Origin of the sequence: Cellvibrio sp. OA-2007 (assembly GCF_000953825.1) — a bacterium.
Taxonomy (GTDB): domain Bacteria; phylum Pseudomonadota; class Gammaproteobacteria; order Pseudomonadales; family Cellvibrionaceae; genus Cellvibrio.
Genome location: NZ_BBUL01000020.1, coordinates 288357 through 403379 on the forward strand (window position 1 = coordinate 288357; position 115023 = coordinate 403379).

The 115023-nt window shown below is 50.3% G+C and carries 114 protein-coding genes (1 of these 114 cut by a window edge); 70 read left to right on the forward strand and 44 right to left on the reverse strand.

Annotated features, from left to right (window positions below):
• Window positions 1-273 precede the first annotated feature (273 nt).
• From AWU77_RS01465 to AWU77_RS01495, 7 genes are all read left to right on the forward strand, one after another.
• A complete protein-coding gene (locus tag AWU77_RS01465) occupies window positions 274-1431 on the forward strand; it encodes a DUF5924 family protein (RefSeq protein ID WP_202966601.1) in 1158 nt (385 codons plus the stop codon).
• 85 nt (window positions 1432-1516) lie between these two features.
• A complete protein-coding gene (locus tag AWU77_RS01470) occupies window positions 1517-2902 on the forward strand; it encodes a glycosyltransferase family 4 protein (protein WP_062058137.1) in 1386 nt (461 codons plus the stop codon).
• On the forward strand, window positions 2889-3593 hold the full coding sequence (locus tag AWU77_RS01475) for a class I SAM-dependent methyltransferase (RefSeq protein ID WP_062058141.1): 705 nt from the start codon (window positions 2889-2891) through the stop codon (window positions 3591-3593). Before AWU77_RS01470 ends, AWU77_RS01475 begins: the two co-directional genes overlap by 14 nt.
• A gap of 101 nt (window positions 3594-3694) precedes the next feature.
• A complete protein-coding gene (locus tag AWU77_RS01480; RefSeq protein ID WP_062058144.1) occupies window positions 3695-4783 on the forward strand; it encodes a prenyltransferase in 1089 nt (362 codons plus the stop codon).
• 59 nt (window positions 4784-4842) lie between these two features.
• Window positions 4843-5568, forward strand: coding sequence for a 16S rRNA (uracil(1498)-N(3))-methyltransferase (locus tag AWU77_RS01485; protein ID WP_062058147.1), 726 nt, complete (start codon window positions 4843-4845; stop codon window positions 5566-5568).
• Between the two features lie 214 nt (window positions 5569-5782).
• Window positions 5783-6244: a tRNA-uridine aminocarboxypropyltransferase gene (locus tag AWU77_RS01490; RefSeq protein ID WP_084617894.1), complete on the forward strand. Its 462-nt coding sequence runs from the start codon at window positions 5783-5785 to the stop codon at window positions 6242-6244.
• A gap of 197 nt (window positions 6245-6441) precedes the next feature.
• Window positions 6442-6702 (forward strand): hypothetical protein, encoded by a 261-nt coding sequence (locus AWU77_RS01495; protein WP_152625219.1) that lies wholly within the window; start codon window positions 6442-6444, stop codon window positions 6700-6702.
• Window positions 6703-7027: 325 nt separating this feature from the next.
• Here the strand turns inward: AWU77_RS01495 and AWU77_RS01500 are convergent, their stop codons facing one another.
• The 10 genes from AWU77_RS01500 to pilG all read right to left on the reverse strand — a co-directional run bounded on the left by AWU77_RS01500 (window position 7028) and on the right by pilG (window position 21337).
• Window positions 7028-7684, reverse strand: coding sequence for a hypothetical protein (locus tag AWU77_RS01500; protein ID WP_062058156.1), 657 nt, complete (start codon window positions 7682-7684; stop codon window positions 7028-7030).
• Window positions 7685-7777: 93 nt separating this feature from the next.
• Window positions 7778-8116, reverse strand: a complete 339-nt coding sequence (locus AWU77_RS01505) for an FKBP-type peptidyl-prolyl cis-trans isomerase (RefSeq protein WP_062058159.1) — start codon at window positions 8114-8116, stop codon at window positions 7778-7780.
• A 23-nt stretch (window positions 8117-8139) separates the two neighbouring features.
• A complete protein-coding gene (locus AWU77_RS01510; RefSeq protein WP_062058162.1) occupies window positions 8140-8625 on the reverse strand; it encodes a chemotaxis protein CheW in 486 nt (161 codons plus the stop codon).
• 69 nt (window positions 8626-8694) lie between these two features.
• On the reverse strand, window positions 8695-9612 hold the full coding sequence (locus AWU77_RS01515) for a chemotaxis protein CheB (protein WP_062058166.1): 918 nt from the start codon (window positions 9610-9612) through the stop codon (window positions 8695-8697).
• Window positions 9613-9621: 9 nt separating this feature from the next.
• Entirely contained in the window at window positions 9622-16512 is a 6891-nt protein-coding gene (locus tag AWU77_RS01520) for an Hpt domain-containing protein (RefSeq protein WP_062058169.1), read from the reverse strand.
• Window positions 16513-16541: 29 nt separating this feature from the next.
• Window positions 16542-17399: a protein-glutamate O-methyltransferase CheR gene (locus AWU77_RS01525; protein WP_062058173.1), complete on the reverse strand. Its 858-nt coding sequence runs from the start codon at window positions 17397-17399 to the stop codon at window positions 16542-16544.
• A gap of 57 nt (window positions 17400-17456) precedes the next feature.
• Complete coding sequence (locus AWU77_RS01530) at window positions 17457-19616, reverse strand: methyl-accepting chemotaxis protein (RefSeq protein WP_062058176.1); 2160 nt, start codon at window positions 19614-19616, stop codon at window positions 17457-17459.
• A 126-nt stretch (window positions 19617-19742) separates the two neighbouring features.
• Window positions 19743-20285: a chemotaxis protein CheW gene (locus AWU77_RS01535; protein ID WP_062058180.1), complete on the reverse strand. Its 543-nt coding sequence runs from the start codon at window positions 20283-20285 to the stop codon at window positions 19743-19745.
• 131 nt (window positions 20286-20416) lie between these two features.
• Entirely contained in the window at window positions 20417-20779 is a 363-nt protein-coding gene (locus AWU77_RS01540; protein ID WP_062058183.1) for a PleD family two-component system response regulator, read from the reverse strand.
• A gap of 162 nt (window positions 20780-20941) precedes the next feature.
• Window positions 20942-21337 carry a twitching motility response regulator PilG gene (pilG, locus tag AWU77_RS01545; RefSeq protein WP_007639219.1) on the reverse strand — a complete coding sequence of 132 codons (396 nt, stop codon included), beginning with the start codon at window positions 21335-21337 and terminating at the stop codon, window positions 20942-20944.
• Between the two features lie 348 nt (window positions 21338-21685).
• On the opposite strand from pilG, the gene gshB reads away from it, so the two are divergent.
• The 4 genes from gshB to ruvX all read left to right on the forward strand — a co-directional run bounded on the left by gshB (window position 21686) and on the right by ruvX (window position 24716).
• On the forward strand, window positions 21686-22639 hold the full coding sequence (gene gshB, locus AWU77_RS01550) for a glutathione synthase (protein WP_062058186.1): 954 nt from the start codon (window positions 21686-21688) through the stop codon (window positions 22637-22639).
• Between the two features lie 42 nt (window positions 22640-22681).
• Window positions 22682-23605: an energy transducer TonB gene (locus tag AWU77_RS01555; RefSeq protein WP_062058189.1), complete on the forward strand. Its 924-nt coding sequence runs from the start codon at window positions 22682-22684 to the stop codon at window positions 23603-23605.
• Between the two features lie 64 nt (window positions 23606-23669).
• Window positions 23670-24263 carry a YqgE/AlgH family protein gene (locus AWU77_RS01560; RefSeq protein ID WP_062058192.1) on the forward strand — a complete coding sequence of 198 codons (594 nt, stop codon included), beginning with the start codon at window positions 23670-23672 and terminating at the stop codon, window positions 24261-24263.
• A 39-nt stretch (window positions 24264-24302) separates the two neighbouring features.
• Entirely contained in the window at window positions 24303-24716 is a 414-nt protein-coding gene (gene ruvX / locus AWU77_RS01565; protein ID WP_062058195.1) for a Holliday junction resolvase RuvX, read from the forward strand.
• 44 nt (window positions 24717-24760) lie between these two features.
• On the opposite strand, the gene AWU77_RS01570 is transcribed toward ruvX, so the two are convergent.
• From AWU77_RS01570 to AWU77_RS01580, 3 genes are all read right to left on the reverse strand, one after another.
• Window positions 24761-25084, reverse strand: coding sequence for a YegP family protein (locus AWU77_RS01570; protein ID WP_062058198.1), 324 nt, complete (start codon window positions 25082-25084; stop codon window positions 24761-24763).
• Between the two features lie 44 nt (window positions 25085-25128).
• The gene (locus tag AWU77_RS01575; RefSeq protein WP_062058201.1) at window positions 25129-26274 is read right to left on the reverse strand and encodes a PilT/PilU family type 4a pilus ATPase; all 1146 of its coding nucleotides are present in this window, start codon (window positions 26272-26274) and stop codon (window positions 25129-25131) included.
• A gap of 77 nt (window positions 26275-26351) precedes the next feature.
• Entirely contained in the window at window positions 26352-27386 is a 1035-nt protein-coding gene (locus AWU77_RS01580; RefSeq protein ID WP_062058203.1) for a type IV pilus twitching motility protein PilT, read from the reverse strand.
• A 74-nt stretch (window positions 27387-27460) separates the two neighbouring features.
• Between AWU77_RS01580 and AWU77_RS01585 the strand changes: the two genes are divergently transcribed.
• From AWU77_RS01585 to AWU77_RS01605, 5 genes are all read left to right on the forward strand, one after another.
• The gene (locus AWU77_RS01585) at window positions 27461-28159 is read left to right on the forward strand and encodes a YggS family pyridoxal phosphate-dependent enzyme (RefSeq protein WP_062058206.1); all 699 of its coding nucleotides are present in this window, start codon (window positions 27461-27463) and stop codon (window positions 28157-28159) included.
• Between the two features lie 23 nt (window positions 28160-28182).
• Window positions 28183-29004, forward strand: coding sequence for a pyrroline-5-carboxylate reductase (gene proC / locus AWU77_RS01590; protein ID WP_084617896.1), 822 nt, complete (start codon window positions 28183-28185; stop codon window positions 29002-29004).
• Window positions 29005-29061: 57 nt separating this feature from the next.
• The gene (locus AWU77_RS01595; protein ID WP_062058209.1) at window positions 29062-29655 is read left to right on the forward strand and encodes a YggT family protein; all 594 of its coding nucleotides are present in this window, start codon (window positions 29062-29064) and stop codon (window positions 29653-29655) included.
• Between the two features lie 13 nt (window positions 29656-29668).
• Entirely contained in the window at window positions 29669-29956 is a 288-nt protein-coding gene (locus AWU77_RS01600) for an antibiotic biosynthesis monooxygenase (protein ID WP_062058212.1), read from the forward strand.
• Between the two features lie 293 nt (window positions 29957-30249).
• Window positions 30250-32265 (forward strand): dynamin family protein, encoded by a 2016-nt coding sequence (locus tag AWU77_RS01605; protein WP_062058216.1) that lies wholly within the window; start codon window positions 30250-30252, stop codon window positions 32263-32265.
• A gap of 29 nt (window positions 32266-32294) precedes the next feature.
• On the opposite strand, the gene AWU77_RS01610 is transcribed toward AWU77_RS01605, so the two are convergent.
• The 11 genes from AWU77_RS01610 to AWU77_RS01660 all read right to left on the reverse strand — a co-directional run bounded on the left by AWU77_RS01610 (window position 32295) and on the right by AWU77_RS01660 (window position 39770).
• Window positions 32295-32474, reverse strand: a complete 180-nt coding sequence (locus AWU77_RS01610) for a Trm112 family protein (protein WP_062058218.1) — start codon at window positions 32472-32474, stop codon at window positions 32295-32297.
• A 73-nt stretch (window positions 32475-32547) separates the two neighbouring features.
• Window positions 32548-32988, reverse strand: a complete 441-nt coding sequence (locus AWU77_RS01615) for an excinuclease ABC subunit A (protein WP_062058221.1) — start codon at window positions 32986-32988, stop codon at window positions 32548-32550.
• Window positions 32989-33060: 72 nt separating this feature from the next.
• Window positions 33061-33486: a hypothetical protein gene (locus AWU77_RS01620; RefSeq protein WP_152625220.1), complete on the reverse strand. Its 426-nt coding sequence runs from the start codon at window positions 33484-33486 to the stop codon at window positions 33061-33063.
• A complete protein-coding gene (locus tag AWU77_RS01625; RefSeq protein WP_062058225.1) occupies window positions 33480-34274 on the reverse strand; it encodes a beta-ketoacyl synthase chain length factor in 795 nt (264 codons plus the stop codon). Before AWU77_RS01625 ends, AWU77_RS01620 begins: the two co-directional genes overlap by 7 nt.
• Window positions 34274-35458, reverse strand: coding sequence for a beta-ketoacyl-[acyl-carrier-protein] synthase family protein (locus tag AWU77_RS01630; RefSeq protein ID WP_084617897.1), 1185 nt, complete (start codon window positions 35456-35458; stop codon window positions 34274-34276). Before AWU77_RS01630 ends, AWU77_RS01625 begins: the two co-directional genes overlap by 1 nt.
• Window positions 35421-36368 (reverse strand): hypothetical protein, encoded by a 948-nt coding sequence (locus AWU77_RS01635; RefSeq protein ID WP_062058228.1) that lies wholly within the window; start codon window positions 36366-36368, stop codon window positions 35421-35423. The genes AWU77_RS01630 and AWU77_RS01635 overlap by 38 nt, the downstream gene beginning before the upstream one ends.
• Window positions 36361-36669: a hypothetical protein gene (locus AWU77_RS20270; protein WP_062058231.1), complete on the reverse strand. Its 309-nt coding sequence runs from the start codon at window positions 36667-36669 to the stop codon at window positions 36361-36363. The genes AWU77_RS01635 and AWU77_RS20270 overlap by 8 nt, the downstream gene beginning before the upstream one ends.
• Window positions 36656-38074: an AMP-binding protein gene (locus AWU77_RS01645; RefSeq protein WP_062058234.1), complete on the reverse strand. Its 1419-nt coding sequence runs from the start codon at window positions 38072-38074 to the stop codon at window positions 36656-36658. The genes AWU77_RS20270 and AWU77_RS01645 overlap by 14 nt, the downstream gene beginning before the upstream one ends.
• Window positions 38075-38085: 11 nt before the next feature.
• Window positions 38086-38694: a hypothetical protein gene (locus AWU77_RS01650; RefSeq protein WP_062058237.1), complete on the reverse strand. Its 609-nt coding sequence runs from the start codon at window positions 38692-38694 to the stop codon at window positions 38086-38088.
• Entirely contained in the window at window positions 38687-38965 is a 279-nt protein-coding gene (locus AWU77_RS01655) for a phosphopantetheine-binding protein (protein WP_062058240.1), read from the reverse strand. Before AWU77_RS01655 ends, AWU77_RS01650 begins: the two co-directional genes overlap by 8 nt.
• 43 nt (window positions 38966-39008) lie before the next feature.
• Entirely contained in the window at window positions 39009-39770 is a 762-nt protein-coding gene (locus tag AWU77_RS01660) for a class I SAM-dependent methyltransferase (protein ID WP_062058243.1), read from the reverse strand.
• Between the two features lie 216 nt (window positions 39771-39986).
• Between AWU77_RS01660 and AWU77_RS01665 the strand changes: the two genes are divergently transcribed.
• On the forward strand, window positions 39987-40991 hold the full coding sequence (locus AWU77_RS01665) for a hypothetical protein (protein WP_062058246.1): 1005 nt from the start codon (window positions 39987-39989) through the stop codon (window positions 40989-40991).
• A complete protein-coding gene (locus AWU77_RS01670; RefSeq protein ID WP_062058249.1) occupies window positions 40973-41776 on the forward strand; it encodes a 1-acyl-sn-glycerol-3-phosphate acyltransferase in 804 nt (267 codons plus the stop codon). Before AWU77_RS01665 ends, AWU77_RS01670 begins: the two co-directional genes overlap by 19 nt.
• A 26-nt stretch (window positions 41777-41802) precedes the next feature.
• Here AWU77_RS01670 and AWU77_RS01675 read toward each other — a convergent pair whose 3' ends face one another.
• Entirely contained in the window at window positions 41803-42363 is a 561-nt protein-coding gene (locus AWU77_RS01675; protein ID WP_062058252.1) for a hypothetical protein, read from the reverse strand.
• Between the two features lie 142 nt (window positions 42364-42505).
• Here AWU77_RS01675 and AWU77_RS01680 point away from each other — a divergent pair, with 142 nt between their 5' ends.
• The 18 genes from AWU77_RS01680 to AWU77_RS01765 all read left to right on the forward strand — a co-directional run bounded on the left by AWU77_RS01680 (window position 42506) and on the right by AWU77_RS01765 (window position 56996).
• A complete protein-coding gene (locus tag AWU77_RS01680; protein WP_062058255.1) occupies window positions 42506-43231 on the forward strand; it encodes a bifunctional 2-polyprenyl-6-hydroxyphenol methylase/3-demethylubiquinol 3-O-methyltransferase UbiG in 726 nt (241 codons plus the stop codon).
• A gap of 155 nt (window positions 43232-43386) precedes the next feature.
• Window positions 43387-43674, forward strand: a complete 288-nt coding sequence (locus AWU77_RS01685; RefSeq protein ID WP_062058259.1) for an acyl carrier protein — start codon at window positions 43387-43389, stop codon at window positions 43672-43674.
• 2 nt (window positions 43675-43676) lie between these two features.
• On the forward strand, window positions 43677-44093 hold the full coding sequence (locus tag AWU77_RS01690) for a hypothetical protein (protein ID WP_062058262.1): 417 nt from the start codon (window positions 43677-43679) through the stop codon (window positions 44091-44093).
• Window positions 44090-44857: a glycosyltransferase family 2 protein gene (locus tag AWU77_RS01695; protein ID WP_062058265.1), complete on the forward strand. Its 768-nt coding sequence runs from the start codon at window positions 44090-44092 to the stop codon at window positions 44855-44857. Before AWU77_RS01690 ends, AWU77_RS01695 begins: the two co-directional genes overlap by 4 nt.
• Window positions 44858-44876: 19 nt before the next feature.
• A complete protein-coding gene (locus AWU77_RS01700) occupies window positions 44877-45299 on the forward strand; it encodes a thioesterase family protein (RefSeq protein ID WP_062058268.1) in 423 nt (140 codons plus the stop codon).
• Between the two features lie 3 nt (window positions 45300-45302).
• Window positions 45303-45971 carry an outer membrane lipoprotein carrier protein LolA gene (locus tag AWU77_RS01705; RefSeq protein WP_062058271.1) on the forward strand — a complete coding sequence of 223 codons (669 nt, stop codon included), beginning with the start codon at window positions 45303-45305 and terminating at the stop codon, window positions 45969-45971.
• 40 nt (window positions 45972-46011) lie between these two features.
• Complete coding sequence (locus AWU77_RS01710) at window positions 46012-48423, forward strand: MMPL family transporter (RefSeq protein ID WP_062058274.1); 2412 nt, start codon at window positions 46012-46014, stop codon at window positions 48421-48423.
• On the forward strand, window positions 48410-48970 hold the full coding sequence (locus tag AWU77_RS01715) for a DUF3261 domain-containing protein (RefSeq protein ID WP_062058277.1): 561 nt from the start codon (window positions 48410-48412) through the stop codon (window positions 48968-48970). Before AWU77_RS01710 ends, AWU77_RS01715 begins: the two co-directional genes overlap by 14 nt.
• Before the next feature lie 7 nt (window positions 48971-48977).
• Window positions 48978-49457, forward strand: coding sequence for a hypothetical protein (locus AWU77_RS01720; RefSeq protein WP_062058280.1), 480 nt, complete (start codon window positions 48978-48980; stop codon window positions 49455-49457).
• A 9-nt stretch (window positions 49458-49466) separates the two neighbouring features.
• Window positions 49467-50198 (forward strand): 3-ketoacyl-ACP reductase FabG2, encoded by a 732-nt coding sequence (locus AWU77_RS01725; RefSeq protein ID WP_062058283.1) that lies wholly within the window; start codon window positions 49467-49469, stop codon window positions 50196-50198.
• Window positions 50198-51430, forward strand: coding sequence for a beta-ketoacyl-ACP synthase (locus tag AWU77_RS01730; RefSeq protein WP_062058286.1), 1233 nt, complete (start codon window positions 50198-50200; stop codon window positions 51428-51430). The genes AWU77_RS01725 and AWU77_RS01730 overlap by 1 nt, the downstream gene beginning before the upstream one ends.
• 31 nt (window positions 51431-51461) lie before the next feature.
• Window positions 51462-52205 carry a hypothetical protein gene (locus tag AWU77_RS01735; RefSeq protein ID WP_062058289.1) on the forward strand — a complete coding sequence of 248 codons (744 nt, stop codon included), beginning with the start codon at window positions 51462-51464 and terminating at the stop codon, window positions 52203-52205.
• A gap of 172 nt (window positions 52206-52377) precedes the next feature.
• On the forward strand, window positions 52378-53520 hold the full coding sequence (locus AWU77_RS01740; protein ID WP_062058292.1) for a homoserine O-acetyltransferase: 1143 nt from the start codon (window positions 52378-52380) through the stop codon (window positions 53518-53520).
• Window positions 53520-54107 (forward strand): methionine biosynthesis protein MetW, encoded by a 588-nt coding sequence (metW, locus tag AWU77_RS01745; RefSeq protein WP_062058295.1) that lies wholly within the window; start codon window positions 53520-53522, stop codon window positions 54105-54107. Before AWU77_RS01740 ends, metW begins: the two co-directional genes overlap by 1 nt.
• Before the next feature lie 40 nt (window positions 54108-54147).
• Complete coding sequence (locus tag AWU77_RS01750) at window positions 54148-54606, forward strand: DUF4426 domain-containing protein (protein WP_062058298.1); 459 nt, start codon at window positions 54148-54150, stop codon at window positions 54604-54606.
• Between the two features lie 79 nt (window positions 54607-54685).
• A complete protein-coding gene (locus AWU77_RS01755) occupies window positions 54686-55291 on the forward strand; it encodes an XTP/dITP diphosphatase (RefSeq protein WP_062058301.1) in 606 nt (201 codons plus the stop codon).
• Between the two features lies 1 nt (window position 55292).
• Entirely contained in the window at window positions 55293-56486 is a 1194-nt protein-coding gene (gene hemW, locus AWU77_RS01760; RefSeq protein ID WP_084617899.1) for a radical SAM family heme chaperone HemW, read from the forward strand.
• 93 nt (window positions 56487-56579) lie between these two features.
• Window positions 56580-56996, forward strand: a complete 417-nt coding sequence (locus AWU77_RS01765) for a Dabb family protein (RefSeq protein WP_062058304.1) — start codon at window positions 56580-56582, stop codon at window positions 56994-56996.
• A 143-nt stretch (window positions 56997-57139) separates the two neighbouring features.
• Here AWU77_RS01765 and AWU77_RS01770 read toward each other — a convergent pair whose 3' ends face one another.
• Both AWU77_RS01770 and AWU77_RS01775 read right to left on the reverse strand, forming a co-directional pair.
• On the reverse strand, window positions 57140-57721 hold the full coding sequence (locus AWU77_RS01770) for a hypothetical protein (protein ID WP_062058307.1): 582 nt from the start codon (window positions 57719-57721) through the stop codon (window positions 57140-57142).
• A gap of 281 nt (window positions 57722-58002) precedes the next feature.
• Window positions 58003-58773, reverse strand: a complete 771-nt coding sequence (locus AWU77_RS01775; RefSeq protein WP_062058310.1) for an exodeoxyribonuclease III — start codon at window positions 58771-58773, stop codon at window positions 58003-58005.
• 211 nt (window positions 58774-58984) lie between these two features.
• Here AWU77_RS01775 and pyrE point away from each other — a divergent pair, with 211 nt between their 5' ends.
• On the forward strand, window positions 58985-59635 hold the full coding sequence (gene pyrE / locus AWU77_RS01780; RefSeq protein WP_062058313.1) for an orotate phosphoribosyltransferase: 651 nt from the start codon (window positions 58985-58987) through the stop codon (window positions 59633-59635).
• 23 nt (window positions 59636-59658) lie between these two features.
• Window positions 59659-60267, forward strand: coding sequence for a hypothetical protein (locus AWU77_RS01785; protein WP_062058316.1), 609 nt, complete (start codon window positions 59659-59661; stop codon window positions 60265-60267).
• A gap of 58 nt (window positions 60268-60325) precedes the next feature.
• Here the strand turns inward: AWU77_RS01785 and slmA are convergent, their stop codons facing one another.
• The 4 genes from slmA to coaBC all read right to left on the reverse strand — a co-directional run bounded on the left by slmA (window position 60326) and on the right by coaBC (window position 65712).
• On the reverse strand, window positions 60326-60937 hold the full coding sequence (gene slmA / locus AWU77_RS01790) for a nucleoid occlusion factor SlmA (protein WP_062058320.1): 612 nt from the start codon (window positions 60935-60937) through the stop codon (window positions 60326-60328).
• A gap of 70 nt (window positions 60938-61007) precedes the next feature.
• The gene (gene argB / locus AWU77_RS01795; RefSeq protein WP_062058323.1) at window positions 61008-61916 is read right to left on the reverse strand and encodes an acetylglutamate kinase; all 909 of its coding nucleotides are present in this window, start codon (window positions 61914-61916) and stop codon (window positions 61008-61010) included.
• Window positions 61917-61921: 5 nt separating this feature from the next.
• Window positions 61922-64453, reverse strand: coding sequence for a phosphomannomutase/phosphoglucomutase (locus AWU77_RS20635; protein WP_062058326.1), 2532 nt, complete (start codon window positions 64451-64453; stop codon window positions 61922-61924).
• Between the two features lie 56 nt (window positions 64454-64509).
• Complete coding sequence (gene coaBC / locus AWU77_RS01805; protein WP_062058329.1) at window positions 64510-65712, reverse strand: bifunctional phosphopantothenoylcysteine decarboxylase/phosphopantothenate--cysteine ligase CoaBC; 1203 nt, start codon at window positions 65710-65712, stop codon at window positions 64510-64512.
• 230 nt (window positions 65713-65942) lie between these two features.
• Between coaBC and radC the strand changes: the two genes are divergently transcribed.
• The 4 genes from radC to AWU77_RS01825 all read left to right on the forward strand — a co-directional run bounded on the left by radC (window position 65943) and on the right by AWU77_RS01825 (window position 68953).
• Entirely contained in the window at window positions 65943-66617 is a 675-nt protein-coding gene (radC, locus tag AWU77_RS01810) for a DNA repair protein RadC (RefSeq protein ID WP_062058332.1), read from the forward strand.
• A 291-nt stretch (window positions 66618-66908) separates the two neighbouring features.
• A complete protein-coding gene (gene rpmB, locus AWU77_RS01815; protein ID WP_062058334.1) occupies window positions 66909-67145 on the forward strand; it encodes a 50S ribosomal protein L28 in 237 nt (78 codons plus the stop codon).
• Between the two features lie 16 nt (window positions 67146-67161).
• Window positions 67162-67317, forward strand: a complete 156-nt coding sequence (gene rpmG, locus AWU77_RS01820; RefSeq protein WP_062058336.1) for a 50S ribosomal protein L33 — start codon at window positions 67162-67164, stop codon at window positions 67315-67317.
• 235 nt (window positions 67318-67552) lie between these two features.
• Window positions 67553-68953 carry an HDOD domain-containing protein gene (locus AWU77_RS01825; RefSeq protein ID WP_062058339.1) on the forward strand — a complete coding sequence of 467 codons (1401 nt, stop codon included), beginning with the start codon at window positions 67553-67555 and terminating at the stop codon, window positions 68951-68953.
• A 93-nt stretch (window positions 68954-69046) separates the two neighbouring features.
• Here the strand turns inward: AWU77_RS01825 and AWU77_RS01830 are convergent, their stop codons facing one another.
• Entirely contained in the window at window positions 69047-69691 is a 645-nt protein-coding gene (locus AWU77_RS01830) for a PEP-CTERM sorting domain-containing protein (protein WP_062058341.1), read from the reverse strand.
• 332 nt (window positions 69692-70023) lie between these two features.
• Here AWU77_RS01830 and mutM point away from each other — a divergent pair, with 332 nt between their 5' ends.
• Window positions 70024-70836, forward strand: a complete 813-nt coding sequence (gene mutM / locus AWU77_RS01835) for a bifunctional DNA-formamidopyrimidine glycosylase/DNA-(apurinic or apyrimidinic site) lyase (protein WP_062058343.1) — start codon at window positions 70024-70026, stop codon at window positions 70834-70836.
• A 125-nt stretch (window positions 70837-70961) separates the two neighbouring features.
• On the opposite strand, the gene coaD is transcribed toward mutM, so the two are convergent.
• Together coaD and rsmD are read right to left on the reverse strand one after the other, a co-directional pair.
• Window positions 70962-71441, reverse strand: coding sequence for a pantetheine-phosphate adenylyltransferase (gene coaD / locus AWU77_RS01840; RefSeq protein WP_062058345.1), 480 nt, complete (start codon window positions 71439-71441; stop codon window positions 70962-70964).
• Between the two features lie 126 nt (window positions 71442-71567).
• Window positions 71568-72179, reverse strand: coding sequence for a 16S rRNA (guanine(966)-N(2))-methyltransferase RsmD (gene rsmD, locus AWU77_RS01845; RefSeq protein ID WP_062058348.1), 612 nt, complete (start codon window positions 72177-72179; stop codon window positions 71568-71570).
• A gap of 143 nt (window positions 72180-72322) precedes the next feature.
• On the opposite strand from rsmD, the gene ftsY reads away from it, so the two are divergent.
• The 7 genes from ftsY (at window position 72323) to AWU77_RS01880 (ending at window position 78663) form a co-directional block, all read left to right on the forward strand.
• Complete coding sequence (ftsY, locus tag AWU77_RS01850; RefSeq protein ID WP_375600828.1) at window positions 72323-73411, forward strand: signal recognition particle-docking protein FtsY; 1089 nt, start codon at window positions 72323-72325, stop codon at window positions 73409-73411.
• Window positions 73412-73467: 56 nt separating this feature from the next.
• Entirely contained in the window at window positions 73468-74136 is a 669-nt protein-coding gene (gene ftsE, locus AWU77_RS01855) for a cell division ATP-binding protein FtsE (RefSeq protein WP_062058352.1), read from the forward strand.
• Entirely contained in the window at window positions 74133-75206 is a 1074-nt protein-coding gene (gene ftsX / locus AWU77_RS01860; RefSeq protein WP_084617901.1) for a permease-like cell division protein FtsX, read from the forward strand. Before ftsE ends, ftsX begins: the two co-directional genes overlap by 4 nt.
• A 119-nt stretch (window positions 75207-75325) precedes the next feature.
• Window positions 75326-76186 (forward strand): RNA polymerase sigma factor RpoH, encoded by an 861-nt coding sequence (gene rpoH / locus AWU77_RS01865; RefSeq protein WP_062058355.1) that lies wholly within the window; start codon window positions 75326-75328, stop codon window positions 76184-76186.
• 91 nt (window positions 76187-76277) lie between these two features.
• Entirely contained in the window at window positions 76278-76661 is a 384-nt protein-coding gene (locus AWU77_RS01870; RefSeq protein WP_062058358.1) for a DUF423 domain-containing protein, read from the forward strand.
• Between the two features lie 29 nt (window positions 76662-76690).
• The gene (gene trmB, locus AWU77_RS01875; RefSeq protein ID WP_202966602.1) at window positions 76691-77437 is read left to right on the forward strand and encodes a tRNA (guanosine(46)-N7)-methyltransferase TrmB; all 747 of its coding nucleotides are present in this window, start codon (window positions 76691-76693) and stop codon (window positions 77435-77437) included.
• A gap of 185 nt (window positions 77438-77622) precedes the next feature.
• Window positions 77623-78663, forward strand: a complete 1041-nt coding sequence (locus AWU77_RS01880) for an OmpA family protein (protein WP_062058496.1) — start codon at window positions 77623-77625, stop codon at window positions 78661-78663.
• 66 nt (window positions 78664-78729) lie between these two features.
• Here the strand turns inward: AWU77_RS01880 and AWU77_RS01885 are convergent, their stop codons facing one another.
• Window positions 78730-79590, reverse strand: coding sequence for an SDR family oxidoreductase (locus AWU77_RS01885; protein WP_062058361.1), 861 nt, complete (start codon window positions 79588-79590; stop codon window positions 78730-78732).
• A gap of 66 nt (window positions 79591-79656) precedes the next feature.
• Between AWU77_RS01885 and AWU77_RS01890 the strand changes: the two genes are divergently transcribed.
• The 6 genes from AWU77_RS01890 to AWU77_RS01915 all read left to right on the forward strand — a co-directional run bounded on the left by AWU77_RS01890 (window position 79657) and on the right by AWU77_RS01915 (window position 86480).
• Window positions 79657-80571 (forward strand): hydrogen peroxide-inducible genes activator, encoded by a 915-nt coding sequence (locus tag AWU77_RS01890; RefSeq protein ID WP_062058364.1) that lies wholly within the window; start codon window positions 79657-79659, stop codon window positions 80569-80571.
• 12 nt (window positions 80572-80583) lie between these two features.
• Window positions 80584-82707, forward strand: coding sequence for an ATP-dependent DNA helicase RecG (recG, locus tag AWU77_RS01895; RefSeq protein ID WP_062058367.1), 2124 nt, complete (start codon window positions 80584-80586; stop codon window positions 82705-82707).
• 279 nt (window positions 82708-82986) lie between these two features.
• The gene (locus AWU77_RS01900; protein WP_062058371.1) at window positions 82987-84390 is read left to right on the forward strand and encodes an HDOD domain-containing protein; all 1404 of its coding nucleotides are present in this window, start codon (window positions 82987-82989) and stop codon (window positions 84388-84390) included.
• A 128-nt stretch (window positions 84391-84518) separates the two neighbouring features.
• A complete protein-coding gene (locus AWU77_RS01905; protein ID WP_062058372.1) occupies window positions 84519-85307 on the forward strand; it encodes a fumarylacetoacetate hydrolase family protein in 789 nt (262 codons plus the stop codon).
• A 13-nt stretch (window positions 85308-85320) separates the two neighbouring features.
• A complete protein-coding gene (locus AWU77_RS01910) occupies window positions 85321-85731 on the forward strand; it encodes a thioesterase family protein (protein ID WP_062058375.1) in 411 nt (136 codons plus the stop codon).
• Window positions 85732-85733: 2 nt separating this feature from the next.
• Window positions 85734-86480 (forward strand): ZIP family metal transporter, encoded by a 747-nt coding sequence (locus AWU77_RS01915; RefSeq protein ID WP_062058378.1) that lies wholly within the window; start codon window positions 85734-85736, stop codon window positions 86478-86480.
• A gap of 26 nt (window positions 86481-86506) precedes the next feature.
• On the opposite strand, the gene AWU77_RS01920 is transcribed toward AWU77_RS01915, so the two are convergent.
• The 5 genes from AWU77_RS01920 to AWU77_RS01940 form a co-directional block, all read right to left on the reverse strand.
• Window positions 86507-87370 carry a UDP-2,3-diacylglucosamine diphosphatase gene (locus AWU77_RS01920; protein WP_084617904.1) on the reverse strand — a complete coding sequence of 288 codons (864 nt, stop codon included), beginning with the start codon at window positions 87368-87370 and terminating at the stop codon, window positions 86507-86509.
• Between the two features lie 83 nt (window positions 87371-87453).
• Window positions 87454-87687, reverse strand: a complete 234-nt coding sequence (locus AWU77_RS01925) for a hypothetical protein (RefSeq protein WP_062058379.1) — start codon at window positions 87685-87687, stop codon at window positions 87454-87456.
• Window positions 87688-87851: 164 nt separating this feature from the next.
• A complete protein-coding gene (gene znuB / locus AWU77_RS01930; RefSeq protein ID WP_062058382.1) occupies window positions 87852-88637 on the reverse strand; it encodes a zinc ABC transporter permease subunit ZnuB in 786 nt (261 codons plus the stop codon).
• Window positions 88630-89433 carry a zinc ABC transporter ATP-binding protein ZnuC gene (znuC, locus tag AWU77_RS01935; RefSeq protein ID WP_062058384.1) on the reverse strand — a complete coding sequence of 268 codons (804 nt, stop codon included), beginning with the start codon at window positions 89431-89433 and terminating at the stop codon, window positions 88630-88632. Before znuC ends, znuB begins: the two co-directional genes overlap by 8 nt.
• Window positions 89426-89935, reverse strand: coding sequence for a Fur family transcriptional regulator (locus tag AWU77_RS01940; protein WP_062058387.1), 510 nt, complete (start codon window positions 89933-89935; stop codon window positions 89426-89428). The genes znuC and AWU77_RS01940 overlap by 8 nt, the downstream gene beginning before the upstream one ends.
• Before the next feature lie 114 nt (window positions 89936-90049).
• Here AWU77_RS01940 and AWU77_RS01945 point away from each other — a divergent pair, with 114 nt between their 5' ends.
• The gene (locus tag AWU77_RS01945) at window positions 90050-90958 is read left to right on the forward strand and encodes a zinc ABC transporter substrate-binding protein (RefSeq protein WP_062058390.1); all 909 of its coding nucleotides are present in this window, start codon (window positions 90050-90052) and stop codon (window positions 90956-90958) included.
• On the opposite strand, the gene AWU77_RS01950 is transcribed toward AWU77_RS01945, so the two are convergent.
• Together AWU77_RS01950 and AWU77_RS01955 are read right to left on the reverse strand one after the other, a co-directional pair.
• A complete protein-coding gene (locus AWU77_RS01950) occupies window positions 90926-91210 on the reverse strand; it encodes a hypothetical protein (RefSeq protein WP_062058393.1) in 285 nt (94 codons plus the stop codon). The genes AWU77_RS01945 and AWU77_RS01950 overlap by 33 nt on opposite strands.
• 302 nt (window positions 91211-91512) lie before the next feature.
• Window positions 91513-91770, reverse strand: a complete 258-nt coding sequence (locus AWU77_RS01955; RefSeq protein WP_062058396.1) for a hypothetical protein — start codon at window positions 91768-91770, stop codon at window positions 91513-91515.
• Between the two features lie 399 nt (window positions 91771-92169).
• Between AWU77_RS01955 and polA the strand changes: the two genes are divergently transcribed.
• The gene (gene polA, locus AWU77_RS01960; RefSeq protein ID WP_062058501.1) at window positions 92170-94944 is read left to right on the forward strand and encodes a DNA polymerase I; all 2775 of its coding nucleotides are present in this window, start codon (window positions 92170-92172) and stop codon (window positions 94942-94944) included.
• Between the two features lie 33 nt (window positions 94945-94977).
• On the forward strand, window positions 94978-95931 hold the full coding sequence (locus AWU77_RS01965; RefSeq protein ID WP_152625221.1) for a hypothetical protein: 954 nt from the start codon (window positions 94978-94980) through the stop codon (window positions 95929-95931).
• Between the two features lie 475 nt (window positions 95932-96406).
• Here AWU77_RS01965 and yihA read toward each other — a convergent pair whose 3' ends face one another.
• Complete coding sequence (gene yihA / locus AWU77_RS01970) at window positions 96407-97054, reverse strand: ribosome biogenesis GTP-binding protein YihA/YsxC (protein ID WP_062058402.1); 648 nt, start codon at window positions 97052-97054, stop codon at window positions 96407-96409.
• Window positions 97055-97284: 230 nt separating this feature from the next.
• On the opposite strand from yihA, the gene AWU77_RS01975 reads away from it, so the two are divergent.
• From AWU77_RS01975 to AWU77_RS02025, 11 genes are all read left to right on the forward strand, one after another.
• A complete protein-coding gene (locus AWU77_RS01975; RefSeq protein WP_062058406.1) occupies window positions 97285-97968 on the forward strand; it encodes a cytochrome c in 684 nt (227 codons plus the stop codon).
• Between the two features lie 212 nt (window positions 97969-98180).
• Entirely contained in the window at window positions 98181-98831 is a 651-nt protein-coding gene (locus tag AWU77_RS01980) for a thiol:disulfide interchange protein DsbA/DsbL (protein WP_062058409.1), read from the forward strand.
• Window positions 98832-99010: 179 nt separating this feature from the next.
• Complete coding sequence (locus AWU77_RS01985; protein ID WP_062058412.1) at window positions 99011-100699, forward strand: GGDEF domain-containing protein; 1689 nt, start codon at window positions 99011-99013, stop codon at window positions 100697-100699.
• 13 nt (window positions 100700-100712) lie between these two features.
• Entirely contained in the window at window positions 100713-101345 is a 633-nt protein-coding gene (locus AWU77_RS01990) for a methylamine utilization protein (protein ID WP_062058415.1), read from the forward strand.
• Window positions 101346-101357: 12 nt separating this feature from the next.
• Entirely contained in the window at window positions 101358-103682 is a 2325-nt protein-coding gene (locus AWU77_RS01995; protein WP_062058418.1) for an EAL domain-containing protein, read from the forward strand.
• Window positions 103682-104590 carry a DUF3034 family protein gene (locus tag AWU77_RS02000; RefSeq protein WP_202966603.1) on the forward strand — a complete coding sequence of 303 codons (909 nt, stop codon included), beginning with the start codon at window positions 103682-103684 and terminating at the stop codon, window positions 104588-104590. Before AWU77_RS01995 ends, AWU77_RS02000 begins: the two co-directional genes overlap by 1 nt.
• A gap of 14 nt (window positions 104591-104604) precedes the next feature.
• Window positions 104605-105027, forward strand: a complete 423-nt coding sequence (locus AWU77_RS02005) for a group 1 truncated hemoglobin (RefSeq protein WP_062058507.1) — start codon at window positions 104605-104607, stop codon at window positions 105025-105027.
• A gap of 167 nt (window positions 105028-105194) precedes the next feature.
• Window positions 105195-107693, forward strand: a complete 2499-nt coding sequence (locus tag AWU77_RS02010; protein WP_062058421.1) for a glycoside hydrolase family 9 protein — start codon at window positions 105195-105197, stop codon at window positions 107691-107693.
• 335 nt (window positions 107694-108028) lie between these two features.
• Window positions 108029-111064 (forward strand): TonB-dependent receptor, encoded by a 3036-nt coding sequence (locus AWU77_RS02015; protein WP_062058425.1) that lies wholly within the window; start codon window positions 108029-108031, stop codon window positions 111062-111064.
• Between the two features lie 141 nt (window positions 111065-111205).
• Entirely contained in the window at window positions 111206-112720 is a 1515-nt protein-coding gene (locus AWU77_RS02020) for a tryptophan halogenase family protein (RefSeq protein ID WP_238582283.1), read from the forward strand.
• 12 nt (window positions 112721-112732) lie between these two features.
• A complete protein-coding gene (locus AWU77_RS02025; RefSeq protein WP_062058428.1) occupies window positions 112733-114244 on the forward strand; it encodes a tryptophan halogenase family protein in 1512 nt (503 codons plus the stop codon).
• A gap of 62 nt (window positions 114245-114306) precedes the next feature.
• Here the strand turns inward: AWU77_RS02025 and AWU77_RS02030 are convergent, their stop codons facing one another.
• A protein-coding gene (locus AWU77_RS02030; protein ID WP_238582284.1) for a tryptophan halogenase family protein crosses the window boundary here: on the reverse strand, window positions 114307-115023 show its final stretch. Its footprint extends 798 nt past the window's final position; the window shows 717 of its 1515 coding nt (coding positions 799-1515); its start codon lies off the right edge, out of view; the stop codon is at window positions 114307-114309.

A 115023-nucleotide genomic window follows, 5' to 3' on the forward strand; every position in this document is an offset into this window, starting at 1 on the left:
GGCAATCAGTGCAATAACAGCGATGGAGAAATCACTATGTTAGTTTCAGGTATTGTAGGTACTGCATCTTTAGTCGCCGTGTTGATTTTGTTGTTTGTCGGCGGATTGGCCTTGGCCGCGGTAGATAAACATCTCGATGCGGGGCGCGAGCATTAACGGCATAACTATGCCGCTAAAAAAATAGGGCGCTATGCGCTCCAAGCAACATAATCATTCCTGTCATAAGGGTATCCTGCAGCATCTGATAATGGATGGCGTAGGAAATACCCGCATATGATTGCAATGGTTAATACCCTGAAAGGCTGGGTGCCCCGTGTTGTGGCGATTACCGAGCGCGTCCCTTGGGCGATACCGCTGTTTGGTTTTGGCTCGGGTTTAGCTAGTTTTTTTCTGGTCGAACGCAAAGAAGAAATCGCGCAATTTATTGCGGTCATGATGCTGGCCAGTTGGTGCTGGCTGACCTTGGAAAAAGTCTTGCGGCGCTACTTCGCGCGCTGGTTTGGCGTGCAATTGCCGCCACCGGTGCTGAACTATTTTGCGCAAATAGTGCATCAGGAAAGCCTCTTTTTTATTATCCCTTTCTTTTTTATCACCACTGCGTGGAATAGCGGACAGATGGTATTTACTGGCTTATTACTGGTCAGTGCCTTTATCTCCATTATCGATCCCCTGTATTTCCGCTGGCTCGCGCCCCGCCGCTGGCTCTATTTCAGTTTTCACGGGGTTACTCTATTTGCTGTTTTGCTCACCGCGCTGCCAATTATCTTTCAGTTGCCCACCTGGAAAAGTTATATCTGGTCGTTGGCGATTGCCTTGGCTATTACCCTGCCCAATGTGGCGAGTGAACTAGCCTGGCGTTGGTGGCAGCGTACTCTGGCGATCATCCTATTAGCCGCTGTAGTTACCCTCCTCGCGTTGGTATTGCGCCCCTGGGTGCCTCCGGCCACCTTGTGGTTAACCGAAGTAGCTATTACCCAGCAGTTTGATGGAGAAAAACGCGCGCCTGAAACGTCGCTTAAAAGCATCACCGAGCAGCAGCTGCAAAGCGGCTTGTATGCGTACACCGCCATTCATGCGCCACGAGGATTGCGGGAGCGGATTTATCATGTGTGGACGTTAAACGGTAAACCGATTGATAAGGTGGCGCTGGAGATTAATGGCGGGCGCCAAGCCGGATATCGCGCCTGGTCGCACAAGGTCAATTTTCCTGCAAACTCGCTTGGTCGCTGGCAAATTCATGTGATGACGGAAGCCAATCAGCTGATCGGTGTGTTGCGTTTTAATGTGGTTACCGCAATGGACGCTGCGGCAGTAAATGATGCCCATCTGGATTCGTCGGCAGAAACCATCACACCTGCTTCACCATCGAGCGCTACACCAGATGGCTTAATGAAAGAACAATTGCTAGAAATGACCGGGCAGAATAAATAAAACCCTGGTTCAGAACCGGGTTTATTTGGAGCTAGTTGCCGCTCTGCGCCTATAATGCGCAGACTTAATAAGGTAATTGCGCTTCATGTCTTATACACCGGTTACTTATCGTCAGCCTCTCGCTTCCCCTAGTGATACAGCAGCGCCAGTTGCTGCCCATCGCGGCCAGACCTCAGCGCCTTTGCGTATCGCCTTACTCGGCTATCGCAGTCATCCGCATGTAGGCGGGCAGGGGATTTATCTACATTATCTGAGTAAAGCGCTGGTGGAGTTGGGTCACAGTGTCGATGTAATATCTGGCCCGCCTTATCCTGAACTTGATCCGCGGGTGCGATTAATTACCTTGCCCAGTTTGGATTTATACGCGCACCCCAATCCCACCCGCGCATTGAAATTAAAACATTGTTTATCGCTCGCGGATTTTTACGAGTGGTGGAGCAAGTTGAGCGGCGCGTTTGGTGAACCCTATAGTTTTGGTCGCCGTTTGAATCGCTACTTCAAAAAACATAAGCCCCAGTATGATATTGTTCACGACAACCAAAGCCTTTGCTTCGGCTTGCTCGATTTACAAAAGCGTGGCGTGAATGTAATCGCCACCGTGCATCACCCCATCACCCAAGACCGCAACCTCGCCCTCGCTGCCGCAACAACCAAAGGCCAGCGCTGGTTGATTAAGCGCTGGTACAGTTTTTTGGCGATGCAACAACAGGTGGTGCAACAACTCAACCATGTGATCACCGTATCGCAGCAATCCCAGCGGGATATAGTCGCGGCCTTTCATCGCCCGGCTGACCAAATTCAGGTTATTCCCAACGGCGTCGATGCGACTATTTTTAAGCCGCTCGATACTATCCTTCGCACCCCATTGCGTTTAATTACTACCGCTTCTTCCGATCAGCCCTTAAAAGGTTTGAGCATTTTATTGCGCGCGCTGGCAAATTTACGCAGAGAGTTTCCCGCGTTACAGCTAATCGTAATTGGCAAACTAAAAGAAAACGGCGAAACCGAACAAGAATTACAACAGTTACAGCTGCAAGACGCGGTGCAATTTAAATCCGGCATCAGCAATCAACAACTCGTCGAAGAATATGCGCAAGCGAGCATCGCTATAGTTCCTTCACTCTATGAAGGTTTTGGTTTGCCCGCCGCAGAAGCTATGGCCTGCGGTGTGCCATTAATTTGTAGCGATGGCGGCGCACTGCCGGAAGTAGTCGGCAATGCCGCACGTTTAGTTCGCGCCGGAAGTGTGGAAGATTTACAACAAGCGCTAACAGAATTACTCAGCAATGCAAGCGCTCGCGAACAGCTAGGCGCGCAGGGCAGGGCGCACATACTGCAGCAACTCAGTTGGGTTTGCGTGGCAAAAAAAATGGAACACTTTTATTATCAAACGCTGACCCAATCCGTACCGAGTGCATCTGTTTCAACCGCTGAATTAGCCAGTGAGCAACTACCCAATGCTTACGATTAATTTTCGCGATTTTCCACTCGCTAGCGGTGATTTAGTATTGGACTTGGGTTGCGGCGAAGGTCGCCATGTGATCAATGTGTATTTACAGGCCGATGTCACCGCTGTAGGTGTAGATTTAAATCAAGGCGATCTGCTCACCAGCCGCGAGCGATTTTTACCTTTTGCACAAGTATCAAAAAATAAACAATTTTATTTACAACAAGCCGATGCGACCAAGTTGCCCTTTGCCGATAACAGCTTCGATAAAATTATTTGCAGCGAAGTGTTGGAACATATTCCAGATTACCAAGCAGTGCTGGCGGAAATTGAGCGGATTTTAAAACCGGGTGGTCTGCTAGCGATTAGTGTGCCGCGCGCCTGGCCAGAAAAAATTTGTTGGTGGTTGAGTGATGAGTACCATCAAGTAGAAGGCGGGCACATTCGCATTTTTAACGGAAAAAAATTGCGCCGCGAAATTGAAACGAAACCATTTATGTTTTACCAGCGCCACTGGGCGCACGCGCTTCATTCGCCGTTTTGGTGGATGAAATGCCTCTGGTGGAAAACGCAAGATACTAATCCGCTCATCAAACTTTATCACCGCCTCTTGGTGTGGGATTTAATGGAAAAGCCATGGCTTACCCAAACCCTGGAAAAAATCCTCAACCCGATTATGGGCAAAAGTGTGGTGATGTATTTTGTTAAAAAATAATCTACGTAGGATGGGTGGAGCTTGCGATACCCATCGACCGAGATGGGTATCGTTGCACTCCACCCATCCTACAAAAAAAGATAACAGGTAGTATTGAGCCTATGAAAAATCTATTACTCACTAAAGGCTTTTTCCCTGAGGGTTTATTGCGCCCAACCATTAACTACATTTTACAAACCCAATTAGCTAATGGTTGTATTCCCTGGTTTACCGGCGGAAAGGCCGACCCTTGGGATCATATTGAAGCGGCCATGGGTTTAACCATTGGCGGTGAACTGGCCGCCGCGCGCCGCGCGTATCAATGGCTGGTGGATGAGCAACTTGCTGATGGTAGTTGGTGGGCGAATTATTTAGATGATCAACCGGTCGATAAAAATCATCGCGAAACCAATTTTATCGCCTATATCGCTACCGGTATTTGGCATTATTATTTAGTCACTGAAGATAAAAACTTTCTGCGTGATTTTTTCCCCGCAGTAAAAAAAGCCATCGACTTTGTGTTGCGCTATCAGGCACCGACCGGCGAAATCTATTGGGCAGTAGCGGAAGATGGCAGCGCCAAACAAGATGCCTTAGTAACCGCATCCAGCTCAATTTATAAAAGTCTTGAATGTGCGCTGTTAATCGCACAGACACTCGGTGAAGAATCTGCCAGTTGGTATAAGGCTTATCAACAATTAGGCAATACACTGCGCCATCACCCCGAATGTTTTGACCGCACCTGGGAGCCGAAAACTCGTTTCTCTATGGATTGGTTTTACCCGATCCTCACCGGCATAGCCCAAGGCAAAAATGCACAACAGCGCATCGACGCTAAATGGAATACCTTTGTTGAACCCAATATCGGCTGCCGCTGCGTGAGCGATGAACCCTGGGTCACAGTGGCAGAATCCTGTGAATTAACCCTCGCACTTTTAGCTGCAGGCGAACACGCAAAAGCAGTGACTTTATTTAGCTGGTTATTTCAATTCAAAGATCAGGATGGCGGTTATTGGACGGGTTACAATTTTCGCGATGAGGTAATTTGGCCGCAGGAAAAAACCACCTGGACCGCGGGCGCGATTTTATTGGCCGCCGATGCCCTCACCGAGCATACAGGTGCCGCCCAATTATTTATTCAATCTGCACTGAGTTTAGATTCCGCACGGGTTAAAACTAACCAATGCACAGCAAAACGGAACACTGATTGATGTTCATCCGATTAGATTTTTTAGCCAAACTCATTTGATCTTTAGCGAAGCTAGCGACTATGCGAATCCCACGAATTTACACCGAGCAAAATTTATTAAGCGGCGAACAGATAGCATTGGAAGAAGCGGCCTCGCACCACTTAAGTAAAGTGCTGCGCATGCAGCCGGGGCGCGAGCTAATTCTGTTTAACGGCGCCGGAGGTGAATTTGCTGCAACCATTCACGAAGTCACCAAAAAGTATGTGACCGTCAGCATTGCCGAACACACAGTAGACGACCGTGAATCGCCGCTGGAATTGGAATTAGCCATTGGCATATCCCGCGGAGAGCGCTTTGAATGGGTACTGCAAAAAGCCACTGAACTCGGCGTTACTAAAATTACGCCGCTGATTACCGAGCGCACCGAAGTGAAAGTAGGTGGTGACCGACAAGAAAAAATGCACGACCGCTGGCAGCACATTCTGATCAGCGCCTGCGAGCAGTGCCAGCGCAATTTATTACCCGTGCTGAGTGCACCGGTGCAAATTTCGGATTGGTTACCGCAAGTAAAATCCGACCTGCGTTTTGTCCTGCATCACCGCGACAGCAAACGTCTGCCTGCCGAACAAAAACCCGAAAGCGTCACCCTGCTTATCGGCCCCGAAGGCGGCCTCAGCGAGCGCGAAATCGCCCATGCCCTTGAGCAAGATTTTAATGCGTTAACCTTAGGGCCAAGAGTATTAAGAACTGAGACAGCACCAGTCGCGGCAATTAGTTTAGTGCAGTATTTATGGGGGGATTTTTGAGTTTAACTACTGTGATAAAGCAACCTTCTCGCCTCCAATAGGCAATTGGACGGAACTGTAATAGGCAATTGGACGCAAGTCTAACCGTCTTCCTGCCCATTCAATGGGAAGATGAGTGCCTTGTACTACTACCTAAAGGCGCCATTAATTTCATCCTTAATGATTATTTGTATGGCGTAGTATTTGTGGGGGGAAGGGGTTTAATAAAAAACGAATGAAAATATTTTTACTCACTCATGAACGCGAACTGCAGCGCTTAACCAATACCGGCGCGTTGGCAACAAAGGTTGCGCCTGAAATCGTAGAGCGAATCGTCTGGGCGAGAAACATACCTGATCCGTCGTTGCTGGATGCAATCAACCACGGAAATACGGTATTGCTGTACCCAACAGACGATTCCGATTTTGCACCAATCGAATCGTTTGAAAATATCATTTTGCTGGATGCCACCTGGCAGGAAGCACGCAAAATGTTTAATAAAAGCCCTTATTTAAAAAACCTACCCAGAGCGCAGATCAAACCCCGGCAAGCATCCCAATATCAGCTAAGGCGCAATCAGCCGGAGGGAGGATTGTGTACGGCTGAGTGTGTGGTGGAAATACTCATTGCAAAAAATCAGATTTATGTTGCTGGGCGTTTGGATGCTGCATTTACAATTTTTAATTCGCAGCCATAGCGCTGTCCCTACGCATTCCTGATGCTGAACTATCACTAACTATGTATCCAACCACACAGACAGACGTAGCAAAAGCCTAATAGGATAAATGTGTTCCAGTTAAATTGAGCTGATGAACGCCAACCTTCTGTACAAAGTCTACAGTGACTAAGTTGATTAACTTGAGATACATGCCTTTTAATAACGCGGTGGTTTATATGTCTAATGAGTTGAAATTTGAATATGAAGGCATGGAGGTCAGCGTGATTTACAATCCAGCAACAAATAGCGTTAAGCGCATCGTTACCGAATCCGGTACGGAAATTCATAACGATGAATTAACCTTTGATAAATCGGCAGTCGCAAATTTCGGAGTAATGAGCGCGGAAGAGCAGGCAAAAATAGCGACTGCTTGGGGTGCAGCAGGAATTAAAACAAGAATAGAAGAGGGGCAGCTTGGTTCAATTAAAAACGCTTAGTGTGCTTACCAATATAGTAGGCTGCAACTATGCATCCTACGCCAATTAGGATTACCGGAAATCCGTCTATCAGTCCACGACGAAAGACGCCTTTAATGATATTACTGTACCGATCACATAAAGCCACAACACAAATTTATTCATAATTAAATTTTTGCTGTGTTCGGTCAATAATGGAATTTGGTATGTTATCGCAGTCAATAAGCAAAGCAATATTTTTGGTTTCTGACATTGGGGTTTCCTGTGGGAGCATTTATAGGCCGCTTTCGATCAAAAGTAGCCTAATAAAATTGCTCCAGACAAAACAGTACGTGGCAATAAACAACTACTTTTGAGCTAAAACTTTTTCGATATTGTCAGAAAGAAGGCGATCATTCACAGCTACAACATAGCAAGCTTGGCGTCGTGTAGGATCTTTGTGTTTCTTTGCGAGGCGATTGCAATGAAACAAAGCTCTTTCTATAGCAATTTCTTCGGTGATATAGGCATTCAAGTGGCCTTGTGCATTGATCCCAAAATTGTTGGTGGCATAAGCTTTATTTGCTTTGGCGTTCTGGTAGGCTTTCTTAAAATAGTAGTTTTTAAATAATTTTTTAACTTCATCTGATTGACTGTCGATGTTTAATGATTTTATGTCTGCCGGTTCGCTAATTTCTTTCGGGATATTACGCGTTTTTTCACTAGTGATTTTTCCGTCGATTGAAATAATGTTGCAATCCCACTGATATTTTTCTTTGCAATTTTTCTTTGCACTTTTTATCGCTTCTTCTGGCGAACTCCCCTCGCCATAAGCTGACCCGGGTTCCATAAATTGAGGAACAGCAAATGCTTTATGTTTTGCACTCTTTTTTAAATATTGTTGATAGGTGTGATATTGCTGAAAATCGACAAGTTCAAATGGTATTTTTTGATCAGCAAGGCAAAAGGATGAAAAAGCAGTGAAAGATACTGCCGTGAGAAGAGATGTGATTCCTGAACGCATTAATTGCTCCTTATAAAAAATTGGATATTTGTGTAGGTTTTTACCTTAGTATTGATTTTAGTTTGTTGTAGTTAATAACTGCGGCATAGTGAATCAGTCATCCCTCGTCAGCACTTCCAACAACTCAATCTCAAACACCAAATTCGAATTGGGTTTTATCAGCGCGCCGATTTGGCGTTCGCCGTAGGCTAAGTGGGCGGGAACTTGCAGTTTGCGTTTGCCGCCTACTTGCATGCCCATTAGGCCTTGATCCCAGCCTTTTATCACGCGGCCGGTGCCGATAACACATTGGAAGGGTTTGTTGTGGCGGTGGGAGGAATCGAATTCGGTGCCGTCTTCGAGCCAGCCGGTGTAGTGGGTGGTGATGAGGGCGCCTTTGACGACGGTTTTACCGTCGCCAAGTTGCAGGTCTTCAATGATGAGGTCGTTCATAGCTGAGGGGGTTGTGCGGGGGATTAATTATCTAAGTGCAGATAATCCAGAAACGCGCGCTCCATGGCTTCTACATTGGGTATTACCGCTTCTTCGCCCGCCCAGGAGACGTGCATAAGTTCGAAGGGTTTGTTGTCGCTGTCTTCGCGTTCAGAAATTTCTTCTTCCGTAACACGCGCCAAACGGGGCAAGCCCTGGGTGAGGATGGCGATAAATGGCAGGGATTCGTGTGCGCCAGTGGTGTTAAGTACGGCAAAACGCGAGCGGCTGGCGACGCCGGGTTTGTCTTCGCCGTTCATCACTTCAAAGGAGAAGAGCGGAATGGTCTGTTCGCGCCAGTTGCAGTTGCCGAGATACCAAGCAGGCGCATCGGCGACAGGAATCACTTGGGACACAGGAACAATTTCGGCCACGGTCACGTTGGGGGCAAGCAGCAGGCGCCCCTGAAGCGGAATGAGCAGGCTGGCGACTTCTTGTATCTTTTTCTCGATGCGCTGGGGAGCTCTCATGAAGATCTGATCCTGTTGGTTCTTGTTGTGCTTATTAATTGTCGCTAGCGAATGCCCTGATCAGATTCGTTAGCGCTTTAACTGTGCCAGTGCGCGCGCCAAATATTCGGGTGTGCCATTGAGGCTGACACAACCAGTGGCGAGGGCGGAAACGGGCATTGAATCGCTGGTGCAATCCGCGGGCGATTGCGCCCAGGCCTTGCCGCCAACTTGTTTAATCAAGCGGCAACTGGCCGCGCCATCATCACCCATGCCGGTAAAAATAATCAAGCCGCAGCGCTCGCGGTAAATGCGCGCGGCATTGGCGGCTAACTGGTCAATCGAGGGGGCATAACTGCCTTTCCATGACTGGCCATAATTCACTACTAGGGTGCCGTTTGCCAAAATTTCAACCGGGTCGCGGGCGGTTACCAGGGTCAGACTATTGGCTTCTAGTACCACACCTTGTGTTGCCACCATCGCTGGGTAGCTACCTGCATTGGTCATCATGCGGTTCAGTGTTACCGCCTGGTTTGCATCTATATGTTGCACGTACAAAAAGGCGATGCCCAGATTGGCGGGCAGTTGCGCCAGAAACCGTTTTACTGCTGCCGGGCCGCCGGTAGACGCGGCCAGTACCCAGAGTTCACTGGCGGGATTGGCCTGTTGCAGGTTGATGTCGCCGCGCAACCGTTGCAAACGTAGGCCCGTGCGCCGCAACCAGGCGCTGTGTTCGTCGCTGCCCGGCGCAAATTCGCTGCTGTCGCTGAGGATAATCGGCACCCGGCTCTGTGCGAATAACTGCTCCAGCAGTTGTTGGTCGTCGCAATAATCCTCGGCGACATCGACTACCCAGGCATCCAGCGGTTGTTCAAGTAATTGTTGAGCTGCCGCTTCGCGCGCTGATAGCAGTAGATGGCAGCCCACCTTGTGACCCGAGTGAGCAATCAACTGGGTTAGCGCCTGCTGCTTGTGGGCACTATCGACCAGTATTCCCAGCTGCAGCATAGCGGCGCCTTATTTCACGGTTTTGCCGAGCAATTCGTTGATGTTGTTGAGCAGCAGATCTTCCTGATAGGGCTTGCCCATGTACTTGTTCACGCCGAGGCTAAAGGCGCGCTCACGGTGTTTTTCGCCCGTGCGCGAGGTGATCATGATGATCGGCAGATCTTTCAGGCGCGAACTGGTGCGAATATTTTTGGCGACTTCAAAGCCGTCCATACGCGGCATTTCGATATCCAGCAGCATCACATCGGGGATATGGTCTTGCAGCACTTGCAGTGCTTCTACCCCGTCTTTCGCGGTGATGACACGGAAGCCTTCGCGTTCCAGGAAGCGGCTGGTTACCTTGCGTACGGTTACCGAGTCGTCCACTACCATGACGGTCTTTTCCGACAGATCTTCCTCTGGTACGGCGCCCGCTTTGGCAGGCTCCAGCAATACGGTGCTCTGCAGACCGAGCGCCAGTTGTTCACGGATCATGGCGTGCAGATCCAGAATCACCACTACGCTACCGTCGCCCATTACCGTGGCGCCCGATACACCGCGCACCGCACTGAACTGGGCACCGAGGGTTTTCACCACAATCTCGCGTGAACCGAGCAGGCGATCCACTTGCAGCGCGACCGTGTGTTCGGTACTGCGTACTAACACCACCGGCAAAGGCAGGGTTTGACCATCGAGTTTCGGTTGGGCGCTGGAGTCGAGCAGGTTGCCGAGGTAGCGCACCAGATAGTTTTCGCCGGCGTAATCAAAGCGGGCGGTGTCATCTTGATAGTAGTGCTCCAGCTCAAACGGGCTGACGCGCACAATACCTTCGATCGAGTTTAGCGGGATGGCGTAAAGGTCGTCGCCAATTTGCACCATGAGCGCGCGGTTCACCGATACAGTAAACGGCAGGCGAATTGTAAACTCGGTGCCATTGCCCCAGTTGGAATCGATAAACATGGCGCCGCCGAGTTGTTTGATCTCGGAATGCACTACGTCCATGCCCACACCGCGGCCGGAAATTTGCGTTACTTTCTCTGCCGTACTGAAACCGGCATGCAGAATAAATTGGATGATGTCTTGATCGGCGAGTTGTGCATCAGCCGACATCAGGCCGCGTTCAACCGCTTTTTCACGCACACGCTTGAGGTTGATACCGCGCCCGTCGTCGATCAGGCGCAGGATCACATCGCCACCTTCGCGGCCGAGGGTTAGCAGGATGCGGCCATTGGGGTTTTTACCGGCGGCGATACGCTCATCGGGTGTTTCAATCCCGTGGTCAACCGCGTTGCGCAGCATGTGTTCAAGGGGCGCAACCATGCGCTCCAAGACGCTACGATCCAGTTCGCCTTCGACGTTATCCAGCTCGAAATCTACTTCTTTGCCCAGTTCGGTCGCGGCTTGGCGCACGATCCGGCGCAGGCGCGGTACCAAGCGGGAGAAGGGCACCATGCGCGAACGCATCAGGCCTTCCTGCAGGTCGGTATTAATCCGCGACTGTTGCAGCAGCAGGGTTTCGGTGTCGCGGGTTTTATCCGCGAGGGTGTATTTCAAGTCCATCAAGTCCGATGCGGATTCGATCAGCGAGCGCGACAGCTGCTGCAACTGCGAGTAACGGTCCATCTCCAGTGGGTCGAATTCTTCGTGTTGCATCATTTGTTCTTGGCGGAACAAGACCTGTGCTTCGGTTTCGATATCGAGGCGGCGCAACTGTTCTTGCAAACGCTGGATGGTGGAGTCCATCTCCTCGATAGATCCACTCAAGTCGATGACTTGTTGTTCCATACGGCCACGGCTGATGGAGGTTTCACCGGCAAGGTTTACCAGTTCTTCGAGTAATTCGGCCGAGACCTTAACCACTTCTTGCGGGCCAGTGCGGCGCGCCGCCAAATGCTGTACTTGCGCCGGGCCGCTGTTGCCAGAGCGCAGGCCGCTGCCGTATTCAGTGCCGGGAATAGCGCCTGGAACCGGTGCAACCGGTTTGGCTTTGGGGGCGAAGGTCAGTACGTTAGGTTTCTGACTGGGGCCATCATTGCGTGTATAGCTATCATTATCAGCGCTGTTGTCAGCTAGATCGCGGGTATTGTCGATAATAACAGTAGGTGTGCTGTAAGCAGGTTGCTCGTCGTGTAATACCGGAGGATCTTCGCTGAATTGAATACCTTCAACTACCTCATCAACGCTGACGTACTTATCCTCAGTTGTTAACTGATCGTCAACCGCGACATAGTTATCCAGTACCGGAATATCGGTTGCTTGCAGCTCATCATGGCTTGTTGCACCACTATTCATACGGGCTTGCGCCTGGCTAACGCCAGCGTGCATGCGGTCTTGGTAATCGTGCAGGCGATTGAAGAAAGACTGATCCAGCTCGGCATCGTCATCCATTTCGATCAGGATGGTTTCAAAGTCATGCGACAGGTCGCCCAAGTCGCTCAAGCCCGCTAACCGCGCACCGCCTTTGAATGTGTGCAGTGAACGTTTCAGTTCTTCGACGCAATCGGTGTTATTCCAATCGTCCTGCCACTCATTGAGCGAAGTGTCGATTTCTTCTAGCAGTTCGCCCGCTTCTTCGAGGAAGATCTCGACGATTTCTGGATCAAAGTCTTCATCTACTGTTTGCTCTGCCGGTGGTTGTGGCGCCACCAATTGAACCTCAGCCTGGGGTTCAATGCTCTCAGTAACGGGTAACTCGGCGACAGGTTCGTCGGCTTCTTCCTCTATTGCTTCTGGGAGTTCGCTTGCTACTGGATCTGGATTTACCTCTAGCTCTATAGCGATTTCGTCTTCGCTGCTGTCTGTTTCGAGGCTGTCTTCCTCAACCAAACTGATTTCGGGCAGCAGGGTGTAGGCTGTGTTATCTACTTCCTCATCAATAAGCTCGATGGTTTCATCGTCAGCTTGAGCCAGCGTGTCGTAGGGGGCCGGTTCGTCGAATTCAATCTCTTCATCCAGCTCGGCAAGAGGGATTTCTTCGGCGAATGATGCGTCATCTGCTTCAATCAGGGCGACTTCATCGCTTATCGCGGTTTCGTTCGCTGTATCTTCGTCGGCTGACGCCAGGTCTTCGATCAGGGGAATATCATCCTCGATTACGGGGATTTCTTCGTTGATCAAGGTGCTGAGCGTGACTGCTTCGGTGCTGAGTAATTCATCCAGCTCATCGTTAACGGCTTCGGGAATGCCGTTCAGGTTTTGACCTGCGGCAATGGAGTCGACCATGTCCAACAGGGCGATATGGGCATTGTTGAGAGTGGTGCAGACTGCGGGCGAACAGGCCAATTGTTTGGCGATCACAGTCTCATACACGCTGTGAATTTTCTCGCTTAGCTCAGCCATGGCGGGCAGATAAGCATGGGCGGCGGCTTTGGTCAGCTTGCCCAGCTCTTCCATTACCGGAATCAGCTGAATGGCATCGGATGGATTAGCCGCCCACTGGGCGATAATCTTGTCTGCATCCAGCAGCAGATTCATTTCCTCGGCCATAAAAATGGCGAGCAATTCGGGGTCTACCGGGCGTTTGCCGGTTTCATCCAGCTCTTGCAGGCTGACTAGCGGGGTGACATGTATGTCACGTAGTTCATTGACGCGCGCGATAAACTGATGGAGACGCGGAATATCAACTGACTCGCCCGCCTCGATTTGATGCAGCGCAATTTGGGTGTAACTGACGGCATCGCGCAGCAGTTGGAGGATATCGTCGTTGATATTGACGTGATAGGAGCGCAATTCTTTAACGAAGCGCTCCAGCGGCGTTGCCAACTCGGCCACTTGCGTGACTTCGGCCATATGTGCGCTGCCTTTGAGGGTATGCAGGGCGCGCTGCATGCCTTCGCTGGGTGGCTCGTAAATGGGCGCCTCTGCTTCCATACGCGCAATATAGTCTTCAACCACTTGCAGATGGGTGAGCGCTTCCGCGCCAAAGATTTCCCAGAGTTGGGCGTCTGGGTCATCTATATCAATATCGTCAGCGGCGGCGCTACTGAAGTTAAACGCGCTGGTTTGTTGTTCGCTATAAGCCTGAGCCAGTTGTGCGACTTCGTCTTCGTCAACTATTTCGACTTCATCTTCCAGCGTAATTAAGGGCGGTGTTTCCTCTTCAGCGCTGAAGTCGAGGACTTCATCTTGCTCATCCAGTTCAACCAGAGGTAGCTCGGCTATCTCCAGTGTTATCTCTTCATCAGCACTAACTTGAGCATCGTCTTGTTCGCTGGTGAAGTTAAGCTCATCGGATAGCTCCGCTATGGCTTCGCCATAGGCGGCTTCATCTTCCAGGTGAGGCTCTTCAATATCCGTTTCTTCCAGCTGAAGACCAAGGTCGCTATCTTGCTCATCGTCTTCGTCCGCTAGCAGCAGGTTCTCTTCGCTGTCGTCCGCTTCTGCTGCAGCGATTGGTGCTTGGTTATCGTCTAATTCATCCGACAACCCATCAGGGATGACGCCTTGTGCAAGCGATACTGCCTGCTGGCGATAGGTTTCAGCCAGTTCTGCATGAGGGTTGGGCAGATTGTCGCGGAAAGCGGCGATCATATCCGGCAGTAGGGAGCGCACTTTTTCGATAATCTGCACGTGCACAGCGCCAGCAACTATGGTGCGGTCGATCACGCGGTTAAGCATGTTTTCGATTGACCAGGCTAGCTCGCCAATTTCGTTGGCGCCAACCATGCGGCCACTACCCTTGAGGGTATGGAACGCGCGACGGAATTCGGTCAGTGCTTCTTTGTCGTCAAAGTTTTGCGCCCAGCGGGGGAAATACTCGGCGATAGTTTCGGTAACTTCTGTTGCTTCTTCGATGAAGATTTCGATGATTTCATCATCAATGTCGTCATCATCACGCTGAATAACAGGCGCGTCGGAGGTGGCGACTAAATCGCTTTCTTCTGGCGCGTCTGTGGCCTCTATCGCGAACGCATCTGTTTCAGCGGATTCTACTTCAGCAGTGTCAGCCAAATCGATTTCAGCGGCTGAAATTTCAGTAGCTTGCGCTGACTCGGTTTGATCTTCAGGCGCAGTGTCTTCAGCTGGTAACTGGGCTGAGGCGTAGCTGGCCGATAACTGTGCAAACTCGTCGTTAATTGAGTCTGTAATTGGGTCTGTAGCGTCTTGGTAGGCTGCGCTTAACTGTTCTGCAGCAGTTGCGTCGTCAATTACGTCAGGTGTTGATGTGTCATCATTAACGCTGGTGTTGTCCACCCGTGTATCGGCGGGTTTGGTAATTTTGGCAACTGCATAGCCAAGGCTGGCGACACTTTCTTCCGCCACGCTGAGCAGCAGGTCATTTTCCTCTTTGCGGCCGCCACTACTTAAGCGCTCTAAATAGTACTCAACACTGGTAATTGCATCGGCGAGGGTATCGAGTGTGGACCATTGGGGGGTTGCATCTTGCTGCAGCAATTGCTCTTCAATAAAGCGTGCGCAGGCGCCGAGAATTCGCGCCGGGCGCGGCAGCGGCATTATGTCTAATCCGCCGCGAATTTCGCGCAAAGTGGTAGGTACAGATTGCAGATGTTGGCGATTCCACTGCGACGCTATGTATTCAATAATTGCGTCTTTAGCGTGTTCAAGTCCGTTGCGCGATTCACGCAGCACCGACTCTTTGGCGCGGCTGAGGGTGATGTCGGAATCTTCACCGCTGTCGCCGTCCTGATTGCTCATTTCGGTCAAACTATCGAGTGAGTTCTCAATCGCAATCAATTGACTGGCGACAGCAATTAATTGCTCATCGGACAGCTGGCTATGGGATTCGACCACCAAATCCAATACTGCGCCCTGCTCGAGGATACTCTTGCGCAGGTCGCCCAAGCCGAGCACCGCCATGGTATCGGCAACGCGTTTGACAATTGGTAGGGCATTGCTGAGTGCGGACTGGGTATCACCGCCTGCAAGACAAGTGTCCAAACTATCTTTGATCAGGTTTAACTCTTCTTTCAGTGCACCCACTACTGAGCGCATTGCTTCGGCATCGGGTACCGAGAGCATGTTTTGACTATCTTCGCTGGTCTCTTTGCCTTCGAGCAGCGCCTCTTCAAGATGGTAGGTTTCGTAGATACGCTGTAACTGGGAGTTGGGCGGAAAGCCGGGAGCGTGTTTGCCCGCGCGCGCAACATAGTAGAGCAGGTTTTTAATCAGCTCGTCATTGGTAAAACTATTGAGTGCTTTGATGCCGTGAACGGCGAGCACTTTGATTTCTTTATCGAGCTGGCGGAGCAGATTTTTTACTGCGACGCTGATTTCAATCGCGTCGATTTCAATCGCTTCAACCAGTGCCAGCGATATATCCCAGAGCGCAAAACGCGCTGTACCGTGGGTGAGTTTTTGCAGACGGGAAAAAGCCTTGTGCAAGTAAGCGAGATTTTCTTCCGGATTCACATTGCGGATAAAACCCGACGCCGCATATTGATACATCTGGCGCAGTTTGAGCACCATCGCCTGAAATTGCACATTGTCGTTGGTAACGGGTAGGCGCGCGCCGGAGGCTTTTTTAGCTGGGGTCAGGTTGGGTACAAAGAGTTTGGTATCGGTTAGCAGGCTTTCGCCGCGCACCGCGCGCAAATCGTTGAGCAGTGGTAGAACCACCAGTGGATTATCTTTGCGCGTATTTTTGACTTGGTCGAGATACAGCGGGAATTGCAGAATTGCGCGCATCAGTACTTCTTGCGCTTCACCGCTGTTGGCGACTTTCTCGGCGATCATTGCCTGAGTCAGTTGTTCCATTTCGCTGGCCAGCATGGCCGCGCCATAGAACTCCACCATCTGCAGGCTGCCATGCACCTGATGGATATGGGTAAGGCAGAAGCGGATACGCGCCGCGTCTTTAGGATTTTCAACATAGCTTTCGAGGGCTTGGCGCGCTTCCTTCAGCGTCTCACTGATCTCATGGATCAACCAATCCAACGCGGCAAAATTGCGATTATCTGCCATGCAGAACGTTCCTCTCGTTGTTCTCGTTTTTATCGTTCTTCACGAACGTAAGCCTGCACTTGGTCATCGCCAGTGCGTTGCATTTCGGGGTGTTCCCAGTCCACTACTTCACCAAGACCAACAATCAGTAGGCCGCCTGGTTTCAAACGGTCGACTAACGCATTCAAAACATCACGGCGCAGCCAGCGGCGAAAATACACCAACAAGTTTTGGCAAAAAATCACATCCACTTGCACCATGGGGAGTTGGCGCGCGTGAACTATATTGGTGTGAGTAAAACATACGCGGTCGCGCAATTTATTCACTACCTCATAACTACCATCAGTACAGACCTGCAGGTAGCGTTTAACTTCATCGGGTTTTACCTGCTCCACACGGCGTTTGCTATAGCGGCCTTTACGACCGGCAGCTAAGGCCGACGAGCTGATATCCATGGCGGTAATACCGTAATAAGGGTTAATCGCCGCCAATTCAAAACAATCGTTGACTACCATTGCCAGTGAGTAGGCTTCTTCACCGGTTGCGCAGCCCATGCTCCAGATATCGAAACTGTTGTTCAGGGCTTTATTATTGATTTTTTGCTGCAGGTAATTGCGCACATATTCAATCGATTCGCGATGGCGGAAAAAACTGGTTTCTTTTACCGCAATGCGGTCGATCAAGCGCGACCACTCCACTTTGGCTTCAATTGTTTCTTGGGCGATAAACTGAAAATAACTATCGTAATTTTCATCGCCATGGTCGCGCATGCGCGAACTCATTTGCGATTCAAGCCAGGCTTTCTGCTGAAAAACAAGCTGGATACCGGTGCGCTCTTCCAGCAGCTTGCCCCATTGGAGAAACTGATCTTCGGTGAGTGTAGGTAGTGTGCGCAGTGACCAAGCCATAGGCAATATCTGTAAGTTACTGGCTGCGATGCCAGCGGGGCTGGCATCACTTGTTTATCAGGCTTTTGAGGTTTGGGCGAAAATGTCGTCGTCAGGCAACAATTCGTCGTCCAGATCGATCACTTCGGTATTGCTTTCGAACTCCATTGCCGGAGTGGTGGCCATGGCTTGGCGCGCGGCATTGGCGCGACCTTCCGACATAACCTCTTCTGGCAGTTTGAAACCGGCTACCGACTCACGCAGGTCGAGGGCCATTTCCGCGAGGTTACCAATCGATTGAGCGGTAGCCGAAGTACCGGCAGAGGTTTGGGTGGTAATCTCTTGAATAACGTTCATCGTGTTGGAGATGTGACCCGCAGACGATGCTTGCTGACGCGCAGCGTTGGAAATGTTCTGGATCAATTCCGCCAAGCTTGAGGATACGTTTTCAATTTCTTCCAGTGCCACACCCGCATCCTGTGCGAGGCGTGCACCGCGTACCACTTCAGAAGTGGTTTGTTCCATCGAAATTACCGCTTCGTTGGTATCGTTCTGAATGGTTTTTACCAGCGCTTCAATCTGCTTGGTTGCGGCTGCGGAACGTTCCGCAAGGCGTTGAACTTCGTCCGCTACCACCGCGAACCCGCGGCCTGCGTCACCGGCCATAGATGCCTGAATTGCTGCGTTAAGTGCGAGGATGTTGGTTTGGTCGGCAATGTCGTTAATCAAACTTACGATATCACCAATCTCTTGTGACGATTCACCGAGGCGCTTAATACGTTTGGAGGTGTCTTGAATCTGTTCACGAATGGTATCCATCCCGTGGATGGTGTTTTGTACCACTTTAGCGCCGTTGCCCGCGATTGATACCGCACGCTCTGCTACCGCTGCCGATTCGGCGGCGTTGGCAGATACCTGGTCAATGGTCACGGCCATTTCATTTACCGCCGCCGATGCACCGGCAATTTCTTGCGCCTGGTGTTCAGATGCTTCAGCGAGATGCAATGCAGTTTGCTGGGTCTCTTGCGCAGCGGCCGATACGTTTACCGCGGTTTCGTTGATTCGCGCTACCAGAATCCGCAGCTGGTCGATGGTGAAGTTAATAGAGTCAGCAATCGCACCGGTGAAGTCCTCGGTTACGGTCGCGGTAGTGGTCAAGTCACCGTCCGCGAGGTCGGCAAGTTCGTCGAGCAGACGCAAAATCGCGGTCTGGTTACGTTCGTTGGTATCGGCGGTTTCGTCAGCGCGTTTACGAGCGCCCATGTACTGGTTGAAACCCAGGAAGAACAAAGAGCCGAGTGTGATTGCGGCCAAAATAATAACTGTAGTGTTATTGATGAGCGGGCGGCTATCGGCCTGACTTGAAATCTTATCGGCAATAACTGCCAGACTTTGCAGCAGTTGTGGCGTATCGTTCAGCAATGCATCAGATGCCTGACGGGCGCGGGTCAGGGTAGTTGAACCTTCAACCATCTCTTGGATCGATTTGTTCACCCCTTCAAACAGGGTGGTAATTTGCTCGAGACTGGCGCGTGCTTGGGTGTCAGATACACGGGTAATACGCAGGGCAGGGTCGCCGTCTTTCATTGCAGTAAGTACGCGGGCGTAGAAGTTAGCGTCGCGGTTGAACTGATCAGCAGCGTCACCTGAGTCGGCGTCACCGCGCAGCATTTTATCTACGTTACGACCGATACGCTCGGCGCGCCAGGAGAGCAGCTGGGCTTGAATCGCTTGGTCGGCAGGTGCGCCGGATTCGAGCAAGATATCTACGATATTGTTGTGTTCAGTCTGCAGGGTCGGCAGGTTGTCGTTCAGGGTATTACCCACGTTGTTGAGCGATACAATCAGGTCTTTGTTGGTCGCAATTGCCTGGGCGTTGGTTTTTACCCGGTTCCAGATAGCGCCAAAGCTGTCGAACTCAGAGCTCAGTGTTTTTTGGGTGCGCTCGTCGCTGTTACGCAGCATATCCCAAGTGCCGCCCATGCTCTGCACCACGCCGGTCAGTTCACCGAAGGCTTTTTCATCGCCCGAGGTGGCATCGCGTGAGAGCGAGGTCAAGCGATAGGCTTGCGCACGCAAGTCACCCGCCTGTTGCAAGTAGCGCTGGTCGTTGCTCTTGCCCTGGTTAATCAGGAACAACAGTATCATTGCGGCGGCAAATGAAACCACCAGCAAGACCGCGGCAATAACAGTCGTCGGTTTTGCTCTGAAGGCGGCAATCTTTGAATCAGTTTTCATCTAAGCACTCCTAACCAGCGTTCGGTTTTATTTTTTCTATCCACTGCGTTTTTTACACTAGGTAAAAAAACTCAAATTGACTCTCAATCTAACATTTGGGCGTAATGGTCGTGGTCTATCTGTAAGCTAGGTTTTTGCCGCATTGGTAAAACGCGGATCTTCCGCCAGCAGGGCAGGACGGAACAGCGACCAGCGCTCCCCTCCCTGAGGATAACTACCGGTAACAAATGGCAAAATAGAGCTTGCTACAGCACCGGGCTGTTCACTGTATTCATCCATGGGAAAGTGTTGCATACCAAACACCTGGTCGACGATAAGGCCGGAGTAGAGTGTTTCGGTTTCTAATATCAATACCCGGCGGTGTTTACGTGTACCACCTAGTCGATCGCCAAAAAACATCGCCAAATCAAATAGTGGTAGCAACCGGCCGCGCACGTTGGCAACGCCTTTTACCCAGGGTTGCACACCGGGTAAGTGGGTGTGGTTGGGTACTTCCAGCATTTCTGAAATTTCACCAATAGGCACTACAAAGTAGCTGCCCATCAGCGCAAAGCCAATGCCGCTCCAATGGGGGCGTATATCCGCCTGTGCTGGCAGACCGCGTGCAGCGGCGCGGCTGCGCTGTGCCAATGTGAGCAGGGCCTGAAAGGCGGCCTGGGGTTCAGACATAAATCTATCCGTAACGGTCGTGTAACATCACTCGGATTCGACCCCTAGAGTCGATGAACTTGATGGTCGGTGATGATACTTGTTGTTATTGTCTCTCTATCATCCCTGTAGCCTGTGAACTTATCCTTTGTTTAGCGCAACACTTCGGCCATCGCGGCCATCAACACTTCTTGCGTAATCGGTTTAGACAAATAAGCTTTTGCACCTTGGCGCATGCCCCAAACGCGATCGGTTTGCTGGTCTTTAGTGGTCACAATAATAACGGGAATGTGCGCAGTTTCAGGGGTTTTTGACAATTGACGGGTTGCCTGAAAGCCGTTGAGGCCAGGCATAACAACATCCATCAGGACAACATCGGGCAGCTCTTTTTGCGCCATCACAATACCTGCTTCGCCGTTGTCGGCGGTCATGACCACATGGCCATTTTTTTCCAGCATGCTAGTGAGCGTGTAAGTCTCGGTTGGCGAATCGTCAATAATCAATACTCTGGCCATAAATGCTCCAAAAAAACGAATAATTGTTCCGCAGGCGATGCGGTGAGTGTTAAACAGTCCTTTGGATGTCGATCCAGACTATTACTCAGGTGACACCGGGAGCGTGTAGCGCGTTAGTAACAGTCAAAACCCCCACTAAGCGTATCTGGGATACGCCTATATTCAAGAGGCTTTTAAATGCTTGACGTGCGCTTCGATAGCGCCGAGTAACTCGCTTTTGCTAAACGGTTTGGTGAGGTACTGATCGGAGCCAACAATGCGCCCTTTGGCTTTGTCAAACAGACCATCTTTACTGGATAGCATGATGACCGGAGTGGTCTTGAATTCGCTGTTATTTTTGATCAGGGCACAGGTTTGATAGCCGTCGAGGCGCGGCATCATGATGTCCACAAAAATAATATCAGGGCGGGTATCGGCAATTTTTGCCAGAGCATCAAAACCATCGGTGGCGGTGATGACCATGCAGCCCGCTTTTTTGAGCAGTGTTTCAGCCGTGCGCCGGATGGTTTTGCTATCGTCGATAACCATCACTTTGAGGCTTTCGTAAGTTACTTCCATACTCTGACCTTGCCTTTTGTTATTGCCGTAGTTGCCAGATATACACGTTGATTGGTGAAACTTGAGTAACGCTTGAAGCTTGTGTTGCAATCACTTATCAAAACCGGCGTCAAAATAACGCCACCAGTGAAAACGAACTTTTAACACAGTTTTTAAGGTTATGCCATAACTAGTTGAATATATGAGTAATCTATTCCGATTTTGAATTTTTTAGAGCGGAATAATCTGTCGGTAATAACCTTGCTTTAATTGCCCTCAGGACTTAACTTTAGCCCGCCGCACAGAGTCCGGCAATTTATTTGCGCTTCTGCTGCATATCTTTCTGTTGATCTAATCTGGGCAATCGCTATGGCAATCTCTCTCGGCGTGGTAATGGACCCTATCGCGGATATCAAATTTTATAAAGATACGACTCTGGCGCTGTTGCTTGCAGCACAGGAGCGCGGCTGGGATTTGCATTATATGGAGCAGCGCGATCTTTATTTGTTGCAGGGCGAGGCGCGGGCAAATACCCGCAATCTGTTTGTCGCCGACAATGGCGATAGTTGGTTTGAGTTGGGGTTGCACGAAGATAAAAAGCTCGGTGATCTGGATGTGATCATCATGCGCAAAGACCCCCCCTTCGATAACGAATACATATACAGCACCTATATTCTTGAAGCTGCGCAGAATCAGGGTGCGTTAGTGGTAAACGATCCACGTAGTCTGCGCGATTGCAACGAGAAAATTTTCGCCACCCAATTTCCCCAGTGCTGCCCGCCGGTCTTGGTTAGTCGCGATATGCTGCGCCTGCGCGATTTCCACCGCAGCCATGGCGATGTGATATTTAAACCACTCGACGGCATGGGCGGCAGCCGTATTTTCCGCTGTCGTCAGGATGACCCCAATGTCGGTGTAATTCTGGAAACCCTGACGGAATTTGGCAGCCAGAGCATTATGGCGCAGCGTTATATCCCGGCGATCAGCGAGGGCGATAAACGTATTTTGGTGGTCGATGGCGAGCCAGTTCCCTACTGCTTGGCGCGCATTCCTGCTCAGGGCGAAACGCGCGGTAATCTGGCGGCAGGCGGAAGTGGTGTGGCCCAGCCATTGACCGATCAGGATTACTGGATAGTCGAGCAGGTGGCGCCGACGCTCAAAGCCAAGGGCCTGCTATTTGTCGGTTTGGATGTGATCGGTAATTATTTGACCGAGATTAACGTCACTAGCCCCACCTGTGCGCGAGAAATCGATAAAGCCTACAACACGGGAATTGGGTCACGGCTAATTGATGCTATAGAGCGTAAATTAGCGGCGCATTAATCAGCCCCAATGGCTGACCCGTTGAACAACAGAGTAGAGCGAATGAATCAGGCTGTTGCCTTGGAAGAAGAAACCCTAGCCGTGCCGCCGGTTGATACCGGCGATCGGCTGAGTTTTACTTTATTTTTGGCGATCGCTCTGCACGCTTTCTTGATATTGGGGTTTAGTTTTAAGCTGCCCGATCACAGTAATAAGTCACAAACAATTGAAATTACTTTGGCGACTCATAAATCGCTGAAAGCGCCAGAGAATGCCGATTTTCTGGCGCAGCACAATCAAGAGGCGAGCGGCACACTGGATGAGGCCAAGCAGCTTACTGCCGAGAAGCAGGCGGAATTTGCCGATACCCAAGTGCGTGAGGTAAACCCGGTACCGCAGCAACAAGCGGCATCCACCAAGAAAATCAAAGAGCAACAGCTGCTCTCAACCACCGCCAAAAGCACCCAAACCACCCAGTTAAAATTAAATCCAGATGAGCGAGAAGAGCGTGAAGTGCTGGAAGGGTTAACTGAAGATCAGCCGCTAATCTCGTCCGAAATTGCCAGTTTGCAAGCCAAGTTGGATAAGCAGCGGCAGGAATACGCCAAGCGGCCACGGGTGCGTACACTTACCTCAGTCTCGACTAAAGAATCCTTTGATGCCAAGTACTTGCATGAGTGGGGCGCCAAAATTGAGCAGGTCGGCAACCGCAACTATCCCAAGGAAGCCTTAAGCCGTCATATCACCGGTCACTTGCGTTTATCGGTGGTGATTAATCCCGACGGCACTATTTATGAAATCAAAGTGCTGCAATCTTCGGGGCAGCGCATTCTCGATGATGCCGCGCGGCAAATTGTGCGCTTGGCAGCCCCGTTTGCGACATTTCCGGCCGAAATTCGCAAGCACGCCGACCGTCTGCAGATTATTCGCACCTGGAATTTTGAGATCACTGGCAAAAACTCAACAATTACCACGTCCGCCAACTGATTGGCAGGCTAATTAATTTAGCCTACTTGCTTGTTTTACCTTCGTAAGGCCTCATACTAAATCCATGAACGAAAAAATCACTTTTAATGATTACGATGAGCTTACCCCCGGCAGTTTGCGCGACCATTTTTTGATCGCCATGCCGGGTTTAAACGATTCATCTTTTGCCCACACAGTGACTTACATTTGTGAGCACAGCGACAAGGGTGCCATGGGGGTGGTGATCAATACCGCCACGCCTATGCTGCTGAAAGAAATCTTCTCGCAGATGGATTTGGATGACCTTTCTGACCAGGGCGACCAGATTGTCATGAGTGGTGGGCCGGTGCAGCCCGAGCGCGGCTTTGTGCTGCACAGCAATGAAGCCAAATGGCAATCCACGCTGGAAATCTCTCCCGACGTTAGCCTCACCGCTTCGCGCGACATTATTGCCGCCCTCGCTGAAGGCCGCGGCCCTAAGCAGTGCTTGATCGCGCTGGGTTATGCGGGTTGGGGTGAAGGTCAGTTGGAGGCGGAAATCGCCGCCAATAGCTGGTTGACCGTACCTGCCGATAAAAACATTATTTTCAATACGCCGTTTGAAGAGCGCTGGACATCGGCAGCGCTGGCGTTGGGTATTGATGTCAATTTAATTTCCAGTACCGCTGGCCACGCTTAGTGTGTTAGATCCGCGAGACTTAAATCTGTTTGTAACCCTATGATTAAAACTCTGCTTGCCTTTGATTACGGCACCAAAAATATTGGTGTCGCTTCTGGTCAAACCATCACTCGCTCGGCCAATTCACAGGTTGCACTCAAAGCTAAAGATGGCATTCCGGATTGGAATCAAATTGAAAAATTATTAAAAGATTGGCAGCCTGATTTGGTTTTGGTTGGCCTGCCGCTCAATATGGACGACAGTGAAAGTGAACTCAGCGCGCGCGCGCGTAAATTCGCCAACCGTTTGCATGGTCGTTTTGGCGTGAAAGTAGAGATGGTAGATGAGCGGTTGAGTAGCTTTGAAGCCAAAAGTGAAGTGATGGAGCGCGGCGGTTCGCGCGATTACAAAAATAATCCGGTTGATTCTATTGCGGCGCGGTTGATTTTGGAAAGTTGGATGGAGCGAAACTAAATCGTTCAGCCAAAAAACACTTGGCTGAACGTGCCGCGGAGATATTATTTGATGGTGGCCGTTACCCCGTTTGTCTTCACTGATTCTATGCCGTTATCGCGCCCCGATGTGCTGGCGTACATTTGGCTGGTGCCAATAATTTGATGGTTGGCCGCTTTAAGATTGAAATAGGATTTGCCGTTTACTGCTTCTTTGCGCTCGTAGCGCTCATCCAGCGGGCTGTTGCTTTGCACCGAGGCAATGCCCGTCTCCGCTGCTGCTTTTGAGGTGTAGCTTTCACTGCTCAGAATCACTTCGCCATTGCCTGCTTTGAGCACAAAGTGAAACTGCCCCTTATCATTTTTACTAAGTTCATACCAACCTGCCATAACTAGCTCCTTTTGTTGTAAATCACTTGTGGGTTTATCAATTATTAAAACATTTTGCCGCGATTATTGTGCTCATCGCTTTGAATCGACAAGCTATCTGCCGCGTGGGACAAATAACTCGCATCGGTTTCCGAGCCGAGTTTGATCATCAGACGCAAATCGTTAGGTGAGTCGGCGTGCAACAACGCATCTTCGTAAGTAATTTCACCGTTGTCGTAAAGTGCATAAAGCGCTTGGTCAAAGGTCTGCATGCCCAGCTCAGTCGAGCGCTTCATCAATTCTTTCAAGTCTGATACTTCACCCTTGCGAATTAAATCCTGCGCCAGCGGGGTATTGATCATAATTTCCAAACAAGCGCGGCGGCTATTGCCATCCGGTGTGGGAATTAATTGTTGCGCCACAATCGCTTTTAAGTTGAGCGATAAATCCATCCACAATTGGCGATGGCGATCAGCAGGGAAAAAGTGAATGATCCGGTCGAGCGCTTGGTTAGCGTTGTTGGCATGGAGTGTACAGAGACATAGGTGACCAGTTTCCGCAAATGCGATTGCGTGGTCCATGGTCTCGCGCGAGCGCACCTCACCAATCAAAATCACATCGGGTGCCTGACGCAAAGTATTCTTCAATGCAACTTCAAAAGATTCAGTATCAATACCCACTTCGCGCTGGGTGATAATGCAGCCTTGGTGTTGATGAATAAATTCAATCGGGTCTTCGATGGAAATAATATGCCCTTTGGAGTTTTGATTGCGATGGCCGATCATAGCGGCGAGTGAGGTCGATTTACCGGTACCGGTCGCGCCCACAAAAATAATCAGGCCGCGTTTGGTCATCGCCAACTCTTTAATAATTTCTGGCAGACCCAGATCATCGGGTGCCGGGATTTTGGTTTCAATCCGGCGCAACACCATGCCGGCGAGATTGCGCTGGTAAAAGGCGCTGGCACGGAAGCGACCAATGCCGCGTGCGCTTACGGCAAAATTCAATTCCTTTTTATCGATAAATTCTGCGCGCTGTTTTTCATTCATTACACTCAGCACCAGTTCGCGTGCTTTTTCTGGTGCCAGTGGTGTGGCGGTGACAGGCACCACTTTGCCATGGACTTTGATCGAGGGCGGTACACCGGCAGTAATAAATAAATCCGACGCGCCCTTTTCTACCATCAAGGATAATAACCGATCAAAATCCATAACAATGCACCTTAAAAATTATTGAAACGTTGTGCTGCAAATAGGAAACAAAATGAGATATTTCCCAGAGTGTTTGATTAAAAATTCTCGGGGAATTTAGCTTTGCCTTTAGCGGCCTCGCGGCTGATGATACGACGCGCGACCAAATCAGCCAAACACTGATCCATGGTCTGCATGCCAAGCGATGCACCAGTTTGAATCGCCGAGTACATCTGTGCCACCTTATCTTCGCGAATCAGGTTACGAATCGCCGCTGTACCGCGCATAATTTCGTGCGCCGCCACCCGGCCACCGCCATTTTTCTTCATCAGGGTTTGCGAAATTACCGCTTGCAGCGATTCCGACAGCATCGAACGCACCATGGATTTTTCGTTCGCGGGGAATACGTCCACGATACGGTCGATGGTTTTGGCTGCAGAGGTGGTGTGCAGGGTGCCAAATACCAAGTGGCCGGTTTCAGCGGCGGTGAGTGCCAAACGAATAGTTTCCAAATCGCGCATCTCACCTACCAGAATAATATCCGGGTCTTCCCGCAGTGCGGAGCGCAATGCTTCGCTAAAGCCGTGGGTGTCGCGGTGCACTTCACGCTGGTTGACCAAGCATTTTTTCGATTCGTGGACAAATTCGATCGGGTCTTCAATGGTCAGCACGTGTTCGTATTTGTTGTCATTGATGTAGTCGATCATCGCCGCGAGGGTGGTGGATTTACCCGAACCGGTTGGCCCGGTCACCAGTACTAATCCGCGCGGTACCGCGCAGATATCGCGGAACACATTGCCCATGCCCAGCTCTTCCATAGTGAGTACTTTGGAGGGAATGGTACGAAATACGGCGCCAGAGCCGCGGTTTTGGTTGAAGGCGTTAACCCGGAAGCGCGCCACACCCGGTACTTCAAAGGAAAAGTCAGTTTCCAGGAATTCTTCGTAGTCCTTGCGCTGCTTGTCATTCATAATGTCGTAAATCAAACCGTGCACCTGCTTGTGCTCCATCGGCGGCAGGTTGATACGGCGCACATCGCCATCGACACGAATCATCGGCGGCAGACCCGCCGAGAGGTGCAAGTCAGACGCGCCTTGTTTGGCGCTAAAGGCCAGGAGTTCGGTGATATCCATCAGAGCAACCTTTTGTTATTCGTCTGCAGTGCAGACCTTTGTGGGCAATTACAGCGATTTTAAGAAAACGGAATATGCACAAGATAGACGACCAGCTCGCGAAAGTCACCGCACGAATTCATCAAGCCGCTAATGCCGCCGGACGAAATCCGCAAACTGTGCAGTTGATCGCGGTGAGCAAAACCCAGCCTGCACAAGCCTTGGCCGAAGCTTACGCTTGGGGGCAGCGCGCATTTGGTGAAAACTACCTGCAGGAAGCGCTCGACAAACAAATCGCTCTGCAAGCATTGCCGGGGATTGAATGGCACTTTATCGGCCCCATTCAATCCAACAAGACGCGCCCAATCGCGGAGCACTTTGCCTGGGTACATTCAGTCGACCGGTTGAAAATCGCCCAGCGCCTGAATGACCAGCGCCCCGCAGAGCTGCCGCCACTGAATATCTGTGTGCAAGTAAATATAGACGATGAAACGACCAAGTCAGGTGTTAGCCTTGCACAATTACCCGCATTAGTGGCGGCGATAGGCCAGTTGCCGCGTCTAAAGCTGCGCGGTTTGATGGCGATACCCGCTGCGACTAATGACCCAACCCAACAGCGCGCCGCCTTTGCCAAATTGCGCAGCGCCCGCGATGACTTGAATGCGCAGGGTTATCAACTGGATTGCCTGTCGATGGGTATGTCAGGGGATTTGGACGCCGCCATTGCTGAAGGCGCAACCTTTGTGCGGGTGGGTACCGATATATTTGGCGCGCGCTCCAGCGCAAAACAATAATTTTTTAACGTTAAGGGTTTAGTGTGAAGACATCCAAGATTGCATTTATCGGCGCGGGCAATATGGCCAAGGCGATTATCGGTGGTTTGCTGGCGGAAGGTTTTACCGCCGCACAAATCAGCGCTGCAGGTCCGCGTTTGGAAACACTCAATAAGATAGCGGATGAATTTGGTATTGCGGTGAGCACCGACAATGCTGCAACGGCCGCGCAGGCCGATGTGATTGTGCTGGGGGTAAAACCGCAGATGCTAAAAGAAGTTGCGCTCGGTTTGCGCGAATCCTTAACCCATAAACCGCTGATTATTTCGGTTGCGGCGGGCATCACCACTGCGAGTATTGCAAGCTGGCTGGGCGAAGATCAGGCGATTGTGCGCTGTATGCCCAATACGCCGTCGCAATTGCGCGCCGGTGCCAGCGGGTTGTTTGCGAATAGTTTGGTGAGCGAAGCACAAAAAATGGCGGCCAATGCAATTCTCGGCGCTGTAGGAATTGTGCAATGGCTGGATGATGAAAATCTATTAAACGCGGTCACGGCCGTTTCCGGTTCCGGCCCTGCGTATTTTTTTCTGATGATGGAGGCGATCATCGACGCCGGTGTTGAACTGGGTTTAACGCGCGAATGCTCAGCTGAGTTAACCTTGCAAACGGCGCTGGGTGCCGCCATGCTCGCTAAAGAAAGTGAACTGGATGTAGCCGAGTTGCGCCGCCGCGTCACCTCACCCAAGGGGACAACCGAGCAGGCCATTTTGTCGTTTGAGCAAGATCAACTGCGTGGCACTGTGTTAAAAGCCATGAGTGCTTGTTCTAATCGCGCCGTGGAGCTGTCTGAACTGCTGGGTAAATAAATCGCGTAAGCTATTTTGCATTGCACTTGTTATTAAAATAAATCACCGGAGATATTCATGTTCGCCAACATTTTGCATTTAATTGTCTATAGCCTGATGTCGTTGTTTCTGGTGATTGTTATTTTGCGTTTTTTATTGCAATTAGTGCGCGCTGATTTTTACAACCCTGTTTCGCAAGCCATAGTCAAAATCACTATGCCCATGCTCAAACCACTGCGTAAATTTATTCCCAGTGTGTTGGGGATTGATACAGCATCGGTCGTATTAATTATTTTGGTGCAATTGCTTGCCACTACGATTTTGTCGATGATCGCAGGGGCGCCCGGATTAATTTTGAATCCGCTACCGCTGATTGTGTGGGGCATAGTGGGTGCGCTTACTATTATTTCCAGCATATTTTTCTGGTGCATGATTATTAGCATTATTGGCAGTTTTATTGCGCCATTTAGCAGCCATCCATTACTGACGCTGGCCAATCAAATTATTAATCCACTGGCAGCGCCAATCCGCAAAATTATTCCACCACTGGGCGGCGTGTTGGATATATCGCCGATCATCATTCTGCTTGGCTTGCAAATCGTGAATATGCTGATTGCGCGTTTGGCCAGTGCGGTGGGTGTGTATCCGCAGTTAGTATTGGGTTATTGGTAACGGTGGAGTGCCCATGTACGCCGTCATTTTTCACGCTGAAATTGCACAACTCGACGACGAATATTTTGCAGCGGCTAAACAGCTGCGCGAGTTGGCAATGACGCAATATGGCTGCCTCGATTTTGTCGCCACCAGCGAAGGCAGCCGTGAAATAGCCATTTCCTATTGGCCGAGTCTCGACCACATCAAACACTGGCAGCAAAATGCCGAGCATCTGCAGGCGCAGCAGCAAGGAAGAGCGCGCTGGTATAAGTCCTACAAAGTGGAAGTGGTTGAGCTGTTACGCTCTTATAGACACTAACCTTCTGCATACGCGCGGTGATAATTTGTTACTGCTCGACTTGAGCACTACAGCGAAGAATCCTAACTGGTACCCAAGAGAGTATTACCGAGTTGGCGCCAAATGTTTCACAAAGTAGCAATCTCCCACCTTTTAGCCATCTGAAGTGACCACTCACTGCTCAAGATCTAGTCACTGGCGTAGTTTTCCGCTTTAATGTCTGCATAAAAATTATTATGTAACCTTATGCTGGTTATTTCGGTCAGTTATTAAACAGTACAAATAACGCCCTAATCGATATTGAGAACACAGCTATGGACGTACGTGCCCTGCATCGCCAAATGACCCATTACACTCGTTGGAAGCGCCAGTTAGATGAGCGTTTGCAGCGCTTTGAACAGTGGAGTCAGCAGCATGATATGTCTGGCGCGAATATGGGCAAGACCTTGCAGCGCGCACGCCAGTTACTGCGCGGCGAGAGTTTTACCATCGCCTGTGTGGGTGAGTTCTCGCGCGGTAAAACCGAATTAATCAATGCGCTGTTGTACACCGGCGGTGGCCGCCGTTTGCTGCCATCGCAACCGGGGCGCACCACTATGTGCCCCACCGAAATCTATTGGGATAGCCATCAGCCCGCCAACTGCGTGCGTTTGCTGCCCATCGAAACCCGTCGCACCAATACCAGCTTGCAGAGTTTTAAACGCATCCCACAAAACTGGGTGGCGATTCACTTTGATGCGCAAGACCACGAGCAGACCCGCGCCGCGATCAATCAAGTGTCTGCCAGCAAACAAGTCACAGTAGCCGATGCAATCAAACTCGGTTTTGCACAGGATGAGTTAGGCGAGCGCGATGAAAATGGCATGGTCACTATCCCCGCCTGGCGCCATGCACTGATTAGTTTGGATCACCCACTCTTGCGCCAAGGCTTACGTATTGTTGATACCCCCGGTTTAAACGCACTCGGCAATGAACCCGAGCTCACGCTCAAGACCTTGCCTGATGCCCAGGCGATTTTGTTTTTGCTCAGCGCTGATGCCGGTGTCACCGCAAGCGATATGGATATCTGGCGCGAACATATTCAGGTGCTGCGCGATAACAACTGCACCGCCGTGATTGCCCTGCTCAATAAAATCGACAGCCTGTGGGATGACCTCACTCCACCACAGGAAATTGAAGCTAATATCGATCACTTACGGAAGCTCACCGCGCGCCAGTTAGACTTAGCGCCTGAACATGTGGTGGCGCTCTCGGCCAAACAGGGGCTGCTGGGCAAGGTTGGGCGCAATCAGGCGCAGTTAGTACGCAGTAATTTCCCGCAGCTTGAACGTATGCTGGCTGAATGCGTGATGCGCAATCAGCAGCAAATCATTGGCCATCGTTTAATTGGCGACAGCTATGCGATGGTGATTAATGCACGCAACAGTTTGCAGCGCCGCTTGGGTGAGTGCGAAAGTGAGTTGAGTGAATTGCGCGCAGTTGCACCCGAAGCAGCGGGTGAAAAATTAACTGAGTTGCGCGATACCATTCGCCGCAACCATCATGAATACCACAAGCAGGCGCTGTCGCTGCGCACCAGCCAGCGCTTGTTGGAGTCGCAGAAATTATCGCTGTTGGGGCCAATCAGCAGCGGCCTGTTGGAACAGCAAATCGCCGAGGCCCATGCGAGTCTGGCGCAGAGTTGGACTACCGTGGGGTTAGCCCGCGCCATCGGTAAATTTTTTGACGATGTGGACAGTAACCTGCGTCATCTGGAGCGTGAAATCGAACGCTGCAATCGCGTGCTTACTTCGATTTATGAACGGCCCGAGCAGAGCATAACCGGTGATGATTTGATCATGCGCCACTTGTTAAAAATTCAAAAACAGCGCCGCCAGTTGCGCCAGCTGCATACCCGCGCCGACGATTTCCGCAAATCGCTGGCGACAGTGTTCACGCACAAAGGCGCGTTGATTAGCCGTTTTATCAATACGCTAGTGCAGGAAGTGCGCGCGGTGTATATCGAACTCAATCAGCACATCAATCACTGGATGCAAGAAGCTCTGGCGCCATTGTTTCATCAAAACCAGTATCAAAAACAATTGCTTGAGCATCACATGTTGCGCCTGACGCAATTGCAAACCCAGCGCAATAGCCACAGCGAACAGTTGGAATCTTTGCAGACCAATATTTACCAATTGCAAACCGCGCTGAGCAATATTGAACCGCTCTATAAAGAATTGCTGACTACACCGCTAGAGCCGGAATTAATGGCTGAAGTGGAGCAGAAAGAGCAGGGGGCGCAAGTGGTATCGATCAAGCAGGGGCGGCAATCACTGCGCGGCAACTAGGCCGCGCAATGGCTGTAAAGTAGCGGGGATTAACATTCTTCCGGGGCTAAACGGCGCGCTTCATACTCCAACATCACCGGAATGCCATCGCGGATCGGATAGGCGAGGCCGCTGGTTTTACACACCAATTCTTGTTGTTCAGGGCGATAATCCAGCGCGGCTTTACTGACTGGGCACACTAAAATCGCAAGTAGTTTTTGGCTGAGCATTTTTTACCTCTACAAATAATAAAATCCAGATAGTTTTTATAGTTCTTACGTCCTTGTAAGCATTAGTCATCAATTATTTAATTTGTACCACATCACCCAACAGGGCCACACCGACCATGATATTACCGGCACCACATTTGAAGGTATCGGTGCTGGTAGTGGTGGCGTTGCGGTAGTTGGAGCGGATATTGACTATCGCATTTGCGCCTTCGCGCTGGGCGCGTTCACGCAGGGATTTCATCGCTGACAAAAATGCCCACTCACAGGCTTGTTTGTCAGACTTGCCTACACCATTGGTTTTTTTGTTAGTGCCAAACTCGCCAATTTTTTTAGCGACTGCGCCATGGCTTTGTGCGCCAAAATAAAACTTGATGTCATCGCCGAGAATATTTTTGGCCTGTTCGGTTGCGAGCGCATCGGCGATGGAAAACTCTTTTACATCGTCGCGTGCCAGGGCTCCGGTTGCGCAACTGCTGATGGCGATAATAGTGATGCAGCGGGTAATGAAATTCATACTTGGCTCCTTGATTAGTAAGTATGTCAAACAGGTTGCTTCACACACGAGGTGCATGAAACAGTGAGGTGTTTATTCCGGTTGGCTCAGAATCAGGCGCCCGCGCAACAGCGTATTGCCGGCTTGCTGCGCCACCAGTTCATAAATGGCGCCCTGGCTGCTGCTGAGCAAACATTGCGCATACAAATCCAGCGCGCAGGAATTGTCGGCGATGGCGGTCAAGAACTCAACATCCTTAACTGCACCTATGTAGGCGGGGCGGGCTTCACCCAGCCGCGATTGCAATAGTCCGGCGTGTACGGCGGCGGCTTGGGCGCCATATTCCAGCAATAACACTGAGTCTAATTGCTCATTTTCAAAGAGGGGATTGGCGGCGCTGGCAAACTGACTACTGCGGCAGTGGATCTGGCTTTCATCCCAAGCGACAACTTCATCGAGCAGACACATGGAATCGCCGTGGGGAATCAGCGCGGCAATTTGCGCGCGATCCATCAACACGGCTGCACCTCTAATTGCAGCGATTGTTGATTGGTACAGGCAAATACCAGCGAGCCGGATTTAGCTTGGGCAATAAGTTCCAGTAACGGCAAGCTGCGCGCCGCAGGGTTGGCGCAGCGCAAGGCTTCCAGTGCCGGTTGTGCCGCAGTGCTGGGCGCGGTTGTGTCAGTTGATTGGAGCTGCAATCGGGAGAGACTGTGTTCACTGGCAGTGGGGCTGAGCAGCAGCGCCACGCCAAACTCCACCGGTATCAGTCGTTTGCCGCCGAGTGGGTAAGGCGGTTGGATATCGTACACCGCCAGCAGGGTCGGCAATTGCTCCTGCTGGCACAGGCACATGGCTTCCAGCAGACCCACTGCAAAGCTGTCGTCATAGGCGGAAAGGCTGGTCGATGGCTGGCGGCTGCCAGTAGCGATGCTCCAGTAACCGGCGGCGGAATTGTGCACCGAGTTGTGGAATTGGGTGGGTGATACTAATCGTTCACTTTCGCACAGGGAGCGGCAGATCTGGTCGATGATCGGGTAGTCGCCGCCAGATGAGGCAAACACACTGGCGCAGTCCGCCATGGGTATTGCACTTGCCGCCATCAATTCTTCACATACGCGAAACGCCATGCGCACCAGTTCGGTGGCGCGGCGGCGCTCATTGGCGGGCAGCAGTTCGGGTTTGTATTTTTCCAGTGGGCTGGGTTCATAGGCCGCTTGCCCTTGCAAAACGGCGGTGCTGGCCTGCCAGCTTGGCAAGCCCGGAGCGGCGAGGCCGATAGCATTGAGATAGCATTCCAGCATTACAAACTCCCCAAAATCAGGCTGCAGTTGCTGCCGCCAAAACCAAAAGAATTGCTCAGTACACGCGTCACCGGCTGGATCGCCGCTTCTTTCAATAGCGCGATATTCATGCCTTCGTCGGCTTCCTGTAGATGCAGGTTTTGCGGCAGATGCCCGTGGACTATGGCGTCCAGCCCGATACAAGCCTCCACTATTCCCGCCGCACCCAGGGTGTGGCCAGTCCAGCCTTTGGTGGAGCTGGCAGGGGTAGCATTGCCAAATAACTGCTCTACTGCTTTGGCTTCGGCGCTGTCGTTGGCTTGGGTGCCGGTGCCGTGTAGGTTGATGTAATCGATCTGGTTAGGGGCTAAACCTGCTTTGCGCAGCGCCGCACTCATCGCCAATTGGGCACCGGCGCCATCGGGATGAGGTGATGACATATGGTAGGCATCGCCGCTCTCGCCGTAGCCGAGCAGATACAAACCGCTTTCATCGCCTTTTTCAAGCAGCGCAAAACCACCGGCTTCCCCGATAGAAATGCCGCTACGCTGGCGATCAAAGGGTTGGCATTTTTGCGGCGAAACCAGTTGCAGGGCGTGAAAACCGTAGAGAGTGGTCAAGCACAGGCTATCGACTCCGCCGACAATTGCCGCATCACACAAGCCGGCGGTGATAGCACGCTGCGCCGAGGCGAATACTTTGGCGCTGGAGGAGCAGGCGGTAGAGATTGCCATCACCGGCCCTTGGGTGCCCAGCGCTTGCTGGATAAAGGTAGCGACCGAGGACACATTGTGGGTAGTGCCGTACTTATACCAGTCGGGCAGCGGGTCTTGATTCTCGAAGTAGGCCAATTCGGTCTGGTGAATGCCGGAGGTGCTGGTGCCCATAAATACCCCGACCCGCGCCGCGCCGTAGCGGGCGATAGCGGCTTCAGCCGCGCTGAAAAACCCATCTTGCTGCAAGGCTAGCCAGGCGAGGCGATTGTTGCGGCAGTCAAAGTCGAGCAGCCGCGCGGGCAGCGCATCGCCCAGATCGGCCACTTCGCCAATCCAGGTATCGAGATCACTGATCTGGAAAAAGTCGCAGGGTTTCAGCCCGGAGCGACCCGCTTGCAGAGCCTCCCAATTAGCGCTAAGGCCTGCACCCAAACAGCTGGTGTAGGTGTAATTAGTGATGCGCAGAGGTTTCATCTTGCCAAAAGTCATAAAAATTAAACCAATTGTAGGGGTGCTTATGCACCAGATCCTGTAGCTGCGCGACGTAGCGCGCCATACCTACTTCGATGGCCGCCGTGCGATCCTGACGGCTAGTGCCTAGCTGTTCGCTGATCAATTCAAAGTGCAGATCGTAGCGATTGGCGCCGGAGTAAACGCCAAAACAGCTGATCACCGGTGCTTTGAGCAGCGCGGCTAATTGCCAGACGCCGGCGGGAAATTCGGCCGGTGCGCCGAAAAAGTCGACAGTGCTACTGCGCTCCCCCTGCGCGCAGCGGTCGGCCATGATACCGACCAAGTGCCCCTGCTCAATCGCTTCACTCAAAATCAGCGCCAGCGCGGGTGCGGGGGTACGCGCGTCAATCACGCCAGCGGCGAGTTGCGGGTCGAGCTTCTCTAGCAGGCGCATCACATTGGCGTTGTGTTGGATATCCAACAAGATGCGAATGGGCAGAGCATCGCTGCGGCGACCCATGCCCATCACGCGCAGCGCATCGAAGCTGCCGATATGGGCGGTGAGCAAAAAGCAGCCGCGATTTTTGTAGTCGTCGAACAATTGATTGCCGTGGATGTGGACATCAAATTCGGCTTCGCGCCCGGCGAGAAAATAGATGCGATCCATCGCGACCTGCGCAAAGGTTAGCAGATGACGGTATATCTCCCACCACTTGGGTGTTCGCTGGCGCGCGCGCCGTAAAAAATGGCGCGATGCAGTGCGGGCGCTGCGGGCAAACAGAAAGTAATAAAACACAATCACACACAGCCACACAAAAATCATTCGCCGCCCCAAATTCAACGCCACCCAAGTGAGCAGGTTGAGCAAAAACGGGGTGCCGCGCTCCTGCTGGGTTTGCCAGCCTTTTGCGGTTGATGGTTTGGCGCTGGTGGATGATTCAGTCATGCACACACTCGAATTGGCCTTTGAGCACCGGTGTTTCACCCTTATAGGCGGCAAGGGTGAAGGTCTTTGTACCGGGGGTGATGCAAATGCGCAATTCATCCCCCGGCAGTACCGGCGCGAGAAATTTTACCTGTTTCAGGTAATTGACTTGCCCGAAGTTGGCATTGGCCAGCAGCGCGATAATCCACTTGAGTAGCAGCGCACCGGGCACCAGTGGTGCGCCGGGAAAATGGTCGGCATAACAGGCGTGCGCGCCGGGGATCGGCAAGCGCAATTCCTGTGTGGTCTTAGCGTTGCTCATGTAGCTGGTTCCACAATTGATGCAGTGCGGCGGCGGTGAGTTTGCCGGTCTCATTGCGCGGCAAGGCGGTGACTTTGCGCAGTGGGCGCGGCAAAAAGGGAGCATCTACCCGCTGCGCCAGCGCCGTTAGAATCGTCTTTTCCGGCAATTCACTGACAACTAACGCGACCGGGCGCGCTTCCTGTTGGCTATTGGACGCTTGGGATGACGGCGGCGGTAGAAAAATCACCCCGTCTTGCACCCCATCAATACGCAATAGCTGCAGGGTTAGATTAGCCAGTGAGGCGCGTTTGCCCGCTACATTGATCATATCGGCGTTGCGCCCGCAGAGCAGGAAGCGGCCATCATCCTGCAGCTCCAGCTGATCTTGAATCGGTGCATCCACTTGCAAATGCGGTGCACTGGCGCAGGCGCCAGTATCGGTCAGCGTTAATTGAAAGCCATCCAATAATTGCCATGCGGCAGTTTGGGTTGAGCGGCGGGTGGCCATGCTGCCCGCTTCAGTACAACCGTAAATTTCCCACAGCGGCGCTTGGAAACACTGTTCGGCGGCTTGGGCGAGGCTTGGGTCGAGGGGCGCTGTCGCCGAGATAATGCCCGCCAGTGGCGGCATAGGTAAGTCGGCGTTAATCAGCGCGCGCAAATGAATCGGGGTGGTGACCAGTATTGCCTTGCTGGATAGCTGCTGTAACAGCTGTTGTACATCGGCCGGGAAAAACGGTTTGTCGCTGTGCATCACCATGCCTGCTTGCAGCACCATAAACAGGGTAGTTTCAAGGCCATACATATGTTGCGGTGGCACTGTGCCCACAATCGTTGGCGCAATTAAATCAGCGCCCAGCCGCTGGCCAAGTAAACGCGCGGTGGCCGCGAGTGTGCCCCAGCATTTGGCATTGGCCTGGGGTTTACCGGTGCTGCCGGAAGTAAAGGCGATAGCGGCAATTTGCTGGGCGGGAATCAGCGGCAGTGCGGGTGTGTCGGTCGTCTCCGGTGCAGTGTTGGATAGCAGTTCGGCGAGATTGATGCTGGGCAAATCGCAAGGCTGATCTTTGTCGAACAGGCAGTAGCAGCCGGGATAATCCTGCGCCAGCTCGGTGAGGGTGAGCGGTTGGCGATTGGGCGGCAGCAAATTAATCGCCCCTTTTACCAGCAGCGCACAAAAGCCCAGTAGAAAGTAGTAGCGGTCTTCGCAGAGGTTGAGCGCAAAATTGGCGTCGGGCAAACCGGCGGATACTATCTGTAAATCGCGCAGAAACTCGGCTTGGCAAATCTGCCGCTCTTTATGGATAACCAGAGTTTGTTGCGGCACATAGGGTGCAATCAAGGCAACCGGCGCATTGAGCGCCAGCGCGGGAAGCGCAGACAGGTCAGAAGAGTCGGGGCAGGCGGAGCCGGAAGCTAACATGACACAGCACCTTAAGAGCGGATATTGGCACGGGCGATAATGCGCAGGTATTCAAAAAATCCCGGGTGATTATGGGTAGGGAAGAGTTTTTTGCGCAGCATAAACTCGCCTACAAACAACACCCCGACCACACCATAGTTAATGATATTGGTAAACCAGGACCACAATTCCGGTTGCTCCAGCCAGGGCAAAATCGCCGACCAGAGAATCATCACTGCAAAGACAATACACCAGAGCTGTGTGAGTCTGTGGGTGTAGTTGCGCATCGCCTGCGACAGAGGGCCGCGCGCAGCTTCGCCAATTGCGGTGATCAAGGGTTCGCGCCCGTTAAGCAGTGTGCGGCCAAAAATAAACAGCAGCAGCAGTGGGATAATTATTGGTGGCAGAAACAGCAGATACAGGGTTAAACCCAGATATTCGAGCAGCACAACCGCAGTGCACAGCAAGCCAAACACCAGCCAGACAGTTTTGTTGCGGTTGCCCAAACCCTGCCAGCAGACACCGGCTAAAAACAGCATAGGGGCAATAAACAGTAATTGCGGCACTGCAAACACCAGTGCGATATGCACCAGCAGTGGGTAGGCCGCAATCAGGGCAATTGCGATAACACGGTTAAGCACGTTGCACGTTTATATAGCTGCTCAGTGAACGCAGGCTGTGGAAAATTGCCTTGTTGTTCTCATCGTCAGCTTTGAGCTGCACTTTGTAGTGCTTGGCAATGGCCAGTGAAATTTCCAGCGCGTCGATGGAATCCAGCCCCAGACTTTCGCTGTGGCTGGCATCAAACAAGGGGGCTTCCGGGTTGATATCGGCTGGCTCCAGGTCTTCCAGATCCAACGCCTCGATTAACAGCGCCGCCAATTCCAATTCTTCTTGTGTGTGTGAACTCATTTCACTAACTACCTTTGATGTGACCTTTACAACGTGCGACCGATTACGCGCGAGCGGGTTTGATGCCGGTATATTCGCTGAAAATGCTCAGCACTACGGCGCGTTTGCTCTGCTCCAAACCCGTCGATTTTAGGGCTTCGACGATTGTCGCGGGCGGCACACATTGTTCGATGGTATCCCAGTAGTAGCGCATCAACACTTTGCTGTCGGCGCTGCGGCGGAAAATCTTGGCCAAATTGGGGATCACAATTTTGAGGTAGAACTTTAAAAATGCGGTGGCAATTTTGCCTTCGGGGCGAGTAATTTCCAGCAGCAGGATTTTGCCGCCCGGCTTAAGTACACGCTGGTATTCGGCAAACGCGGCGCCCAAGTCGGCAACATGGCGCAGGGCGAAACCCATGGTGAGGTAGTCGAAGGTGTCATCGGGGAAGGGCAATGCTTCGCCCAGACCCATAGAGGTGTGCTCAACGCCCAGTTTAACGGCTTGGGTCAACATGCCCTTGCTTGGGTCAAGCGCGACCACCAAGCCCTCTTCGCCGACGATTTGCTGCGCCAGCCAGGAGACCACGCCGGTGCCGGCGCCTACATCCAATACTTTGTCGCCCGCTTTAATGCCAGCGCGCAACAATGCTTGGCGGCGATACATGCGGCCTGAGCCAAAACTCATGACATCAGTGATCCAGTCGTAGTGCTCCGCTGATGAGTCAAACATCTCATCAACACGGGTGCGCCGGTCTTCGGCTTTGCCGTAATAGTCCGGCAGTACCGGGTGTGGAGCTAAACGATTCTGTTCATTGTTGGTCATGATTTTGGAGTCCCTAAAAAATAAGCGCGTACTTTACGGGAGCCTTGGCAGAGGCGCAAGGCGGCGTTACTTTTGGTAAACCAGCAGAAATTTGCAGGCAACAATCGGGAAAGCACGTGGATTGATGCGAACTTTTCCTCCTATAATCCGCGCCTATTGAATTGGGTAGATGTAAAACCTGCAGGCGATGCAGCTGGATTTAAGAGTGATAAGTAAATGGATATGGTGGTAAACCCGGTGGCGCTGAAATGCGGCTATTACAATTCTCTTGCTGAGCAGGCTGCTTCTAGCACGCCTCTGGCGAATTTTCGGCTGGATGCCCGCTGCGCAAATAACAAGGGTAGCGAGAGCCTGAGTACCGGGCTGTTGCCGCTGGACGGCAGTATTCTGGGCGAAGTATTTGCGGTAGACGCTTCACCGGTCACCCGTGGTTATGGTGCACACAGCTACTGGGCGGAGACCGATCAGTATTTGCTGTTGGCGCTCTGGGCCGATGAACAGGATGCGGCGGGTTTGGCTGCTACCACCGAGCGGCTCTACCGCGAATTGCTGGAGCAAACCCGGGTGCGCGCTTATCCACATTTGGTGCGGGTGTGGAATTATTTTGCCGATATCAATGGTGAAGAGCAGGGTCTGGAGCGCTATCGCCAATTTTGTTTGGGCCGCTTTGACGCGTTTGCCGCTGCCGAAATCGCCGAAAACCAATTTCCTTCAGCCTGCGCCCTCGGTCATCGCGGCGGCGATTTATTGATTTACGCGCTCGCCAGTAAAACCGCTCCCCATCATTTTGAAAATCCACGTCAGGCGAGTGCCTATCACTATCCCGCTGAATATGGCCCGCGCAGTCCATCGTTTGCGCGCGCCAGTTTGCTGTCTCTGCCAGGGCAAGCGCCCAAACTGTTTGTCTCTGGCACTGCCAGTGTGGTCGGGTTTGTCACCTTGCACCCCTATCAATTGACGGAACAGATTACGGTCACACTGGAGAATCTGGATTTGTTGTTGGCGCATGTTGCGCAGCAATACGCGAACAAAGCAGGGAATTTGCCGCAATTAGTGGCCGAAGTGCTGAAGGTCTATGTGCGCAATGCCGGCGATCTGGCGGAGATCAAACAGCGGATTGAACAGGCTTATCCGCAGGTGCCGGTAGTCTATGTGGCAGCGGATATTTGCCGCGCCGACCTACTTCTGGAGATAGATGGAATATGGAATCTCTCAGCCTGAGCACTCCCCTTAGCTGGTGGCGGCGGTTGCGTTTGTCGCGTGCTTGGCGTGTGCCCGCGACCGGCATAGGTTTTGCGCTGTTTGGTCTCGGAGGGGTGGTGTTATCGCTCAGTGTGTTTCCGGTGCTGTATTTTATGCCGGTGAACAAGATGCGCCGCGCGCGCGCGACCCGGCGTGTTATCGCCTTGGTCTTTCGCAATTATGTGCGGGTATTGCGTGCCTTGGGGCTGTTCAGTTATGAGTTTCACCGGGTTGAGCAGTTGCATCGCCCAGGGCAGTTAATTATTGCCAATCACCCTTCATTATTGGATGTGGTGTTTTTGATGGGGCTGACCGATGCCAGCTGTGTGGTGAAAGCCAGCTTATGGCGCAACCCGTTTACCGCTATGGCGGTGCGTGCGGCGAATTATGTGAGTAATAGCGATCCTGATTTGTATAACCGCTGTGTGGATACCTTTAAGGCCGGTCATTCATTGATTATCTTTCCGGAGGGGACGCGCACCAAACCTGGCCAACCTTTAGTGTTTCATCGCGGGCCATCCAATTTGGCACTGAGTGCAGGAATGGCGATGACGCCAGTAGTGATTCGCTGTGAGCCGGCGACTCTGTTAAAAAATCAGCAGTGGTATGAGATCAGCGCCCAGCCGCCGCATTACACCATCAGTGTCTTACCCGATGTCGCCACCGCACCCTATATGGCCGATGGGCAGATGCAGAGCATGGCCGCGCGTCAGTTAACCCGCGATTTGATCGAGCTATTCACCCGGCAGTTGCAATCAAGCTAGTCACCCGGCAGTTGCAGCCAAGCTAATTACGCAGCAGTTGCCGGTGCGCTGAGCAGTTTTTTGTCCAGTTGCAGCAGCAGGCTGCGCATTGAAAACAGAAAAATAAACGGCAGCCACTCACCGAATAATTTATTGCCGATAAAACTCGCCGCTGCTGCCGTCGCCAGCACTCCGGCAAACAGTAATAAAAATGATCCGCCGCGGATCGAAAAATAACCCGCAGATCTGACCCCCAAAAATCCATGAGGGCTGGCCCAGCTGGCGATCAATCCCGCCAGTAAAATCCAGCCGAGCATCGCCACTGCACCCAACTCGCCATAGTGGTCATTAAGCCAATCCCAACCGCTTAATAAGCCCGCCAAACCGCTGCAAAAATACAGGGTGATACCGACAAAGAGACGATTGAGGATTAAGCCGCGCCAGCGCATATAGGCCATCGCCCCCAAGCCAGCCGCGCTGGCCAACAGATAAGGCAGCAGCCAATCTGCGCGGGTATGCATATCGGTGAGGTGGATATAGAGCAGAAAAAACGTCAGGGATAAGGATTCTATACTCGGGTCGAGAATGCGTTTTATAGGGTTTTTCATCGGAAGTCGCCGGTGTTTTTGGTGCAAAACCCTAGGGTTTTCTTCGGTAGTCAGAATAATCGTCAATAGATTATCATGCCGCCACACGGAGCCTTAGCGCCTTTTTCTAGCATTGATAGTTTATCCGAGCCGTCCCAGATCTATGTCCACCACCAACCCAGCCGCCACAAGACCTAACCAAAAAACTGTCTGGGTGCGTGAAACCCGTTTCGGGCGTTGGTTTTTAAGCACCCACACCTGGTATCGCTATGTGTTGTCCCAGGCGATTGTCGATTTTAAGGCGCTACTGGGCGAGCGGTTGCCAGCGCAGGCGCGGATTTTGGATGCAGGTTGTGGGCAGGGTTTGGCGTTTGGTTTGCTGGCACAGCACTTTCAGCCAGCGGCAATTACCGGTATCGATATAGACGCAGAGCAGGTAAAAAAAGCCGTTAATGCGGCCAGCCAATTGGCAATTCCCTGCACCGCCCAGCACACCAATGCCAGCGCGCCGACCTTGGCGGCGGAATCCTTCGACATTATCCTGTGCCACCAGCTGTTGCATCACACCAGCCAACAGCAGGAAACCCTGCAAGAGTTTTATCGCCTGCTGCGTCCGGGTGGAATTTTGCTGGTGGGTGAATCCTGCCGCTCGTTTATCAATTCCGTGCCGGTGCGCCTGTTGTTTCGTCACCCGCAGATGGCACAAAAGGATGCGCAGGGTTATATCGACCTGGTGCGCAGCAACGGTTTTGTGTTCGGCGAGCAGGATGTTCAAACCTCGCGCCCCTGGTGGTCGCGCCGCTGTTTGGGTATGGCGCAAAAAATTGGTATTGGTCTGCACAATACCGAACCTACCGAAATCCTGATTGTCGCCAGCAAGCCCCACTAACATGTTTAGCCTCCAGCTTCTGTGGAGCGGTTGGGCATTCGGCAGCGCTTCTGGTAGACTGCCCGCCTTGTTTTGGAGGGGAACAAGGCAACCGCTTTTGCCAGCATCTGTTACGCCAGCAAGGGTTTCAGCAGAATAAATATCGAGATGTCGCTATGTACAGCAAAGAAAAAATATACGGATTTTTACAAGAAACACTGGTTTCCCTATTTGAAATAGCGCCCGATGCTATTACCCCCGATGCCAATCTTTACGAAGACTTGGATATCGATAGCATTGACGCCGTAGACCTCACCGTAAAATTGAAGGAATTTACCGGCCGCCGTATCCAGCCGAGCGACTTTAAACAAGTTCGCACCGTGCAAGACGTGGTTGATGCGGTGTTCGACCTGCTCAATCGCCCAGAAGAGGCCGAAGCCCTCACCGAAGCGAGCGAGACCTAACCGTGGTCGCCAATACACCGATTGCGGTGGCGCGGCGGCCAGAGTTGATCGATGTCAAAGTGGCGCAGGGGCATGTCGATGCGCAGCTTCTGGTAACGCCCGAGCTGGCCGGTTTTGCCGGTCACTTCCCCGATTTCCCTATACTGCCCGGTGTTGTCCAGCTCGACTGGGCGGTGCACTATGCGCAGGAGTTTCTACAGCTCCAAGAACCGGTGATGCGCGTCGAGCGGTTAAAGTTCACCTGCCCCATCAGCCCCAATACACCGCTCCAACTCAGCCTGATTTATGACGCGGGTAAAAACTCGGTCGATTTCCGTTTTTATCGCACATTTGATGCTGTGCATAACGATGCTGGCGTGCGGGAGCTGCTGTTTTCCCAAGGTCGCTTGATTTATCCCGCGGAGCTTGTGCGCGAATGAACCCATCCCCCGGCGAACTGGATTTCAAACCCTGCGTGGTAATCCCGGTCTTTAATCATCCGCATAAAATTGCCGCCGTGGTCGCCCGTTTGCGCGACTATCATTTGCCCGTGCTGCTGGTGGATGATGGCAGTGAAGCAGGTTGTGCGCAGTTGTTGGATCAGCTTGCCGCGCACAATACCGATGTGCACTTGTTGCGCCTGCCGCACAATGCAGGCAAAGGCGCGGCGGTGTGCAAGGGCTTTGCACTGGCGCAGCGTCAGGGTTTTACCCATGCATTGCAAGTCGATGCCGATGGCCAGCACGATTTGGATGATGTGCCAAAATTTCTCGCCTGCGCCCAACAACACCCCCTCGCAGTTATTAGTGGCTGGCGCAGTTACGAGGCCATGCCGCGCTCGCGTCGTAGTGGGCGCAAACTGACTGACTTTTGGGTGTGTGTGAATACCTTGTCGCGCAGCATTAAAGATTCCATGTGCGGCTATCGCCTCTATCCGCTGGTGCCCACCATGGAATTACTGGCGCGCAAAAAAATCGGCGCGCGCATGGATTTTGATACCGATATTCTGGTGCGTTTGTATTGGCAGGGGTTAGCAGTGGAAAATATCCCCACGGATATTTTGTATCAGGATGATATGCCCTCGCACTTCGATGTCATCAAAGACAATGTGCGCATCAGCTGGATGCACACCCGTTTATTTTTCGGCATGTTGCCGCGCATCCCCGTATTATTGCACCGTCATTTTTCTACGCATCAGCGTTAAACCGCCGGATTTTTTTGTTATGTACACAACCACAACCGATATTCTGGTGCCGTTTCACGATGTGGACTCCATGCATGTCGCCTGGCACGGACACTATGTGAAATATTTGGAAGTGGCGCGCTGTGAGTTTTTGGATTCGTTTGATTATGGTTATCAGGCGATGCGCGATTCCGGTTATGCCTGGCCAGTTATTGATATGCGCATTAAATACATCAAGCCGCTGCATTTTGGTCAGCGGGTGCGGGTGCAGTGTTCACTGCGCGAGTGGGAATATCGCTTGAAAGTAGATTATGTGATTAGCGATGTAAAAACCGGTGAGCGCTTGACCAAAGGCTATACCATTCAGGTTGCCGTCGACATGGCCAAAAATGAGATGTGTTTTGAATCGCCAGCGATTTTGCATCAATTGCTAACCGCTAAATGCGGCCCATTGCCAGGTTAATCTATGAATAAATTGATTGTTTTTATTCGGTCACTGCTGTTGGGTGTTGGTCTGTTATTGGCTTGCACCGCACAGGCAAATACCCAGGCGCAAATTGATCAGGTGGTAAAACGCCTCAGCGACATTGCGGTGGTGCAGGGTGGTTTTAATCAGCAAAAAAAATTGCAGGGGTTAGCTTACCCACTGAATGCGCAGGGGCAGTTTATTTTCTGGCGCGGGCAGGGTTTGTATATCGCCAATGAAAAACCATTTTTTAGTGCGATGACCATTACTGGCGGCGATATTATTAACTGGCAAAAAAATGGCACAGGCAGCATTGCCAGCGAACAATCTGGCTTGATCCAGCGCGAAATTAATAAAACCTTGCTCGCTTTTTTGAGTGCCGACATAGCGCTGATTCAACAGCGTTTTATTGCCGATTGGATTTTTGAGCAGGAGCAGTGGCAATTAACCCTAACGCCGCGACTCGATCTGATTAAAAAAAATATGCGCAACGCGGTGATGAATGGCGATCAATTTTTGCAGAAATTGGTAGTGACTGCGGCCAATGGCGATGAGACAACTATTGAATTTCATTCACAAATTGAAAGCGCCGCTCCCAGCGCAGCGCAGTGCCAATGGTTTTATCTGCAACCACAACAACCCTGTGCCAGTTTTGCATCGGCGCCGTAATTTTTAGTTTCCTTTTTTCTACCTGGCGTGCCTGTCACTGATGATAAAAACAATAAACATTTCGCTGGCGCGCTGGCAGCAGTTATTTAGCTGGGCATTGTTGTTGCTGTCCGTTGTTGTACTGCTCTTGGCTTATCCCCTGCTGCAAAAAGGTTTTGTGCTGGAGACAGATCTGCAAAGCCTGTTTCCGCAAGATCGCCACAACCCACTGGTCAATAAAATCAATGAGCGTTTGTATCGCGAATTTGGCAATAAGCTTTTGGTCGCCGTGCAGGCAGCAGACATGGAACAGGCTAGTGCCGCGGCGGAGCTGGTAGACGTTGCGATAAACACAAACCCACAGCTGCAGATAAGTGCACCTAATGCACAGATGGAGTTAGCCGCACATCAGCGTGAATTATTGCAGCGCTATCGCTACCAATTATTAACCCCCGCACAACAGCAATTAATAAACACTCAAACACAGGATCTGTTAGAGCAGGCGCAGGCTGCATTGTTCGGTTTTAGTTTGGGCGGCAGTGGTTTGTCGCCGCTGCAAGACCCACTCAATCTCTCCCCCGCGTACCTGCAACAATTACAACCGGCGGTTAAAGGTGAATTCATTAATGATCGCTTGGTGATATCCAACAGCGATGGTCATTTAATTTTATTTGTGCTCAATTTGCACGGCGAAGCGTTTAATTTACAGCTGCAGGCGCAGATGAGTTCATGGTTGCTAAATCTGCGCAACCAGTTGGCTAGCAACCCCCAAACGTCGGCGACGCAAGTGTTGGTTTCCGGTGCCGTGTTCCATGCCGCCGAAGCCTCAGCCAATGCGCAGCGCGAAATGAGCATTATCGGCGGCGGCTCAAGTTTGGGGGTGTTGCTGTTATTTTTGCTTGCCTTTCGCCGCATTAAACCGCTGCTGGTGAGTGTGTTATCAATTGCTTATGGCTGTTTGGTGGCGCTGGTTATCAATCATTTTTTGTTTGGCAAAATTCATTTAATGACGCTGGTATTTGGCGCGAGTTTGATTGGTGTGGCGGTTGATTATTCGCTGCACTATTTATGTAAACATCAGGATCTGTCGCGCGCAGTTCCCGATGCGCATCTGCGCGGCAAACGTGTGTTGGAAAAATTATTGCCCGCGTTGAGTTTGAGTTTAATTACCTCGGTTTTGGGTTACAGCAGTTTGTTGTCTACGCCTTTGCCCGGTCTGCAACAAATTGCCTTGTTTTCGATGATGGGGTTGGCAGGTTCCTGGTTATTTTTAGTCGTGACTTATCCATTGCTGATACGTCAGCCGCTGCCGCAACCGGTCGCGATTATTGATCGCTGCGCCGCAGCGGTGTGGTTATTTTGGGCGCGTATGCGCGGTGTACCAGCGCGGCTTATTGCTGTCGGCTTAGCGACGTTAATAGTAGTGGGTATTGTGAGTGTGCAGCTGAGCAGCGATGTGCGCACACTTTATAAACCTTCAGCGCAATTGCTGGCCTCTGAGCAGCGTTTGCAGCGTGCATTACAGGGTGTTGCACCGAATCAATATTTTTTGCTGCGCGCTAAAACGGCAGAAGAATTGTTGCAAAGCGAAGAGCGTTTCCGCCGCGAGCATTTGGATGGGCTAGTCGCTGCGGGCGCATTAACTGGCTACATTGCTACCAGCAGCATAGTGCCTTCGCTACAGCAGCAAGCGGTTAACTATGCATTGCTGCAGCCGCTGTATCGCGCGGAAGGTTTGGTTGGCCAATTTATGCAGTCGGCTGGTTTTGATGCGCAGGCGATTGTGCAGGCAGAGCAGGATTTTTCTGCGGCGGCACCGCAGCATTTGTTGGTAGATGATTGGCTTAAAGTGGCGCGCCCGGATCAAGGTTTGTTGTGGATGGGGCAATTGGAAGGTGACTACGTGAGTATTGTCGGCTTACGTGGTGTAGCCGATGTGCAGGCATTGTCGGCGGCGGCGAATAATCACTCAGTGGTTTGGGTTGATCGTGTCGCCGGTATGTCGCAATTGTTGCAGTCACTGATGAATTCCGCCGCGCTGTTATTGCTGCTCGCCTACCTTGTGCTCTTGCTACTGCTGTGGATTTATTATCGCCGTGCACACGCATTGCTGTTAATTTTTGTGCCGCTGTTAGCAACGCTGACCACGTTGAGTTTGTTGTCGATCAGCGGTGTCGCGATTAATGTTTTTCATGTGTTTGGCTGCTATTTAATTCTTGGTCTGGGCATGGATTACGCCATCTTTTCCTTTGCTGAAGGCACGCAAGATCAGGTCACCCGGCGCGCGATTTGGCTGTCGGCACTGACCAGCAGTTTATCGTTCGGTTTGCTTGCGCTCAGCTCTACGCCCATGGTTAGCGCGTTTGGCATCACCCTGTTATTGGGCTGCTGTTTCAACTTGTTTTATGCGCCTCTAATCGGACGGCTACATAAGATCAGCGTGTCAGGAGGGAAGCCTAATGAACGGCAATAGAAAATCGAGTCTGGGTCTCGGCCTGTTACTGATCGCACTGGTAGCGCTGGGTGGTTGCAGTGGTTTAAAGCGCAGCGATTTCACTTTATTAACGCGCAGCAGCGATCAGCAAATCCATGTCGCGCAGCAGCAATGGCTGGTGCAACAGGGGCAACAGGAATACACACTGGAAGTAATTGTCGAGCGCAGCGCTGACCACTGGCGTTGGATTATGCTGAGCCAATTGGGCCAGCGTGTGGCGACGGTAGAATCCTTAAATGGACAGGTGCAAATCGAGCGCCATCAATCCCACGCAGCCATGCAATGGTTACCGGAATTGCTGCAGGCCTGGCAATTCAGCTATTGGCCGCTGGCGGATTTGCAAACGGCTGATCCGCGCTGGCAGTTCGTCGAGCGCGACGGGCGCCGTGAAGCGAGCTTTTCTGGTATATTGCGCGCCTCCATTGAGTACCAACAGATAACTGATCGGGCTAATCCCTGGCAGGGTAGCCTGGGCTATGTCACACGCGAGTTTAGCTTGCGCATTCATAGCCAGCCGCTGAATTGATATGCCTATGACGCACGCACCGCTATTTGAATCGGTAGAGGATTTACTGCTCCACCGCCCGCCCATGCTGCTGCTGAAATCGGTATTGCGCTGGAGTGAGAGTCAGCTGGAAGCACTGGTCGATCCACGCGATTCCCATTTATTTATGGACGCCGATGGCCGCATTCCCGCATGGGTCGGCATCGAATATATGGCGCAAGCCATAGGTGCGCTGGCTGGCATAGAATCGCGCCGCGCCGGTCAACCGGTCTGTTTGGGTTTTTTACTCGGCACTCGCCGCTATCATGCGGAGCTGAGCCATTTTGATCCGGTACAGGAGCTGCGAGTAAGCGTGCGCGAGTTGCTGCGCGATGAAACCAATCTGGTGTTATTCAAGTGTGAGATACACAGCGGTGAGCAACTGCTCGCCCACGCAGAAATAAAAGCAATCCAGCCCAAGGATGTCGAGGCGGTTATGGCGCAATTTACGCAAATGAATGCGGTTTAGGAGATCAAAGTGGATAACAATAAGAGAGTATTAGTGACTGGCTCCAGCCGTGGCATTGGCCGGGCGATTGCCCTGCATTTGGCGCGCGATGGCTACGAGGTGGTGATTCACTGCCGCAGTCAGCGCAGTCAGGCGGAAGAAGTGCAGCAGCTGATTGAAGCGGCTGGCGGCAAAGCCAGTATTCTGCAGTTTGATGTAGCCGAGCGCGAGCAGGCCAGACAATTGTTGGAAGCCGATATGGACGCCAATGGCGCCTACTATGGTGTTGTGTGCAACGCCGGTATCGCGCGCGATAACGCCTTTCCCGCCATGAGTGGCGAGGATTGGGATGCCGTCATCCACACCAATCTCGATGCCTTTTACAACGTGCTTAATCCGGTAATTATGCCGATGGTGCGCCGTCGCGCGCCCGGTCGTATAGTCACCCTCGCCTCAGTCTCGGGCATTATGGGCAACCGCGGACAAGTCAATTACAGTGCGGCCAAAGCCGGTATTATCGGCGCCACAAAAGCGCTGGCGATTGAATTGGCCAAACGCGATATCACCGTCAACTGTGTCGCGCCCGGTTTGATCAATACCGAAATGCTCGCCGATGCGCCGGTTGAAGAGGCGTTAAAACTGATCCCCATGCGCCGCGCCGGTGAACCGGACGAAGTGGCATCCTTGGTCAGTTATCTCTTATCAGCCCCGGCGGGTTACATTACCCGACAGGTTATTTCAGTGAATGGCGGAATGTTTTGATGAAGCGCGTAGTGGTGACAGGAATGGGGGTGGTTACCGCCCTGGGCGATAACTGGCCGGAATTTTCCGCCAAACTAAAATCCGGCACTAGCGCGATTCGCCGCCTGGAAGACTGGGCGACCTATAAGGATTTGAATACTAATCTCGCTGGCCCGATTGAAGATTTTGTGGTGCCCGCCCATTACCCGCGCAAAAAGATTCGCTCGATGGGGCGTGTTGCTCTCTTATCTACCCGTGCAACTGAGCTGGCGTTGATCGATGCCGGTCTGCTCGATGACCCTATTTTGCAAAGCGGTGCTATGGGTGTTGCCTATGGTTCATCCACCGGCAGCACCGATGCCACCCGCGATTTTGCGGTGATGCTGGATAAACGCGATATCGGCGGCGCTACCGCCACCACTTATATCCGCATGATGGGTCATACCGCACCGGTGAATGTGGGTGTGTTTTTTGGCTTAAAGGGGCGGATCATCACCACTTCGTCTGCCTGTACTTCCGGCAGCCAGGGCATAGGTTATGCCTATGAGGCGATCAAATACGGTAAACAGACCCTGATGGTTGCCGGTGGCGCTGAAGAACTGTGCCCCTCCGAAGCCGCCGTGTTCGATACGCTTTATGCCACCAGTACCAAAAATGCTACCCCGAACCTGACCCCCAGCCCGTTTGATAGCGGGCGCGATGGCTTGGTTATCGGCGAAGGTGCCGGCACCTTGATCCTCGAAGAGTTGGAACACGCACAGGCGCGCGGGGCAACTATCTACGCTGAACTGATCGGTTTTGGCACCAACTCCGATGGTGGCCATGTCACCCAGCCAGATCCGGCTACTATGAATATCGCTATGCAAATGGCCTTGGATGATGCCGGTTTGCAGCCCGCCGACATCGGCTATATCAACGCCCATGGCACTGCGACTGACCGCGGCGATATCGCAGAGTCCACCGCTACCGAAAAATTGTTTGGCAAACAGACAGTGCCGATCAGTACACTCAAGGGCAATATTGGCCACACTCTCGGTGCCTGTGGGGCAATTGAGGCTTGGGCAAGCATCCAAATGATGAACGAAGGTTGGTTTGCGCCGACCCTGAACCTGCACACCCCCGATCCACAGTGTGGCGATTTGGACTACATCATGGGTGAAGGCAGGGAACTGGATTGCCCTTACATCATGAGTAACAATTTTGCTTTTGGCGGGATTAATACCTCGCTGATTTTTAAACGTTGGACTAACTGATTTTTATTATTAATCAAGGAGAGCTGTAACCATGTTATTACGTGCACTGTTGTTGATGGTGGGTATTTGCACTAGTTGGATTGTGCAGGCGGAAACCGAAACGCCGGAAGATTACGTCAAAATTTTCCAATCGGGCAGCCCAATTGAGCAGGAAAAAGCCGCGCAAACACTGGAGTGGGCTGGTTTAAGTTCGCCGCAGTTGTTTGATTTGGTCGAAGCCAAAGCCTTGGCGTCCCTGCCCAAGGCAAGCGATAAGGTCACTATCAATTACGTTGCCCATCTCACCAAGGCCTTAGCCTATTCGGGCAATGAAAAATATCGCCCGACAATTGAAAAAATTATCGCCGAGGCTCCGCACAAGAAATTAAAAAAATATGCGGTTCAAGCACTCAATACTCTGTCGCTGCATACGCAAATTAACCCGTTGATCGCGCCCAAGGCTTGGCCGGAGCACAGCCATCCTACATACAACCAGCGCATCGTTAATATGCTGGCCAGCGGCAATGCGGAGCTTATGCGGATGGCAGCAAAACGCATTCACTTCACCCAAAATTACCAACCGGAATTTCTGCAACAACTCAATAAAACAATAGAAAGTACTTATCAGCAGTCCTTGGATAGTGTGGGGTTAGATGCTGCTGCTTGGATGTGCCGCGCCTTGGCCGGCAGCCGCATGGCAGAATACAAACCCACGATTGAAAAAGTAGCTAGCGGCGCCAAAGAAAAGAAATTGGCAAAATACGCCAAAAAATACCTGGCTTACTTCGGTAGCTAAAGAAGAATCTGAAAGTATAAAAACGGGCGCTTGCGCCCGTTTTTTATTGCAGGCAGCAAAACGCGAAGTAACCGGGTATAACCTTGCAGGCACAGGCACAGCTCTTTAGACTGTCGCATCATTTGATCTGGCCGGTATTCGCCGGTATTACATCACGCGTTAAGAGAGAATCATGCCAAACCAACTACCTGCCGATTCGGTGGGTCTTGTCACTCCCCAAACTCATCGTTTTACCGCGCCGCTATTGCTGGCCTGCGGTCGCACGCTTGATGAGTATGAATTGGTTTACGAAACCTACGGCCAGTTGAATGCGGCCAAATCCAATGCCGTGCTGATCTGCCACGCGCTTTCCGGCCATCATCACGCCGCTGGTTATCACAGCATGGACGACAAACGCCCCGGCTGGTGGGATGCTTATATTGGCCCGGGTAAACCCATCGATACCAACAAATTTTTTGTGGTGGCGCTCAATAATATTGGCGGCTGCCACGGTTCAACCGGCCCGCGTTCGATCAACCCCGCGACCGGTAAAGCTTGGGGTGCCGATTTCCCGATGATTCGCGTGCGCGATTGGGTGGCGAGTCAGGCGCGCTTGGCCGATGTGCTCGGTATTGATGTCTGGGCGGCGATCATCGGCGGCAGCCTCGGCGGTATGCAAGTGATGCGCTGGGCGCTGGATTATCCTGAGCGTATTCGTCACGCGGTGGTGATTGCGTCGGCATTAAAACTGTCCGCGCAAAACATTGCGTTTAACGAAGCAGCGCGCAAAGCGATTATCAGCGATCCCAATTTTTGCGATGGCGACTACATCGCACACAACACTTTGCCGAAAAACGGTTTGGCGGTTGCGCGCATGATCGGCCACATCACCTATTTATCGGATTTTGCGATGGGAGAAAAATTTGGCCGCGATTTGCGCAGCGGCAGTTTTGAGCTCGGCACGGCAGAGCCGGTGGAATTTCAAATCGAAAGTTATCTGCGCTACCAAGGCGATAGTTTTGCTAATACCTTTGATGCAAACTCCTATATTCGCATCACCAAAGCTCTGGATTATTTTGATCTAGCGCGCGAGTACGGCGATGACCCAGTCAATGCGTTTAAACAAACTAACGCAAAATTTTTGGTTATCTCATTCAGCACCGATTGGCGTTTTGCGCCCGAGCGCTCGCGTGAAATTGTCAACGCGTTGGTTGGTGCCAATCGCTCAGTAAGCTATGCAGAAATTGAATCCAAACACGGCCACGATGCATTTTTATTACCCGACGAACGCTACCAGCAAGTGTTTGGTCGCTACCTTGCGGGAGTGACAATCTGATGCGTATAGATCTCAACGAAATTCAACATTGGATTCAACAGGGCAGCCGTATTCTCGATTTGGGTTGTGGCGATGGCACCTTATTAAAATTTTTGATCGATACCAAACAGGTGCAAGGTTACGGTTTGGAAATTGATGCGGCGCAAATCAACGCCTGTATCGATAAAGGGCTAAATGTTATTGAACAAAATCTCGATAGCGGTTTGGGTAATTTTGCCGATAAAAGTTTCGACACAGTGCTTATGACCCAAGCGCTGCAAACGCTGCATTTCCCACACTTGGTGTTGGATGAAATGTTGCGTGTCGGCAAAGAATGTATTGTTACTTTCCCTAACTTTGGTCATTGGAAGGCGCGCTATTACTTGGCGACACGGGGGCGTATGCCAGTGTCAGATTTGCTGCCCTACGAATGGTACAACACACCCAATATTCACTTTTGTACTTTTAACGATTTTGAAGTGCTCTGCCGCGAGCGCAATATCAAGGTGATCCATCGTCAGGTGGTGAACGAACAATCCGGCCAAACCTTAAAAGATTTTATGCCTAACTTGTTTGGTGAAACGGCGATTTATCATCTCAGCAAATAGTGTGTTGAAAAATCAATACGCTAACCCATTGGAGCGTCTTATGAAAAAATTTCTACAGGGCATTTGTTTAAGTTTTGTTGCTGCAATAGCTCAGGCGCAAATTGATCAGCCAAAAGAAATCAGTACCACCGAAAAATTCGGCGACTATACCGTTCACTACAATGTATTTAACAGTACCGATATTCCCGCCAGCGTTGCCGAAGCCTATAAATTAGTGCGCGGTAAAGATCGCGCCTTGGTGAATATAAGCCTTACTAAAACCGAAGAAGGCAATACCAGTTTGGGTATGCCTGCGCTGGTGAGTGGAAAAACCAAAAATTTAATGCAGCAACAGCAAGCGCTGAAATTTATCGAAATTAACGAAGGCGATGCGACTTACTATCTCGCCCCGTTTGTATTTAACAACGAAGAATTATTGCATTTTGATATTCAAGTCAGTGCGGATAAAGACGCTAAACCAATGACGTTTACCTTTAACCGAACGCTTTACACCGAATAATCTTATGCTGGATTGCATAACAAAGGCGCCGAAGGGCGCCTTTTCTTTCTCTGATTAATTCATGTGGAAAAGATGCCTTATGAAAAAAATAGTCTTAGCAAGTGGCAACGCCGGAAAATTGCGCGAGTTTCAGCAACTCTTAGCGGGCTGTGGTTTTGACGTTGTGCCGCAATCGGATTTTTTTAGCGAGAATGCCGAAGAGACCGGTTTAACTTTTGTTGAAAATGCCATCATCAAAGCGCGTTACGCCTGCGCTAAAACCGGCTTGCCAGCCATCGCCGATGATTCCGGCATCGAGGTAGATGCATTAAATGGTCGCCCCGGAATTTACTCCGCCCGCTATGCGGGTGAAGGTGCAAAAGATGCGGATAACAATCTAAAACTATTGCACGAGTTAAGCGCAGTTCCTACTGAACAACGCACCGCACGTTATCACGCAGTGCTTGCCTTTATGCGTCATGAGGAAGACCCTACGCCGATTTTATGCCACGGCATTTGGGAGGGCGTCATTCTCACCGAGCCACGCGGCGAAGGTGGTTTTGGTTATGACCCTTTATTTTTTGTACCCACGCACAATTGTGCCTCGGCTGAATTAGATAAAACAGAAAAAAATCGCATTAGCCATCGTGGCAGAGCGATGCAGGAGTTGCTGCAAAAATTATCTACATCGATTGGCAATAAATAATATGTCTCTGCAACTACCGCCACTATCACTTTATGTGCACGTGCCTTGGTGTATTCGCAAGTGCCCTTATTGCGATTTTAATTCCCATCAGGCGAATAACGATATTCCGGAAGCAGATTATGTGGCGGCACTGCGTTTGGATTTGCAGCAAGATCAATCTCTGGCGCAAGGCCGCAAACTCACCAGCATTTTTTTTGGTGGTGGCACACCGAGTATGTTGTCGGCGCAAGCGATAGGGCAGATTTTAAACGATGCAGAAACGATTATCGGTTTTGAACCGGATATCGAAATCACCTTGGAAGCAAATCCCGGTACGTTTGAGCAAGAAAAGTTTTCCGGTTTTCGCGCTGCGGGAGTAAATCGTTTATCCATCGGCATTCAAAGTTTTAATGATCAGCAATTAAAATTACTTGGCCGCGTGCACGGTCGCGCTGAAGCGCTGCAGGCAGTAAGTGTGGCGCGCACGGCAGGTTTCGACAATATCAATTTGGATTTAATGCACGGTTTGCCGGAGCAATCCGTTGCTGCCGCCAAAGCGGATTTGCAACAGGCGATTGAACTCGCACCAGAACATCTCTCTTGGTATCAACTCACCATTGAACAAAACACCGCATTTTATTCCGCTCCACCTCTATTGCCGGAAGAAGAAATACTGGCGGATATTCAGGATGCTGGCATCGAGTTGTTAGCGGCGGCGGGCTACGAGCAATATGAAATTTCTGCCTATGCACGCGCTAAAAAATGTGCGCGCCACAATCTTAATTATTGGCAGTTTGGCGATTATTTGGGAATTGGTGCGGGCGCTCATGGAAAGATAACCTTTCCAGCTGAAAATAAAATCCTGCGCCTGTGGAAAACCCGCTTGCCCAAACATTATTTGGACGCAGCCACGTCTCAAAAGATCTCCACCAACTTGGGTGGTCACCAAAATGTTTTTGGTGGCGGCAGTGATTTATTACTACCGGATGCATTGCCGCTGGAATTTATGATGAATGCATTGCGCCTACATACTGGTGTGCCAGTAAATTACTTCACCGAGCGCACCGGTGTGGATTGGCAACAACTTGAATCGCAATGGGAAAAATTAACACAGCAAGGTTTAGTGGAAATCGCGCAGGGCTATGCGCGCCCCACCGCAATGGGGCGCCGTTTTCTCAATCGGGTATTGCAGGAGTTTATGCAGGAATCTGAATAAATCAGAATGTTTGAGTAATCTTGCGTAAAAACATTTGTGATTGTGCCGGATTGGCGTCATTTTATTGCTCAAATGCAATAACAAGGAGCACACATGACTACTACCCGCCGTGAATTTTTAACTGCCAGTGCTATCGCCGGAGCGGCACTCGCTTCATCGGGTGCATTGGCAACATCAACTACAGCGAATAATCCTATGCCTAAATTACTGCATCATGTTTTTTTCTGGTTGAAAAACCCCGAGTCAAAAGAAGATCTTGCCAAGTTGATTGCTGGTGTTAAGTCACTGGGGGCGATTGAGACGGTGCGCAGTATTCATGTGGGTGTACCTGCATCGACGGAAAAGCGTGAAGTTATAGATAACTCTTACCACGTTTCAGAGTTGCTCGGATTTGATGATGTGGCGGGGCAAGATGCGTATCAGGTGCATCCATTGCATCAAAAGTTTATTGATGAGCATCAGCATTTATGGAGCAAAGTCGTGGTGTATGACGCGCTATCTGTTGAATAATTGTTGCGCTTGATTCTATTTATGCTTAATACAAAAAACCTCGCCGTGATTGCTCACTGTGAGGTTTTTCATTTTTGCCTTCTGATCTTGTGCAAATGTAAAAGCTTGAGTTGCCTCAATAGGTATTTATTTGAAAATGGTCTCTACTTGCAAAGGCTGCTGGTGATATCAGTAATGCTTGGACTAGTAATTTTTTTACTGTCGATTACTAGTGAAACACCCCCGCTAGTCAATGAGATTCTGCTGCTACTGATAGAACCGCCGTAAACTATTTTTGTGATTGTGTTATTAGCATCTAGTTTCCAGGCAATAGAAGTACCATTTACGTTGGTAGTGTATTCTGCATTTGCTTTTGAATAGCTAAGGGTTTTGTCATTAATGCCCGCATTGATATCTTTTTCTATAGCGACTCTATAGCAATTATTTCCTGCGTCCTTAGCATCACCTAAATAATTATAAGCAGTAACTTTTCCAGTTCCACTGATATAAAGATAACTCTCATCTTTAATATTATTGCTGGTAATGCTCGCATCGTATAAACCGGTTATTGCATCAAAATCTGGGTTGTTTGCTTGGCTTGAGTTTTGAGCTGAAGACTGAGCCGTATTATTTGGTGATGATGAGCTTGCAGGTTTATCTGATCCGCCACCGCCACCGCCACATCCTGCCAGTGACATTAAACACAGTGAGAGAAGTAGAGTGGGGCGTGATTGAAGGGTAATCATTTTGCATCCTTTTAAAAAAGCCATAAAGTGTGGTGCGCTCATTTGAGCGGGCGAGCATGATAATTCAAACCATCATCAAATTAAATATCAAAAGAAGAGAGTATTTTCTTGAGTGCTGGGCAGGTGAATTTTTTCGACTGAGGACTTGTACTGCGCTGAATAGATATAAAGTGATTGCAAATACTTTAATGTTGAATAAGATTTGATAATGCGCGCGTTGGTTCTATATATAAAAAAACCCGCTGCGGTAGCCCGAGCGGGTTTTTTTATAACCGGTTATTTTACAGTTCTATGTCGTAATCGATAATGACCGGCATGTGACTGGAAAACTGCTGGGTTTTGTAGATGGCTGCATATTCAACTTTGGCGCCGAGGCTATTGGAGACTACTTGAAAATCGGTTCTCCAACCGTCGCCATCGTCTTTAAGGCCTTTTGGCCACCAGCTGTATTCATCGCCGTCTTTGTTCACCTTGCGGAAGGCATCGACGTAACCAATCTGGTTAAATAACTGGCTTAACCATTGACGCTCGTGCGGCAGGAAGCCGGAGTTGTGCTGATTGGCGGCACTATTGCTCACATCTTTTGGCGTGTGCGCCATCTGCCAATTGCCACAGAAAATATATTCGCGGCGTTTGCGGGTAATTTTGTCCAGATGCGCCTGAAAGTCATCAAAAAATTTGATTTTGACTTCTTGGGATTCCATCGCGGAACTGGCGCCAGGGGCGAGCAGGGAGCCAATGCTTAATTGCTCAAAATCCACCTGCAGATAGCGGCCTTCCATATCGACACCCGAGGCAAAACCCAAGCCGTAAATAAGCGCTTTAGGCTGCAGGCGGGTATAAATTGCAACGCCGTTGTAGTGTTTGGTACCAGAGTCGAAAAAATAGGCATGATAGCCCTTGAGCTCGAACTCGGGTTTCTCTAGCTCGCGCTCTAGTGCACGTAGATCCTGCAAGCAGATAAAATCTGCATCTTGATTCGCGAGCCAAGTGTATAGGCCGCGTTGCGCCGCCTGAAAAATACCATCGACGCTAAGACTGATAACTCTCATGTTAGCCCCTTGATTACGGACTGTGTATCATACCCGAGCTTTGTGTGATTGTGTTACCGCCAATATCGGGTTTTTTGTGGTAGGCGTTACGAATTTTCACATCCTTACATTTGGAAAGCTGTTGTGATCCAAATGCGGGTCTGGCTCATGGGCAAGACCTCGTTGTATTTATTTTGTCACCTAAAACTTAGTTCATAGTTGGATACTTTGCATGGAAAAATACCAATTTGACTTTATTCAGCTCGCTGTCAGGCATCAAGCGCTATGCTTTGGCGAGTTTTTGCTCAAATCGGGCCGCACCAGCCCCTACTTTTTTAACGCTGGCCGCTTTCAGACCGGGCAGGCTTTGGCTGAATTGGGTCGCTATTATGCGGCGGCTATCACTGCATCGGGCGTGGAGTTCGATATAGTGTTCGGCCCGGCTTATAAAGGCATTCCCCTTGCGGCCACCACTGCCATCGCTCTGGCTGATCAATATCAGCGCGATTTGCCTTATTGCTACAATCGCAAAGAGGCGAAAGACCATGGTGAAGGAGGAACATTGGTAGGTGCGCCGTTACAAGGCAAGGTGCTGATTGTGGATGATGTGATCACCGCGGGCACTGCAGTGCGCGAAGTGATGAGCATTATTGATACCGCAGGTGCTAAACCTGCCGCTGTGTTGATTGGCTTGAATCGTCAGGAGAAAGGGCAGGGCGAGATATCTGCAATACAGGAAGTAGAACAAACCTTTGGTATACCGGTCATTAGCATTATTAACTTGAATCACATCATTGATTATCTTGAAAACCAAAGTGGCCAAGAGGCGATGGTGGATAAAATCAAAGCATATCGCGCAACCTACGGTGTAGAGCTGGCGTGATACGAGAGAGGTAACTGATCCAGATGCGCAGCTTGTTATTAGTATTGATCACCTGTAGTTCGCTGTTGTTGAGTGGCTGGGTTGCCGCGCAAAATACTGCAGCGGGCAAAGTGGTTTATCGCTATAAAAACAAGGCGGGTGTGACTGTGCTAGATAGTGCGATTCCACCTGAGTACGTCAATCATGGCTATGAAATTGTTTCGCTCAGTGGAAAAGTTCTTAAGGTTGTTAAGCCAGTGATACAGGGACCTGAAGCGGAGCGTTTGCAGCGTGAAAGACTGCAGCGTGAACAGCGTGAGCGTGATGATATTCAACTGCGTCGCAGCTACAGTAATGTTGCTGATATAGATGCAGCGAAACGTCGCAATCTGGAAAGTTTGCGGGGCAATATCAATATCTTGCAAGCTAACTTGCTCTCTGCTCGCTCGCGCTTGGAAACTTCGCAAAAGCAAGCGGCCGCGATAGAGCGCGCTGGTCGTCAATTGCCTGAAGAGTTGTTGCGCAATATAGATAAGTTGGTGCAAGAAGAGAAAGATACTCAAGAGCAGATCCAGCAGCGCGAACAAGAGTTAACAGCGGTAGAGAAAAAGTTCGATGAAGATCGCAAGCGGTTTATTGAAATTTCGCAATAGCGATTATGATTCTTTACCCATAAAAAACCGGCAGCTGCCGGTTTTTTATGGGCGAAACTTATTGGGCGGAGTCACTCGCCACCAAAAATCCCTGCGCTATCAGCTGCCATTGATCTGACCAATGTTCAGTGGGGCGGCGGCGAAATTCAGTGCGTACAAATTCAGCAATACGGCCATCAACCAGAGCAATTAACAAATTGGCCGCTGCTGCAACGGGTAGTTGTGGATGCAAACCCTCGCGCAATTCTGCCTCACGCAAAATTTGTTTTAACTGGGTTTCAATGCGATCAAAAAACTGCGCGATTCGCACGCGCAAGCGCTCGGTTTCACCGGTCAGTGCATCGCCGGTAAGCAAGCGAGTCAAACCCGGATTGCGTTCGGCAAACGTAAGTAGCAGCGAGAGGGTTTTCTCGCAGCGTTTTAGCGCCGATTTTTCTTCGCCGAGAATCAGTGTGATGCGGGAAAAAATCGTCTCTTCAATAAACTCAATCAAACCCTCAAACATTTTGGATTTACTGGGAAAGTGGCGATAGAGCGCCGCTTCGGAAACACCGACCTCTCTGGCCAGTGCAGCAGTAGTGATTCGCTCACCAGGGCTTGCTTCCAGCATGCGCGCCAAACATTCTAGTATTTGTTGGCGGCGCGGGGTTTTGCTTGGGGACTTAATCATAGCGACTCCATTCAGAGCGATTCCATTTGCAAGAGTGCGCGTCCATATTTATGCAACGCGCACAATTGGATCAGGCCTTGCGGGCATTGTTAGTGATAAGCGTACCCACACCAACATCGGTAAATATTTCCAACAACACGGCGTGGTCAACGCGACCATCAATAATATGAGCGCTGGTAACGCCTGCTTTTACTGCGTCGAGTGCACAGGCAATTTTGGGTAGCATACCGCCGTAAATGGTGCCATCGGCAATCAAACCGTCTACCTGCTCAGTGCTGAGGCCAGTCAATACTTTGCCTTGTTTATCTTGTAAGCCAGACACGTTGGTCAGCAGCATTAATTTTTCCGCACGTAAATACTCGGCAATTTTTCCTGCTACCAAATCGGCATTGATGTTGTAGGAGGCTCCATCTTCGCCCACACCAATAGGCGCAATTACGGGAATAAAGTCACTGTTGATCAACATGTCGATGACGGAGGTGTTGACGTTGGCCACTTCGCCAACATGGCCGATGTCGAGAATTTCCGGTGCGAGCATTTCAGGTGTTTTGTGGGTAACGGTTAACTTTCTCGCTTGAATTAATTTACCGTCTTTGCCAGTTAAACCAATCGCCTGACCGCCATTGCGATTAATCAGGCTGACGATTTGTTTATTCACTGTGCCACCCAATACCATTTCCACTACATCCATGGTGGCGCTATCAGTTACGCGCATGCCATTGATAAATTCGGATTTGATGCTGAGTTTTTCCAACAGGTTGCCAATTTGTGGCCCACCACCGTGTACGACTACGGGATTCATACCGACCAGTTTCATCAAAACAATATCGCGCGCAAAACTGTTTTGCAGTTCTTCACCTTCCATCGCATTGCCGCCAAATTTTACTACCACGGTTTTACCGGTGAAGCGTTGTATGTAAGGCAGAGCTTCAGTTAATACATTGGCGATATTCATCGCTGATTCGCGGTTCAAAGACATAAAAATTAATCCTGTGAATTTAAATTAAACGTTAAACGGTTATCGACTTTTAATAATTCCCGTTTGAAAATTTGCTGGATTTTTTCCAGGGATTCGTGTGATTCCGCCTCAAAGCGCAGTGTTAGCGCGGGCGATGTATTGGAGGCGCGCACCAGTCCCCAGCCTTTGGTGTAATCCACGCGTAGGCCATCAATGGCAGTAATAGTGCCGTTGGCAAAATCGCCAGTTTCGCTGAGTTTATTTATCAAACCAAACTTGTCGAGATCAGGGATGGCAATTTTAATTTCCGGCGTTGAGTAGAGTTGCGGAAAGGCCGCAAAAATATCATCGATTTTTTGATCGCGCAGGGTGATGATTTCCAGTAGCCGCGCCATTGCATAAATACCGTCATCAAAACCATACCAGCGGTCTTTAATAAAGATATGACCGGAATATTCGCCACCAATCAGCGCTTGCGTCTCCTCCATTTTTGCTTTCATCGGTGAGTGGCCGGTCTTCCACATAATTGGCCTGCCACCGTAGCTGCTAATCACCTGGTTTAATTGGCGCGAGCATTTTACATCGAACAACACATCGGCGCCCGGGTTGCGAGAGAGCACATCTTTGGCGAACAGCATTAATAGACGATCGGGCCAGATAATATCGCCTTTAGGGGTGACTACCACTAAGCGATCGCCGTCACCATCAAAGGCAACACCAATATCGGCATTGCTTTCCTGCACTTTGGCGATGAGTGCGTGCAGATTTTTTTCGACGGTTGGGTCTGGGTCATGGTTGGGGAATTCACCATCTAAGTCGCAAAATAAGGGGATAACATCGCAGCCCAACTCTTCAAATAATTGCGGCGCCACTATACCCGTTACTGCGTTGCCCGCATCGACCACTATCGAGACATTGCCCGCAAGTGCCACGTCAGAAAAAATACGGTCGATATAATCTGGAATAATACTGCGCGGCGTCTCTTCACCAAGCCCCTGATGAAAACGTTGGCCAACAATGCGCGAGCGCAGATCGATCACGGCATCATCGGCCAGTGCGCGATTGTTCATTACCACTTTAAAGCCGTTGTACTCTTTGGGGTTGTGGCTCGCGGTTACCATCACACCGCTACTAGTATCCTCGAAATGAAACGTAGAAAAATACATCAATGGTGTGGGTACTACACCGATATTAATCACATTGCAGCCGGAGCGCAGAATGCCGCGAATGAGCGCTTGAGTTAATGATTCACTGTGCGTGCGGCCATCGCGCGCTACCACAATGGCTTGTTCACCTTGATCAATTGCCTCGCTGCCGACCGCTTGGCCTATCAGTTGGGCGAGTTCAGGTGTTACCTGGCTGCCGACCAGCCCGCGAATATCGTAAGAGCGAAAAATTTCAGCGGGTACATCGGCTTCATTGATTTTATTGCGCGCCGTAGCGCTGGATTTTTTACCGGATGCCTGTTGCAGACCGAGAATATTTTCATCTTCATCGATCATGGCGATATCGAGAATATCTTGTTTTTGGAATAGTGGATTGGTCATGGCATCTTCAGCGCTGACTGATTCCTTGCTGGTTTTGACTACATCGGCAACCGATGGCGTTGCATTGTCTTTTTCGCCCAGCTCGATACGCACCAAAATTTTACTGAGGAACCATACCAGTGCCAAACTGCCGGCCACTATCAAGCTGATTATGCTCAGCCAAAGTGCGGGCAGCTCTTCGGCGATTAATAAAAGCTGCTCGGATGGGGTAAATTTAACGACTAAATGGCTGCCGCTGACATTGCTCTGCATACTATTGCCAGCCGTACCCGCACCGAGTTTTTTAACCGTTTGTGGCGGGCTACCGGTAAATTGTTGTAGCAGTATGAATTCACCTAGACTTTGTTCTGCTGAATTAAAAATATTGATTAATTCGGCTGCGTCTATGGTGACCATGACCGTTCCTAGCGGCGGCTTTTTTTCATCGCTTGCTAGCGGGCGAACCCAGTTCAACATCCAGCGATCATTAATTTCGACTAGCTCTGGCAAGGTGGATTGGCGCTCTTCTGCGCGTTTAATTAAATCTAATTCGGCATAGCGAATAGGAAATTCAGCGTTGCGATCCAACTGCGCGCTGCCCAATGGTAGCAAGCGCAGGTTAAGTGCAGACTGGGTTGTGCGCAGCCATTTTTTTTCCAATTGCGCGCGCATTTCTGCGGTATTGTCTGGATTGTTTGTATCAAGACTGGCAATCAATTCTGATTCAGTGGCAAGTTTGTCGATTAGTTGAGTTTGCTGCTTGAAATAACTGGCGAGCGCGCTGCTTCGTTCATCCACTTTTTCTTGGGTTAGATTGTGCAAATTAACCTGTTGTTGCTGCACGACCAGTTTTTGATAGAGCAGGTAGCCCACAATCGCGTTAATAACCAGCGCTATGCCCAGTAAAATCAGGAGAATTTTTTGCTGCACCGCGGCTTTGTGCTTAGCGGCGTCCAAAGCGCGCTGTGCGCTGCGTGAAAGCGGTGTTGTGCTGGCTTCTGCCTTGGCTTTTAATAAGTCCTGTGGGTTCACACCTATACCTTTTGGCTAACGAATCTATGACGTTTGTTGTGCTAACAAACCTGGGCTTATTGCACTGTTATTTTTTGTGCGAAGAGCGCGATAAGTTCGCGCGCCAATTGCTGTTTGCTGCGCTGGCTAATATCAGTCGCGCCATTTTGCTCTACCAGCGTAACGGCATTGTCATCGCTGTTAAAACCAATCGTGCTATCGCTGATATTATTGGCGACAACCATATCCAGATTTTTGCGCGCTAATTTTACGCGCGCGTATTCCAGCAGATTTTCGCTTTCCGCCGCAAAACCTACGGTAAAAGGTTTTGGATTAAGTGACGCAATACTCGCCACTATGTCTGGATTTTTTACCAGAGCGAGTGTCAATGTATCGCTATTATCTTTTTTCATTTTCTGTGCAGCGATTTGCGCCGGGCGATAATCGGCCACCGCAGCGGCGGCGATAAATAAATCGCACCCCTGTGCTGCATGCAAGCTGGCCCTATGCATTTCTTCCGCGCTGATTACCTCAATGCGCTTTACGCGCGCTGGTGCTGGCAATTGGGTGGGGCCGCTGATGAGAATCGTTTCGGCGCCTGCTTCTGCTGCGGCTTGCGCCAGAGCGTAGCCCATTTTTCCTGAGCTGTAGTTGCTCAGGTAGCGCACTGGGTCCAATGCCTCGCGGGTGGGGCCTGCGGTAATCACGACTTTTTTCCCGGCCAAACTACCGCTGGCAAACAAGCTGGCAGCGGCATCGACCAGTTGCAAGGGTTCTAGCATGCGCCCTGCGCCTATATCGCCACAGGCTTGTATGCCATCTGCTGGGCCAAAAACTGAAACCTTGCGTTTGCTTAGCGTTTCCAAATTGGTTTGTGTTGCTTGGTTGTGCCACATACCTTGGTTCATCGCCGGTGCTATGGCGATGGGTGCAGCAGTGGCGAGGCAGATACTGGTAAGCAGGTCATTGCCCATGCCCTGACTCAAGCGTGCGATAAAATCGGCGGTGGCGGGGGCGATCAATACCAAGTCCGCCCAGCGCGCTAATTGGATATGACCCATGCCCGCCTCGGCTTCGGGGTCGAGCAGCTGGGTATGCACCGGATTGCCAGACAGCGCTTGCATCGTCAGTGGGGTAATAAACTCCTGCGCGGCAGGTGTCATAACCACTTGCACACTGGCGCCCGCATCTTGCAGACGACGCACCAGATCGGCACTTTTATAGGCGGCAATTCCGCCGGTCACGCCGAGCAAAATCTGTTTGTTGGCAAGCGATGTCATAAATAGGGTTGGGTTCCGGCAGCAAAAAGATGACTAGTGATCAACCTTAGCCCTGCTGGGCGTAATTAGCCACTAACAGCGCCAGCCACGCAGGGCTTGACGAAAGAGAGTTAAGATACCATTCTTGCCGGCGTTTTCGTAACTCTCCCGCACAGTTACGGCACTAAAAGTAATGATCAGATCTCACTACAAGGACACGCGCGTTTAATCGCGCATCAAAGGAGAATGCCATGTCGATTGCCCATTGGCCCGAGGCCGAACGCCCCCGCGAAAAATTATTATCCCTTGGCCCGCGCGCCTTATCCGATGCTGAATTGCTCGCCATTTTCCTGCGGGTTGGCTGCGTGGGCAAATCTGCAGTGGATCTTGCGCGCGAGTTATTGCAGCAATACGGTGGCTTGCGTCAGCTGCTAGAGGCATCGCAAGCCGAGTTCTGTCAGGGTTTGGGGCTCGGCAATGCCAAGTACGCCCAGTTGCAGGCAGTATTGGAGATGGGGCGGCGGCATTTGTCGGCCGCCATGAAAGCCGGTGATTTGCTCACCAGCCCGGACTTGGTGCGCAACTATCTGAGCGCGCAGTTGCGCCATCAACCGCGAGAAGTGTTTGCGGTGTTGTTCCTCGACAATCAAAACCGCCTGATTACCTATGAGGAGTTATTCTTCGGCACCATTGATGGTGCATCGGTTTATCCCCGCGAAGTCGTGCGGCGCGCGTTGGCCCATAATTGTGCGGCGGTAATTCTCAGCCATAACCATCCCAGTGGGGTGGCTGAGCCCAGCCAAGCGGATTGCCGGATTACCCAGCGCTTACAGGCGGCGCTGGAGTTAATCGATGTGCGAGTCGTTGATCACATGGTGGTAGGTGATGGCGAGGTAATTTCTTTCGCCGAACGCGGATTATTGTGAAATCGACCATTTACCCCTTTTTTTGGTCAAAAAAACAGCTTTTGATTGCTATTGGGGGAGTGTTTTGGTATAAAACGCGGCTCTTTGCGGCAGGGTTGTGAAGACGTATTAAAAGAGCGTCATTTTCGCGCAAATTTCCCTCTGGGATTTGCTGCTCCGACCCTGAAATTACCCGCGTTTAGGAAAGAATAGGCTGCTTACAACAATGCTCTAGGCTGGTTGTTAGTCTGTTTTACGGTTCTAACACAGCGCTTCCAGCTTAGCGCGCTGATTTTTTAATGAGGCAATAAAATGTCCAAGGTATGTCAAGTTACCGGCAAACGTCCAATTACCGGCAACAATGTTTCTCACGCAAAAAACCACACCAAGCGTCGTTTTTTGCCAAACTTGCAATCTCACCGTTTTTGGGTTGAAGCTGAGAAGCGTTTTGTTTCTCTGCGTCTGACGCCAAAAGGTATGCGTATCATCGACAAGCGTGGTATCGACGCTGTGTTGGTTGATGTTCGTGCCGCTGGTCACAAAGTGTAATTAGGAGCTATTTATCATGCGTGAAAAAATTCGTCTGAACTCTTCTGCTGGTACTGGTCACTTCTACACCACTGACAAGAACAAGCGCACCATGCCAGAAAAGATGGAAATCAAAAAGTTTGATCCAGTTGTTCGTCAACATGTGATCTACAAAGAAGGCAAAATCAAGTAATTACTAGTTTGATTCTTGATTGTTGTATTCAATAAAAAACCCGGTCTTTGCGCCGGGTTTTTTATTGCCTGAGATTTGCTTTCGGTTAATAAAAAATAGATCTAAGCGCCAAAACGCAGAATTCAGCGACCTGAACTACACTCAGTCTAATAACAGATAAAAATTGAGTGCTGGCCTTAGCGCCGCAGTCCGATGTTTGTATTTACCTCTAGTCGCGCCAATACAGGTTTCCCCTATGATAGAAATTCGCGGGCTTGAAGCATGGATGACCGCTCTTGCTGAACAAGAATTGCCAACCCTCAATGCAGTGGTGAGGGAGATCTGTGAGCTGAGTGAGAATGAAAAATGCCGTGCGGAAGATTTAACCAAAATTATTTTGCGCGATGCAGATCTCACCTCCAAGGTATTAAAGATCGCCAACTCGGTTCACTACAATCCGTCGTTTGCGTCCATTAAAACGGTCTCGCGCGCGATAGTTCATTTGGGTTTTGACAATCTACGCAACATCACACTTGCCACTACGCTGATTGAAAATTTTTTAAAGGGTAAACCTAAAGCCCTGCTTATTCAGAGCCTTGCGCGGTCGTTTCACGCAGCGGTGCAAGCCAAAGCTATGGTGCCGTTTTTAGACGGTGAAAAAAAGGAACAGATATTTATCGCTGCGCTGCTGCGCAATATCAGTGAGCTTGCCCTTATCTCTACCGGGCGCCCTGTGGTTGAAAAGTTTATCGACGCGCGCGATCAGGATCCGCAAGCCGAGCACAGTTTGGCGCAGGAGTATTTGGGGGTGGATACCAGTTTGTTATCGCGCCATTTAATTAAAGATTGGACGCTCGGCGATCTGCTTAGCGAAGCTTGCGAAAATCATGTGCACTCCAGTGCTGCGGCGCGCGCGGTTAATTTGGGCAACCACATTAGCACCTATATTCATCGAGGTATTAAAAGTGCGGAGATGCAAAAGCTGTGTCAGCAGACCGCTAGCCTGTGCAAAATTTCGTTAGAAGATGCCAAAAAACAAATTTTGATGATGGCTGATGAGGCCTCTGTTATCGCCAAAATTTATGGTGTCGATGTGTTGATTAGTGCGCTGCCTGATCCTGCATTAATTGAAGAAAAAGAAGTGCGGACAGAAAAGCCCGAGTATTTTTTTCAGCAGCAACTTAACTTAATTCATAAAGCGATGTTGGCGGGTGATGATATGCCAAAAATCACCCAGCTGTGTCTTGCTGCCTTGCATGAAGCTGCCGGCCTTGCGCGCATAGCCATTTTGGTGGTCGACCATAAAAGTAAATTGCTAGAGGTGCGTTATGTGGCAGGTAGGGGGACTCACCTATGGCGCCAGAAAATAAAAATTAATCTTGAACAATTGCACAAAGGCGAAATGTTGCATGAATTTTTGCGCAATCAACAACCGCTTTGGTACAAGCCCAGTGTTGCATTACGGGATACTGGCGCGCTGCATATGATGGGTGCCAGCGGGGCAATTTTCCTCGCGCCACTGCTATTAAATAAACGACTGATGGCTATAGCCTATGCCGATGCAGAAACCGGCGCTTTTAGTGCGCGCCAATTTGAAGAGTTTCAGTTGATAGTTAATCAATTGAATTTGATGATGCGCTTTAGTGCAAATAGTTGATGCAAATAACGAGTGCTGATAGCTAGATCAGTACCAAAAAAAACCGCTGCAAAACTGAATTTTGCAGCGGTTTTTTTTGCGGGGGGTGGGGGATTAATCGCGGTGACTGATGCGCACCTGACGACGCGCCAAGGCCAAGCCAACCAATCCCATTAAAAATAACAGTGCTGTGGTTGGTTCAGTTACTGAGACAAGTTTTTTGAAGGCGTGGTTGTCGCTTTCAAAAGCGAAGCCGGTGCTGGCCAAGGTAACGCTATCGTAAGCGCCGGTACCAAAATTAAAGTTAATGTAGCGGTTGGAGCTGTAGCTCAATTGATTGCCATTAGCGAATTGACCGACAATATCGCGACCTGAATAGCTGGCGACCAACGCGTTATTTAAATAAAAGCTAATAAAGTTGTAGCTATCGATTGAACCCCAGAATAGTCCAAAATAATCCGCTGTGGTGCCAAGGGTAAATGTGGCACTTTTAGTGGTGGGCGATGGTTTAGGTACGGTGAGATATTGTGAGTTAACACCCAGTGGTTGGGCATATTTGCCACTTTGGCTGCCGACCACCAAGGCAAAATCGCCGCTGCAGGTGGCATAACCACAGCCGCTATTAAAATCGATAGTTGTCGCACCCGCGACTGAGGTAGTGACCTCACCCACGTTGGATAAAGTAATAATCGGCAGTGCGTGGGCAGCGCCGGTTGCTAGCAGCAGTGGTAGAAGTAACGCGTTAAACAAATTTTTCATTAAGCACTCCAGGGTCAAAACGAGTCGCGCACTAGCGGGACCATAAGCAATTCAAAAACACACAGTATTTGACGCTGACCCGCTAACTCTGGGTTTTCGTCAGTCCAGTTCTTCTCAGCAACATGTAGGCCAATATCGCGCAAAACTGCGAATTGGTTCTCTTTTTTGTGTGACGCATGTCACATTTAATATTCTAGTTGGAATTTTGAGGATTTCCATGCCAAGCGAAGAAAATTTAGTGTCATTTTGTAGATAATTGCGCCAAAAGTGATGATTTAGGTCTATCAGCTCTTTAGCATGTAATCTTTAGTGATAAAAAAATAGGAAAAATCATGCCCGAGTTACCCGAAGTCGAAACAACCCTGCGCGGTATTGCGCCTCACCTGATTGGGCAAAAAGTGACGGAGATTGTCATTCGTCAGCCGCGTTTGCGCTGGCCGATAAGTGCAGAGTTGGCCGGGTTGATTGCTGGGCGGCGTTTGCTTGGTGTGGCACGGCGCGGTAAGTACCTGCTGTTGGATTTTGGCAATGGCCATGCACTGATTCACTTGGGCATGTCGGGCAGTTTGCGTATCGCCAAGGCGGATGAGCCGCCGTCATTTCACGACCATTTTGATCTGGTGTTTGGCCAGCGGGTGCTGCGCTATTGCGATCCACGCCGTTTTGGCTGTTTGCTGTGGGTAGCTGGTGAGCCAGAGTTGCATAAGCTGCTGGTGGATTTGGGGCCGGAGCCGCTGACTGATAGCTTCACAGCAGATTATTTATATGAGCGAACCCGCAAGCGTACACAGGCGATCAAGCAGTTCATTATGGACAGTAAAATCGTGGTGGGGGTGGGCAACATCTACGCCAATGAATCGCTGTTTATGGCGGGTATCAAGCCCATCCGCAAAGCCGGATCGCTAACGCGCAAAAATTGTGAAGATCTGGTGCGCGATATCAAGTTTGTATTGCAGCGCTCGATTGATCAGGGCGGGACTACCTTGCGCGATTTTGTCGGCGGCGATGGCAAACCCGGCTATTTCAAACAGCAGCTACTGGTTTACGGGCGCGGTGGCGAACCCTGTACCCTGTGCAAAAAACCGCTCAAAGAAGTGCGCATGAGTGATCGCACTACGGTCTATTGTGTGGCTTGTCAGAAATAGTCTGATGTTTCAGTCGTCACTCCCGCGTGCGGGAATCCAGCTTTTGATGTTGCGTTAGACCTATGGATCCCCGCTGCGCGAGGATGACGACTCTTAGATAGGGGAAGGTGTGCAGTCAGTGTAGGTTATTTGCTGAATTTACGTTTCAGTGCCGCTTCTACGGGCGCGGCGACAAACTTGCTCACATCGCCACCCAGAAAGGCAATCTCGCGCACAATAGAAGAAGAAATATAAGAAAGATGTTCGGCCGGGGTGAGGAAGATGCTCTCCATGGTCGGCGCCAGCGCGCGATTCATATTGGCCAATTGGAACTCATATTCAAAGTCCGATACGGCGCGCAGACCGCGCAATACCGCCTGCGCCTTTTGTTGGCGGACAAAATCTACCAGCAAAATATCGAACCCGCAGACCGTTACATTGGGTATATGAGCCAGGGTTTCTTGCGCCAGAGCAACGCGCTCATCCAGTGTGAAAAGTGGATTTTTGCGCGTGCTTGCCGCCACCGCCAGTATCACATTGTCAAATAAGCGACAGGCGCGCTCGACCAAATCGATATGGCCGTTGGTGATGGGGTCAAAAGTACCTGGGTAGACCACTGTGCGCATAGATGTATTCCGTGGAGGGTGCCGGTCGGCGGGGGGCGCATGGTACAAAATTCACTGGCGAGTGACCAGTTAAGATATTCGCATGCAATTTTCTTTCGCTAAACAGTGTAGTTCTTATTTAGCTGTTCAGCGCTTGTCCTGCTGGTGACGATAATACAAGCGGTAACTGACTTGCCCGGCCTGTTTGTCGCGGTGCAGTTGCCAGTTGGCCGGTAGTTGTAACTGGGCATCGCGCGGCGCTTCAAGGTAGATAACCGCAGCCTCGCTAAGCCAATGCCCCGTTTCAAGCGCCGCGGCGATTGCGCCCCACAAATCCAGCGCAAATGGCGGGTCGATAAACACTATGTCGAACTGCTGTGTGGGCGGCTGGCGGTTTAACCAAGCGAGGCTATCGACTTGTTCGACCTTGCCATGGCTCGCCTGTAATAGCTGCAGGTTACTTTTTAGCTGTTGCGCGGCGAGTGGGTGTTTCTCCAGCAGCCAGCTGGATTCAGCCCCGCGCGATAAAGCCTCCAGCCCCAAAGCGCCCGAGCCAGCAAACAAGTCCAAGCAGTGCGCACCCTGAATATCCGGCGCCAGCCAGTTAAATAAGGTCTCGCGAATGCGGTCGCCGGTCGGGCGCAGACCATCCACATCGGGAAAGCTGAGTTTGCGCCCGCGCCACTGGCCGCCGATGATGCGCAATTGGTTGCTGGCTTTGGGGTTTTTAACGCTTGTTTTTACGACAGGTTTGGACAAGGCATTTCTCTATGAATAGAACAGAAGTGGTAGGATAGCGGCTTTGTTGAATTTGCAGAATCACTAATCTGCATGCGCGCCGCGCCGACTAATCGTTAACCGCTCTTTAGCTCACACCCCAGACCAACATTATGTTTTTTAATCTGTTTAAAAAATCTGAAAAGCCCGATAGCACCACACCTGCTGCCGATGAGCTGCCCGTCGCCATTGTAGAGGCTGAAACTACCACTGCTGAAGCAGCGGTGGAGGAGCCAGCTGCTGCGGTAGCGCCAGTAGCAGTAGCGCCTGAGGCACCAGCGAAACTCGGCTTTTTTGCCCGTATCAAACAGGGCTTAAGCCGCACCAGCAGCCACTTTGCCGAAGGTTTGGGCAATCTGTTTCTCGGCCGTAAAACCATCGATGACGAGCTGTTTGAAGAGCTGGAAACCCAGCTGCTGGTGGCCGATGTGGGCATGGAGGCAACAACGGAAATTATCGATAGCCTCACCAGCCGCGTCGCGCGCAAACAGCTCAACGATGTTGATGCACTCTACCAAGCCCTGCGTGAACAGCTCACCGATTTGCTGCGCCCGGTGGAAAAACCATTGCTTATCGATAGCAGCAAACAGCCCTATGTGATTCTGGTGGTGGGTGTAAATGGCGTGGGTAAAACCACCACCATCGGCAAACTCGCCAAGCGCCTGCAAAATGAAGGTAAAAAAGTCATGCTCGCGGCGGGGGATACATTCCGCGCGGCGGCGGTCGAACAACTGCAAGTCTGGGGTGAGCGCAACAATGTGCCGGTGATCGCCCAGCATACCGGTGCCGATTCTGCCTCGGTTATTTATGACGCATTGCAAGCGGCTAAAGCGCGGGGTATTGATGTGATCATCGCCGATACCGCCGGTCGCCTGCACAATAAAAACCATTTAATGGATGAGTTGTCCAAGGTCAAGCGCGTGATGGCCAAGGTCGATGGCTCAGCGCCCCATGAAGTCTTGTTGGTACTGGATGCAGGCACTGGCCAAAATGCGGTCAATCAAACCGAAACCTTCCGCGATGCCGCTGGCGTGACCGGTTTGGTGCTGACCAAGTTGGATGGCACCGCCAAAGGCGGAGTGATTTTTGCGCTGAGTAAAAAGTTTGCACTGCCGGTACGGTTTATCGGCGTGGGTGAAGCGATTGATGATTTGCAGCCGTTTGCGGCGGAACCGTTTATCAAGGCACTGTTTAATCAGGCCGATGTCAGTTAGGCAACGATTAATTAACCAGGCTGACACATCTTAAATAGTTAAAAACAGGGTTTGTTGTGATTCGATTTGAAACCGTAAGCAAACGTTACGATACCGGCTACGAAGCTTTGGCGCGGGTGGACTTTGAAGTGGAGTCGGGCGAAATGCTGTTCCTCACCGGCCACTCGGGCGCCGGTAAAAGTACGCTGATGAAACTCATTCTGCTGATGGAGCAGCCGTCTAACGGCCATGTCTTTGTTGATGGCCATCATTTGGCGCGTATGCCCAAAAGCCAGCTGCCCTACTTTCGCCGCAATATAGGTGTGGTGTTTCAGAATCACCAGCTGCTGTTTGATCGCACTGTGTACGACAACGTCGCGCTGCCGCTGCAAGTGGCCGGTTATCCTCACCAAGAAATTGGCAAGCGGGTACGCGCCGCCTTGGACAAGGTGGATTTGCTCGACAAGGAGCGCACCAATCCTATGGCCTTGTCTGGCGGTGAGCAGCAGCGGGTGGGCATCGCCCGCGCCGTGGTGAACAAACCTACGTTATTACTTGCCGATGAACCCACCGGCAACCTCGATCCGGAATTATCCAACGAAATCATGACCTTATTCCGCCAGTTCAACGAAGTTGGCACCACGGTAATGATCGCCACCCACGATGTGGAACTGCTCAAACGCATGAACAAACGGGTGCTGGGCTTGGTGCAAGGCAAACTGGTTCATGACGGGGTGCTCTGGTGAAATCGAATCGTCCCTCCAAACCGGAGCGCCGCCCAAATCGTATGGGTGCCAGTGCGACTCCGCGCAACGACCGCCCGCGTCGCGAAGTGCCGCCGCGCGCTGAAAACATCCGCCAACAAGGTGCAGTACAAAGCCAAATGTCCTGGCGCGATAAGTTTGACGCCTGGAGTGCGCACCACAGCAACTCGGCCATCGAAAGCCTGCTGCGCATGCTGGGTACACCGCTGCAAAGCCTGATGACCTGGCTGGTCATTGCGATTGCTATCGCCCTGCCTGCCGCTTTGTTTGTCGTCTTTAATAATGTGCAGCAGATTGGCCAGAGCTGGCAGGATTCCAGCCAGATCTCGGTGTTTCTGAAAAAGGATGCCACCGCTAATCAGGCGCAAGATTTACGTGGTCGCTGGGCGCAGCGGCCGGATGTGGCACAGGCAACTTATATCTCGCCCGAGCAGGCGCTGGAAGAATTTAAACTGGGCTCGGGGCTGGGTGAACTGGCTAATCAGCTCGATGAAAACCCGCTGCCGGCGGTCATTCTGATCAAACCTAAAATCGGCGGCAATGCACCCGATGCCTTAACGTCTCTGCAACAGGCGCTAGTGGCTGACCGGCTGGTGGCCGATGTGCGTCTGGATATGCTCTGGGTTAAACGTTTGCATCAGTTTATTACGGTGGCCGAGCGCTTTGTGGTCGCCTTGGCCGGTTTGTTGGCTTTGGGGGTGTTGTTGGTGATTGGCAATACCATCCGCATGGCGATCGAAAATCGCCGCGATGAAATAGTGGTAGTCAAGTTGGTTGGCGCTACCGATGCCTATGTGCGTCGCCCCTTTCTGTATACCGGGCTTTGGTTTGGCGTGGGTGGTGGAATACTGGCCGCGATCCTGTTGGCGATAGGATTTTGGTGGTTATCGGCGCCAGTTGCCCAGCTCGCTGATCTGTATCAAAGTAGTTTTCGTTTACAGGGTTTAGGTTTTATTGAGAGCCTGCAATTAATCCTATTGGCGGGTTTTACCGGTTTGGCGGGCGCTTGGATCGCAGTGGCGCGACATTTGTATCAGATTCAGCCGCGTTGATTGATCCTTTTTATCGTGCCAATAGAAGGTGCAACATCCGCGTAAAGTGAACTTTTTGGGTGCTAGCGAAACCAATAAGCGGGTGATACACTCGGGCAATATTGAAATTGGAGGTAAACATGAGCACAAGCACAAGTCTGCAACCCATCGGCATTCTCGCCCCCGGTGCAAACCTGAATGCCTATGTTCAGGCGGTCAGCAGCTTCTCTATTCTCACTGTTGAGGAAGAGCAAGAGTTGGCGCGCGATTTGGTCACCAATGGCAATCTCGATGCAGCCCGTAAATTGGTTATGGCGCATTTGCGCTTTGTGGTACATATCGCCCGCTCTTACAACGGTTATGGTCTGCCGCTGGGCGATTTGGTACAAGAAGGCAATGTCGGCCTGATGAAAGCCGTTAAACGTTTCGACCCGGATAAGGGTGTGCGTTTGGTGTCATTTGCGGTGCATTGGATCAAAGCCGAAATTCACGAATTTATCCTGAAAAACTGGCGTATCGTCAAAATCGCCACCACCAAAGCCCAGCGTAAGCTGTTCTTTAATCTGCGCGGCGCTAAAAAGCGTTTGGCTTGGCTGAGCAACGATGAGGCCCATGCTGTTGCGGCAGATTTGGGGGTGGATGTTAAACAAGTGCGCGAAATGGAAGGCCGTTTAGCCTCTTATGACGCGGGTTTTGATGCAGGTGAAGACGACGAAGACGATGGTTATGTCGCACCGGCGCATTACCTCGAAGACAACCGCTACGACCCTGCGGTGCGTTTGGAAGAGTCCAATTGGGAAGAATCCAACGTCAATAGTTTGGAAAAGGCGCTGGATAAACTTGATGACCGCAGCCGTGTCATATTGCAGCGCCGCTGGTTAAATGACGACAAAGCGACCCTGCACGATTTGGCCGCTGAGTACGGTGTTTCTGCTGAGCGCATTCGCCAGTTGGAAAAAAATGCCATGAATAAAGTCAAAACTATGATGCTGGAAGCCTGATCTTCTTACTGACTAGCATGTACAAAAGCCGCGCTTAGCGCGGCTTTTTTATTATCTGCCCATTTATAAATGCATTGTTAAAGGTGTTATCGTGGCGCGACTTTTTTTGATAATCGCCGCTGTTAGCGGCTTTTTTGCGGTTGTTATCGGCGCATTCGCTGCACATGGCTTGAAAAAACTGCTCGCTCCGGAAATGCTGGATGTGGTGAAAACCGGCGTGCAGTACCAGATGTATCACGCGCTGGCACTGTTGCTGGTAGGTCTGTGGCTCAGTTATAAACCTGACACATCAGGGTTAAAAGCAAGCGGCTTAGCCTTTATACTGGGCACCCTGTTATTCAGTGGCAGCCTCTACGCGCTGGCCATGGGCGCGCCGCGCTGGTTGGGGCCGGTGACACCGCTGGGCGGCCTGTGTTTTTTGCTCGGTTGGTTGTTTTTATTGAATGCCGCATGGCGCGCTAAACCCGCCGACTGATTTCTTTTACTTCATGATCTGTATCCCATATGTCTGAATTACCTGAGTTAACGCCGGATCTTGAGTCGGGCGAAGCAGGGTTTCTTATCAAACCCGAATTTAAACCCAAGTCGATCCGCAGTTTTGTGATTCGCGCCGGGCGTATTACCGTTGGCCAAAAGAATGCGTTTGATACCTGGTGGCCGGTGTTTGGCTTAAGCCTTTTTAACGGGATGATCGACCCGGAGCAGGTTTTTGGCCGCAAGGCGCCGCTGGTATTGGAAATTGGTTTTGGCATGGGCGATTCGCTGCTGGAGATGGCGCGCAATGAGCCGGATAAAAACTTTATTGGTATTGAAGTGCATCCACCCGGTGTGGGGCGTTTGATTAATGTAGCGGGGCTGGAGAAGCTAACCAATTTGCGCGTGTATATGGCCGATGCCATGGATGTGCTGGAAGATTGTATTCCCGATGGTGCTATCGACCGGTTGCAGTTGTATTTCCCCGACCCTTGGCACAAGAAAAAACATCACAAGCGCCGCATACTCCAGTCAGCCTTTGTTCAGAAACTTCGCCCTAAGATAGCCGCCGGCGGAATGTTCCACATGGCGACTGACTGGCAGGCTTACGCTGAACACATGTTAGAAGTGATGAGTACTGCGCCAGGGTTTACTACAGAGTTTACCGAAACTGGCTATGCCCCGCGGCCAGATTATCGCCCGATTACCAAGTTTGAAAAACGCGGCGAACGCCTTGGTCATGGCGTGTGGGATTTACTGTACAAAAAAACACCGTAAATTGGCATAAATTGCTTTAATTTGTTAATGTAACCAGCTGAAAATAATCATGAAATGGAGTTCAGTGGGCAATCAATTTTGAGATCGTTAATGATCGATATGTTTTACTATTTTTAGAATGTAATCAATCGAGGGAATCAGATTGTCTTTGGAACCTCGCTATCTTCTACGGAGAACAAATGGCTATGAAACACACACACTTACTCGCTTTATCAGCTGCTATTGCGGCTGTCATTTCAACCGGCGCCAGCGCTGATAATCACAAAGTAGAAATTCACGCTGATGTTGGCCGTACTTTTTTTGACGAGCCTTTAGAAGATGCCAACAACTGGGGTATGGGCGTAGGTTTTGCCCTGACTGAAAATTGGATGTTGGATTTGGTTGCCAGCCGTTGGGACAGTGAAACCCAATCGGGCGCAGTTGATGTAGATGGCACCCAATACCGTATGGATATGCTGTATCACATCAATACTGAGAGCGCATGGCGCCCCTATGTTGCCTTTGGTGTAGGCGATCAAAAGCGTGAATTCAATGCCAAGTCACCTTCTTCAGAGCGCGACACGCTGCTCAACTTGGGTGCTGGTATCAAGCGCAGCCTTGGCGATAACTGGCAGTTCCGCACTGATGTGCGCGCATTCAATAGCCTCGACAATGAATATACTGATCTTGCGGTAACCGCAGGTATTGGTTACGCATTTGGCAAAACCTCAAGCCCTGCTCCTGCGCCAGCCCCAGTTGCTGCGCCAGTAGAGTTGGATAGCGATGGTGATGGTGTACTTGACTCTAAAGACCAGTGCCCAGACACCCCTAAAGTGAACAAGGTAGATGACGTTGGCTGTACGTTGAAGTTGACTGAAACTGTAGCGATCAAGTTAAACATCACTTTCGATTCAGCCAAGTCAATTATCAAGCCTGAGTTTGAAAGTGAAGTAGCCAACTTGGCCACTTTCATGAATCAATACGCTGATACTGTGGTGACTGTTGAAGGCCATACTGACAGCCAAGGTTCTGAAGTTTATAACCAAAAACTGTCGCAAAGCCGTGCTGATGCAGTGAAAGCTGCTTTGATTACCAAATACGGTATTGGTGCTGATCGTGTGAAGGCAATTGGTTACGGTGAAGCTAAGCCGATTGCGGACAATATGTACGCGCCAGGCCGTGAGCAAAACCGTCGTGTAGTAGGTCAGGTTTCTACCAAAGTGACTACTATCGAAAAACGCAATTAATCTTCGGATAGTTGCTGAATAACCCGGCCATCGCGCCGGGTTTTTTATGGCTGCCGAATAGGGCAGTTATTGCTTGCTGAGCAGTGTTGCATAGCCGCTGCGAAAATCCGGATGGCAAAAGCGATACCCTGATGCCAGTAGTCGCTGGTTGCTAATCCGTTTATTGCCGCGCTCATTAACTGCATCCGCTGCTAGAAAATCCTCAGCTCCCAGCTGCTCAGCTATCCAACTCACCACCTCTATCATAGGGGTGGGCGATGAGTCGCTGGCGAGATAAAGCGAATCCAGCGTTTGCTGTTTGCTCTGCTCAATGAAATGAGCCAGCACACCCGCGCAGTCATCCGCATGAATACGATTGGTGAAATGCGGGCTGGCCGAGGCGCGTTGTTGTGCGACTTGGTCGATCAAGCGGCGTCTACCAGGGCCGTAAATTCCGCTAAAACGCAGGATGATATGGGCATAGCCGCTTTGCACGATCAGCTGTTCCGCTTCCAAGAGACGTTTGCCGCTAAAACCTTCCGGTGTGGTGGGCGATGTTTCATCTACCCAGCTGCCATCTTGCTGCCCATAGACGGCGGTGCTGGAGACAAACAGGATCAGGCGTGGCTTCTGTTGCTGTAAATCCAAGGCCTGCAGAAGCACTTGGCAGCTGTCCACATAGGCCTGTTTATAGCCTGCATCGCTTCGCTCCCCGGGTGTCATGCTGATAACGATGATGTTAAATTCTTCTGCTAACAGCGAGCGCATTTGCTCGAGATTGGTGGCATCACCTGAGCGATAGTGTAAGTAGGGTAAGTGATCACATACCGAGCGGCGCAGCCCGGTGACTTGATAGCCAAATGGGTGCAATTGCAGTGCGAGGCGCTGGCCAATATCGCCACAGCCGATAATCAGGCATTTTTCTGGTGAAGATAGGTTAATTGTCATTTGATAAATGCCTTATATCTGATAGTTTTAGGCTATTCATAAAAGCCAAGCTAATGGAGCTGCATTATGACCCTTACCGAGTTGCGCTATATAGTCACACTTGCTCAAGAACAACATTTTGGCCGCGCGGCGGATCGCTGTTATGTGAGCCAGCCCACCCTGAGTATCGCGGTCAAAAAACTGGAAGACGAGCTGGGGGTAGCCTTGTTTGAGCGCACCAAGTCTCGCGTGCAGCCAACCCCCTTGGGTGAGCAGATTGTGGCGCAGGCGCATTTGGTGCTGGAGCAAACGGCGGCGATTAAAGATCTGGCCGACGCAGGTAAAGACCAGCTCAGTAGTCCCTTATCGGTGGGGGCGATTTTTACTATAGGGCCTTATCTGCTGCCGAAGTTTATCCCTCATTTACAGCAGTTGGCGAGCAAAATGCCGCTCTACGTGGAAGAGGGCTACACTCACAATCTGCGCAAAAAACTGCGCAATGGCGAGTTGGATGTGATTATCGTCGCGTTGCCCTTTGTGGAGCCGGATGTGGTGACCCAAGCGCTGTATGAAGAACCCTTTGTGGTGCTTATGCCGAAAGATCACCCCCTCGCCGCCAAAGAGCAGGTAGATCAAGCGGATCTCAGTCATGAGCAGCTGCTGTTGCTGGGTGAGGGGCACTGCTTCCGCGATCAGGTGTTAACCACTTGCCCCAGTGTGCAGCATGCCAGCGAAGCCAGTGCCAACAGCAGCAATGTGCGCACCGCCGCTGAAGGCAGTTCGCTGGAAACCCTGCGCCATATGGTTGCCTCTGGTTTGGGCTTGACCATTTTGCCCGCCTCGGCTGCCGAGAGTTCGCTCTACAGTTCAGATGTATTGGTCACTCGCCCCTTTACCGAACCATCGCCCAGCCGTACCGTCGCGCTCGCATGGCGCGCCAGCTTCCCGCGCCATAAGGCGATAGATGCATTGCGCACGGCGATTAAAGCCTGTCGACACTAATTACGACGGGTAATGTCTACCTTGGCAGTTGCTGGTGAGAAAACCCTCAATCAAATCCCCGCTAGCGCCTTAAAGGGTGTTGGTGCGGCTTTGGCTGCTAAATTGGCGAAAATCGGCCTATTTAGCCTGCAAGATGTGCTGTTACATCTTCCTCTGCGCTATATGGATCGCACCCGTATTACCGCGATTGGCGCGCTGCAACCCAATATGAATGCGGTGATTGAGGCGGAAGTGCGCGCCTGCGATGTGGTGTTTGGCAAGCGCCGCAGCTTGGTGTGCAAGGTGCAGGATGGCACAGGTACGATTACGCTGCGGTTCTATCACTTTAACAATGCGCAAAAGCAGCGTTTGGTGAGTGGCACACGGCTGCGGATTTTTGGCGAAACCCGCCGTGGTGCCTCGGGTTTGGAAATGTATCACCCCGAATACGATGAGTTGAGTACCGCCGCGCCGCTGCCACTGGAGCAATCGCTCACGCCGATTTACCCCGCCACCGAAGGGCTAACCCAGCCGCGTATGCGTTCGCTTGCACTGCAGGCGCTGACCTGGCTCGATAAACACGCGCTGCAAGAGCTGCTGCCGGAGCGTGTGCGCCGCCAACTCAAACAATCCTCCCTCGCCGATGCCCTGCGCTACCTGCACCAACCGCCGACTAACGCCAATATCCAGCAATTAATGGATGGGGAGCATCCCTACCAGCAGCGTTTGGCGTTTGAAGAGTTACTCGCCCATCACCTGAGCTTGCTGTTACTGCGCCGCGAAACCCAAGCAGATGGCGCTACTCGCCTGAATTTGGATGAGGGTTTGCAAGCGCGCTTTTTGGCGCAACTGGGGTTTAACCTGACCCGCGCCCAGCGCCGTGTTGTGGATGAAATTGCCGCCGATCTGGCCAAGCCGATTCCCATGTTGCGGCTGGTGCAGGGCGATGTGGGTTCCGGCAAAACCGTGGTGGCGGCGCTGGCGGCATTGGCGGCAGTTGCCAGCGGCAAACAGGCGGCGATTATGGCGCCGACCGAAATCCTTGCCGAGCAGCACCGCCTTAACTTTGGCAAATGGCTGGAGCCGCTGGGCATTAGCCTCGGTTGGCTCACCGGCAAGTTAAAAGTGGCCGAGCGGCGCACCCAGTTGGCGGCTATCGCCAGCGGCGCGGCGCAAGTGGTGGTGGGCACCCATGCACTGTTTCAAGAGTCGGTGGAGTTTGCCAATTTGGGGTTGATAGTGATCGATGAACAGCACCGTTTTGGTGTGCATCAGCGGCTAACCCTATCGGAAAAAGGCACAAGTGGGGATGAAAATCGGCGATTTGGCCTGCTTCGCCCCCACCAATTGATTATGACCGCCACGCCTATCCCACGCACCTTGGCGATGAGTGCTTATGCGGATTTGGACTGCTCGGTGATCGATGAATTGCCACCGGGGCGAACGCCGATTACGACGGTAGTGATCAGTGATAACCGCCGCGAAGAGGTGATTGAGCGGGTGCGTTTGGCCTGTGAGCAGGGGAGGCAAGCTTACTGGGTGTGTACGCTCATCGAAGAGTCGGAAACTCTGGAGGCGCAGGCGGCGGAGGCAACTGCAGCGAATCTCACCGAATCCCTGCCGCATCTGCGCATCGGGCTGATTCACGGCCGTTTGAAACCGGCGGAAAAAGAAGCGGTGATGGCATCCTTCAAAGCCAACGAGCTGGATTTACTGGTCGCCACCACAGTGATTGAAGTGGGGGTGGATGTACCCAATGCCAGTTTGATGATTATCGAAAACCCCGAGCGCCTTGGCCTTGCGCAATTGCACCAGCTGCGCGGGCGGGTCGGGCGGGGGTCGGCGGCGAGTCACTGTGTGTTGCTGTATGGTTCGCCGCTATCGAATAACAGCCGTGAGCGGCTACGAGTAATGCGTGAAAGTAGCGACGGCTTTTATATCGCCGAGCAGGATTTACTGCTGCGCGGCCCCGGCGAGGTGCTGGGCACCCGTCAAACCGGTGAAATGCAATTCAAAATCGCCGATTTGCAGCGCGACAGCCATTTATTGCCCGATGTAAAAGATGCCGCGCTGTTGTTGATGAGTGATTACCCTCAACTTTGCAACCAGCTGGTACTGCGCTGGTTGGGTGATAGTCAGCGATATTTGCAGGTGTAGTGGTTGGATTGATACGGCTGTGGCGGTTGTTTTTGCATTGAGATGAGAACTGCTCCAATTTTTAGCCGGGTTATTTTTATCTTCTTTCATATTGATCTGTGCACCCTTAAATTTGAACTATGCTTGGATAGATCCTGTGCTGGGAAACCATGACTGCAGTCGTGATCTGATTCGGCCAAATATGATTTTTTTGCTGGATTACACACATCGAACTAAGATGTTTAGAGTCATTTAACCCTATGCATATCAACCACTTGCAGATATTAAGAGGAGTAGGCCGTGTCAGTCCCTACCAGTGTTCAATCATTGCTCAACAAGCAAAATGTGCATTATCAGGTGTCTGAGGTGCCAGTGACTGAGGATGAAAGAGCGCTTTGGCATGACCAGCATTTACGTACTATGAGCGCAGCCAAATCAGTTATTTTGCAGGACAGTACAGGGCGAGTGCAGGTGATTTTTGCCGCGGACCGATTGCTTGATCTCAAAGCAGTCAACCGACAATTGAACCGCGAGCTACACGCCGCCAAGCCAGAAGATATTCAAAAATTCTGTGTCTCCCACAATCTGCAATCCATTCCTGCATTACCTAAACTGGCGGGCTTGCTGACGCTGATTGACCGCAGTTTGGTTGAGCGCAATGAGTTGCTGGCAGATTCGGGCGATGAAAAACAACTGCTGCGCTTCAGTCGCGCTGAGTTTCAGCAAATTATTGATGACGCGACTATTTGCGATATAGCCGTACCACTCGAACCACTGGAGGTGGACGATACCAGTACCAGTGATAACGACCAGATTCTCGGCGCAGTGCGCAATTTCACCCAGCTGCGAATAAAGCAGCGCTTGGAAGAAACCCTTGAATTACCGCCTTTGTCGGACACTGCTCAGCGCATTATCAAGCTGCGGGTAAATCCGAATGCCGATATCAGTGATCTCGCTCAAATTGTTGAAACCGACCCCAGCCTTGCCGCGCAAGTCGTGAGTTGGGCGGCATCACCCTACTATTCTGCGCCGGGCAAAATCAAATCCATTCACGATGCCATAGTGCGGGTGCTGGGCTTTGATATGGTGCTCAATTTGGCGCTGGGTTTGTCGCTCGGCAAAGCCATGACCATCCCCAAAGAAGGCCCTCATGGTTCGCTACCTTACTGGCAGCAAGCGGTGTATATGGCGGCGACTATTGAAGGTTTGGTGACGGCAATTCCCCGCGATCATCGCCCCAGTTTCGGCATGGCCTATCTGTGTGGCTTGCTGCATAACTTTGGCTATCTGATTTTGGCGGAAGTGTTTCCACCTTATTTCCACAACTACTGCCAATTGGCAGACACCAATCCCCATGTTGATCATCAGGCGGTGGAACGCCATCTGCTCGGTGTCACTCGCGAGCAATTGGGTGCTGCCTTGATGTCGCTTTGGTCTATGCCGGAAGAAGTGGTGGTGGGTCTTCGCCACCAAAATAACCCGCATTACCAGGGGGAAAACGCGGTTTATGCCAAGCTTATTTTTGTCGCCCAGCGGTTGCTGCACCAACACGATATTGGCCGTGGTCCGAAACTGGCGATTCCTCCGCAAGTATTTGAAGATCTGCATCTGGACCCGGAAAAGGCCTATACCACGGTGGCGAATATTATTGAGTCGAGCGATGATCTCAAACATATCGCCCACGAGTTGTCGCCACATCATTAATGTGGGTTAGTAAAGCTGGATTTCACGGTAACCAAAACCCCTTCCGAGGGGTTTTTTGTTGTTAGTGTCAGCGATTTTTTTACCGGTATACTGCCGGTTATTCCCCCTTAGCGAGAGAGTGATTGTTTATGTCTTCAGATTTCCCTGCATCAGCTGCGGCTGCCATTTTGGTTGAGCGTCGTATCAATGGCATTCAGTCCGAGCGTTTGCCCGACACTTGTCGGCCCCAAAATTTAGCGCAAGCGCTGGCGATTCAAGCTGCGGTTACTGCGCATTGGTGTGAGCAGATGGATGACACAGTTGGCGGATGGAAATGCCTGCAGCCGCCCGAGGATAAGTTGATTGTTGGCCCCATATACACCCGCACGATTGATTCTGTCGCACCGGTAAGTCTCTGGCCAAAGGGCGACCGCGCTCGTATTGAGCCGGAACTGGCCTTTATCTTTGGCAGTGATTTGCCCCCGCGTGCAGAGCCTTACACCCCGGCTGATGTCGATGCCGCTATCGCCCGTACTCATATGGCGCTGGAGTTGATCAATAGCCGCTATGCCGATCCAGCCAGCTGCGAGTTCCCGGAAATGCTGGCCGATGGCTTGGTCAATCAGGGTTTGTTTATCGGCCCGGAAGTGGATGCGGAAAATGCCCGTGGCGCGAGTAGTTTTACGATTACTATGACCTGTGCCAATGGCGAAGTTATTGAGCGTCAGGGGCAGCACCCCAATACTCATCCACGTGCACCGCTCTATTGGTTGGCGGAATTCTTGCGCAGCCGGGGCGAGGGTATAGTCGCTGGGCAGGCGGTGATTACCGGTTCCTATGCTGGTGTGATCGAGGTGCCACTCAATACCAATATCCACATTGACTACGCTGGTTTAGGTAGCATGCAAGTAAGTTTTAACCCTAAATCTGCCGCTTAAGGAGTAGCAATCAATGAATCACGACGAATCATCGCCATTTTATTCCTGTGAGATCCCGGTTCGCTGGGGCGATATGGACGCCTATGGCCATATCAATAACACGCTTTACTTTCGCTATTTTGAAGAGGCGCGATTCAAGTGGATGCTCGATAAAGGCCTCCCCCTCAAAAGCGATACTCACCCGGTGGTCGTCACGATTGGCTGTACTTTTTTACGCCCGATTTTTCATCCGGAGACCCTGCGTATCGATGTGTTTATCAGCGAGCCAGGGCGCTCCAGTTTTATGGTCAAGTACAAGGTTTACACCTTGTCCCAACCAGAAATGCCCGCGGCAGAGGGTTACTCTAAAGTGGTCTGGGTGAGCAGTGCCGATGGTAAATCGGTACCCTTGCCCGATCCGGTGCGCGCCTGGTTTGACGTTTAACTATGCCTGTTTGGCTGCAAGCGGGGTCTTGGGGGTTTGTGGTTGCCAGTGCGCTGCTACTGGGCTCGGCCTTGGGGTGGTTTATTCGCTTTCCACCGAGAGCCGTAGCCTATGTGATGGCGTTTGGCAGCGGTGTATTACTGGCAGCGCTCAGTTTTGATTTGGTGGGTGATGCACTTGAGGAAGCCGAACTGAGCTGGGTAGCCGGCGGATTTTTGGCTGGAGCAATTGCTTTTTCACTCATTAATTACCGGCTCAATAGCTACAGCGTTAAACATCGCAAGCGCTCCCGCCATCAGCAAGTTACTGAGAATAACAACGGTATGGCGATTGCCGCGGGCACTTTACTTGATGGTGTTCCCGAGTCTATGGCTATTGGGTTGTTGGTCGCCAGCGGTGGCCAGCTTAGCTGGGCTACTATTGCCGCAATTTTTATATCGAATATTCCCGAAGCGCTTTCCAGTACTGCCGGTATGCGCCGCGCTGGCCGATCCGGTTGGTTTATGGTGCGCCTTTGGGGGGGAATGGCCTTGCTTTCCGGGGTATTTGCCATCATTGGCGCAGTATTTTTTGGCAGCGCACCAGATCATATTAGAGCACTGATTACCTGTGTTGCCGCCGGTGGAATTTTTGCCATGGTGGTTGAGACGATGATTCCCGAAGCATTTGCAGAAACCCATGAATTATCCGGTTTGATTGCAGCTACCGGTTTTATTATTGCAGTTGCTATGCAGGTATTAGACGTTTGATGTGGGCTGCCCCCTGCTTCCCCGGATTAAGCTGTTTGCAATAAAGGTTGTTCCAACTCTTGCCAATAAATTTTGTCGCTGTGATGCAGCAGGCGCATATGGCCTTGATGATCCTCTACTAGCGCGGTGCAGTTTTCGATCCAATCGCCGCAGTTGGCGTAGCGCAAGCCGCCTTCTTCACGCAGTGCCGGGTAGTGAATATGCCCGCACACAACGCCGTCATAACCGCGCCGCTTAGCTTCAGCCAAGGCTTCTTTTTCATAAGTGGCGATGGCAGCTTTGGCGCCTTTGATATTGCTTTTAATCAATCCCGCCAGTGAAAAGTAAGGTTTACCCATCAACTTGCGCAGGCGATCAGACCAGCGGTTAATAAATAACAGCAGTTCATAGCCGTGGTCGCCAATAACCCGCGTTAACCAGCTGTGATTGATGTAGGCGTCCATGGCATCGCCGTGCATGATCAGCAGGCGCTTGCCATCGGCGGTGACATATTCGTGTTCCTGCGCTATCTCAATCGGGCCAAATAATTGGCCGCTAAAATGGCGGATGGGCTCGTCGTGGTTGCCGGGTACATAGACAACACGCACGCCTTTGGCGGCCAGTTCGTAAAATTTCAGCATCACTTGATAATGTTTTTGCGGCCAGCAGAAACGGCGTTTGAGCGACCATAAATCCACAATATCGCCCACTAAATAGAGTGTGTCGCAGTGGATGTGGTTGAGAAAGTCGAGCAAATAATCCGCTTTGCAATCGCGAAAGCCCAAATGGATATCCGAGATCCATACAGTGCGCGCGTTAATCAAATGACGGGTGGGTTTGGGGGTGGGTAAATCGCCGCTGTTGGCGAGTTCAGGCAAGGGCGCAGTGAGGGGGCGGGCCGAATAAGTCATAGTGCGTTTCCATGGCTGTTTCACCGCAGTTTGCGGTGAACATGTGACGAAAACACAACATTTTGATGAACTTTGGGTGACAACTAGCCCGCTTGTTGAGCAATATTTGTAGTGCTGGGTTGCTCGTGTACCAGCCAATTTAAGACTGCCTGGCGGCTTTCCAGCATTTCTTTGTAAGTGTGCAGTACTACTGGGTTGGGGTTGAGCTGTTGTTGCAAGTGCTCAATACGAGCCATTAAAAAGTTGATGTCATTCTGCACTTTCTCAGCAACTTCCGTGCTGTTAAAAGCCTCGTTACCAATGTTTAAAATAGTCATGATGGCGTGTTCCTTGCTGATTTTGCCGCCAAGCTTTGTCTTTGTGTCAGGGCGGGATGTTGGACAGTATCGCTGAATAGTCAATGTGAAAACAGTCGCATTTGTCGCTAAAGCTTGTGAGACATTGCCCACAAGGCCATAACCCTACTGGTGCAAAACCGGTCTTAGGCCTGCTGTTTTTTCAATAGAGTCAGGCTGAATAGCAGGGTGGATGAGAGCACAATCGCCGGCCCGGCGGGGCTGTCCCACCAATAGGATGCCGCCAATCCGGCCAGTACCGCGATCATGCCGAGCAGGCTGGATACTATCGCCATCTGTTCCGGTGTGTGGGTCAGGCGGCGGCTGGCGGCGGCGGGAATAATTAGCAGCGCAGTAATCAGCAATACCCCAACTACCTTCATCGCAATCGCAATCACCAACGCCATCAGCAGCATCAGTGCGGTGCGCACCCGCGTCACCGGCACTCCTTCTACCTGTGCCAGCTCCTCGTGTACGGTAATCGCCAACAGTGGCCGCCAGAGCCAGATCAGCGCAACAATCACCGCGACCGCAATGACCCAAATACTCATCACATCGGTTTGGCTGACCGAGAGAATATCGCCAAACAAATAGGCCATTAGGTCGATGCGATTGTCGCTGAACACGCTGACGCAGATCAGCCCGAGCGCGAGCGTTGAATGAGACAAAATCCCCAGCAATGTATCGGTCGCCAGAAAGCGGTTGTTTTGCAGTGCCACCAGAATCAGCGCCAGCAGCAGGCAACCGATTGCGATAGCGAGGTTGAGGTTGATGTCCAGCAACAGGCCAAAGGTCACACCGAGCAGAGCCGAGTGGGCGAGGGTATCGCCAAAATAGGCCATGCGGCGCCAGACCGCAAAAGCGCCGAGAGGGCCGGCGACCAGTGCCACGGCGATTCCAGCGAGCAGGGCGAGGAGTAAAAAATCAGGCATGGTGGTGTCCGCAAGAGCCGTCGTGCTGATGTTCATGGCTGCCGGGTTTGGCTTTGATTACATTGCCATGGGCATCGTGTTGGTGGTCGTGGTGATGGGTATAAATCGCCACCTGCGGCGGATTGCTTGCGCCGACTGCCTCGCCAAACAGGGCGAGATAGGCGGGATCATTGGTCACCTGTTCCGGGTGGCCTTCGCAGCAGACATGTTGGTTAAGGCAGATCACTGTGTCGGTGGTTGCCATCACCAAGTGCAAGTCGTGGGATACCAATAACACCCCACATTGGCGGCGATTACGGATCTCGTTAATCAGGGCATAAAGCGCCGACTGCCCTGTTATATCTACCCCTTGCACAGGTTCATCCAATACCAGTAACTGTGGGTCGCGCAGCAGCGCACGCGCCAGTAATACGCGCTGGGTTTCGCCGCCGGAGAGGGATTGCATCGGCATATGGATCAGCTTATCGATGCCGGTCAGCGCCAGGGTTTCGCTCAAATCCGCGCGCGCCTTGCCACCGAGTGCAAGAAAGCGCGCGACGGTGAGCGGCAGGCTGGCATCGATATGCAGCTTTTGCGGCATATAGCCGATGCGCAAATCCGGCGCTTTTTCGATGGTTCCTTCATCAACTTTGATCAAACCCAGCACCGCGCGCACCAGTGTGGTTTTACCGGCGCCATTGGGGCCGATCAGGGTGACAATCTTGCCGGCCTGCAGGGTTAAATCGGCGCGCTGCAAAATCTGGCGGCCATTGCGGGTTACACCCAAGCCGCGGGCATTAATCAAAAAATCACTCATGGCGATGCTCGCTGTGTTCGGTGTTGCCAGCGCAGTTGGCGCATAAACCAGAGACTTCCAGCGATTGGGTTTCCACTGCAAAACCTGCATCCCGTGCGACGCCGATGATCTGTTGGCTGAGCTCCGGTTGATTCAGTTCAATGGCGATGCCGCAGGCGCGGCAAATCAAAAAATGGCTCTGGTGTTTGGTGGTCGGCGAAGGGCAGCCGATAAACGCATTCAGCACGTTGATGCGATGGATCAAGCCCTGCTCCAGCAAGAAGTCCAACGCGCGATACACAGTGGGCGGTGCGACCCGGCGGGTATTGGCTTTGGCCAGCATCTCCATCAGCGTATAGGCGCCGAGCGGCTTGTGGTTTTGCCAGATCAGCTCTAGCACCTGCAGGCGCAAATCGGTCAGGCGCACACCGCGCCCCAGGCACAGCTGGCGGGCGGCTTCGAGTGCATCACTGATGCAGTGGTTGTGATCGTGATGGCTACAGGCTATGGGGGTATGTTCCATATATTACTCAGGCTAAACGCACAGGATTCAGGCAGCGAAAGGGCGCTGTAAATTGGCGGCTATGTTACTCTATAACCTATCATCTGGCATGGTTTTCACGGGATCGGTTTGGGTATGGGGTATTGCAGTGTTTCTGTTCGGTGCGGCTTGCTGCTCGGTTTGGCGTTTGCCTTGGCGCTACCGGCGCAGGCTAAGTTGCAAGTGTTGGCGAGCATCAAACCGCTGGCGCTAATCGCGCAGGAAGTGGTGGGCGATCAAGCTGATGTGATTACTTTATTGCCGATTACCGCGTCGCCCCATGATTATCCGCTCAAAATGTCGGATCACCGCAATTTGCGCAACGCCGATCTGGTGTTGTGGATCGGCCCGGAGATGGAAAGTTTTCTCGCCCGCCCGCTGGGCAATCTGCCTGTGGAGAAGGTCATCACTAGTTACCAGCTGCCGGGATTGAATTGGCCTGCAATAGAGCAGGATGACGATCACCATCACACTAATCATGCTCACACCGATAAAGACCCGCATTTGTGGCTCGATCCACGCAATGCGGTGGTGATTGCCCGGGCATTAGCGACACGTTTAGCGCAGTTGCAACCACAATCGGCGGTGAAGTTTCAGGCGAATGCGCAGCGTTTTGCGCTCTCTGTGCAAGCCTTGGATAAACAACTTGCAGCGCAACTAAACCCGGTAAAAACGGTGGGTTTTGCGGTCTACCATGAAGGTTATGGCCATTTTGTCGGGCGCTATGGTTTGCATCAGGTTGCTTATGTGACTTACACACCGGAGCGTCGCCCGGGTGCAAAACACCTGAAGGAGTTGCGGGAAGTGCTAGCTAATGAGGGAAGGTGCCTGTTTATGGAACCCCACTACAAGGTGCAAGGTTTGGAGGGGATGGTCACCACATTGAATTTAGGTATTGGTTTGCTGGATCCCATTGGCGATCAACAGGTATCCAGCTATCAACAGTTGTTACAGCAGCTCAGCCAGAGTTTTTTAACCTGCCTTGCGGATCGGCGAGATCACTGAGGCATAGAACGGTTTGCGCATACTTACATCGCGCGCTTCCAGAGCATCCAGCTGACGCTTGTTTAGCTCCATCACAAATGAATCATAGTAGCGGCCTATATCTCTATCGGCTGATGCGCCTGCCTCCCGCAACAGTGTCAACATCCCCTCTTGCGTTGCCATGCGGTGACGCATTCCGGTTTTGTGATAAACACAGCTCGCGAGTTGTTGCATGCGAAAAATTGCGGTTTGGGAAAATATTAGGGTGTCCATTGACATCCTCCAGTGCGTTAAAGAGCTGTTGAGCGAAGTTGTTTAAAGATGCTGGCGGTAAATCAGCCTCTTAATTCGATTCTAGGTCAAAAAATAAACGCAGCGAGGGACTCTGGCGCCAAGTCAAAGCAAATTGCAAATTTGTGACTAGTACAAAAAAAGAGCCCCGCAGTGACCAAACAAAAAGTTATAAGGTCAAGTGCAGGGCTAATACACGAGGAGAAAATAAGGGAGATAGTCCAATCAAAACAACAGCTTAAAGAAAGCTCACTGAAGCGGAGACTAACCGCTTCAGCTACAACTTAAAGGGCGAATTCTTGTGCAATCTTGGCTTCCAGTTGCTGCTCGAGTTTGCTATTAGCCTTCTCGTTCAGTATTTCGGTCTTGTTAGCCAATTCTTCCGTAATGCGTGCTTCTACATCTTCCTGGGTTTCAACCCAAACTGTCTTAACGCCTACATCGGCGACAGCCAGGGTCAATTCGGTATTAGTAGCCTCATCAGCAAATGCGCCGGTGGCGGTCAGTATCAGGGTTGCAAATATCAGTGCGGTCTTTTTCATCGTGGGTTCCTCCGATGGTTTTTAAATCCAGTTGCCTTTTGAGCAACCTTTTTTGTCTTGGGTTAGGTTTACTAGGTACCAAATCAACTTGGGTAGGCTTAATTTGTTACCTTATGTAACGCATGGTAACAGAGTTTTTTAATTTGCCTAGCCCCCAGTACACTTTTTAACTATTTAAATTAGCTAAATGTGAATAAATACCGAAGCTTAGCGGTAAAAGGTGATTTTTATTCGAGATATGGCGCCTGGTAACACCTTCTGTGGAAGGTAACACTTTTGGCTTCAATGAGCGATGTATCGTTACCCATCTTGCTGAGGAATCAGGGTTGCGGCTCGGTGAAGATGTCTTTGGTGTATCCTTTGGCCATCAAAAACCGCCTTAATTGCAGATGTTTACCTATGACCCAGACTCAAACTGCCGCACCTTTAGTGCTTGTTGACGGATCTTCCTATCTTTATCGCGCTTATCACGCGTTACCACCATTAACTAACTCCAAGGGGCAGCCCACCGGCGCGGTAAAAGGCGTGGTGAATATGATGCGCCGCCTGCTAAAGGATTATCCCCAAAGCCCGATTGCGGTCATCTTTGATGCCAAAGGCAAAACCTTCCGCGATGAAATGTTCGCCGAGTACAAAGCCAATCGCCCGCCCATGCCCGATGATTTGCGTCCGCAGGTACAGCCCATTCACGACATAGTGCAGGCCATGGGTTTGCCGCTATTTGTGATAGATGGTGTGGAGGCGGACGACGTAATTGGCACACTCGCCCATCAGGCCACGGCGCAGCAAATGCCGGTGGTTATCTCCACTGGCGATAAAGACATGGCGCAGTTGGTCAATGAGCACGTCACCCTGGTGAACACCATGACCGAAACTGTATTGGATATTCCCGGTGTCAATGCCAAATACGGCTTTGGCCCAGAACTGATGATCGACTACCTCGCGCTTATGGGTGACAAGGTCGATAACATTCCCGGTGTGCCCGGTGTCGGTGAAAAAACGGCGCAGGGTTTAATACAGGGCATGGGTGGCCTGGATGCGATTTATGCCGATCTGGAAAAAGTGCGCACCCTGTCATTTCGCGGCGCGAAAACCATGCCGGAAAAATTAATTGAACACCGCGAGATGGCCTATTTGTCCTACCGTCTCGCCACCATTAAAGTCGATGTGGAATTGGCGATTGCACCTGAATCTATTCAGCGCGGTGCGCCAGACAATCAGCGTCTGCGCGAATTATTTGAAGCGTTGGAATTTAAAAATTGGGTAAAAGATTTAGGTGATGAAAAAACCGATGCACCCGCCGCTGCTACATCGGTTGTGAGCGATGCACAACAGGCAGAGCCAGTCTTACCCGCTGCGCCAATTGAAATTCGTTACGACATTATCACCGACAAAAAAATGTTTGCCGATTGGCTGGTCTTACTGCAACAAGCCGCGCAATTTTCGTTTGATACAGAAACCACTGCGCTGGAAATAATGGATGCAAAAATTGTCGGTGTGAATTTTGCGATTGAAGCAGGCATTGCCGCCTATGTTCCCTGTGGTCACGACTACATGGGCGCACCGGAACAATTGCCGCTGGAGTGGGTGCTCGAACAATTAAAACCGATTCTGGAAGATGCCAATAAAATAAAAATTGGCCAAAATTTAAAATACGATCGCAGTGTGCTGCTCAATTACGGCATTGAATTGCGCGGTATTAAATTCGATACCATGCTCGAATCCTATGTGTGGAATTCCATTGGCAGTCGCCACAACATGGATGACCTTGCCAAAAATTACCTGGATTATAAAACCGTCACCTTTGAAGAAATTGCCGGCAAAGGCGTAAAACAACTCAGCTTTAATCAGTTAAAAGTGGAAGAGGCAGGGCATTACGCTGCAGAGGATGCCGATATCACTTTGCGCCTGCATCAATTTTTTTGGCCGCAGCTGGAGCAAATTCCTTCGTTAAAATCAGTTTTTGATTCAATTGAAATGCCGCTGGTGCCGGTGCTCTCGCGCATCGAGCGCAATGGTGCGCTGGTTGATGCAAAATTACTCGGCCAGCAAAGTATTGAATTGGGCGAGCGATTAGTTCAGCTTGAGCGCAAAGCCTATGAGATCGCCGGGCAAGAATTTAATTTAAGTTCGCCCAAACAACTCGGGGTGATTTTATTTGAGCAACAAAAATTACCCGTGTTGAAAAAAACACCTACTGGCGCACCCTCTACTGCTGAAGAAGTATTGCAAGAGCTAGCGCTGGATTATCCGCTGCCAAAAGTGTTGATGGAATATCGCGGTCTGGCGAAATTAAAATCTACTTACACCGATAAGTTGCCGCTGGTAATTAATCCGCGCACTGGCCGCATCCACACCAGTTATCATCAGGCGGTAGCGGCGACCGGGCGTTTATCCTCGCAAGATCCAAATCTGCAAAATATCCCAATTAAAACCGAAGAGGGGCGCCGCATTCGTCAGGCCTTTGTTGCACCTGCCGGATACAAATTAATCGCTGCGGATTATTCGCAAATAGAACTGCGCATTATGGCGCACTTGTCCGACGACGTTGGTTTGCTCAGCGCCTTTGAAAAAGGTTTGGATGTGCACCGCGCTACCGCCGCTGAAGTATTTGGTGTGAGCCTTGATGGTGTTACACCTGAGATGCGTCGCAGCGCTAAAGCCATCAACTTTGGTTTGATTTATGGCATGTCTGCGTTTGGCCTCGCTAAACAATTGCATGTTGGCCGCAATGAAGCGCAGCAATATATTGATCGCTACTTTGAGCGCTATCCCGGTGTGCAGCGCTATATGAATAATATTCGTGCACTTGCCCATGAGCAGGGTTATGTCGAAACCATTTTTGGCCGCCGTTTATACCTGCCGGAAATCAACGCCAAAAATAAAAATTTGCAAATGGGCGCTGAGCGCACGGCGATCAATGCGCCTATGCAAGGTACTGCTGCCGATATCATTAAAACCGCGATGATCAAAGTGCAGGCCTGGCTTGATGAAGCGCGGCTCGATGCACAAATCATCATGCAGGTACACGATGAACTGGTGTTGGAAGTGGCTGAGTCGCAGTTAGAGCAGGTGCGAGCAGGTTTAATCGAGCATATGTCTGCAGCTGCTACACTCAAAGTACCGCTGTTGGTTGAGGCGGGTGTTGGCAACAATTGGGACGAGGCGCATTAGCGGTACACTTGCCGTGTATTTAATGAATACAGATTGCGATCTACTACACGGCTGGCGATTGATGAGTCTGCAGAGGTTACACAAATGATCAAAGCTGTGCGGCGCTTTATATTGTTGGCGCTCATACTATTTGCATCACCTTGGGTGAGCGCAGAGTTTGTGGTGAGCCATCGCTCAGCCTATGCTCCTGGCGACACTCATCACGTGTACAGCACCGCGCTGTTGCGGTTAGCCCTGGAAAAAACGCGCCCGGAATATGGCGATTATCGCTTACAGCCTATTCCGCCGCGCAATTACGCCCGCTCATTAAAAGCGGTGGTGGATAACACCTATCCCAATTTAGTGATTGAGACGAGTTATGAGCAAGTCTTAACCCATCACGCGCAATTGGACTATATAAATTTCCCGGTAGATCTGGGTGTGTTGGGGTATAGAGTCTGTTTTATTAACCCAAAGTTAAAAGCAGCAGGTGTAAAAATTGACACACTGGCACAGCTGCAGCAGTACAGTTTTGTTCATGGTGTGGGTTGGGCGGATACCGAAATATTCCGTCACAACGGCTTAAAAGTGCAGGAAATAGAAAACTACGATGGTATTTTTTTGATGGTTATTGGTGGGCGAGTCGATTTTTTTTGCCGCGGTGCCAATGAGATCTTGGGTGAAAAAGAGCAGTTCAAGCATCTGTCAAAACTGATGATCGATGATCACTTTATGCTGGTTTATCCCCTGCCGCGTTTTTTTTACTTTAATAAAGCCAACCAGCTTGCCAAAGAGCGTATTAGCCTAGGGTTGGATAAGGCATATGCCGATGGTTCGCTACAGCAATTATGGCAGATTCATCATCGCCCCAGTTTAGACTCGGTGAACTTGGGGGCGCGCAAGGTGATCTATTTGGAAAATCCTTTGGTCAAAGGGCTTGAGCTAAAGGTGCAGCCTGATTTTCTGTCGTTGCTGCAAGTTGAGCCGAGCGCGGCAACAAAAAAGTAGCTATTTTTTTGGTGCTGGTTATTTGTAAGCGCATGTATTTAAAAGATTTTTTTGAATTAACAAAAAATTGTGCAAATTTTTAAAAAATAGTTTGAACTAATTTGGAAAAGGGTAGGTCTGAGTTATGTGTGTTTTACGATCATGAGCTAACTCCTCCCCTAATGGCTTTTAAGCCAGCTGAGCGAAAAGTATCAATGCTAAGCAAACCCCGATTTTATCGGGGTTTTTTTTGTCTGTCGTTTGGGGAAAGAGTGAGTGCAATTGTGCAAAAATTGTTGCAGTTACAATGCTTTACGATTTTGTTTGAACTTTCTTGGCCTAGCTTGCGTCCTAGTTGCAACTTGTTTGATGGAGCCTTTCTCTGTTTAGCCTGTTGTTTCTAGTGATGTGTTGTTCTTTGTGACTTAGCCCATCTGGCATCACCCCAAGGGTGCCAGTTTTTATCCGATGATTTAGTTAAATCATCGGATTTTTTTTATTGGGGAGGCAAATCTTCTGCAGTCTCAGCCGGCTCAGCTTGTTCCGGTGCCAGCCAGGATTGCAATTTCGCCTTGAGTTGATCGAGCCCGGCATATTTCAATGCAGAAAAGCACTGGATGCTCACTAGCTGATCAAGACGAGTTTGTTTAAGCTGTTTTTGTACCGCAAATAATGAGTTGTTGGCTTGCATGCGGCTCAGCTTATCGGCCTTGGTTAGTAATATATGCACTGGCATATTGCCTCTGATCGCCCAGTCGAGCATGGTCGTATCAAACTCCTGTAACGGGTGGCGGATATCCATCAACAACACTAACCCTTTAAGGCATTGGCGTTTCTGCAAGTATTCCGACAAATCGCGCTGCCACTTTTCTTTTTGATCGCGCGATACCTTGGCATAACCATAGCCGGGTAGATCGACGAGACGCTGGTCTTCGCCAACATTGAAAAAGTTGATCAGCTGGGTGCGACCTGGGGTCTTACTGGTGCGCGCCAGTTTTTGGTTGGTCAACGCGTTGATGGCGCTGGATTTACCCGCATTGGAGCGACCCGCAAAGGCCACCTCAGCGCCAGTTTCTGGCGGGCATTCACGGATGCTGGGGGCACTTTTAGTAAAGTAAGCTTTGGTAAATACGATCTCGGTCAAGATAATAACCCTTCAAAATAGTGTGTTATTAGCGCGTTGGTAATATAATGCCGCCGCTTTTACCGGCCGCCGTGCGCGCCAAAAGCAGGATTCATGCGGAATCAAGTGGAATTAAAGGTGCGATTGTAGCTTGTTGACCTGTCATTAAGCGAACCATCAGCTAAATTCTATACTGAGCAGTTAAAGACGCACGCATAACAATCAGATTCATCGATCAATCGGATTAGCCAATGAAACATATCGTAAGAAATGCACTTTTATCGCTTGGACTGGTAGCAATTGCGCAGGGCGCCATGGCTGCAGGAGATGCCGCCGCTGGCGCGACTAAGGCTGCTGTATGTGGCGCATGTCACGGTGCTGACGGCAATAGCATGTTGGGAACCTTCCCCAAACTTGCTGGTTTGGGTGAGCGCTACCTATTGAAGCAATTGACCGATATCCAAGCGTGGGATCTGGAAAAAGATGCGGCCAAAAAAGACAAGACCGGCCGTGCAATCCCCGAGATGACAGGTCTACTGGCTAATTTTAGCAAGCAGGATCTGGCGGATATCGCGGCGCACTTTGCCAGCCAAACTACCCAGTTGTCCGGCTCCAAGAAAATTGAAGTACAAGTAAACTCGGGTATTAAGGTTGATGCTCTGGAGTTGGGTGAGCGAACTTTCCGCGCCGGTAACCCAGCGACGGGTGTTCCCGCTTGTACCGGCTGTCACGCGCCGGATGGCAAGGGTAATATCCCTGCCGGTTTCCCACGCTTGAGTGGCCAACACCCTGAGTATATCGAGAAGCAATTGCGTGCATTCCGCGCTGGCAGCCGCACTAACGACGGTGATCAAATGATCATGCGCTCGGTGGCTGACAAGTTGAGCGATGCGGAAATTATCGCCCTGGCTAACTATATTGCGGGCTTAAATTAATCATCAATTCGGTTGATGGTTAATTGAGATGAAAAAGGCGACTCTGGTCGCCTTTTTTGTATCTTTGCTTTACAGATCCGGCTGAGCGCAGGAGAATCCGGCTCCAGCTTGGGAACTTGGATGACATTTGCGAGACTAATGCCGCAGATATCCAACTGAATTCATGATTTACCCGATTGTCTATTCACAATAAAAGTACTGAGGAGCGATGTATGCGTATTTTGGCTGCCCTGATGGGGCTGGTTTTTTCTTTGAGTGCCTGCGCGCAAGAGGCGTCTAGCGAGTATTTGGAAGGTCAGCACTATGTGTTGTTGGAGCAACCAGTACGCACTGCTGATCCAAGTAAGATCGAAGTAGCGGAAGTTTTTGCTTATTCCTGTCCACACTGTTTTGACTTTGAGCCACTGCTGCAAGCATGGGAAAAGAAACAACCTAAAGATGTATATCTGTCTCAAACCCACGCCATGTGGAACCCGCAAATGGAACCGCTGATTCGCGGTTACTACACCTCAGTAGCACTGAAAGTAAAAGAAAAAACCCATATGGCAGTGTTTAAAGCTATGCATTTGGAGCGCAAGCAAATTGTTACTGCGGAACAGTGGGCTGACTTTTTTGCCACTTATGGAGTTGATAAAGCCAAAGCACTGAGCACCTTTAACTCTTTTGGTGTGACCAGCCAAATTAAACAAGCAGAAGCGCGTGCGCGCGGTTACAAGGTAACGGGCACTCCTGAAATGGTGGTAGAAGGAAAATACCGCGTCAGCTCTCGTTTGGCTGGTGGCCATGCTGAAATGTTGAAAGTGGTGGATTTTCTGGTGGCCAAAGCCCGCGCTGAGCGCGCCGCAAAAGCGCCTGCCCAGTAATCACTCGCTGGTCGATCACAAGACCCGCACCGGGAAACTGGTGCGGGTTTTTTATTGCGCTAAATCTGTGGGTTAGGTGTTTTTTTGTGTTTTGGTAAAGGTGAATTGGCGTTGACTGGCTATACTCAGGAATAGTTTTTTCCTTCCCTCACTCTGATCCAGCAGGTTACAAGCGTGTTATGACAGTCAATTCTGGCGATAAAAACAACTGGCGAGAAAAATATCTCAATGCGTTGGATGAGCAAGAGCAATTAGAAAAGCAGTGTGCCGAACAGCAGGAAATGCTGCGCAGCGCCTTGGTGAGAGTGAGTATTGCCGCCGATGGGCAAGATGAAACTCTCGATCAGATTATGGCGAAATTGCGCGAGCAACTGCGCGGCAAAATGAACCCGATAGATTTCAATCGCACCTTGGCGCAATTGGAATCGGCAGCACTTGAATTTGAGAAGCACCGTGAACAAGGTGCGCAGGATATTCAGCAGGCGCTGGTGGACGCAGCCAAGCCGCTACAAACGTTCAAATTGTCGCGCAGTGTCAAAAAAGAACTCAATACTTACCTTGCGCAACTACCACAGCGCAGTAAAAAAGTACGTTTATACCCGGCACTGCTGCAGCAATTGGCTCGCATTCAACAGCAGGCACTGAGCGAAATTGAACAGCCTAAAAGTGGTTTGCTCGATAAAATTTTGGGCGGTAAAACCAGCGCCAAAATGGTTGCGTCTGAACAGAGCGATGATGTAAGCGTACATTTGCCAGCCATGCTGCATGAGTCTGCATCAGCAACACCTGCTGTGCCACTTCGGCCGCAGCTGCAGAGCAATCATTTAACCGACGATTATTCCACGCAAATTATCCGTGTGCTCAACCAATTTTTTACCAGTCTCGAAAATGAATCTGTGATTGCTAATAAAGTAGCGGCAATGCGCTTGCGATTAGAGCAGGGCGTTAGTGTTGATAACCTTATTCCGCTGCTTGATAACGTGCGGGATCTGGTGATGGAGGCATATCTTGCTGCCAATCAGGCTTTTGCTACTTATCTAAATAATGTGAATCAAGAATTGGCCGAGATTTATATGCTGCTTGGTGGCGCGGTGAAAAATACGCAAGACGAACGTGCTGCATCGCGCAAGTTGCAAGCGGATGTAATGCGCGGGATGAATGATTTGGAGGCGACAGCTACCAGCGCAACCGATATTAATCAGCTTAAAGATACAGTGAAATCCCAATTGGGCAATATTCGTCAGGTGATCGATCACTATCAGCAAACCGATAAAACCCAACAACTGTTGGCGGAGCAATTGCAAACGCTCGGTGCAAAAATAAAAACCATGGAAGTTGAAGCGGAAAATAATCGTACGATTCTGGAAACTCATCGGCAAAAGGCCTTGCATGATCCACTCACCGAGTTACCTAACCGTGAAGCCTATAATGAACGCGCCGCTGCGGAAGTACAGCGCTGGCAGCGCTATGGTCGGCCACTGACCATAGCGATATTCGATATAGATCACTTCAAGCGTATTAATGATACCTACGGCCATCAAGCCGGCGACCGGGTGATTAAAGTGATTGGTCGCTCAATTGCAAAGCGGTTGCGCGAAGTGGATTTTTTCTGTCGTTATGGCGGCGAAGAGTTTGTTGCGCTGATGCCGGAAACAGATAGCGCAACCGCGTTGGACGTATTGGAGACAGTTCGCGATGCGATTGCCAATGCGGCGTTTAATTATAAAGATCAACCTATGTCGATCACTTTATCGGTAGGCGTAACTGAGTTTAAAGAAAACGACGTATTAGAAACGGCATTTGAACGTGCCGATCAAGCGCTCTATAGCGCAAAATCCTCGGGCAGAAATCGCTGTCAACTAATCTAATGGAAACAGCTGTATGGTGGTTATCCGAATTTTTTCCTGTATTTTTTTATTGTTGTCGGTACCTGCATTATCGGCGCAACTGTTATTAACAGTGACCAATCAACATGGCGAAGTCATTCCCAATGCAGTTGCCGCATTAGTGCCAACACAAGCAACTGATTTCACCGCCGTGCCGCCTGCGATTATGGATCAGCGCGATAATATGTTTGTGCCAGGTGTGTTGGCAATTCGCGTCAATACGTTGGTGCGCTTTCCCAACAGTGATGATGTTCGTCATCATGTCTATTCGTTTTCACCGGCCAAAAAATTTGAACTGCGTTTATATCACGGCATGACTGCCGAGCCGGTGCTATTTGACCAGCCTGGTACTGTAGTGTTGGGCTGCAATATTCACGACTCCATGGTGGCCTACATATATGTAGTGGAAACGAATTTTTTTGCACAAAGTGATCAGCAGGGAAACATTCAGCTCAACGCGCCAGCAGGAGAGTATCAACTGCAAATGTATCATCCTCAAATGCGAGAAGATTTTCCCGAGTCTCGCATAGTGTTGGGTGATTCGACTAAACAACAAGTCATTGTGTTAAATAACCTATCGCCGCCTACAGCGACTGAACCTACCGATGAATTTTCCGATTTATTTTAGGCGGACAAACTAATGCCTCGCTTTAGCTACTTGCTTAAACTACTCGCCTTTTTAATCGGGCTAGTGGTTGTGCTGGAAACCATTTCCTATCTCGCAACTCGTCTGGTTATTAATAAAGCAGTAACCCAAAATGCGCGCACTGAATTGCTTGCGGGGGGTGAGCTATTTACCCGCATTATGCAAAATAAAGTAGAACAATTGGCTCTCTCGGTAAAAGTGCTTACCGACGATTTTGGTTTTAAAGATGCGGTTGCCACGCGCGATGAAAAAACCATTGCCTCTGCACTCATTAATCACTCCGCGCGAGTAAAAGCCGATATAGGTGTACTAATTACCAACGATGGAAAATTTATAACCAGCGATGAAATGTTTGGCTTGCAAATCGTCGATGAATTTAACAGCCTTAAGGAGCAGGCACAAAATCGCGGCCAAGCCTATGACATCATTATTGTGGATGGCCGCGCCTACCAATTTGTAATGTTTGCGGTAAAAGCACCGGTCATTATCGGCCTTGCCGGTATGGGTTTTGAAATTAAACAGGAATTTAGTGCAGAGCTGCAGCGTTTGACCGGCTTGGAAGTGTCTTTTGTGATTCACGACGGGAAACAATTTCATTATTTGAATGGCACACAAGGCGAGCAGCAGCGCGACAATTTGGTTGAACAATTGGAGGCTACGCAAAAACTGGGTGAGGTATTTGTTTACAATGAGATTATTTCGTTAGCGGTACCTGCAGCGCGGAAAAATAATCATTTGTTGGCTGTATTGCAAGTTCCATTAAGTCAGGTGTTGGCTCCTTTCTCACGGTTAAATGTGCAGTTATTTATATTAGCGCTGGTATTTGCGGTACTAGCGGGTATTGCCGCATTGTTTTTGGCGCGCAGTGTGACACGCCCGGTAAGGCTATTGGCTGATATAGCGCGAAAAATTGCCAGCGGCTTTTATGCGACACCGATTTCAGTCAATTCCAATGATGAGTTGGGCGATCTCGCGCGCGCATTTATTAGTATGCAGCATGCAATTGGCGAGCGTGAGCAACAAGTGCTGTTCCAATCCGAACACGATCCGCTAACCGGCTTGCCCAATCGTCTGCGCATATTTCCTGAATTAGATGATGCAATTTCCCGCTCTCGTCCGCTTAAACAATCAGTCTTTCTGTTAGTTATCGATATTAAAAATTTCACTCAAATTAATGATGAGCTAAGTCAGGAAATTGGCGATGCAGTATTGCGAGAAGTTGGGCAAAAAATTGCGCGCATTCTTACCCACGGCGAAGTGTTGCGTTTTGGTAGCGACGAGTTTTTGGCAATCTTAATGTCGCCTGCCACTGAAACCATCATAGAGTTAACTGAGCTGATCCATTCCGCATTTAAAACGCCATTGCTGGTGAGTGGTTTGCAAGTCAGTATTGAAGTCAATATTGGCATAGCCACTTTTCCCGATGATGCTGATTCCGCCGAGACCTTATTGCGCCGGGCAAATTTGGCGGTGAATCAAGGGCGCGGTAGTGAACAGCGCACTTGTTGGTATCAACAGGGCTGGGATGAAAAACATTTACGCCGTTTGCATTTGTTTCGCGAATTTGAAGGTTCGCTGCGCGATGGCCATATCAGCTTGTACTACCAACCCAAAATTAATTTGGAGCAGCCGAATATTTTGGGGGCGGAAGCGCTGGTGCGCTGGCGCCACCCAGAAATGGGATTTGTCAGTCCCGACGAGTTTATTGGCGTTATCGAAAGTTCAGGGCAAATTACCATTTTAACCCGTTGGGTATTAAAAACTGCGGTAGTGCATTTGCGTCGGCTTCTGGATGAAAATATAAACATTACCTGTTCGGTCAATCTCTCGGCGTTAGATTTGTTAGTCGATGACTTACCGGCCTATGTGGCAGAGCTGCTGCAATCACACAAAGTGCCCGCTGAAAATTTATATTTGGAAATTACCGAAAGTGCGATTATGCGCGAAGCAGATAAGTGCTTGCATAACTTGCAGCGTCTGCGCGATTTAGGTCTCACGCTGTCAATTGATGATTTTGGTACAGGTTATTCATCGCTCTCGCAATTAAAAAAATTGCCCGTGTCAGAACTAAAAATTGATAAATCATTTATTTTAAATCTGGACACCAGCGCGGATGATCAGCTGATTGTGCGCTCCACGATTGATCTAGGGCACACCCTCGGTTTGAGTGTAACGGCAGAAGGGGTTGAGTCAGAGGCGATTAAAGCGCTGTTAAAAAACTACGGTTGTGATACTGCGCAGGGTTATCTCTACAGTAAACCGCTACCGGCAAATGATTTTATCGAATGGGTGCACAGCTATCTCGCGGAGCTTCAATAATGCACGGAAAAAACACGCCTGTTATTTTGGTGATGGCTTTAGTATTTGCGTTGCAAGCTACTGTGGCCGCAGCGGTAACTGAAACAGATCTCGCCAGTGATAGCAAAATCAAACGCAGCCGATTGCTTGCTACCGGTGGTGCAACAAGTATTGAAGGCGCTGCAGGTGGCGGCATAGTGCCTATGGCAGTGATTTCCGGCTACGGTGCGCAAGAGGAACAAAGTGCAGTGGCGTTTGCCAGCCATGTGGATACAGGTGATTATCAATTAGATGTTATTGGTGGTAGTTGGAGTTGGCGCAATCGGTTGGAGCTATCTATCGCGCAACAAAAACTAAGCCATGATTCGCTAACCGCGGCATTAAGTTTGCCAACTGACTCGATTAGTCAGCGTATTGTTGCCGCCAAGGTGCGAGTGGCGGGCGATTTAATTTATACCACCATGCCACAAATCAGTATTGCTGTGCAGCATAAGAAAAATCTGGATTTTTTAGTGCCAGGTGCAGTGGGAGCAAAAAAAGATTCGGGTACAGATCTAAATATCACTGCAACAAAATTAATCCTCGGTGGATTTTTCAATCGCAATTTATTGCTTAATGCCAACTTGCGTTATACCAATGCAAATCAAACGGGTTTGGTTGGTTTTGGCGGCGATAAAAATACCAGCAAAGAGTGGCTGCCGGAAATTTCCGCTGGAGTGTTGCTCAATCGTCACTGGTTAGTTGGCTCTGAGTATCGGCAGAAACCCAATAATTTATCGTTTATTAAAGAAGATGATTGGCACACGGCGTTTGTCGGTTGGTTTCCTAATAAGCGTATCGCACTGGTAGCAGCCTATGTCGATTTAGGTGAGGTAGCGACATTTAAAAATCAGACTGGTTGGTACCTATCGCTGCAGGTGAGTTTTTAACAATGAATCATCGCATGAAAAAATTATTTGGCGGTATTGTGTTATGTGTTTTTGTTTCTGCCTGCGCCAATCAATCCAGGCAGCAATCGCTCTATGAGGCGCTTGGGCAATATGAAGGTATCAATAACATTACGCATCAATTGATTTTGAATATCGCCAAAGATGAACGGGTGAAACATCGCTATAAAGGCGTGAACATGAGCAAGTTTAAAAAAGGCATGTCGGATTATGTTTGTGCCGTGGTTGAGGGACCCTGTACCTATGGCGGCGATAATATGAAATTGGTGCATGCAGGTTACAACTATACCAATACCGAATTTAACGCGATTGTGGACGATTTAATTTTAGCAATGGAGCAGTGCGGAATTCCGGTGCCCACGCAAAATCGCTTATTGGCAAAATTGGCGCCTACCTACAAAGATGTGGTGTATCACTAAGCCTAATTCTGCGGCTTTACACCATTAACATTATTTAACCTATATCGACAAATTTATTATCACCTCTGCGCTCGCATAGGTTTATGCTTTTGTGCTCTCTGACCATAAGAGTTCTTCGCTCACCGCTCGCACAAATAATAATACGGCATTCCCCTATGAAGAGACCTATGAAAACATCCATTAAAAAATATTCTGTTCATCGCAGTATGCTCGCTGCAGTGATTGCATTTTCCTCACTGAGTTTTGCTGATGAATTAACAATTAACGATAAAGATTATTTTGAAATGCAGGGGCTGAATGTCACTGTGTTTAGCGATATTTATCCAGATGGCCATCAGACTGGCGTAACTGTTATTCAACACGGTAGTCGCGTTGCCGCTAATGGCGATCTGCGCTTGGAAATTTCACCGGGGCAATGGTCGCCAGTGCCAGTAGGTGGCAAACAAACTGTCGATAAAAACACACAAACGATTACCCAGTCACTCTCCTATCCCGATCCCAGCAAGGATCGCAAAGGTTTTAACCCGATTATTTATCCCGACTTGAAGTTCACCTATGATGTAAAAGTTACTGCGCTCGGCGATAATCAATTCAAAATTACGGTCGATTTGGAAAAACCGTTACCGGCAGAGTGGGTGGGAAAAATCGGTTTTAATTTTGAAATATTCCCCGGTGAATTTTTTGGCAAGTCCTGGCTGTTGGATGAGCATGCCGGAATTTTTCCGCAGCAGCCCAATGGCCCGCTGGTAAATCCGCACGGTGAATTTTTAACAGCACCGCTGGCGACTGGTAAAAAATTAATTGTGGCCCCCGATGCTGATAAACAGCGCATGACTATTGAAAGTAAAACCGGTTCGCTGGAGCTGTGGGATGGTCGCGCCAATCACAATAACGGTTGGTACATAGTGCGCGGTGCAATTCCCGCCGACAAAACTGCAGCGGCGCTGGAATGGATTGTCACACCCCATGTGATTAAAAACTGGCTTTACCAGCCGGTCATTCAAGTATCGCAATTAGGTTATGGCTCGCAACAGCCTAAAAAAGTGGTGATCGAACAAGACAAGCGCGACACCAAAGCCTCGGAAATTAAAATTTTCAAATTGAGTGACGTAGGCAAAACGCTGGTGAAAAAAGCCAAGGTGAAGCCCTGGGGCAATTTCCTGCGCTATCAATATATGACTCATGATTTCTCGGATATTAAAGAACCGGGCATGTATCAAATAAGTTACCGGGATAAAACCTCGCACGCATTTAAAATTGGTGACGATGTGTTGTCGCGTCACGCATGGCAACCGACACTCGAATATTTTTTGCCGGTGCAAATGTGTCACATGCGCGTGAATGAAAAATATCGCGTCTGGCATGGATTAGATCATCAGGATGACGCCATCATGATGCCGCTCAATTTTAACCATATTGACGGCTATATTTCTGACGATACCACGCGCACCAAATTTAAACCGGGTGAGCGAGTGCCGGGTTTAAACGCCGGTGGCTGGCACGATGCGGGCGATTATGATTTGCGCGTGGAATCGCAAATGGGCACTGTGTGGCTGCTCGCTACCATGGTGGAAGAATTTGGTTTGAATCACGATGCAACCTTGATCGATCAAGAAAAAAAATTGGTTGAAATTCATGTGGCCGACGGTAAAAACGATGCGCTGCAACAAATTGAACACGGCTTGTTGAGTGTGCTCGGCGGTTACAAAGCCATGGGGCGTTTGTATCGCGGCATTATCGAACCGACCATTCGCCAATATGTATTGCTCGGCGATGCCATGGTACAAACCGATAATCTACCCTATGACCCATCGCTAAAAGATGGCGAAGTAAAAAATGGCAAATCTGGTACACCGGATGATCGCTGGGTTTTTACCGAAGATAATCCCGAACGTGAATTAGATGCAGCAGCGGGTCTGGCAGCCGCTGCACGAGTATTGAAAACCTACAATCCAAAAATGGCACAAGAGGCACTCGCGGCGGCACAGGATCTTTACAAAATCGCTGCCCCCAAGACCAAACGGCAAGATGTGCGCATTTTTGCGTTAGCAGAATTAATCTTGGCAACGGGGGATGATAAATACCACGCTGAATTAATTAGCCTGCAGCAACAAGTTGTTGCTGAAATTGATAAAACAGGCTGGGCGATTGGCCGGGTAATACCATCAATTGGCGATGCAAAATTTGTCGCGGCGGTAAACGCGGCCGTCGACACCTACCAGCAGCAAGTGCGTGAGCGCGCTAAAACCGAATCGCCTTACGGTGTGCCCTACAAACCCAACATATGGGGCGCTGGTTGGAATATTCAGGAGTTTGGTGTTAAACAATATTTCTTTCATAAATCCTGGCCGGAATTAACCGGTACTGATTCCTACGTCAATGCACTCAATTTTATTTTGGGTGTGCACCCAGGCGACAATACACAAAGTTTTGCTTCGGGTGTGGGGGCTAATTCAGCGCTGGTTGCCTATGGTGTGAACCGTGCCGATTGGTCTTATATTCCCGGTGGTGTTATCTCTGGCACAGCATTAATTCGCCCGGATTTGCCGGAATTAAAAATCTGGCCGTTCTTTTGGCAGCAAACCGAATATGTGATGGGCGGCGGCGAAGCCAACTATATGTTTTTGGCGCTGGCGGTAGATCAGTTGAATCGGTCTGCCAAGTAGCAGGTGCTATAAAGTTTTAATCGGCGCCAAAAAAAATGATTTATCCCTTTTTGGCGCTGAAGTTTCCATCTTCATTTGCGTTTTTCATTTCCTCAACCATATTTATCCCTGTGCCTTTTGGGTACAACTGTTTTTTTTTGTAAATCCAACGCGTACTTTTTTCAAATTTCTAATTATCTAGTTGAAATATAAGGGATTTTAAAAGTGTTTCGAAACTACTCACAGTTGACAACGTTGTCCAGTAGCCTTTATGTTTCGTCTCGACAACGTTGTTTGTGGTTAGTTTCACGCGTTGTTGGGGTCTCCACAACATAAAATAGCTAGAGGGATAGTTCATGAGAAACACACTAAGAGATGCAATTCGCATGGTGAACCGCAAAGTTGTACTGTGCGGCTCAGCAGCAACTTTGGCGATGCTCGCTTCCGGCGTGCAGGCGCAAGAAAATATTGAAGAAGTATTAGTGCAGGGCGTACGCGCTGCGCAAGAAAGTGCAATTAATACCAAACGCAATGCGGTGTCTGTAGTGGATGGTATTTCTGCAGAAGATATCGGCAAATTGCCGGACGTTACTATTTCTGACTCCTTACAGCGTATTCCTGGTGTACAGGTCACTCGTACTGCAGGTGAGGGTGGTCCAGTTCAAATTCGCGGTTTGGGTAATGTTGGCACCAGCTTGAACGGCGAGACCTTTTTGAGCGCAACGACTATTGACCAATCAGCGGCCGACTTCGGCGATTTGCCATCAACCTTGTTTTCCGGCGCTGACATTTATAAATCACCTTTGGCAACCAATACTGCAACCGGCATTTCAGGTACCGTAAACCTGAAGACCCGTCGCCCATTTGACATGGATGATGGCTGGACCTTTGCTGGCACCGGTGAAGTCGATCAAGGTTCTATTAGCAAGGAAAATGACCCTACTTTTACCGGATTGATGAACTGGAAAAATGATCGCGTTGGTTTCCTTGTTGCAGTTGCAACAACAGAAAAGAATTTGGCCACCGACTTTAACGGTTATTTCGATACCTCTGAAAATGGTGGTATTGGTGCGACCAACAACACTCATACATGGGGTCAAACTCCGTTGGGCGACCCAAATGTACATCACTTGGTGCCACAGGGTTTTGCTGCTTTTCATAAGGCCGAAGAGCGTCATCGCGATGGTTTGAACGCGTCTTTCCAAGCGGATTTAGGCGAAGGTTTTGAATTGGTCACCGACTATTTCTACAGTGATCAGGAGCGTTGGAACCGCCGTGCTGGTTTCTCGCACAATAACCGTTGGCAAACCTTTGCTGGATACGCCACCGCCACTGAATACGGCGATGACAGCTTCACCTACGATGGCAATCAATGGCGTACAGTCACTGCATTTACTGCAGAGCCTTACCGCTTGCAGTCATTCGCACAAACCAACTACAACCAGGAAAATTCGCAAAATTTTAACGCTGAATTGAATTATGACAATGATGGTGCCTTAACAGGTCAGGTTCGTTTGACGCGTGCCAATGCCAATGCATCTATGCGTCATGGTTATGGTGAAGGCGATATGCTGAGCATTGACTCAGGTTCTATAGTCACTGGCCCAGGTGGCTTAATTCCTGCGAGTCAATGTGATACATCGCGTGGTGATCTTGTGGTCGGTGCTAAAGGCGGTTGTTTTGCAGCCTACGCGCCGGGTGGTATTGAGAGCCGTTTCCGTATTGGTTATGACGTAGCGGGCGATCACCCAACCTTCTCCGGTTTTGACCAAGTGGTCAACGGTGGCAAGGGTATGCGTACCGTTGCTGAATACATGGCCGATGTGGATTCTTATCACATAGGCGCCTTCTCTTCCGAAAACAATACCGACCGCGATGCCACCCTGAATACTTTCAGCACCCGTTGGAATTATGCGTTCGACGATCAGCCGTTTATTTCTAGCGTTGATTTTGGTGCGCGTAACAGCACCCGTGCGGTAGAGAGCAGCCAATTTTCTTACTTCGGTAAGCTGAATGGTGGCTGTGCTGCACAATGGAAAGCGGTAGACCAATTTGCCGGTTCTGCATCAGCGTGTGATTCAAGCTTGGCGCAGGGCGAACTAGTTACTGGTATGGATCAAAATGGCAAGGCGTACAGCAATGAATTTGTAAACTACACCTTGCTCAAGCCAACCCGTATAGATGAACACAACAATGTTATTTGGGTTGATAACTTTGGCGGTGTTAAAGGTATTCCCGGGGTATGGGTAATTGATCCGCGTGATTTTGACGATACCCTGGCTTTCCAGGAAAAAGTATTTGGTCCACAGGCAAAGGTAATCAACCCAGGGCAATCCTTTGGTGTTGAGTTGGAAGAGTTTAGCTACTTCCTGCAGGCAAATCTGGAGTACGGAATTGTTAGTGGTAATGTCGGCCTGAAAGTTATTGAAACTGATCTGACTATTGTTGCCAACGAAGTGGGCGCGCAAATGCCGCACTCAGGTACCAACGTAGATACTGGCGATGTGGTAACCAAACGCAGCTACACCGATTACTTGCCATCATTAAACTTGGTTGCAGATGTTGCGGAAGATGTCAAAGTGCGCGTTGCCTATGGCGAGAGCATGATGCCACTCAACCTGCTGCAATGGGGTGGTGGTAAGTCAGTTGGTCGTGTATTTAACAACGACTGTAACTGTATGCGTGTTGCCAACGGCAGTCTCTCTGGTAACCCGGACTTGGATCCAATCCGTTCTAAAAACTTTGACCTGTCCGCAGAATGGTATTTGGGTAGTGCGTCTATGATGAGCGCCGGTCTGTTTAAAATCGAGATCGACAGCTTTATTGAAGACGGTACCGTTATGGTGGATGAGCCGGATTCCGACGGTGTTCGTCGCGGCCCATGGCAGTTCAACGCACTGGTACAGGGTAAGGGTGGTGAAGTTCAGGGTCTGGAGCTGGCAGCCAAGTTAGCTATGAGCGACATTACTGATGCACCGGTACTGAGCAATATGGGCTTTGATGTTAACTACACCAAGTCTGATAGTTCACAAGAGCGCAAAGGTTTTAACAACGAAGAGTTGCCATTCGTAAACAACTCCAAAGATACTTATAACCTGGTAGCTTGGTATGAAAACGAAGTGGTTTCAGCGCGTGTGGCCTACAACTTCCGTTCACCACGTTTGATTACCGGTGGTAATCCATCGACTGGCCAACAATCTCTGTATCAAGATGATTACGGTCAAATGGACGTGAACCTGACCTACAATGTAAACGACCAATGGTCTGTGTATGTGAATGGCTCAAACATTCTGGAAGAAATCCAACAAACTTACGTAGAATTTGAAGACCAAAAAGCCTTCCAAAATATCTACGAAGCACGTTGGGCATTGGGTGCGCGTTTCAAATTCTAAGTGGTTGTTTAACCGATTTAGTTAAACCGATTTAGTTAAATGAAATTGCGTTAATCCGCACAAAGCCACGGTGATAACACACCGTGGCTTTGTTTTTTCCGCTAGAGTAATTGCCAATCAATTTCCGCTGTGGAGCTGTGTGTGAGCGAAAACCATCAAATCAAATCAATTGTCATTGCCGGCGGTGGCACCGCGGGGTGGATGGCGGCGGCAAAACTCAGCCAGCATTTTGCAAAAACCGATATAACCATAACGGTGGTGGAATCCAGTGCAATTGGCACTGTCGGCGTGGGCGAAGCAACCATTCCAACGCTGCGCCGCTTTTATCAGTCACTGGGTATGAGCGATATGGACGTGATGCGCAAAACCAGCGCAACCGTAAAGCTCGGCATTGAATTTAAAGATTGGTACAAACAGGATTCATCGTTTATCCACCCGTTTGGATTATTTGGCCACGAGGCCAACGGAATTCGTTTCCATCATTACTGGCTTAAATTACAAGCGTTGGGTGATAAAAGTTTGCTTGAAGAATATTCGCTCGGCATAGCCATGGCGCGCGCCAATAAATTTACTTTTCCAGCCGAAAACCCATCGTCGCCTTTATCGGTATTTGATTGGGCATTGCATTTCGATGCGAGCAAATTTGCAGAGTTAATGCGCGACTACGCTTTGGCGCATAGGGTGCGGCATGTAGATGCAAAAATAGAATCGATTCAGCTCAATAGTGCGAATGGTTTTATTCAATCCCTTGCGCTTGATAACCAACAAACTCTTACTGGGGATTTATTTATTGATTGCACCGGTTTTAATGGCTTGTTAATTAACGGCGCATTAAAAACCGGTTTTATCGATTGGAGTCAATGGTTGCTGTGCGACCGCGCACTCGCTGTGCAATCGGAATTAGTCGGTGAACCAGCGGTGCGCACAGTCTCTATGGCGCACCCGGCGGGTTGGCAGTGGAAAATTCCTCTGCAGCATCGGCAGGGTAATGGCCATGTGTACGCGAGCCAATTTATGGATGAGTCTGAGGCTGAAACTATTTTGTTGCAGCATATAGATGGCAAGGTATTACATACACCGCGCAAATTTAGTTTTACTGCCGGTCGCCGCGCGCAAGCCTGGAATAAAAACTGTATTGCCATTGGTTTGGCAGCAGGATTTTTGGAGCCGCTGGAAAGCACCAGTATCGCGCTAATTGAAACCGGGATTGAAAAAATCTGCGGCTCGTTTCCGGTGCCCTATTTTAATCAGCAAAACTGCGACTATTTTAATGAGGTAACCGCCACTGAATGGGAGCGCATTCGCGATTTTATTATTTTGCATTACAAGGCCAATCAGCGCACCGACAGCGAATTTTGGCAGTATTGTCGCGCTATGCCAGTGCCCGATACCTTGCAACAAAAAATGGATGCCTATCAGGCGCGTGGCGAGTTATTGCATTTTCCGTGGGAAATTTTTCACCCGGATTCCTGGCTGGCAATCTATAACGGCTTTCATTGCTATCCTGACCAGTACGATAAAAATGTAGAGCGCCTCAACCCCGATTATTTGCAACAGAGTTTAGCGGCTATGCGCAACTCAATTGCCGCTGCGGTTGCCGATTTACCGGGGCATCAGGAATTTATCAATCAACATTGTAAAGCTGAGTGGGTATAGGTAAAACCGTCTATGCAAATCACACAAAATCCTATCCGCTCGATTGCAATTGTGGGTGGCGGCACGGCGGGTTGGATGGCCGCTGCACTTATCTCAAATATTCTGAAGGGCACAGATACCAAAATCACCTTGGTGGAATCACCCGATATTGCCACCATCGGCGTGGGTGAAGCGACGGTTCCTTCCTTTATGGCATTTCTTGCCAGTGCAAAAATAAATCCTAAAGAATTTATTGAGGCCACTGCGGGTACATTTAAATTGGGTATCCGGTTCGATGATTGGTATCGCAAGGGCAATAATTTTTTTCATCCCTTTGGCCAAATCGGTCGCCGTATTGATGGCCACGATTTTTATCAAGTCTGGTTAAAAACGATTGCACAGGGAAGTGAAACGCGGTTAATGGATCATGCACCCGCTGCCATTATGGCGGAGCAACACCGCTTTATGGTGGAAACACAGCTGCAAAATACACCGCTGGAAAATTACGGTTACGCTCTGCATTTGGATGCAGTAATGGCGGCGCGCTATTTGCGCAGCATTGCTCAAGCCAATGGGGTGATGCGTATTGAATCCACTGTCAATACAGTTGCGCAGGATCAGCGTGGTTATATTGCATCAATTAGTTTGGTTGACGGGCAAAAAATAACGGCAGATTTTTTTATCGATTGCACTGGCTTTAAAGGTTTGTTAATTGAAGAAACCTTGCAGGTTGGTTATGACGATTGGTCACACTATTTGCCGTGTAATCGCGCGGTGGCGGTGCAGACGGAAAATATCCATGAGCCTGCGCCCTTCACTGTAGCAACTGCGCGCGATGCGGGCTGGACCTGGAAAATTCCGCTGCAGCATCGCACCGGCAATGGCTATGTTTTTGCCAGCGATTACTGCTCCGATGACGAAGCGACCCAGACGCTACTAAATGCTGTAGATGGGCGTTTGGTGAACGAGCCACGCATTATTCCATTTGTGACAGGTAAGCGTAAAAAGATTTGGCACAAGAATTGTTTGGCACTGGGCTTGGCATCGGGTTTTTTAGAGCCGTTGGAATCTACCGCAATTCATTTAATCTATCGCACGCTGGTGCATTTTATTCGCAATTTTCCCGATCGGGATTTTATCCCTCTGTTGGAGCAGGAATGTAACGCACAGATAGATCAGGATTACCTGGAAGTGCGCGATTTTATTATTTTGCACTACTGCACCAGCCAGCGTGATGATACGGATTTCTGGCGCTGGTGTAACACTATGCCAATGCCCACGTCGCTGCAGAAAAAAATGGCTGACTTTCGTCAGCGGGGGCAGTTGGAGCGCAACAGCGAAAATTTATTTGGTGTAGATAGTTGGTATTCGATTCTGGAGGGAATGCATATTCGGCCTGAAAAATATCATCCGCTGGTAGATGCATTAAACAGTGAAAAATTGGCTCAGTCTCTAATGCAAGGCAAACAGGCCATTTATGAAATGGCGATGCGTTTGCCTATGCACGGAGACTTTATTAAGCAACATTGCGCCAGCTTGCGATAAGCCAAATGGGTCCCTGCAGCAGGAATGACGGCTCCTTAATTTGATCCATTAATACCAAGAGGCTATTCAAAATCCGGTGCAGCACAATGTTTGCGAATAAAATCCTCATGGCGAGTGGCCTGTTGTCCTGCTTCTGCCAGCGAGGCTTTTATTTTTTCCAGTTGCACTTTTATATCCGCATCCTTGAAATGATCGATACGATTATCCGTGCGTTCCGGGGTAACCGCAAAACCGTGATAAATACTCAGCCAGCTGGATTTTTCAAATGCCTCCGGCTCGTGCTGCACAATATGGCCGCAGCTTTTAAATAAATCGATTTTGTGTTGCAGGCTGTCGGGAATAGTCATCGATTGACAATAACGCCAGAATTCTGTGTCATCGCGCTGGGTGAGTTTGTAGTGCAGGATAATAAAGTCGCGGATGCGTTCCATTTCGTGCTGGTGGCGACGGTTTACTTCATTAATCATCGCCGGATCAAACGACATATCCGGGAAAAATGTCAGTAAATGAGTAATACCGGTTTGGATTAATGAAATGCTGGTACTTTCCAGTGGTTCCAAAAAGCCGGAGGCTAAACCCAGTGCGTAACAATTTTTATTCCACACCTTTTTGCGGCGACCGGCTTGGAATACAAACGGTTTTGGCTGAGTGAGCGGCGTGCCGCTGATTTTTTCCAGCAGTGTTTCAGTGGCAGATTCTTTACTCAAAAAGCGGCTGCTAAATACATAGCCGTTGCCCATGCGGTGTTGCAGTGGAATTTGCCACATCCAACCTGCATT

Bases quoted from the DNA above. Each gene is read 5' to 3' on its own strand.
- AWU77_RS01525 (WP_062058173.1), bottom strand. From the start codon at position 17,399: ATGGCTTGGTCACTGCGCACACTACCTACACTCACCGAAGATCAGTTT.
- AWU77_RS01945 (WP_062058390.1), top strand. From the start codon at position 90,050: ATGGGGTATTGCAGTGTTTCTGTTCGGTGCGGCTTGCTGCTCGGTTTG.
- AWU77_RS01505 (WP_062058159.1), bottom strand. From the start codon at position 8,116: ATGAACGACCTCATCATTGAAGACCTGCAACTTGGCGACGGTAAAACC.
- AWU77_RS01825 (WP_062058339.1), top strand. From the start codon at position 67,553: ATGATAGAAATTCGCGGGCTTGAAGCATGGATGACCGCTCTTGCTGAA.
- AWU77_RS01510 (WP_062058162.1), bottom strand. From the start codon at position 8,625: ATGAGAGCTCCCCAGCGCATCGAGAAAAAGATACAAGAAGTCGCCAGC.
- AWU77_RS01535 (WP_062058180.1), bottom strand. From the start codon at position 20,285: ATGTCTGAACCCCAGGCCGCCTTTCAGGCCCTGCTCACATTGGCACAG.
- AWU77_RS01580 (WP_062058203.1), bottom strand. From the start codon at position 27,386: ATGGATATCACCGAACTCCTGGCCTTTAGCGCCAAACAAGGCGCGTCT.
- AWU77_RS01675 (WP_062058252.1), bottom strand. From the start codon at position 42,363: ATGAAAAACCCTATAAAACGCATTCTCGACCCGAGTATAGAATCCTTA.
- pilG (WP_007639219.1), bottom strand. From the start codon at position 21,337: ATGGAAGTAACTTACGAAAGCCTCAAAGTGATGGTTATCGACGATAGC.
- pyrE (WP_062058313.1), top strand. From the start codon at position 58,985: ATGGAAAAATACCAATTTGACTTTATTCAGCTCGCTGTCAGGCATCAA.
- AWU77_RS01710 (WP_062058274.1), top strand. From the start codon at position 46,012: ATGATAAAAACAATAAACATTTCGCTGGCGCGCTGGCAGCAGTTATTT.
- AWU77_RS01630 (WP_084617897.1), bottom strand. From the start codon at position 35,458: ATGACTTTTGGCAAGATGAAACCTCTGCGCATCACTAATTACACCTAC.
- polA (WP_062058501.1), top strand. From the start codon at position 92,170: ATGACCCAGACTCAAACTGCCGCACCTTTAGTGCTTGTTGACGGATCT.
- AWU77_RS01910 (WP_062058375.1), top strand. From the start codon at position 85,321: ATGAATCACGACGAATCATCGCCATTTTATTCCTGTGAGATCCCGGTT.
- AWU77_RS01575 (WP_062058201.1), bottom strand. From the start codon at position 26,274: ATGGATTTTGATCGGTTATTATCCTTGATGGTAGAAAAGGGCGCGTCG.
- AWU77_RS01520 (WP_062058169.1), bottom strand. From the start codon at position 16,512: ATGGCAGATAATCGCAATTTTGCCGCGTTGGATTGGTTGATCCATGAG.
- AWU77_RS01920 (WP_084617904.1), bottom strand. From the start codon at position 87,370: ATGACTTATTCGGCCCGCCCCCTCACTGCGCCCTTGCCTGAACTCGCC.
- coaBC (WP_062058329.1), bottom strand. From the start codon at position 65,712: ATGACATCGCTTGCCAACAAACAGATTTTGCTCGGCGTGACCGGCGGA.
- rpoH (WP_062058355.1), top strand. From the start codon at position 75,326: ATGAGCACAAGCACAAGTCTGCAACCCATCGGCATTCTCGCCCCCGGT.
- AWU77_RS01495 (WP_152625219.1), top strand. From the start codon at position 6,442: ATGTCTAATGAGTTGAAATTTGAATATGAAGGCATGGAGGTCAGCGTG.
- AWU77_RS01540 (WP_062058183.1), bottom strand. From the start codon at position 20,779: ATGGCCAGAGTATTGATTATTGACGATTCGCCAACCGAGACTTACACG.
- rpmG (WP_062058336.1), top strand. From the start codon at position 67,162: ATGCGTGAAAAAATTCGTCTGAACTCTTCTGCTGGTACTGGTCACTTC.
- AWU77_RS01730 (WP_062058286.1), top strand. From the start codon at position 50,198: ATGAAGCGCGTAGTGGTGACAGGAATGGGGGTGGTTACCGCCCTGGGC.
- AWU77_RS02015 (WP_062058425.1), top strand. From the start codon at position 108,029: ATGAGAAACACACTAAGAGATGCAATTCGCATGGTGAACCGCAAAGTT.
- AWU77_RS01660 (WP_062058243.1), bottom strand. From the start codon at position 39,770: ATGACCAACAATGAACAGAATCGTTTAGCTCCACACCCGGTACTGCCG.
- metW (WP_062058295.1), top strand. From the start codon at position 53,520: ATGCGTATAGATCTCAACGAAATTCAACATTGGATTCAACAGGGCAGC.
- argB (WP_062058323.1), bottom strand. From the start codon at position 61,916: ATGTCTTTGAACCGCGAATCAGCGATGAATATCGCCAATGTATTAACT.
- ruvX (WP_062058195.1), top strand. From the start codon at position 24,303: ATGATTAAAACTCTGCTTGCCTTTGATTACGGCACCAAAAATATTGGT.
- AWU77_RS20270 (WP_062058231.1), bottom strand. From the start codon at position 36,669: ATGAGCAACGCTAAGACCACACAGGAATTGCGCTTGCCGATCCCCGGC.
- AWU77_RS01685 (WP_062058259.1), top strand. From the start codon at position 43,387: ATGTACAGCAAAGAAAAAATATACGGATTTTTACAAGAAACACTGGTT.
- AWU77_RS01625 (WP_062058225.1), bottom strand. From the start codon at position 34,274: ATGCTGGAATGCTATCTCAATGCTATCGGCCTCGCCGCTCCGGGCTTG.
- radC (WP_062058332.1), top strand. From the start codon at position 65,943: ATGTCGATTGCCCATTGGCCCGAGGCCGAACGCCCCCGCGAAAAATTA.
- AWU77_RS01645 (WP_062058234.1), bottom strand. From the start codon at position 38,074: ATGTTAGCTTCCGGCTCCGCCTGCCCCGACTCTTCTGACCTGTCTGCG.
- AWU77_RS01530 (WP_062058176.1), bottom strand. From the start codon at position 19,616: ATGAAAACTGATTCAAAGATTGCCGCCTTCAGAGCAAAACCGACGACT.
- AWU77_RS01890 (WP_062058364.1), top strand. From the start codon at position 79,657: ATGACCCTTACCGAGTTGCGCTATATAGTCACACTTGCTCAAGAACAA.
- znuB (WP_062058382.1), bottom strand. From the start codon at position 88,637: ATGCCTGATTTTTTACTCCTCGCCCTGCTCGCTGGAATCGCCGTGGCA.
- AWU77_RS01975 (WP_062058406.1), top strand. From the start codon at position 97,285: ATGAAACATATCGTAAGAAATGCACTTTTATCGCTTGGACTGGTAGCA.
- AWU77_RS02025 (WP_062058428.1), top strand. From the start codon at position 112,733: ATGCAAATCACACAAAATCCTATCCGCTCGATTGCAATTGTGGGTGGC.
- AWU77_RS01905 (WP_062058372.1), top strand. From the start codon at position 84,519: ATGTCTTCAGATTTCCCTGCATCAGCTGCGGCTGCCATTTTGGTTGAG.
- AWU77_RS01990 (WP_062058415.1), top strand. From the start codon at position 100,713: ATGGTGGTTATCCGAATTTTTTCCTGTATTTTTTTATTGTTGTCGGTA.
- AWU77_RS01715 (WP_062058277.1), top strand. From the start codon at position 48,410: ATGAACGGCAATAGAAAATCGAGTCTGGGTCTCGGCCTGTTACTGATC.
- AWU77_RS01485 (WP_062058147.1), top strand. From the start codon at position 4,843: ATGCGAATCCCACGAATTTACACCGAGCAAAATTTATTAAGCGGCGAA.
- AWU77_RS01925 (WP_062058379.1), bottom strand. From the start codon at position 87,687: ATGACTATTTTAAACATTGGTAACGAGGCTTTTAACAGCACGGAAGTT.
- rpmB (WP_062058334.1), top strand. From the start codon at position 66,909: ATGTCCAAGGTATGTCAAGTTACCGGCAAACGTCCAATTACCGGCAAC.
- AWU77_RS01955 (WP_062058396.1), bottom strand. From the start codon at position 91,770: ATGAAAAAGACCGCACTGATATTTGCAACCCTGATACTGACCGCCACC.
- AWU77_RS01770 (WP_062058307.1), bottom strand. From the start codon at position 57,721: ATGATTACCCTTCAATCACGCCCCACTCTACTTCTCTCACTGTGTTTA.
- AWU77_RS01750 (WP_062058298.1), top strand. From the start codon at position 54,148: ATGAAAAAATTTCTACAGGGCATTTGTTTAAGTTTTGTTGCTGCAATA.
- AWU77_RS01570 (WP_062058198.1), bottom strand. From the start codon at position 25,084: ATGGCAGGTTGGTATGAACTTAGTAAAAATGATAAGGGGCAGTTTCAC.
- trmB (WP_202966602.1), top strand. From the start codon at position 76,691: ATGTCTGAATTACCTGAGTTAACGCCGGATCTTGAGTCGGGCGAAGCA.
- AWU77_RS01720 (WP_062058280.1), top strand. From the start codon at position 48,978: ATGACGCACGCACCGCTATTTGAATCGGTAGAGGATTTACTGCTCCAC.
- AWU77_RS02005 (WP_062058507.1), top strand. From the start codon at position 104,605: ATGAAAAAATTATTTGGCGGTATTGTGTTATGTGTTTTTGTTTCTGCC.
- hemW (WP_084617899.1), top strand. From the start codon at position 55,293: ATGTCTCTGCAACTACCGCCACTATCACTTTATGTGCACGTGCCTTGG.
- AWU77_RS01775 (WP_062058310.1), bottom strand. From the start codon at position 58,773: ATGAGAGTTATCAGTCTTAGCGTCGATGGTATTTTTCAGGCGGCGCAA.
- gshB (WP_062058186.1), top strand. From the start codon at position 21,686: ATGGCAATCTCTCTCGGCGTGGTAATGGACCCTATCGCGGATATCAAA.
- AWU77_RS01555 (WP_062058189.1), top strand. From the start codon at position 22,682: ATGAATCAGGCTGTTGCCTTGGAAGAAGAAACCCTAGCCGTGCCGCCG.
- AWU77_RS01595 (WP_062058209.1), top strand. From the start codon at position 29,062: ATGTTCGCCAACATTTTGCATTTAATTGTCTATAGCCTGATGTCGTTG.
- AWU77_RS01635 (WP_062058228.1), bottom strand. From the start codon at position 36,368: ATGACTGAATCATCCACCAGCGCCAAACCATCAACCGCAAAAGGCTGG.
- AWU77_RS01470 (WP_062058137.1), top strand. From the start codon at position 1,517: ATGTCTTATACACCGGTTACTTATCGTCAGCCTCTCGCTTCCCCTAGT.
- AWU77_RS01465 (WP_202966601.1), top strand. From the start codon at position 274: ATGATTGCAATGGTTAATACCCTGAAAGGCTGGGTGCCCCGTGTTGTG.
- AWU77_RS01755 (WP_062058301.1), top strand. From the start codon at position 54,686: ATGAAAAAAATAGTCTTAGCAAGTGGCAACGCCGGAAAATTGCGCGAG.
- AWU77_RS01515 (WP_062058166.1), bottom strand. From the start codon at position 9,612: ATGCTGCAGCTGGGAATACTGGTCGATAGTGCCCACAAGCAGCAGGCG.
- AWU77_RS01915 (WP_062058378.1), top strand. From the start codon at position 85,734: ATGCCTGTTTGGCTGCAAGCGGGGTCTTGGGGGTTTGTGGTTGCCAGT.
- AWU77_RS01940 (WP_062058387.1), bottom strand. From the start codon at position 89,935: ATGGAACATACCCCCATAGCCTGTAGCCATCACGATCACAACCACTGC.
- AWU77_RS01480 (WP_062058144.1), top strand. From the start codon at position 3,695: ATGAAAAATCTATTACTCACTAAAGGCTTTTTCCCTGAGGGTTTATTG.
- AWU77_RS02010 (WP_062058421.1), top strand. From the start codon at position 105,195: ATGAAAACATCCATTAAAAAATATTCTGTTCATCGCAGTATGCTCGCT.
- AWU77_RS01980 (WP_062058409.1), top strand. From the start codon at position 98,181: ATGCGTATTTTGGCTGCCCTGATGGGGCTGGTTTTTTCTTTGAGTGCC.
- AWU77_RS01830 (WP_062058341.1), bottom strand. From the start codon at position 69,691: ATGAAAAATTTGTTTAACGCGTTACTTCTACCACTGCTGCTAGCAACC.
- mutM (WP_062058343.1), top strand. From the start codon at position 70,024: ATGCCCGAGTTACCCGAAGTCGAAACAACCCTGCGCGGTATTGCGCCT.
- AWU77_RS01785 (WP_062058316.1), top strand. From the start codon at position 59,659: ATGCGCAGCTTGTTATTAGTATTGATCACCTGTAGTTCGCTGTTGTTG.
- recG (WP_062058367.1), top strand. From the start codon at position 80,584: ATGTCTACCTTGGCAGTTGCTGGTGAGAAAACCCTCAATCAAATCCCC.
- AWU77_RS01995 (WP_062058418.1), top strand. From the start codon at position 101,358: ATGCCTCGCTTTAGCTACTTGCTTAAACTACTCGCCTTTTTAATCGGG.
- coaD (WP_062058345.1), bottom strand. From the start codon at position 71,441: ATGCGCACAGTGGTCTACCCAGGTACTTTTGACCCCATCACCAACGGC.
- AWU77_RS01680 (WP_062058255.1), top strand. From the start codon at position 42,506: ATGTCCACCACCAACCCAGCCGCCACAAGACCTAACCAAAAAACTGTC.
- AWU77_RS01735 (WP_062058289.1), top strand. From the start codon at position 51,462: ATGTTATTACGTGCACTGTTGTTGATGGTGGGTATTTGCACTAGTTGG.
- AWU77_RS01490 (WP_084617894.1), top strand. From the start codon at position 5,783: ATGAAAATATTTTTACTCACTCATGAACGCGAACTGCAGCGCTTAACC.
- AWU77_RS01475 (WP_062058141.1), top strand. From the start codon at position 2,889: ATGCTTACGATTAATTTTCGCGATTTTCCACTCGCTAGCGGTGATTTA.
- AWU77_RS01610 (WP_062058218.1), bottom strand. From the start codon at position 32,474: ATGCTCAGCCAAAAACTACTTGCGATTTTAGTGTGCCCAGTCAGTAAA.
- AWU77_RS01500 (WP_062058156.1), bottom strand. From the start codon at position 7,684: ATGCGTTCAGGAATCACATCTCTTCTCACGGCAGTATCTTTCACTGCT.
- AWU77_RS01765 (WP_062058304.1), top strand. From the start codon at position 56,580: ATGACTACTACCCGCCGTGAATTTTTAACTGCCAGTGCTATCGCCGGA.
- AWU77_RS01670 (WP_062058249.1), top strand. From the start codon at position 40,973: ATGGAATCTCTCAGCCTGAGCACTCCCCTTAGCTGGTGGCGGCGGTTG.
- AWU77_RS01740 (WP_062058292.1), top strand. From the start codon at position 52,378: ATGCCAAACCAACTACCTGCCGATTCGGTGGGTCTTGTCACTCCCCAA.
- AWU77_RS01985 (WP_062058412.1), top strand. From the start codon at position 99,011: ATGACAGTCAATTCTGGCGATAAAAACAACTGGCGAGAAAAATATCTC.
- AWU77_RS01560 (WP_062058192.1), top strand. From the start codon at position 23,670: ATGAACGAAAAAATCACTTTTAATGATTACGATGAGCTTACCCCCGGC.
- AWU77_RS01600 (WP_062058212.1), top strand. From the start codon at position 29,669: ATGTACGCCGTCATTTTTCACGCTGAAATTGCACAACTCGACGACGAA.
- AWU77_RS01705 (WP_062058271.1), top strand. From the start codon at position 45,303: ATGAATAAATTGATTGTTTTTATTCGGTCACTGCTGTTGGGTGTTGGT.
- AWU77_RS02000 (WP_202966603.1), top strand. From the start codon at position 103,682: ATGCACGGAAAAAACACGCCTGTTATTTTGGTGATGGCTTTAGTATTT.
- slmA (WP_062058320.1), bottom strand. From the start codon at position 60,937: ATGATTAAGTCCCCAAGCAAAACCCCGCGCCGCCAACAAATACTAGAA.
- AWU77_RS01695 (WP_062058265.1), top strand. From the start codon at position 44,090: ATGAACCCATCCCCCGGCGAACTGGATTTCAAACCCTGCGTGGTAATC.
- znuC (WP_062058384.1), bottom strand. From the start codon at position 89,433: ATGAGTGATTTTTTGATTAATGCCCGCGGCTTGGGTGTAACCCGCAAT.
- AWU77_RS01665 (WP_062058246.1), top strand. From the start codon at position 39,987: ATGGATATGGTGGTAAACCCGGTGGCGCTGAAATGCGGCTATTACAAT.
- AWU77_RS01605 (WP_062058216.1), top strand. From the start codon at position 30,250: ATGGACGTACGTGCCCTGCATCGCCAAATGACCCATTACACTCGTTGG.
- AWU77_RS01655 (WP_062058240.1), bottom strand. From the start codon at position 38,965: ATGAGTTCACACACACAAGAAGAATTGGAATTGGCGGCGCTGTTAATC.
- AWU77_RS01950 (WP_062058393.1), bottom strand. From the start codon at position 91,210: ATGGACACCCTAATATTTTCCCAAACCGCAATTTTTCGCATGCAACAA.
- AWU77_RS01585 (WP_062058206.1), top strand. From the start codon at position 27,461: ATGCACAAGATAGACGACCAGCTCGCGAAAGTCACCGCACGAATTCAT.
- AWU77_RS01885 (WP_062058361.1), bottom strand. From the start codon at position 79,590: ATGACAATTAACCTATCTTCACCAGAAAAATGCCTGATTATCGGCTGT.
- AWU77_RS01880 (WP_062058496.1), top strand. From the start codon at position 77,623: ATGAAACACACACACTTACTCGCTTTATCAGCTGCTATTGCGGCTGTC.
- AWU77_RS01700 (WP_062058268.1), top strand. From the start codon at position 44,877: ATGTACACAACCACAACCGATATTCTGGTGCCGTTTCACGATGTGGAC.
- AWU77_RS01615 (WP_062058221.1), bottom strand. From the start codon at position 32,988: ATGAATTTCATTACCCGCTGCATCACTATTATCGCCATCAGCAGTTGC.